102 protein-coding genes, 1 tRNA gene, 1 other RNA gene and 1 other annotated feature (1 of these 105 only partly in view) are annotated in these 108,907 nt (G+C 57.2%); of the genes, 58 read left to right on the top strand and 46 right to left on the bottom strand.

Annotation, left to right across the window (positions count from 1 at the left end; translation table 11 throughout):
* Positions 1 to 428: sugar ABC transporter substrate-binding protein (locus QOX26_RS08185; RefSeq protein WP_283674487.1), on the top strand; the 428-nt coding region annotated here is incomplete at its 5' end.
* A gap of 50 nt (positions 429 to 478) precedes the next feature.
* On the opposite strand, the gene QOX26_RS08180 is transcribed toward QOX26_RS08185, so the two are convergent.
* Complete coding sequence (locus tag QOX26_RS08180; RefSeq protein ID WP_283674486.1) at positions 479 to 1,390, bottom strand: sugar phosphate isomerase/epimerase family protein; 912 nt, start codon at positions 1,388 to 1,390, stop codon at positions 479 to 481.
* A gap of 179 nt (positions 1,391 to 1,569) precedes the next feature.
* Positions 1,570 to 1,646: transfer RNA gene (locus QOX26_RS08175), tRNA-Val, on the bottom strand.
* A 196-nt stretch (positions 1,647 to 1,842) separates the two neighbouring features.
* Here QOX26_RS08175 and QOX26_RS08170 point away from each other — a divergent pair.
* The 3 genes from QOX26_RS08170 (at position 1,843) to QOX26_RS08160 (ending at position 5,337) form a co-directional block, all read left to right on the top strand.
* Complete coding sequence (locus tag QOX26_RS08170) at positions 1,843 to 3,111, top strand: adenylosuccinate synthase (protein ID WP_283674485.1); 1,269 nt, start codon at positions 1,843 to 1,845, stop codon at positions 3,109 to 3,111.
* Between the two features lie 250 nt (positions 3,112 to 3,361).
* Positions 3,362 to 4,417: a uroporphyrinogen decarboxylase family protein gene (locus QOX26_RS08165; RefSeq protein ID WP_283674484.1), complete on the top strand. Its 1,056-nt coding sequence runs from the start codon at positions 3,362 to 3,364 to the stop codon at positions 4,415 to 4,417.
* Positions 4,414 to 5,337, top strand: coding sequence for a CobW family GTP-binding protein (locus QOX26_RS08160; protein ID WP_283674483.1), 924 nt, complete (start codon positions 4,414 to 4,416; stop codon positions 5,335 to 5,337). The genes QOX26_RS08165 and QOX26_RS08160 overlap by 4 nt, the downstream gene beginning before the upstream one ends.
* A gap of 39 nt (positions 5,338 to 5,376) precedes the next feature.
* Here QOX26_RS08160 and QOX26_RS08155 read toward each other — a convergent pair whose 3' ends face one another.
* Entirely contained in the window at positions 5,377 to 6,228 is an 852-nt protein-coding gene (locus tag QOX26_RS08155; protein ID WP_283674482.1) for an AraC family transcriptional regulator, read from the bottom strand.
* A gap of 480 nt (positions 6,229 to 6,708) precedes the next feature.
* Here QOX26_RS08155 and QOX26_RS08150 point away from each other — a divergent pair, with 480 nt between their 5' ends.
* Complete coding sequence (locus QOX26_RS08150; RefSeq protein ID WP_283674481.1) at positions 6,709 to 8,322, top strand: solute:sodium symporter family transporter; 1,614 nt, start codon at positions 6,709 to 6,711, stop codon at positions 8,320 to 8,322.
* Positions 8,323 to 8,389: 67 nt separating this feature from the next.
* Positions 8,390 to 9,709, top strand: coding sequence for a hypothetical protein (locus QOX26_RS08145; protein ID WP_283674480.1), 1,320 nt, complete (start codon positions 8,390 to 8,392; stop codon positions 9,707 to 9,709).
* 81 nt (positions 9,710 to 9,790) lie between these two features.
* Here the strand turns inward: QOX26_RS08145 and QOX26_RS08140 are convergent, their stop codons facing one another.
* Positions 9,791 to 11,281, bottom strand: coding sequence for an ASKHA domain-containing protein (locus tag QOX26_RS08140; RefSeq protein WP_283674479.1), 1,491 nt, complete (start codon positions 11,279 to 11,281; stop codon positions 9,791 to 9,793).
* On the bottom strand, positions 11,274 to 13,307 hold the full coding sequence (locus tag QOX26_RS08135; RefSeq protein WP_283674478.1) for a hydantoinase/oxoprolinase family protein: 2,034 nt from the start codon (positions 13,305 to 13,307) through the stop codon (positions 11,274 to 11,276). Before QOX26_RS08135 ends, QOX26_RS08140 begins: the two co-directional genes overlap by 8 nt.
* A 214-nt stretch (positions 13,308 to 13,521) precedes the next feature.
* Here QOX26_RS08135 and QOX26_RS08130 point away from each other — a divergent pair, with 214 nt between their 5' ends.
* Together QOX26_RS08130 and QOX26_RS08125 are read left to right on the top strand one after the other, a co-directional pair.
* Complete coding sequence (locus QOX26_RS08130; protein WP_283674477.1) at positions 13,522 to 14,289, top strand: DUF1638 domain-containing protein; 768 nt, start codon at positions 13,522 to 13,524, stop codon at positions 14,287 to 14,289.
* 186 nt (positions 14,290 to 14,475) lie between these two features.
* Positions 14,476 to 15,507 (top strand): uroporphyrinogen decarboxylase family protein, encoded by a 1,032-nt coding sequence (locus tag QOX26_RS08125; protein ID WP_283674476.1) that lies wholly within the window; start codon positions 14,476 to 14,478, stop codon positions 15,505 to 15,507.
* 82 nt (positions 15,508 to 15,589) lie between these two features.
* Here the strand turns inward: QOX26_RS08125 and QOX26_RS08120 are convergent, their stop codons facing one another.
* Positions 15,590 to 16,585 (bottom strand): sugar ABC transporter substrate-binding protein, encoded by a 996-nt coding sequence (locus tag QOX26_RS08120; protein WP_283674475.1) that lies wholly within the window; start codon positions 16,583 to 16,585, stop codon positions 15,590 to 15,592.
* Between the two features lie 541 nt (positions 16,586 to 17,126).
* Here QOX26_RS08120 and QOX26_RS08115 point away from each other — a divergent pair.
* From QOX26_RS08115 to QOX26_RS08015, 21 genes are all read left to right on the top strand, one after another.
* Positions 17,127 to 18,104, top strand: coding sequence for a tRNA dihydrouridine synthase (locus QOX26_RS08115; RefSeq protein ID WP_283674474.1), 978 nt, complete (start codon positions 17,127 to 17,129; stop codon positions 18,102 to 18,104).
* Positions 18,105 to 18,221: 117 nt separating this feature from the next.
* Positions 18,222 to 18,782 (top strand): GNAT family N-acetyltransferase, encoded by a 561-nt coding sequence (locus tag QOX26_RS08110; RefSeq protein ID WP_283674473.1) that lies wholly within the window; start codon positions 18,222 to 18,224, stop codon positions 18,780 to 18,782.
* A gap of 35 nt (positions 18,783 to 18,817) precedes the next feature.
* Positions 18,818 to 19,945: a cysteine desulfurase family protein gene (locus QOX26_RS08105; RefSeq protein WP_283674472.1), complete on the top strand. Its 1,128-nt coding sequence runs from the start codon at positions 18,818 to 18,820 to the stop codon at positions 19,943 to 19,945.
* A gap of 19 nt (positions 19,946 to 19,964) precedes the next feature.
* Positions 19,965 to 20,690: a hypothetical protein gene (locus tag QOX26_RS08100; protein ID WP_283674471.1), complete on the top strand. Its 726-nt coding sequence runs from the start codon at positions 19,965 to 19,967 to the stop codon at positions 20,688 to 20,690.
* 15 nt (positions 20,691 to 20,705) lie between these two features.
* Entirely contained in the window at positions 20,706 to 21,872 is a 1,167-nt protein-coding gene (thiI, locus tag QOX26_RS08095; RefSeq protein WP_283674470.1) for a tRNA uracil 4-sulfurtransferase ThiI, read from the top strand.
* Between the two features lie 117 nt (positions 21,873 to 21,989).
* Positions 21,990 to 23,219 carry a competence/damage-inducible protein A gene (locus tag QOX26_RS08090; RefSeq protein WP_283674469.1) on the top strand — a complete coding sequence of 410 codons (1,230 nt, stop codon included), beginning with the start codon at positions 21,990 to 21,992 and terminating at the stop codon, positions 23,217 to 23,219.
* A gap of 289 nt (positions 23,220 to 23,508) precedes the next feature.
* Positions 23,509 to 25,635, top strand: coding sequence for a 1,4-alpha-glucan branching protein GlgB (glgB, locus tag QOX26_RS08085; RefSeq protein ID WP_283674468.1), 2,127 nt, complete (start codon positions 23,509 to 23,511; stop codon positions 25,633 to 25,635).
* 86 nt (positions 25,636 to 25,721) lie between these two features.
* Positions 25,722 to 26,933, top strand: coding sequence for a glucose-1-phosphate adenylyltransferase (locus tag QOX26_RS08080; protein ID WP_283674467.1), 1,212 nt, complete (start codon positions 25,722 to 25,724; stop codon positions 26,931 to 26,933).
* A 13-nt stretch (positions 26,934 to 26,946) separates the two neighbouring features.
* Positions 26,947 to 28,074 carry a glucose-1-phosphate adenylyltransferase subunit GlgD gene (gene glgD, locus QOX26_RS08075; RefSeq protein ID WP_283674466.1) on the top strand — a complete coding sequence of 376 codons (1,128 nt, stop codon included), beginning with the start codon at positions 26,947 to 26,949 and terminating at the stop codon, positions 28,072 to 28,074.
* Between the two features lie 194 nt (positions 28,075 to 28,268).
* Positions 28,269 to 29,702, top strand: coding sequence for a glycogen synthase GlgA (gene glgA, locus QOX26_RS08070; protein ID WP_283674465.1), 1,434 nt, complete (start codon positions 28,269 to 28,271; stop codon positions 29,700 to 29,702).
* Positions 29,703 to 29,742: 40 nt separating this feature from the next.
* Complete coding sequence (locus QOX26_RS08065) at positions 29,743 to 32,190, top strand: glycogen/starch/alpha-glucan phosphorylase (protein ID WP_283674464.1); 2,448 nt, start codon at positions 29,743 to 29,745, stop codon at positions 32,188 to 32,190.
* Between the two features lie 186 nt (positions 32,191 to 32,376).
* A complete protein-coding gene (locus tag QOX26_RS08060) occupies positions 32,377 to 34,284 on the top strand; it encodes a glycoside hydrolase family 13 protein (protein ID WP_283674463.1) in 1,908 nt (635 codons plus the stop codon).
* 22 nt (positions 34,285 to 34,306) lie between these two features.
* Positions 34,307 to 34,846 carry an NUDIX domain-containing protein gene (locus QOX26_RS08055; protein WP_283674462.1) on the top strand — a complete coding sequence of 180 codons (540 nt, stop codon included), beginning with the start codon at positions 34,307 to 34,309 and terminating at the stop codon, positions 34,844 to 34,846.
* A gap of 33 nt (positions 34,847 to 34,879) precedes the next feature.
* Entirely contained in the window at positions 34,880 to 35,575 is a 696-nt protein-coding gene (locus QOX26_RS08050) for a response regulator (protein ID WP_283674461.1), read from the top strand.
* Positions 35,576 to 35,578: 3 nt separating this feature from the next.
* Positions 35,579 to 37,360, top strand: coding sequence for an ATP-binding protein (locus tag QOX26_RS08045; protein WP_283674460.1), 1,782 nt, complete (start codon positions 35,579 to 35,581; stop codon positions 37,358 to 37,360).
* The gene (locus tag QOX26_RS08040) at positions 37,357 to 38,664 is read left to right on the top strand and encodes a hypothetical protein (protein ID WP_283674459.1); all 1,308 of its coding nucleotides are present in this window, start codon (positions 37,357 to 37,359) and stop codon (positions 38,662 to 38,664) included. The genes QOX26_RS08045 and QOX26_RS08040 overlap by 4 nt, the downstream gene beginning before the upstream one ends.
* Before the next feature lie 27 nt (positions 38,665 to 38,691).
* Positions 38,692 to 39,507, top strand: a complete 816-nt coding sequence (locus QOX26_RS08035) for a hypothetical protein (RefSeq protein WP_283674458.1) — start codon at positions 38,692 to 38,694, stop codon at positions 39,505 to 39,507.
* 164 nt (positions 39,508 to 39,671) lie between these two features.
* Entirely contained in the window at positions 39,672 to 40,967 is a 1,296-nt protein-coding gene (locus tag QOX26_RS08030) for a UDP-N-acetylglucosamine 1-carboxyvinyltransferase (protein ID WP_283674457.1), read from the top strand.
* Positions 40,968 to 41,038: 71 nt separating this feature from the next.
* Positions 41,039 to 41,848, top strand: coding sequence for an MBL fold metallo-hydrolase (locus QOX26_RS08025; protein WP_283674456.1), 810 nt, complete (start codon positions 41,039 to 41,041; stop codon positions 41,846 to 41,848).
* Entirely contained in the window at positions 41,830 to 42,312 is a 483-nt protein-coding gene (rlmH, locus tag QOX26_RS08020; RefSeq protein ID WP_283674455.1) for a 23S rRNA (pseudouridine(1915)-N(3))-methyltransferase RlmH, read from the top strand. Before QOX26_RS08025 ends, rlmH begins: the two co-directional genes overlap by 19 nt.
* 1 nt (position 42,313) lies before the next feature.
* Positions 42,314 to 43,102, top strand: coding sequence for an esterase/lipase family protein (locus QOX26_RS08015; RefSeq protein WP_283674454.1), 789 nt, complete (start codon positions 42,314 to 42,316; stop codon positions 43,100 to 43,102).
* A 64-nt stretch (positions 43,103 to 43,166) separates the two neighbouring features.
* On the opposite strand, the gene QOX26_RS08010 is transcribed toward QOX26_RS08015, so the two are convergent.
* The 7 genes from QOX26_RS08010 to ylxM all read right to left on the bottom strand — a co-directional run bounded on the left by QOX26_RS08010 (position 43,167) and on the right by ylxM (position 47,807).
* A complete protein-coding gene (locus QOX26_RS08010) occupies positions 43,167 to 44,108 on the bottom strand; it encodes a 1-phosphofructokinase family hexose kinase (protein ID WP_283674453.1) in 942 nt (313 codons plus the stop codon).
* 115 nt (positions 44,109 to 44,223) lie between these two features.
* Complete coding sequence (trmD, locus tag QOX26_RS08005; RefSeq protein WP_283674452.1) at positions 44,224 to 44,958, bottom strand: tRNA (guanosine(37)-N1)-methyltransferase TrmD; 735 nt, start codon at positions 44,956 to 44,958, stop codon at positions 44,224 to 44,226.
* Entirely contained in the window at positions 44,955 to 45,461 is a 507-nt protein-coding gene (gene rimM, locus QOX26_RS08000; RefSeq protein WP_283674451.1) for a ribosome maturation factor RimM, read from the bottom strand. The genes trmD and rimM overlap by 4 nt, the downstream gene beginning before the upstream one ends.
* Positions 45,462 to 45,520: 59 nt before the next feature.
* Positions 45,521 to 45,751, bottom strand: a complete 231-nt coding sequence (locus tag QOX26_RS07995; RefSeq protein ID WP_054327418.1) for a KH domain-containing protein — start codon at positions 45,749 to 45,751, stop codon at positions 45,521 to 45,523.
* 20 nt (positions 45,752 to 45,771) lie between these two features.
* Positions 45,772 to 46,011 (bottom strand): 30S ribosomal protein S16, encoded by a 240-nt coding sequence (rpsP, locus tag QOX26_RS07990; RefSeq protein WP_283674450.1) that lies wholly within the window; start codon positions 46,009 to 46,011, stop codon positions 45,772 to 45,774.
* Positions 46,012 to 46,072: 61 nt separating this feature from the next.
* Positions 46,073 to 47,434, bottom strand: a complete 1,362-nt coding sequence (gene ffh / locus QOX26_RS07985; RefSeq protein ID WP_283674449.1) for a signal recognition particle protein — start codon at positions 47,432 to 47,434, stop codon at positions 46,073 to 46,075.
* Positions 47,435 to 47,444: 10 nt separating this feature from the next.
* Complete coding sequence (ylxM, locus tag QOX26_RS07980; protein WP_283674448.1) at positions 47,445 to 47,807, bottom strand: YlxM family DNA-binding protein; 363 nt, start codon at positions 47,805 to 47,807, stop codon at positions 47,445 to 47,447.
* Positions 47,808 to 48,086: 279 nt separating this feature from the next.
* Between ylxM and yfmF the strand changes: the two genes are divergently transcribed.
* The 10 genes from yfmF (at position 48,087) to QOX26_RS07930 (ending at position 56,377) form a co-directional block, all read left to right on the top strand.
* The gene (yfmF, locus tag QOX26_RS07975; RefSeq protein WP_283674447.1) at positions 48,087 to 49,358 is read left to right on the top strand and encodes an EF-P 5-aminopentanol modification-associated protein YfmF; all 1,272 of its coding nucleotides are present in this window, start codon (positions 48,087 to 48,089) and stop codon (positions 49,356 to 49,358) included.
* On the top strand, positions 49,355 to 50,617 hold the full coding sequence (yfmH, locus tag QOX26_RS07970) for an EF-P 5-aminopentanol modification-associated protein YfmH (RefSeq protein ID WP_283674446.1): 1,263 nt from the start codon (positions 49,355 to 49,357) through the stop codon (positions 50,615 to 50,617). The genes yfmF and yfmH overlap by 4 nt, the downstream gene beginning before the upstream one ends.
* Before the next feature lie 24 nt (positions 50,618 to 50,641).
* On the top strand, positions 50,642 to 51,637 hold the full coding sequence (lgt, locus tag QOX26_RS07965) for a prolipoprotein diacylglyceryl transferase (RefSeq protein WP_283674445.1): 996 nt from the start codon (positions 50,642 to 50,644) through the stop codon (positions 51,635 to 51,637).
* Positions 51,634 to 52,491 (top strand): bifunctional methylenetetrahydrofolate dehydrogenase/methenyltetrahydrofolate cyclohydrolase FolD, encoded by an 858-nt coding sequence (folD, locus tag QOX26_RS07960; RefSeq protein ID WP_283674444.1) that lies wholly within the window; start codon positions 51,634 to 51,636, stop codon positions 52,489 to 52,491. Before lgt ends, folD begins: the two co-directional genes overlap by 4 nt.
* 103 nt (positions 52,492 to 52,594) lie before the next feature.
* On the top strand, positions 52,595 to 53,272 hold the full coding sequence (gene rpiA, locus QOX26_RS07955) for a ribose-5-phosphate isomerase RpiA (protein ID WP_283674443.1): 678 nt from the start codon (positions 52,595 to 52,597) through the stop codon (positions 53,270 to 53,272).
* 152 nt (positions 53,273 to 53,424) lie between these two features.
* The gene (rplU, locus tag QOX26_RS07950) at positions 53,425 to 53,736 is read left to right on the top strand and encodes a 50S ribosomal protein L21 (RefSeq protein ID WP_283674442.1); all 312 of its coding nucleotides are present in this window, start codon (positions 53,425 to 53,427) and stop codon (positions 53,734 to 53,736) included.
* Between the two features lie 4 nt (positions 53,737 to 53,740).
* Positions 53,741 to 54,082: a ribosomal-processing cysteine protease Prp gene (locus tag QOX26_RS07945; protein ID WP_283674441.1), complete on the top strand. Its 342-nt coding sequence runs from the start codon at positions 53,741 to 53,743 to the stop codon at positions 54,080 to 54,082.
* Positions 54,069 to 54,347 carry a 50S ribosomal protein L27 gene (rpmA, locus tag QOX26_RS07940; protein WP_283674440.1) on the top strand — a complete coding sequence of 93 codons (279 nt, stop codon included), beginning with the start codon at positions 54,069 to 54,071 and terminating at the stop codon, positions 54,345 to 54,347. Before QOX26_RS07945 ends, rpmA begins: the two co-directional genes overlap by 14 nt.
* Before the next feature lie 117 nt (positions 54,348 to 54,464).
* Positions 54,465 to 55,736 carry a GTPase ObgE gene (obgE, locus tag QOX26_RS07935; RefSeq protein WP_283674439.1) on the top strand — a complete coding sequence of 424 codons (1,272 nt, stop codon included), beginning with the start codon at positions 54,465 to 54,467 and terminating at the stop codon, positions 55,734 to 55,736.
* Positions 55,737 to 55,915: 179 nt separating this feature from the next.
* The gene (locus QOX26_RS07930) at positions 55,916 to 56,377 is read left to right on the top strand and encodes a ferritin-like domain-containing protein (protein ID WP_283674438.1); all 462 of its coding nucleotides are present in this window, start codon (positions 55,916 to 55,918) and stop codon (positions 56,375 to 56,377) included.
* A gap of 121 nt (positions 56,378 to 56,498) precedes the next feature.
* On the opposite strand, the gene QOX26_RS07925 is transcribed toward QOX26_RS07930, so the two are convergent.
* The 14 genes from QOX26_RS07925 to QOX26_RS07860 all read right to left on the bottom strand — a co-directional run bounded on the left by QOX26_RS07925 (position 56,499) and on the right by QOX26_RS07860 (position 69,488).
* A complete protein-coding gene (locus tag QOX26_RS07925; protein WP_283674437.1) occupies positions 56,499 to 58,148 on the bottom strand; it encodes a sensor histidine kinase in 1,650 nt (549 codons plus the stop codon).
* On the bottom strand, positions 58,145 to 58,828 hold the full coding sequence (locus QOX26_RS07920) for a response regulator transcription factor (RefSeq protein ID WP_283674436.1): 684 nt from the start codon (positions 58,826 to 58,828) through the stop codon (positions 58,145 to 58,147). Before QOX26_RS07920 ends, QOX26_RS07925 begins: the two co-directional genes overlap by 4 nt.
* 37 nt (positions 58,829 to 58,865) lie before the next feature.
* On the bottom strand, positions 58,866 to 59,504 hold the full coding sequence (gene phoU / locus QOX26_RS07915; RefSeq protein ID WP_283674435.1) for a phosphate signaling complex protein PhoU: 639 nt from the start codon (positions 59,502 to 59,504) through the stop codon (positions 58,866 to 58,868).
* A complete protein-coding gene (gene pstB / locus QOX26_RS07910; protein WP_283674434.1) occupies positions 59,504 to 60,253 on the bottom strand; it encodes a phosphate ABC transporter ATP-binding protein PstB in 750 nt (249 codons plus the stop codon). The genes phoU and pstB overlap by 1 nt, the downstream gene beginning before the upstream one ends.
* Positions 60,254 to 60,266: 13 nt before the next feature.
* A complete protein-coding gene (gene pstA / locus QOX26_RS07905; RefSeq protein WP_442870219.1) occupies positions 60,267 to 61,127 on the bottom strand; it encodes a phosphate ABC transporter permease PstA in 861 nt (286 codons plus the stop codon).
* 15 nt (positions 61,128 to 61,142) lie between these two features.
* A complete protein-coding gene (gene pstC / locus QOX26_RS07900) occupies positions 61,143 to 62,006 on the bottom strand; it encodes a phosphate ABC transporter permease subunit PstC (protein WP_283674432.1) in 864 nt (287 codons plus the stop codon).
* Positions 62,007 to 62,073: 67 nt separating this feature from the next.
* Complete coding sequence (locus tag QOX26_RS07895) at positions 62,074 to 62,979, bottom strand: substrate-binding domain-containing protein (protein WP_283674431.1); 906 nt, start codon at positions 62,977 to 62,979, stop codon at positions 62,074 to 62,076.
* A 176-nt stretch (positions 62,980 to 63,155) separates the two neighbouring features.
* A complete protein-coding gene (locus tag QOX26_RS07890) occupies positions 63,156 to 64,745 on the bottom strand; it encodes an O-antigen ligase family protein (RefSeq protein WP_283674430.1) in 1,590 nt (529 codons plus the stop codon).
* Positions 64,746 to 64,748: 3 nt separating this feature from the next.
* Positions 64,749 to 65,255, bottom strand: coding sequence for a DUF4330 domain-containing protein (locus tag QOX26_RS07885; protein ID WP_283674429.1), 507 nt, complete (start codon positions 65,253 to 65,255; stop codon positions 64,749 to 64,751).
* An 82-nt stretch (positions 65,256 to 65,337) separates the two neighbouring features.
* Positions 65,338 to 65,550 (bottom strand): hypothetical protein, encoded by a 213-nt coding sequence (locus QOX26_RS07880; protein ID WP_283674428.1) that lies wholly within the window; start codon positions 65,548 to 65,550, stop codon positions 65,338 to 65,340.
* Between the two features lie 57 nt (positions 65,551 to 65,607).
* Complete coding sequence (ispE, locus tag QOX26_RS07875; protein WP_283674427.1) at positions 65,608 to 66,507, bottom strand: 4-(cytidine 5'-diphospho)-2-C-methyl-D-erythritol kinase; 900 nt, start codon at positions 66,505 to 66,507, stop codon at positions 65,608 to 65,610.
* The gene (locus QOX26_RS07870) at positions 66,508 to 67,299 is read right to left on the bottom strand and encodes a histidinol-phosphatase HisJ family protein (protein WP_283674426.1); all 792 of its coding nucleotides are present in this window, start codon (positions 67,297 to 67,299) and stop codon (positions 66,508 to 66,510) included.
* A gap of 11 nt (positions 67,300 to 67,310) precedes the next feature.
* Positions 67,311 to 68,213, bottom strand: coding sequence for a CPBP family intramembrane glutamic endopeptidase (locus tag QOX26_RS07865; RefSeq protein ID WP_283674425.1), 903 nt, complete (start codon positions 68,211 to 68,213; stop codon positions 67,311 to 67,313).
* 66 nt (positions 68,214 to 68,279) lie between these two features.
* On the bottom strand, positions 68,280 to 69,488 hold the full coding sequence (locus tag QOX26_RS07860; RefSeq protein WP_283674424.1) for an acetate/propionate family kinase: 1,209 nt from the start codon (positions 69,486 to 69,488) through the stop codon (positions 68,280 to 68,282).
* A gap of 194 nt (positions 69,489 to 69,682) precedes the next feature.
* Here QOX26_RS07860 and QOX26_RS07855 point away from each other — a divergent pair, with 194 nt between their 5' ends.
* From QOX26_RS07855 to QOX26_RS07835, 5 genes are all read left to right on the top strand, one after another.
* On the top strand, positions 69,683 to 70,846 hold the full coding sequence (locus tag QOX26_RS07855) for a tRNA(Met) cytidine acetate ligase (RefSeq protein ID WP_283674423.1): 1,164 nt from the start codon (positions 69,683 to 69,685) through the stop codon (positions 70,844 to 70,846).
* Between the two features lie 18 nt (positions 70,847 to 70,864).
* Complete coding sequence (locus QOX26_RS07850; RefSeq protein ID WP_283674422.1) at positions 70,865 to 71,086, top strand: PF20097 family protein; 222 nt, start codon at positions 70,865 to 70,867, stop codon at positions 71,084 to 71,086.
* Between the two features lie 111 nt (positions 71,087 to 71,197).
* Positions 71,198 to 71,524, top strand: coding sequence for a PadR family transcriptional regulator (locus QOX26_RS07845; protein WP_283674421.1), 327 nt, complete (start codon positions 71,198 to 71,200; stop codon positions 71,522 to 71,524).
* 2 nt (positions 71,525 to 71,526) lie between these two features.
* Positions 71,527 to 72,246 carry a permease prefix domain 1-containing protein gene (locus tag QOX26_RS07840; protein ID WP_283674420.1) on the top strand — a complete coding sequence of 240 codons (720 nt, stop codon included), beginning with the start codon at positions 71,527 to 71,529 and terminating at the stop codon, positions 72,244 to 72,246.
* A gap of 63 nt (positions 72,247 to 72,309) precedes the next feature.
* Entirely contained in the window at positions 72,310 to 73,053 is a 744-nt protein-coding gene (locus QOX26_RS07835; RefSeq protein WP_283674419.1) for a DUF554 domain-containing protein, read from the top strand.
* Between the two features lie 55 nt (positions 73,054 to 73,108).
* On the opposite strand, the gene nspC is transcribed toward QOX26_RS07835, so the two are convergent.
* The 5 genes from nspC to speD are packed head-to-tail and all read right to left on the bottom strand — an operon-like array spanning position 73,109 to position 78,643.
* Positions 73,109 to 74,239 (bottom strand): carboxynorspermidine decarboxylase, encoded by a 1,131-nt coding sequence (gene nspC, locus QOX26_RS07830; RefSeq protein WP_283674418.1) that lies wholly within the window; start codon positions 74,237 to 74,239, stop codon positions 73,109 to 73,111.
* A 1-nt stretch (position 74,240) separates the two neighbouring features.
* Positions 74,241 to 75,500 (bottom strand): saccharopine dehydrogenase family protein, encoded by a 1,260-nt coding sequence (locus tag QOX26_RS07825; RefSeq protein WP_283674417.1) that lies wholly within the window; start codon positions 75,498 to 75,500, stop codon positions 74,241 to 74,243.
* Between the two features lie 2 nt (positions 75,501 to 75,502).
* Positions 75,503 to 76,363, bottom strand: coding sequence for a polyamine aminopropyltransferase (gene speE / locus QOX26_RS07820; protein WP_283674416.1), 861 nt, complete (start codon positions 76,361 to 76,363; stop codon positions 75,503 to 75,505).
* Positions 76,354 to 77,814, bottom strand: coding sequence for an aminotransferase class I/II-fold pyridoxal phosphate-dependent enzyme (locus QOX26_RS07815; RefSeq protein WP_283674415.1), 1,461 nt, complete (start codon positions 77,812 to 77,814; stop codon positions 76,354 to 76,356). Before QOX26_RS07815 ends, speE begins: the two co-directional genes overlap by 10 nt.
* A 52-nt stretch (positions 77,815 to 77,866) precedes the next feature.
* Positions 77,867 to 78,643 (bottom strand): adenosylmethionine decarboxylase, encoded by a 777-nt coding sequence (gene speD, locus QOX26_RS07810; protein ID WP_283674414.1) that lies wholly within the window; start codon positions 78,641 to 78,643, stop codon positions 77,867 to 77,869.
* A gap of 551 nt (positions 78,644 to 79,194) precedes the next feature.
* Between speD and QOX26_RS07805 the strand changes: the two genes are divergently transcribed.
* Together QOX26_RS07805 and aroF are read left to right on the top strand one after the other, a co-directional pair.
* Complete coding sequence (locus QOX26_RS07805) at positions 79,195 to 79,890, top strand: peptidoglycan recognition protein family protein (RefSeq protein WP_283674413.1); 696 nt, start codon at positions 79,195 to 79,197, stop codon at positions 79,888 to 79,890.
* 122 nt (positions 79,891 to 80,012) lie between these two features.
* Entirely contained in the window at positions 80,013 to 81,029 is a 1,017-nt protein-coding gene (gene aroF / locus QOX26_RS07800; RefSeq protein ID WP_283674412.1) for a 3-deoxy-7-phosphoheptulonate synthase, read from the top strand.
* A 22-nt stretch (positions 81,030 to 81,051) separates the two neighbouring features.
* Here the strand turns inward: aroF and QOX26_RS07795 are convergent, their stop codons facing one another.
* Positions 81,052 to 81,309, bottom strand: a complete 258-nt coding sequence (locus QOX26_RS07795; protein WP_283674411.1) for a helix-turn-helix domain-containing protein — start codon at positions 81,307 to 81,309, stop codon at positions 81,052 to 81,054.
* Positions 81,310 to 81,410: 101 nt separating this feature from the next.
* Here QOX26_RS07795 and QOX26_RS07790 point away from each other — a divergent pair, with 101 nt between their 5' ends.
* Entirely contained in the window at positions 81,411 to 81,629 is a 219-nt protein-coding gene (locus QOX26_RS07790) for a hypothetical protein (protein WP_283674410.1), read from the top strand.
* A 34-nt stretch (positions 81,630 to 81,663) separates the two neighbouring features.
* Here the strand turns inward: QOX26_RS07790 and QOX26_RS07785 are convergent, their stop codons facing one another.
* The 3 genes from QOX26_RS07785 to QOX26_RS07775 are packed head-to-tail and all read right to left on the bottom strand — an operon-like array spanning position 81,664 to position 83,782.
* Positions 81,664 to 82,185, bottom strand: coding sequence for an ECF transporter S component (locus tag QOX26_RS07785; protein ID WP_283674409.1), 522 nt, complete (start codon positions 82,183 to 82,185; stop codon positions 81,664 to 81,666).
* On the bottom strand, positions 82,182 to 82,667 hold the full coding sequence (locus QOX26_RS07780; protein WP_283674408.1) for an AAA family ATPase: 486 nt from the start codon (positions 82,665 to 82,667) through the stop codon (positions 82,182 to 82,184). The genes QOX26_RS07785 and QOX26_RS07780 overlap by 4 nt, the downstream gene beginning before the upstream one ends.
* Positions 82,664 to 83,782, bottom strand: coding sequence for a DUF362 domain-containing protein (locus QOX26_RS07775; RefSeq protein ID WP_283674407.1), 1,119 nt, complete (start codon positions 83,780 to 83,782; stop codon positions 82,664 to 82,666). Before QOX26_RS07775 ends, QOX26_RS07780 begins: the two co-directional genes overlap by 4 nt.
* A 350-nt stretch (positions 83,783 to 84,132) precedes the next feature.
* Between QOX26_RS07775 and QOX26_RS07770 the strand changes: the two genes are divergently transcribed.
* Positions 84,133 to 87,294 (top strand): S-layer homology domain-containing protein, encoded by a 3,162-nt coding sequence (locus tag QOX26_RS07770; protein ID WP_283674406.1) that lies wholly within the window; start codon positions 84,133 to 84,135, stop codon positions 87,292 to 87,294.
* A gap of 45 nt (positions 87,295 to 87,339) precedes the next feature.
* On the opposite strand, the gene QOX26_RS07765 is transcribed toward QOX26_RS07770, so the two are convergent.
* On the bottom strand, positions 87,340 to 87,564 hold the full coding sequence (locus tag QOX26_RS07765) for a helix-turn-helix domain-containing protein (RefSeq protein ID WP_442870217.1): 225 nt from the start codon (positions 87,562 to 87,564) through the stop codon (positions 87,340 to 87,342).
* Between the two features lie 85 nt (positions 87,565 to 87,649).
* On the opposite strand from QOX26_RS07765, the gene QOX26_RS07760 reads away from it, so the two are divergent.
* Entirely contained in the window at positions 87,650 to 87,811 is a 162-nt protein-coding gene (locus QOX26_RS07760) for a hypothetical protein (protein WP_283674405.1), read from the top strand.
* Between the two features lies 1 nt (position 87,812).
* On the opposite strand, the gene QOX26_RS07755 is transcribed toward QOX26_RS07760, so the two are convergent.
* Together QOX26_RS07755 and QOX26_RS07750 are read right to left on the bottom strand one after the other, a co-directional pair.
* Positions 87,813 to 88,649 (bottom strand): polysaccharide deacetylase family protein, encoded by an 837-nt coding sequence (locus QOX26_RS07755; RefSeq protein WP_283674404.1) that lies wholly within the window; start codon positions 88,647 to 88,649, stop codon positions 87,813 to 87,815.
* Positions 88,650 to 88,694: 45 nt separating this feature from the next.
* Complete coding sequence (locus QOX26_RS07750) at positions 88,695 to 89,597, bottom strand: DMT family transporter (protein ID WP_283674403.1); 903 nt, start codon at positions 89,595 to 89,597, stop codon at positions 88,695 to 88,697.
* Positions 89,598 to 89,738: 141 nt separating this feature from the next.
* Here QOX26_RS07750 and QOX26_RS07745 point away from each other — a divergent pair, with 141 nt between their 5' ends.
* On the top strand, positions 89,739 to 91,484 hold the full coding sequence (locus QOX26_RS07745; RefSeq protein ID WP_283674402.1) for a copper amine oxidase N-terminal domain-containing protein: 1,746 nt from the start codon (positions 89,739 to 89,741) through the stop codon (positions 91,482 to 91,484).
* Between the two features lie 34 nt (positions 91,485 to 91,518).
* On the opposite strand, the gene QOX26_RS07740 is transcribed toward QOX26_RS07745, so the two are convergent.
* Positions 91,519 to 91,854, bottom strand: a complete 336-nt coding sequence (locus QOX26_RS07740; protein WP_283674401.1) for a BofC C-terminal domain-containing protein — start codon at positions 91,852 to 91,854, stop codon at positions 91,519 to 91,521.
* Between the two features lie 205 nt (positions 91,855 to 92,059).
* Between QOX26_RS07740 and QOX26_RS07735 the strand changes: the two genes are divergently transcribed.
* The 6 genes from QOX26_RS07735 (at position 92,060) to QOX26_RS07710 (ending at position 99,329) form a co-directional block, all read left to right on the top strand.
* Positions 92,060 to 94,447 carry a transglycosylase domain-containing protein gene (locus QOX26_RS07735; RefSeq protein WP_283674400.1) on the top strand — a complete coding sequence of 796 codons (2,388 nt, stop codon included), beginning with the start codon at positions 92,060 to 92,062 and terminating at the stop codon, positions 94,445 to 94,447.
* A gap of 55 nt (positions 94,448 to 94,502) precedes the next feature.
* Positions 94,503 to 94,769, top strand: an RNA gene (gene ffs, locus QOX26_RS07730) — signal recognition particle sRNA large type.
* Between the two features lie 96 nt (positions 94,770 to 94,865).
* On the top strand, positions 94,866 to 96,491 hold the full coding sequence (dnaX, locus tag QOX26_RS07725) for a DNA polymerase III subunit gamma/tau (RefSeq protein WP_283674399.1): 1,626 nt from the start codon (positions 94,866 to 94,868) through the stop codon (positions 96,489 to 96,491).
* A 14-nt stretch (positions 96,492 to 96,505) separates the two neighbouring features.
* Entirely contained in the window at positions 96,506 to 96,859 is a 354-nt protein-coding gene (locus QOX26_RS07720; protein WP_283674398.1) for a YbaB/EbfC family nucleoid-associated protein, read from the top strand.
* Positions 96,859 to 97,458, top strand: coding sequence for a recombination mediator RecR (gene recR, locus QOX26_RS07715; protein ID WP_283674397.1), 600 nt, complete (start codon positions 96,859 to 96,861; stop codon positions 97,456 to 97,458). The genes QOX26_RS07720 and recR overlap by 1 nt, the downstream gene beginning before the upstream one ends.
* A 275-nt stretch (positions 97,459 to 97,733) precedes the next feature.
* Complete coding sequence (locus QOX26_RS07710; protein WP_283674396.1) at positions 97,734 to 99,329, top strand: peptide chain release factor 3; 1,596 nt, start codon at positions 97,734 to 97,736, stop codon at positions 99,327 to 99,329.
* Between the two features lie 194 nt (positions 99,330 to 99,523).
* On the opposite strand, the gene QOX26_RS07705 is transcribed toward QOX26_RS07710, so the two are convergent.
* The 4 genes from QOX26_RS07705 to pheS form a co-directional block, all read right to left on the bottom strand.
* Entirely contained in the window at positions 99,524 to 100,111 is a 588-nt protein-coding gene (locus QOX26_RS07705) for a hypothetical protein (RefSeq protein WP_283674395.1), read from the bottom strand.
* Between the two features lie 154 nt (positions 100,112 to 100,265).
* On the bottom strand, positions 100,266 to 100,511 hold the full coding sequence (locus QOX26_RS07700) for an IreB family regulatory phosphoprotein (RefSeq protein WP_283674394.1): 246 nt from the start codon (positions 100,509 to 100,511) through the stop codon (positions 100,266 to 100,268).
* Positions 100,512 to 100,585: 74 nt separating this feature from the next.
* A complete protein-coding gene (pheT, locus tag QOX26_RS07695; protein ID WP_283674393.1) occupies positions 100,586 to 102,994 on the bottom strand; it encodes a phenylalanine--tRNA ligase subunit beta in 2,409 nt (802 codons plus the stop codon).
* Between the two features lie 208 nt (positions 102,995 to 103,202).
* Positions 103,203 to 104,222: a phenylalanine--tRNA ligase subunit alpha gene (gene pheS, locus QOX26_RS07690; protein WP_283674392.1), complete on the bottom strand. Its 1,020-nt coding sequence runs from the start codon at positions 104,220 to 104,222 to the stop codon at positions 103,203 to 103,205.
* 61 nt (positions 104,223 to 104,283) lie between these two features.
* Positions 104,284 to 104,522 (bottom strand) — a binding site (T-box leader).
* A gap of 168 nt (positions 104,523 to 104,690) precedes the next feature.
* On the opposite strand from pheS, the gene QOX26_RS07685 reads away from it, so the two are divergent.
* On the top strand, positions 104,691 to 106,031 hold the full coding sequence (locus QOX26_RS07685; RefSeq protein ID WP_283674391.1) for a butyryl-CoA:acetate CoA-transferase: 1,341 nt from the start codon (positions 104,691 to 104,693) through the stop codon (positions 106,029 to 106,031).
* A 138-nt stretch (positions 106,032 to 106,169) separates the two neighbouring features.
* Entirely contained in the window at positions 106,170 to 106,724 is a 555-nt protein-coding gene (locus tag QOX26_RS07680) for an ECF transporter S component (RefSeq protein WP_283674390.1), read from the top strand.
* 45 nt (positions 106,725 to 106,769) lie between these two features.
* Here QOX26_RS07680 and QOX26_RS07675 read toward each other — a convergent pair whose 3' ends face one another.
* A complete protein-coding gene (locus QOX26_RS07675) occupies positions 106,770 to 108,068 on the bottom strand; it encodes a peptidoglycan DD-metalloendopeptidase family protein (RefSeq protein ID WP_283674389.1) in 1,299 nt (432 codons plus the stop codon).
* Between the two features lie 133 nt (positions 108,069 to 108,201).
* A protein-coding gene (locus tag QOX26_RS07670) for a zinc dependent phospholipase C family protein (RefSeq protein ID WP_283674388.1) crosses the window boundary here: on the bottom strand, positions 108,202 to 108,907 show its 3' portion. 197 nt of this gene lie beyond the right edge of the window; the window shows 706 of its 903 coding nt (coding positions 198–903); the start codon falls outside the window, past its right edge — the gene reads right to left on this strand; it ends in the stop codon at positions 108,202 to 108,204.

Genomic DNA, 108,907 nt, shown 5'->3' with positions numbered 1-108,907 from the left:
ACCGCCTCAACGGCTTTAAGGATCAGTGCGACGCGTTCTCGGTTGTCGCGTCCCAGACCGCACGCTGCGATCGCAACGAAGCGTTCAATGTCATGCAGAACGTGCTGTCCTCCAACCCTGAGGTAAACGTCGTCTGGGCAATCAACGCCGAGATGGGTCAGGGCGCGATTCAGGCAATCGAGCAGGGCGGATTTGCGGGCAAGGTGCAGGTGTTCGACTTTGACGCATCCTCCGATGACATCGCCGCGATTGAAGCAGGCACACTGGCCGGCTCTGTTGCGCAGTACCCGAATCTGCAGGCGGAAGCCGCGATCCAGGCCTGCCTCGACGTACTCGACGGCAAGACCCTCGAAGCACACACCAAGACCAAGGCCGCACTCGTGACCATGGACAACGTTGCCGACTTCAAGGCCGGCAAGGATATCTGAGTTACAGCAAAAAAACACCCCGGAGCTTACGCTTCGGGGTGTTGCTTTATTTACTTGCCGAGCAGCTCGCGCTCGATGCGCTCACGCGCTTCGGGAGCCTGCTTTGCCATCTTCTCGGGGAAGCCGAACATCGACACGCACGCGATGTTGTCGCCGCCAAGCTTGGGTGCGTCAGCCTTCAGCTGCTTGTTCGCAAAATCCATGTCGCGCAGCGTCTCGAAGATGCCGGGGAAGTTCACATCGCCCTCGCCCATTGCAAGGTGCTGGTGAACGACTGCATCGGTCTGTCCCAGCCAGGGCGGATTGACGATATAGCGGCAGTCCATGGTCTGGTTGTAGGTATCGGCAAACAGAACATGAGTCAGCTCGTCGCCCGCATACTGGAGCATCGAGCGCACGTCGCCCTTGCCCTGATCGTAGAAGAAGCCGTGGGGCGAGGAGTAAACGTAGCCGAGGTTTTTGGAGCGGAAGGACTTGACCATGTCGCAGGTCTCATTGTTCAGCTCGCAGAAGTCGTAGGGGTGAGACTGAATCTCAACGCGGATGCCTTCCTTTTCAAACAGCGGCAGCAGCTCTTCCATCGAGCGGAACCACATACCGTTGCAGATTTCCTGCTGCTTGGGGTCGCCGGAAAGCTCGGTGTTGATGACCTGCACGCCCATGTTGACGGCAATCTCAACAATCTTCTTCCAGTTGGCAACGGCCAGCTGACGCTGCTCCTCGGTCGGGCCCGACCAGCGGTACACGACGATAAACGAGGAAATCTCTACGCCGGTTTCGGCCAGCGCCTTGCGGTATTCCTGCTCGCACTCCTGGGAGAACAGCGGGTGCTTATAAAACGGGTTGATACGCGGATGGGGGGACTGCTCGATGTACTTGTAACCCCACTCAGCCACCTGATGCACCATGTCGTTGATCGACATCTGCTTGGCCAGTACGTCTACGTCAAATGCAATTTTCATAGCTCAAAACTCCTTCTCTTTGCGAATTGTTTCCGGATTTGTTGGAATAATTGTATCAGAAAGCAGGAGGAATGCACAATCTGAAAACCGCTTTTCTTACTGATAAATCCGATTTTCTGCAAGAGAAAACAGCATTTTGGCAAAAGAAAAAAACCGCCACAATTGTGACGGTTTTTAAATGGTGGAGTTAGAGGGGCTCGAACCCACGACCTCTCGCGTGTGAGGCGAACGCTCTGACCAGCTGAGCTACAACTCCGTAACCAATACTATACCAGAAGATGGCGGGATTTGCAAGTCTTTTTTGCATACGGAATGAGAGAGTTTTGACGCGAAAATCGTCGGAAGGGGTGTAAACGTGCAAAATGGGATTGAAACAGGGCGGCAGCTGTGCTATACTTTAACCGTATGGCGTGCCGCAGTGCACGCAGCAACGAGGAAAGGAATGGGATACTATGCCCGGTAAAGTGATTTTGGGCGCCCAGTGGGGCGATGAAGGCAAAGGCAAGTTTATTGATATTTTCGCGGGGAAGGCTGATCTGGTCGTTCGCAGCCAGGGCGGCAACAACGCCGGCCACACCGTTGTTGTCGGTGAGGAAAAATATAAACTGCAGCTGATTCCCTCGGGTATCCTATATCCCGACTGCGTCAATGTAATCGGCCCCGGCGTTGTGGTCGACCCGCGCAATGTGCTGCGCGAGATTGACGGCCTTGCGGAAAAGGGTGTTTCGGCGGATAAGCTGTTTATCGACGCACGCTGCCACTGCATCCTGCCGTGGCATCTGGAGCTTGACGCGCTTTCCGAGAAGGCGCGCGGCGGAGATGACATCGGCACGACCAAAAAGGGCATCGGCCCGACCTACATGGACAAGGCGGAGCGCATCGGCGTGCGTATGCACGATTTCGTGGGCGAGCGCTTTGAAGAGGCCATGCGCGAAGCCTGCGCACGCAAAAACAAGGTTATCACCGGCGTGTACGGCGGCGAGCCGATTGATATTGAGGCTGTGCTCGCAGAGTACAAGGGCTATGCCGACCGTCTGCGCAGCCACGTCAAGGATACCAGCATCATGACCTATGAAGCGGTCAAGACAGGCAAGTTCGTGCTGTTTGAAGGTGCGCAGGGCACGCTGCTCGACCTCGACATGGGCACCTACCCCTATGTTACCTCGTCTCACCCGGTGGCGGGCGGCTGCTGCATCGGTTCGGGTGTCGGCCCGACCGCAATCACCGACATCATGGGCATTTTCAAGAGCTACACCACTCGCGTCGGCAAGGGTCCGTTCCCGACCGAGCTGTTCGATGAAACGGGTGACTTTATCCGCGCTGCCGGCGGTGAATTCGGTACGGTTACCGGCCGTCCGCGCCGTACAGGCTGGTTTGACGCGGTCATCGCGCGCTACACCGTGCGCGTCAACGGCCTGACCGAGATGGTCATCAACAAGATTGACCCACTGTGCGGTCTGCCCAAGCTCAAGGTCTGCGTGGCCTACAAGTTTAAGGGCGAAACCATCACCGAGTTCCCGGCGGACTTTGCCGATTTGGCACACTGCGAGCCGGTATACGAGGAGTTCGACGGCTTCACGGAGGATATCACCGGCTGCCGCAGCTTTGAGGAGCTGCCCGTTTCGGTACAGAACTATATTAAGGAGCTCGAGCGCATCGTAGGCTGCAAGGTCACCATGCTGGGCGTTGGCCCTGCCCGCGATCAGGTTATGAGCATCTAAAAGAACCCTATTTTACGCCGTCCAAGGCATTCGCTTTGGGCGGCGTTTTTATGCTGTTCGGACGAAATTTACGGCGGACGGCAGGGAAATAGGGCACACGCGGGTCGGCAAAATAATCCTAAAAATGGATAGCGGCGTACAATACGGCGGGCGCGCTTCTCTGATAAAGTAAAGACATCCAAAGGAATTCCGACAAAGAGAATAGAAAATATCAGATTAAAGGATCGAACTGCAACGGAGGAGTGTTATTATGAATTCTTACGAGAGAGTTGTCGCCGCGCTGAACCATCAGGAGGCCGACCGTGTGCCGGTTTACCCCATTCTGTCCGGTATCACCCGCAAGCTGGTGGGCGCAAGCTATGAGAAGTGGTCGACCGATGCGGAAACCTGTGCCAATGCCTTTATCGAGTCGACGCGCAAGTTTGACATCGACTGTGTGGTCACGCTGATCGATCTGTCGGTCGAGTGCGAGGCATGGGGGCAGAAGCTGGTCTTTGCCGAGAACGATGCCGCGCATCCCGATTATAACGACTGCGTGATCAAGGAAATTGAGGACTATGCAAACATCAAGAAGGTGGATTACCGAAATGCGGAACGTATGATGATGCACATTGACGTGTGCAAGCGTCTGGTGGCGGAACTAAAGGGCAAGAAGCCGGTCGTCGCTTTTGTGTTCGGGCCGCTCGGCGTGCTGAGCATGCTCAGAAACCAGCAGGATATGTATATGGATTTGTATGATGATCCGGACGCGGTCAAGACTGCCGCCCGCGAAATCAACGAGACGCTCAAGGAATATGTCGCCGCGCTGTGCGATACGGGTGTGGACGCAATCATGTTTGACACCCTGTTTGCATCGGGTACGATTATGGCAAAGGATATGTGGGTTGAGATGGAAGGCGGCCTGATGCGCGAGCTTTCCGAGGTGGTGCGTCAGAAAAACTGCCTGAATATGATTCACAACTGCGGTCAGCGCATCTATTTTGACGTGCAGATTGACGCGATTCAGCCGGCGGCGATTTCGTTCCTCTATCCGTCGGACGACTGCGAGACCTTCGCTGATGTCAAGGCGAAATACGGCGACCAGGTGACGCTCATCGGCTGCGTCACGCCGGCGAGCGCGGTCATCGGCACTGACGAGGAGTGGGATCAGCAGTGCACTGACCAGATTGACGCAATGGCGGCAGGCGGAGGTTTCATGCTCGCGACCGGGTGCGAGTACCCCTCGGGCGCGACGTTTGACCGCGCCGAGCGCATGATTGACATCGCCAAGACCTACGGCGTCTACAAAAAGGAAGCGGTGGGATGACCAAGGTCGACTTGGTCACCGGCTTTCTGGGCGCGGGCAAGACAACTTTTCTCGCGCGCTACGGTGACTGGCTCACGCGGCGGGACGTGCGCTTTGCCGTTATTGAGAACGAATTCGGTGCGGCAGGCGTCGATCGGGCGATTTTGAGCGAACGGTTCGGCAACGTCGGCGAATTGTCGGGCGGATGTATCTGCTGTACGCTGAAACTCGGCTTTCATGATATGCTGGCGCGGCTGTCGGGGCAGTGCGATCGGGTGATTGTGGAACCCTCCGGGCTGTTTAACATGGACGACTTTTTCGAGGTGGTCGACTCGCTCACGCGTGAGGGACTGTGCGAATCCGGCATGTGCCTGACGCTGATTGACCCGCACACGCTGTCCGCACTGGACGAAACCGAGCAAAGCGTGCTGCAGACCGAGCTGACCGGTGCGGGCGCGGTGCTCTGGACCAAGGTTGACGTACCGCCTGTGTGCGATTTAGAGCAGGCCGCGCGGTTTGCCACGGCATGCATGGGACTGGCAGGGGAGCGGCCACTCGCGTTTTATCCACAACCTGCCCACCTGCTTGTGGATAAGGATTTTGCCGCGCTGCAGCAGGCGGAAGCCGTGCGGCGAACGCATCGCCGCGTCGTGTTGAACCATACCGCACTATACCAGAGCACGGCGCTTCGCCCCCAGGGCGTATTTGCGCGGCAGACACTGCTCGAAACACTGGAATCTCTCATCAGCAGCGGCGCGTGCGGCGAGATTCTGCGTGTCAAAGGCTTTCTGAATGCAGAAACAGGCACGTTTGCGGTCAACTGCACGGTGTCCGACCGATTGGTCGAGTCCTGCGCGGAGCGAACGCCCATGCTCAACGTCATTGGCCGCAATTTGGATCGGACGGGCATCAAAACGGCGCTGGAGCGCATTTCTGAATAAAAGAAAAGGACGAACGCATGATGCGCTCGTCCTTTTTGCTTATCCAAGAGGCAGTTCGCGGAAGCGGCGGGGTGAAATGCCGATTTTTTCGGTAAACGCGCCGGTGAAGCTGGATTCTGTGCGGTAGCCGACCTCGGCGGAGATGGCCTTAATCGGCATTGAGGTGGTTTTGAGCAGATATTTGGCACGATCCATGCGCATGAGCACGATATACTCGTGCGGCGAATGGTGCAGCTCGGCGCGGAACAGGCGAATCAGGTGCGAGGGACTCAAATGCACCTCGGCGGCGACGCGGCGCAAATTCAAATCCTCTCCCAGATGGTTGTGGATAAATTTGACCGCCTGCTGAATCGGTCCATTTTCCTCGCCCGCCGTAGTGACCTGCGCGCCCGGCATCAGATAACACAGCACGCTGTGCAGCGTGCGCGAGTGCTCGGCGTCGCTCACGGGCTGGTTGTTGGCAAACTGCGACACCATAAAGCGGATGAGCGTCGCGGCCTTGTCATTATGGTCGGTGTGGTGCACGATGCTGCCGTGTGCGCGGGTCAGATGCTCGCAAAGCTCAAAGGAGTTGACGCCCGCGATGTGCATCCAGTAGAACTCAACATAGTCGGCCGTATCATAATACTGCGGAAAGGTGCAGTCCATCAGCACGATGTCGCCCGCCTGCGCAATGTATTTCTGGCCGCGGTACTCCACCCGCATCTCGCCCTTTTCAATCAGCATGAGCAAGAGGTTGTCCATGTGCTTACGGCGAATTTTGTAGCCGCGCTCACAGTAATAGTGGCCGCACGAATTGACATAGTAGAACAGGCGACGCGTGGCCGCGCCGACCGTGCTGAAAAACAGTTCGGAGCCTGAAAGCACGCCGGTTTCGTTTTGACAGAGCATGGATGCACCCTCCCCTGTATCATTTTTCTGCGCTAACTATAACAGGCGCAGCGCGGTTTGTCAACCAACAAATTTAATATTATAGCACCATGCGTGCAGACGCGCAATAAGAAAATCGGGGAAATACTTGCTGAAAATGATCATATTTTTCGGCGGAAAAAAAGATGTGTCAGCCCGAACGCGACGGCATGCGAAAAGGAATGCGCATTTTCCGAAAGTATTTCACGTGAAGTGATTAAAACTGGTGATAGTTAACAGAAATACCTTGCATAACGGGGGATTTGCCATAAAAAGTGGCGCAAGAATATATCATGCAATATGCACAAAAGCAGGAATGAAGCTTTGGAGGGCTGGTTGCAAGGCAAATTTTGATGTGATATGATACAGCCATAGAACCCCGCGGGATACTTGTGATTTGGCCAAATTGCGCAAAACAAATAAAGAAGAGATAATAAGGATTACATATAGGGGGTTCACCGCATGTTCACCATTTTGACCTTTATCGGCTTTACCGTTCTGGTCGCTGTTATTTCCTGGCTCCGCACGAGACACGACAAGCTCGATACCCAACAGGGATACTTTCTCGCAGGCCGCGGCTTGACCGGACTGGTCATTGCCGGCTCGCTTGAGCTGACCAACCTTTCGACCGAGCAGCTGGTCGGTCAGACCGGACAAAGCTACGCGACCAATATGGGCGCAATGAACTGGTCGGTCAGCGCAAGCTTCGCGCTTTTGTGTCTGGCGATGGTCTTTCTGCCGCGCTATCTGAAAGCCGGCATCACCACCATTCCGGAATTTCTGGAGCAGCGCTATGACTCGACCGTCAAGCGCATCATTTCGTTCCTATTCCTGCTCGGATACCTGCTGACCTATTTGCCGACCGTGCTGTACTCCGGTGCGCTGGCGTTCAACCGCATTTTCGGTCTGGACGAGCTGCTCGGCCTGACCTCGTTCCAGACAATCGCGCTGCTGTGCTTCGGCATCGGCCTGATTGGTGCAATCTACGCGATTTTCGGAGGACTAAAGGCGGTTGCGGTGTCGGATACCATCAACGGCATCGGCCTGCTGATCGGCGGCTTTCTCGTTCCCATTCTTGCCATCTGCATGATGGGGGGCGGAAGCTTTATTGATGGCATGAAGGACTTTATCGCCAATGTGCCGGCGGAAAAATTCAACTCCATCAACCCTGCCAACGCGCTGCCGCCTATGGTGCCGTGGCCGGTGCTGTTCCTCGGCATGACCTTCAACAACCTGTTCTACTGGTGCACCAACCAGTCGATTATCCAGCGTGCGCTGGCGGGTAAAAATCTGGCGCACTCGCAGAAGGGTGCCATCTTCACCGGCTTTCTCAAGCTGGTCGATCCGTTCTTCATCACCATTTGCGGCCTGCTGGCGTACCGCTTCTTCGGCGACAGCCTGATGGGCAACACCGATGCGGCCTATCCCATGCTGGTGGCCAAGGTCATTCCTGCACCGCTGTTGGGCTTTTTTGCCGCCGTACTGTTCGGCGCAATCCTGTCCTCGTTTAACTCGGCGCTCAATAGCTGCGTGACGCTGTATACACTCGATTTTCACCGTCCGCTCATCAACAAGACCTGCGACGACGCGCATCTGGTCAAGGTGGGCAAGAAGTTTGGCACTGTGCTTGCGGTTATCGCGATCTGCGTCGCACCGTTCGTCATCAACGCGCCCTCGGGGCTGTACGACTTCCTGCAGGACTGTTTCGGCTTCTACTCCATGCCGATTCTTGCGACCGTGCTTTGCGGCTTCTACTCCAAGCGCATTCCGGCGCTTGCGCCCAAGGTGACGCTCGTCGCGCACGTGGTGCTGTATGGACTGTCCCATCTGCTGCCGAACTTCGGCATCAATGTGCATTATCTGTGGATTCTGTCCGTGCTGTTTATCGTTGACATGCTGATTATGTTCGCAGTCGGCAAGCTCAGACCCCGCGCGACCGATTTCGTGCTGGAGGACGTGGGCGCGGTCGATTTGACCCCATGGAAATACGCAAAACCGGCCTGCGTGCTGTGCATTGTCTGTATGTTGGCGGTGTACTGGCTGTTCTCACCCCTCGGCCTCGGGTCGATACTGTAGCAAAAGAGAGTTTATTCACCTGTAGTCAACCGCTGCGGCGGACGTTCACCGAAAGGAGATTATTATTATGAGATTCGATCAGGCGACAAACGGAAACATTTTCATGCACGGCTGGACCCGCGAGCAGGCGGTGATGAGCGATCATGACAAGCAGATTCTCCGCGAGCTGGCGAAAAAAGTGCGCGAGCACGCCGAAAAACCCGAGCAGGAGGTCTGCAAAAAGCTCTGGCGCGACCATAACGACCTCAAGGACACCCGCCCGGTCATCTACCTTGATTTGGAGAACGGTTGGAACGAGCTGCTGCCGAGCGAGTTTGCCTGTCAGTGCGAGGGCGAAATGGCGCAGGAATGGGAGATGTGGCTGCACAAGGAGCTGATCTACGCCGAAAAGATTCAGTGCGACAAGCCGATCGAAGCCAAATTCTACATCCCCTACATGGCGCATGACAGCCAGTGGGGCATTGAGAAAAAGGTAATCGGTGACGCGCACAGCGGCGAAGCCTATACCTGGGAGCATCCCATCACCGAGGAGATGATGGAGGACGATCTCGATATGTCCACCCTCATCAAAACGCCGTCCATCACGGTTGATATGGATGCGACTGACGCGTACACCGCCATCGCTCACGAGGTGTTTGACGGCATCCTCGAGGTAGAGCGCCGCCACTGGTGGTGGTGGGGTCTGGAGTTGACCCATCCCTATGCTGACCTGCGCGGCATGGAGGGGATGCTGATTGACTTCTATGACTATCCGGAAAAAATCCACGAGATTTTGAACCTGTTTACCGAGGGCTATCTGTCCAAAATTGACTTTTTGGAGCAGAACGGCTTGTTTACACCGAATACCGGCAACTGCTATGTCGGTTCGGGCGGACTCGGTCTGACAAATGACTTAAACCCTGCGGCTGCAAAGCCTGCAAGCGCAATGGACATCTGGGGCTTTCATGAAAGTCAAGAGACTTCGGAGGTCTCGCCCGAGATGTTCGCTGAATTCGTGCTGCCGTATCAGCTCAAGCTTGCCGAGCGCTTCGGCCTGAACTACTACGGCTGCTGCGAAGGTCTTGACCGGCGGTGGGACTATGTCAAGCAGATTCCGCGTCTGCGCCGTGTCTCCGTGTCGCAGTGGGCCGATATTCCGAAAATGAGCGAGCTGCTCGGGGGCGACTATGTGTTCTGCCACAAGGTTAGTCCGACCGACATCGCCGTGCCCGAAATCGACGAGGATTACATCCGCCGCCGTCTCAATCAGGTGCTGACCAAATGCAGGGACTGCGGCAACCATGTCGAACTGATTATGAAAGACAACCACACGATTGCCCATCAGCCGAACAATGTGTACCGCTGGGTGCAGATCGCGCGCGAAGAAGTCGCCCGCGTGTACGGCTGAGAATCAATCTTTCCCCTCTCTCTATCCCCTCGAAACAGCAAAGCGGCGGCCAAAGGGCCGCCGCTTTGCTGTTTGTGCTGTTTAAAATTCCATAAAACTCATGCAATCGATGTAATAATCCATGAACGCGGGACTTGCGGAGAGGGACAGCTCGGTCGCGTCCATCGCCATCCGCTCCGATTTCTCGCGTAGCGCAGGATTCATCAGCAGCATGGACGCGCCGCCCAGTGCGCCGTTGCCGATGAACTCGGTTTTGTCCCGCAGCGCGGCGGGGAACAGGCCGATTGCAGCCGCCGAATCCAGATTCATGGAGCTGCCGAAGCCGCCCGCGACAGCGAAGCGCTCGACCTCGTTCGCGGGCACTCCCTCGGTTTCGAGCAGGGTGATGAGTCCCGCGCAGATTGCCGATTTTGCCAGCTGAATCTGGCGCACATCGCGCTGCACGATGACAACGCCGCTCGTGCCGATCGGGAAATCCTCCTCCAGATAGCCGGAATCGTCAATGGCCTCGGTTTCGAGCATGACGGACAGCGCGTCCAAAATGCCCGAACCGCAGATGCCGACAGCGGGCTGATTCTGAACGGTTTCGCACACGGTTTCGCCGTTTTCGAGCCGCACCGCGCGGATTGCACCGGGAGCGGCGGGCATGCCGCAGGAAAGCCCCGCACCTTCAAAGGCAGGGCCTGCCGCCGTCGCACAGCAGAGCAGACGGCCGTCGCGTACGAGCGCCATCTCGCCGTTGGTGCCGATGTCGGTCAGCAGCTGCACGCCGCCCGCCGTCAAATCGGCCGCGAGGATGGCGCAGGTGATGTCCGCGCCGACATAAGCGCCCACACAGCGCGGCAGATAAACGGGCGCACCCGCAAGTGTGCGGCGGCTCATGCAGCCGAAAAAGGACTGTACGTCAAACGGCACAACCGCGAGCGACGCGGGGTCAAGCCCCTCGTACAGGTGCAGCATGGTCGCGTTGCCGGTGACGACTGACTCCTCAATTTGCTCGATGTCGGCCTCGCGCAGGCACTCCGCCGCCATCTGCTCGAGCTGATCGGCAATGCGGGAGGAGAGTACGTCCAGTCCCTCGGTTTTGCACGCTTCGATGCGCGAAATGACATCCGCGCCGTAGCCGCGCTGCGCGTTTTCAGCAAGCCGCTCGGCCAGAACCGCGCCGCTGCGGCGGTCAAACAGCTGCATGGCAACCGTCGTTGTGCCGATGTCGACCGCGATGCCAAAGCCGGTCTCGGTGCGCGCAAAATCAGGCGTTTTGTTCCATGCGACGATTTTGGATGCGCCTTCCTCGCCGAGCGTCACAGTCAAATCGCCCGCGACGCGGCACGAGCAAGCCAACCGAATGCCTGCCTGCCGCTCGGTTTCATCTAACAGGCGCAGCTCAGCTTCATCCGGGGCAAGGGCGGCGCCGGACACCTTGACGCGGCACTTGCCGCAGGTGTGGTTGCCCGCGCAGGGCAGGGCGAAGCGCGGCACGGCCTGTCGCAGCAAATCACTGAGCAGCGTGCCGGATTCGGCCTGTAACACGACGGTTTTGCCGCCGGTCATGAGTGTGATGTTATGCATGTTCGACCTCCTTGGCAGTTGCGTGGATGAGACAGGTGCTTGCGGTCACTTCGACGCGGGTGCACAGCTTCACGCCCCCGCCCGCAACCTCCTCGACACAGGAGGAGAAGGACAGCTCGCCCGTTGCGCCCTGTTCGCGCACACGCGCGGCGGTCAGGTCGGTCAGCATGCTGCTGACCCAGACGACGGCCTCGTCCTCCTCGGCGAAAAAGCGTGCCTGCTGTCCGGCGCAGAGCACTTCGAAATCCCCCTGCGCGTCGTCCTCGGGTGACAGACCGTGCGGACGGATTTCGGCCGAGGCGGTCGCGGTCATCTGTCCGGTCACCGCGCCGACGGCGTTCGCGGTCGCGGCGCATGCGGGGATGATGCAGTCCGCGCCCAACGCCTTTGCGGCTTCGGGCAGGAACAGGTGCACCGGTCCGCCGATGCCGATGAGCTTTGCGGGGGAGCGGAAACGACAGTCGAACAGCTTGCTGCTGCCCGTGTCCCGGCGTTCCCATTGCAGACGCAGCAGCTCACGCATGCTGTTCTCCATGCCGTGCGTGCGGTAATAGGGAGATGCGTGCTCGAGCAGCATTTGCGTGACTGCTTCAAAGACCGTGCGGCTGATACGTTCGTAGATCAGGTCGCAGAATGCTTCAATCCCCATATCGAGCGACGAAGCGGCAAAGCGCACGGCGAGGATGGATGCATCGCGGCGGTAGCGGACATAGTCGCCGCGCACGTGCATGATGTCGGTCGGGGTCAGTCCGGCGCGCAGCACAACACCCGCCTTTTCAAGGGCGCGGGTGTCAAGCTGATATTTGTCCACCGAGAGCAGCTCTGCCGCTTGACGGAGACTGAGCGGGGCTTGTTCCAATGCGCGGCACAGTGTTTGTTCCTGCGCGGAGAGGGACAGCGCTGCCCAGTCGGTGCGTGCAAGGGTCAGAAATTCGTGCAGCGGCAGCGAGTGGCTGGGCACGTCGCGTATCTGGCGGCGCAGCGTGTCGAGCACGTCGGGATGCTGCGCGGCGAGCACACAAAGCGGGATTACGCGGTCGGGGCCGATGGTAAGCGTTCCTTTCCAGTCCCAGCGGATGGCGCTGTCGCCGCCTAGGGCAAACGAGGTGGAAAACAGTCCCTTGACGAGCGTCTTCCACTTGCCGACGCGGATGCCGTCATCCGAAAGCAGGGGTGTACCGTTTTCGATGAGCGCTACATCGGTTGTCGTGCCGCCAATGTCGACCACGATGGCGTTCGCGATTCCGGTCAGTGCACTGCCGCCGAGCGCCGAAGCTGCAGGGCCGCTGAGCAGCGTTTCCACCGCGTGCTCCGCCGAGTAGGCAAGGCTCATCAGGCTGCTGTCCGACCGCACAATCATGATGTCCGCACCGATGCCGCGTTTTCGGAACGCGGCCTGCACCGCGGCCAGAAAGTCACGCGTCACAGGCAGCAGGCCGGCGTTTAACACCGCGCTCGCCGCGCGTTCCAGGCTGGATAACCCGCCGAACAGCGCGCTGGCGCACACGGTGGGCAGCCCGGTCTCGGATTCAATGATATGCGCCGCCTTCTGCTCGAGTACGCCGCCGTTGCGCATGCCGTAAATCTCGCACACCGCGCAGGCTTCCACACCCGAAAACCAGTCCTTCGCGTTTTGCTCAAGCACGCGCCAGTCGGGCTCTTCCTCGATACGACCATTGATGGTTGTTTTGCAGGGCAGATAACGCACATCGTCGGGATCGGTAAAGCCGTAGTCCGCGCCGAAGCGCTCGATGCCGCGGCGGTCAATGCCGAGCAGCAGCAGGCGGGTGCGGCGAAATTTCCCCTCGACGCAGGCGTTGGTTGCAAGGGTGGTGGAAAGGCCGGCGACCTCGGCCTGTCGGCACAGTGCGGGGTCGAGTCCGTCGAGCGATTCGAGGATGCCGCGGGTCAGGTCGTCGTATGTAGTGAGCGCTTTATTCTGGCCGAGCACGCGGCCGGTATCGAAATCGTACAGGATTGCGTCCGTACAGGTGCCGCCCGTGTCGATGCCGATTGCTAGCTTCATGGAAATGCCTCTTTTCCGTAGGTTTGTTTTGATGATTTTATTATACGGTTCGGCGCAGGGGATTGTATAGGAAAATCGTGCGGCGGTTGTGACGAAATTGCCCTTCTTTTGCACGATTGTGACGGGATGGTTCTATCCGCTTGCGGGGTTTGAAAAAACGTTGTAAAATAGAAAAAAACCTGCGGGAATGAAACGGAATGGGAGCGTGAACAGCATGCGTATTGCACTAATCGGCTGCATGGTGATGAACCGGGAGATTTGCCGCCTGATGGCGGACAGCCGCCATGTTGTGCGCGCATGGTGGCTGCGGCAGGGTCTGCACGACACCCCTGACATCCTGCGCACCGAGCTGCAGCGCGTAGTCGACGAAATTGAGCGGGAGAACGAGCTATTGCCGGATAATCTGCGCTTTGAGGCGATTGTGCTGGCTTACGGTCTGTGCTCGAACGGCGTGATTGGACTGCGCAGCCGCTCGCTGCCCATTGTCATTCCGCGGTGCGATGACTGCATTTCGCTCTTCCTTGGCTCGGCCGATCGCTATCGTAAGCTGTTTCGCGAGCTGCCCGGCGTTTACTGGTACAACGCGGGGTGGATTGAGCAGGCGTTCACGCCGTCAAAGGAGAATTACGCCCGTCAGCGTGCGCAGTACGCTGAGGAATACGGCGAGGAAAATGCGGATTACCTGATGGAGTGCACCAATAACTGGATGACTAATTATCACCACTGCGGCTTCATCACCTGCCCGCTGGGCGACTGCGCCGCGCATGAGCAGTACGCCCGTCAGGCCGCCGCGGATTTCGGTTGGGAATTCAGCAGGGTCGAGGGCGAAATGGGGTATTTGGATGCGCTGGTCAACGGCCCATGGGAGGACAAGCGCTTTCTCACTTGTCCGCCGCAGAGCCGCGTCGAAGCCGATTTCAGCGACCGGAAATTCCGCAGTGTGCCGGTCGGAGTCGATGATTTGGCGCACGAAAAAGTATAAAAAACGAGAGCCTTCGCCGGTTTGGCGAAGGCTTTTTATTTAAATGGGACAATGCAGACACGAATACTAGACAAAGTCAATTATATCCGAAACAAGCGCAAATTTCTCCTAACGGTTGACAGATTCGGCGTGGTATCGTAAACACAGTGATAAGCGTGACACACAACTTGAACGGAGGAATTTTCGATGAAACAGAACATGAATCAGTGGACGCAGGCGCTCATCAGCGCACCGATGAAAAAGGCGATGCCGGTGCTGTCCTTTCCGTCTATTCAGCTGATGGGCATCACCGTGCGCGAGTTGATTGCGAACAGCGATGTGCAGGCACGCGGCATGAAGGCGGTGGCAGATCGCACGCCGAAGGCGGGCGGTGCGGTCAGTCTGATGGACTTGTCGGTCGAAGCCGAGTGCTTCGGCGCACCCATCCGCGTATCGGACGACGAGGTGCCGACCGTAATCGGGCCGGTGATTTCGACCGAGGTCGAGGAGGATGAGCGCATGGAGCTGGCCGAGGCGCTAGCGGTGCCGGAGATAGGCGCAGGCCGCACACAGATTTACATTGACGCAATCGAAAAGGCAACGGGTTTGATTGCGGATCGTCCGGTCTTCGCAGGCGTTATCGGCCCCTTCTCGCTCGCCGGCCGACTGCTGGACGTTACACAGTCGCTCATTTACTGCTATGAGGAGCCGGACATGGTGCATGTCATTCTCGATAAGGCGACCGCGTTCATCACCAAGTACATTCTGGCCTACAAGGCCGTCGGTGCAAACGGTGTGGTCATTGCCGAACCGCTGGCAGGTCTGTTGTCGCCGACGCTGGCGCAGGAGTTCTCGGGCGATTACTGCAAGCGGATTGTAGACGCGGTGCGGGACGAAAACTTCGCCGTCATATACCATAACTGCGGCAATACCGCCAACATCACGCTCGATTCGATTTTCTCCTGCGGTGCAAATGCCTACCACTTCGGCAACGCGGTTGATATGTCTGAAATCATGCAGAAGGCGCCTGGTGATATTCCGTGCATGGGCAACATTGATCCGGCAGGCGAGTTCCGCAACGGCACGCCCGCATCCATTCGCGAAAAGACGCTTGAGGTCATGCGAAGCTGCTGCGGACACAGCAACTTCGTCATTTCCTCAGGCTGCGACATTCCGCCCATGTCCGGTTGGGACAACATCGATGCATTCTTTGCTGCGGTGGACGAATTCTACGCGTAATATCATTCTTCTCGGTTGACAACAGCGGCGGCTCTGCATATTGCAGAGCCGCCGCTGTTAAATGAAAGAAAGTCTATTCTGGTTAGGCAATCATGGAGTTGAGCTTTGCAAGATAGTCCGCCGCATTGTCCGACGTGATGACCTTGCAGCCGGTGTCGATAAACGCGGGCAGCGTCTTACCCTCAAGCGCATCGACAAGGCTGACCACGCACTGGTAACCCATGTTGTAGGGATCCTGCGCGACCGTGCAGGCGATATCGCCATCGACCACGGCCTGCACGCCCGAGGAAATGCCGTCAAAGCCGCAGACCAGAATGCCGTCGCGTCCGGCGGATTTGATTGCGCGCGCCGCGCCCAGCGCAACGTCGTCCGCACAGCACACGACCGCGTCGATTTCGGGATAGGTTTGCAGCAGACCCTCCATCGCGGTGACGGCCTTGTCGCCCACGCCGTCGGTGTACTGGGTTGCGATGATTTCACAGCCGCCTGCGGTCAGTGCGTCGGTGTAGCCCTTGACGCGGGATTCCGAGGTCGGTTCGCCCTGGATGTTGGCGAGCACGGCGACCTTGCCGCCCTTACCGATTTGCTGCGCAACATATTCGCCGCCCTTATATGCTGCATCCTCGTGTGCGGTGCCGATAAAGGTGGAGGCCTGATCGAAATTGGTGTCGACCGCGAGAATCGGGATGGTCGCGTTCTTCAGCGCGTTGGCAATCTGCCCGGCCTGCAGCGGTGCGATGGCAAGCGCCTGTGTCGTGCCTGCTGAAACAACGGTTTCCACCATGTTCTGCTGTTCGTCGAACGCGGTGTCACTGGTCGCGCCCTTGACATCGACGGTCACGTTGCCGAGGTTGGCCTCGGCGGCCTTGATGCCGGCGATGACGTAGCTCCAGTATTCGGAGGATGTGGTTTTGAGAATGACGCCGACGTTGTACTTCTCGCTGCTCTGCGTCTGCGGAGCGGAAGCATCGGGTGCAGGTTGGTCGGAAGCGGCCTTGCCGCCGCAGCCGGTCATCGAAAGTGTCATAACGCCTGCAAGCAGCATGGCAAATGCGTTCTTTCTGTATTGCTTTTTCATTTGAATACCTCTCCTTTACTTGTACGCGCCGGCCGGTGCCGCCGCCGGGGGATTGCCGCCTATCTCTTCTTTACACAAATCCGGATTCAAATAAGCAATTTGGCCAAATTGCAATCCCTCCAAGGGATCTTATGGACGTATTCTAGCACAGCGAAACGGGCAATGCAACCGGCATGATAAGGCGAAAAGCACACGCTTGTGCATCTTGTACAGAAAGACGGAGTGATGAAAATGCACAAATAAATAAGGGGATATAGAGCTTTAAATATTGAAATATACCAATTATGCGCATTTTGCGCCGAATCCTTTGTGAAAACACGCATGGCGGACAAAACGGAAAAAACGATGGCACTCCGGAAAGATTTTTTCCACTGAAAAAGAGGGTTATTTTGCGAAAGTATTCATCGCAAACCCTTATTGATTTTTGTCCTGTTCTGCAATATAATTATTTATTTACCATCTGCCGTCAGCGGTTTTGAAGCTTGCGTGCACTGCTGCAAACTGCTACAATGGGAAAAGAGATTACAAAGGACGGACAATCATGCAGTATTATTTTGCGCCGATGGAGGGCGTGACCAGTGCGGTCTACCGCCGCGTGCACCATCGGTATTTTCCGGGTGTGGACAAGTATTTCACGCCTTTTGCTACGCCCACCGTGCATCCTGCCTTCACGCCCCGGCAAATGCGCGACCTGTCGCCCGAGCAGAACGCGGGCGTTCCCACTGTGCCGCAGCTTTTGACCCGCAGTGCGGCGGATTTCATCTGGGCGGCACGTGCGCTGGCCGAGATGGGCTATGGCGAGGTCAACCTCAATCTGGGCTGCCCCTCGGGTACGGTGGTGTCCAAGGGCAAGGGCTCGGGATTCCTCGCCTATCCCGATGAATTGGATTGCTTTCTGGACGCGGTGTTTGGCGCGGTCGGCGAGCAGATTCAAATCTCGGTCAAAACCCGCCTCGGCGTGTCAGATCCTGCCGAGTTTTCGCCGCTGCTCACCATCTACAACCGCTATCCGATTGCAGAGCTGACCATTCACCCGCGTGTTCGCGCGGATTTTTACAAGGGCGGCGTGCGGGAGTCTGCTTTTGCGGACGCGCTTTCGAAGACCGACCTGCCGCTGTGCTACAACGGCGACGTGACCTCGGCGGCGGACGCTGCGCGGGTCGAGCAGAGCTATCCTGCGGTCGGTGCGCTGATGATTGGGCGCGGACTGATTGCCGATCCCTCGCTCGTTACGCGATTGCGGGGCGGCGCGGCGGCGGATGCGGACACGCTGCACCGTTTTCATGATGAGCTGTTAGACTGCTATACCGAATTGTTCGGCAGCCGCAAAAACGCAATGCTGCGGATGAAGGAATTGTGGTTTTATCATATCCACCTGTTTGAAGGCGGCGAAAAGCTGATGAAACGCCTGCGCAAGGCAACCGAGCTGCGTGACTTCGAAGCGTGCTCGGCTGAGATTTTCCGGACCCTGCAACTGCGGGAAAATGTACACCCCGGCTGGTTCCGTCCGGCGGACTGAAACGGAAAATTGACTTGCCGCACAGTTTGGGATACAATAGAAAAAGAGAAAAGCAGGAAGGGGCGCAAAACGGCGAAAAGGCGGTTTTGCGTCCCTTTTTTGTAAAGGAGGATTTGTATGACGTTACTCACCAAGCGGCTGATTCTGCGTCCCTTTCGGGAGGACGACGCGCAGGCGATTTACGATTATTCTAAGGATTTGGAAGTCGGTCTGAACGCGGGCTGGAAGCCGCATGAGAGTGTGGCTGAATCGGACGATATTCTGCATATCATGTTTTTGAACCAGCCGACCGTGTGGGCGATTGAACGCGCATCGGATAAGCGGCTGATGGGCTCGGTGGGCATCATTCACGACCCCAAGCGAGAGGACGAAGCCGTGCGTATGCTGGGCTATGCGCTTGGCATGCAGTACTGGGGACAGGGCTATATGTCCGAGGCCGCGGAGGCGGTGCTGAACGCCGGATTTTATGAAATGGGACTGGAGCTGATTTCGGCCACTTGCTATCCGGATAACGACCGGTCGCGGCGGGTGCTTGAAAAGTGCGGCTTTCAGTGCGAGGGCACGATTCACCACGCCGAGCGGCTCTGGAACGGCGAACTGCGCGATCATTTGAGCTTTTACCTTGAAAAGGGTGGCTATGAAAAGACTTGTCATGCGTGGACGGCTGTTGTACAATAAAAGGTACGAGAAATTTAAATTTAGGAGCCAAAACCATGCATTATCTGGACAATGCCGCGACTACGCCTGTGCTGCCGGAGGCCGCAGCCGAGGCCGCGCGTGTGATGTGCGAGGAGTTCGGAAATCCCTCTTCGCTGCATAAACTGGGCATCGAGGCCTCGCGCGTGCTTGAAAACAGCCGCAAAACGGTTGCCGGTGCGCTCGGCTGCACGGCGGAGGAAATTACCTTCACCTCGTGCGGCACGGAGAGCACAAACCTCTCTCTGCGCGGCGCGGCGCACCTGAACCGCCACAAAAAGGGCCGCATCATTACGACCGCAATCGAGCACGCCGCAACGATCAACACCGCCAAGGCGCTTGAGCAGGACGGTTTTACCGTCGTGTTTTTAAAGCCTGACGCGACCGGACACATCACGCCCGACGCGCTTTCCGAAGCGCTCACTGAGGACACCGTGCTGCTTTCCTGTCAGCTGGTGAACAACGAAATCGGCACGGTGCAGCCGGTAGCGGAGCTGGGGCGGCGGCTCAAGGTGGCCTGCCCTAAGGCACTGTTCCACATCGATGCAGTACAGGGTCTGTTCCGCGTGCCGCTTGAGCCGAAAAAGTGGAGCTGTGACCTGATGAGCGTGTCCGGTCATAAAATCGGCGCACCTAAGGGCATTGGTGCACTCTATATGAAGAAGGGGCTGCGTCTGCCGCCGCTGATGACGGGCGGAGGACAGGAGCGCGGCCTGCGACCGGGCACCGAGCCGATGCCGAATATTGCGGCCTTCGCTAAGGCGTGCGAAATGCGGCAGGCGGGATTTGCGGACGATCTCACGCAGGTGCGCGGTCTTGCTGCCTATCTGCGGGAGCAGGTTGCGGAAAAACTGCCCTATGCCGCCTTTAACGGCGAGAGCGACATCCCGCATGTGCAGAATTTCTCCGTCGCGGGCTGCAAGAGCGAGGTCATGCTGCGCGTGTTGGAGTCTGACGAGGTATATGTTTCCTCCGGCTCGGCCTGCTCAAAGGGCAAGCAGAGCGAGGTGCTCCGTGCGCTCGGTCTGGGCAAGGATCGCACCGATACCGCGCTGCGCGTATCGTTTGCGCCGTTCAACACCGAAGAGGATGTCGATGCGCTGATTGCCGCAATCGAGAAAGGCGCGAAAATGCTGCGCCGATGAACCGAAAGGCGGGATAGAGATGGAGAAGGCCTATCCGAACTGGCAGTATGCGTTTGCGGGTGTAATGTGGGCAGTGATGAGCGCGGCGCTGTATCTGCTCCATTACAAGGTGTACGGCGGTCTGCTGCTGCGGGATGACAAACAGCTCCTGTGGATGCTGATTCTGCTGCCGCCGGTTCTGGCAGTAACCATAGGAATGCGTGAGCAAAACGAGCTGCATACCCCGCGCAGCCGGGGCAGCCTTGCTGCTCGGCTGTACACCCTGCTCTGCATTGTGATTGCTGTTTGCGGCATTTGGGTGCTGGTGACAGAGCCGTACCGTGTGCTCGTGTGGGCATGGGCGGTGATGGCGCTGTACGCTTCCTTGCTTTCCTTGCCGCGTTGGCGGGGGTGGCGGAATGGCCCGATTGCACTTGGCCTTCTGTTCGGACTGGTGCTGGCCACTGTCGGCGTGTTTCTGCTGGTGATAAGACCGGTCACGGTCGGGCAGGCCGAAGCCATGCTCTCGCAGCGGGGATACACCGCGCGCAGGCGATTTCCGGTGGATAAACACGTGATAAGCTCGGAGGGGTATTTATCGACCGGCGAGCATATTTCGTATGACCTGTCCGGAAAAACCGACCCGCTCGGCTTTTACGGCTTTCTCGCGCACAGGGACGGCGCACGATGGTGCGTTGCCGTGTCTGTTGCGCAGGGCAGCGTGGAAATTGAACAAAGGCAGGACGAAACCGTGCCTGCTGTGTAAAATAAAGGAGTTTTTATGAAAGAAGTATTATTGCTCAAATGCGGCGAGATTGTGCTCAAGGGCCTCAACCGCAAAACCTTTGAGGATCGCCTGCTCGGCAACCTCAAGCGCCGGATGAAGCATGTGGCAGACTGCAATATCTCGATGCGTCAGTCGGTAATCTACGTCGAAGTGCCCGAAGAGGCCGACAAGGAAGCCGTTATGGACTGCGCGCGCCACGTGTTCGGCATTGCGACTATCAGCCGCGCAGCGGTGTGTGAAAAGACGCTTGAAAGCATCATCGACACCGCGGCTGCCTATCTGGGCAACCGCTTTGCCGCGGCGCGCTCGTTCAAGGTCGAGTCCAAGCGCGGCGACAAGAAATTCCCCATGACCTCGACTGAAATTTCGCAGCACGTAGGCGGCGAGCTGGCTGACCGGTTCCCGAACGTGCGTCCCGACATGCACACCCCCGACCTGATTGTGCACGTTGAGGTACGCGAAACCTACGCCTTCGTCCATCCGGGTCCCGAGGCAGGCGCGGGCGGCATGCCCATCGGCTCGAACGGACGCGCCGGTCTGCTGCTTTCGGGCGGCATCGACTCTCCCGTTGCGGGCTGGATGATGGCAAAGCGCGGTCTGGAGCTGGTCGGCATCCACTTTTTCAGCTATCCCTACACCTCCGAGCGCGCCAAGGAAAAGGTGTTTGAGCTGGCACGCAAGCTGACCGCGTGGTGCGGCCGCATGAGCGTTATGGTTGTACCCTTTACCCAGATTCAGGAGGCCATCCGTGACAACTGCCATGAGGAGCTGTTCACGCTTGTCATGCGCCGCTTTATGATGCGCATTGCCGAGCGGGTCGCGGCGGACTATGGCTGCGGTGGTCTGATTACGGGCGAGTCACTCGGTCAGGTCGCGTCGCAGACCATGCCGGCGATGGCGGTTACGGGCGCGGTGTGCGAACTGCCGGTATTCCGTCCGTGCATCGGCATGGATAAGGAGGAAATCGTCACCATCGCACGCAAAATCGATACCTTTGAGACCTCTATCCTGCCCTATGAGGACTGCTGTACGGTATTCACCCCCAAGCATCCGAACACCAAGCCCAAGATGCCAAAGATTCTTGAGGCAGAGAGCCATCTGGACGTGGACGCACTGGTCGAGCAGGCCGTTGCCGGCGTCGAGATTGTACACCTGCCATAAAACACACCAACAGGAAATCAAAAATTAGATAATATTCTGGATACTTTTGGTTGAAAATCTGGAAGAACTTTGCTATGCTAAAAAGAGAAACATCATTGCAGATAGAAGGAGTGCGCCATGAACGCAGAACTGATCGCCGTCGGCACGGAAATCCTGCTGGGCGAAATCGTCAATACCGATGCGCAGCTGATCTCGCAGGGCCTGAGCGAACTGGGCATTAATGTATTTTACCAAACCGTAGTGGGCGACAATCCGGATCGCCTGCGCCGCGTCATCGAGGAAGCCAAGGAACGTGCCGATATCATCGTCACGACAGGCGGTCTCGGCCCAACGCTTGACGACCTGACTAAGGAAACGCTGGCGGCTGTTTTCGGCAAGAAAATGGAGCTGCATCAGCCATCCTACGACCGTTTGGTTGACTTTTTCAACCAGATTGGCCGTGAAATGACGCCGAACAACGTCAAGCAGGCGTGGCTGCCCGAGGGCTGCACCGTGTTCACCAACGACTGGGGCACCGCACCCGGCTGCGCCTTCGAGGCGGACGGCAAGCATGTGCTCATGCTGCCCGGCCCTCCGCGTGAGTGCAACCCGATGTGGAAGGAGCGTGCGATGCCGTATCTGTATCCGCTCGCAGGCGGCTGCATCGTGTCGCACAATATCCGCGTGTTCGGTCTGGGCGAGAGCAATATGGAAAACATCCTGCACGACAAGATGGCCGAAATGCAAAACCCCACGATTGCGCCCTATGCGCGCACCTCGGAGTGCTTCGCACGCATCACAGCCAAGGCGGATACAACGGCCGAGGCCGAAGCGATGCTCGCGCCGGTTGTTGCGGAAGTGGCCGAGATTCTGGGCGAGTATGTCTACGGCATCGACGTGGACTCGCTCGAGCAGGTGGTAGGTGACGGTCTGCGCGCGCACGGCCTTACCCTTGCGGTTGCGGAAAGCTGCACGGGCGGCCTGCTGTCCAAGCGCATTACCGATCTGGCCGGCGCTTCGGATTATTACAAGGGCGGCGTGTGCTCCTATTCCAACGATGTCAAGATGGGCGTGCTCGGTGTGCAGAAGGAAACGCTGGATACCGTCGGCGCGGTCAGCGCCGAGGTCGCGGAGCAGATGGCGCTGGGCGTGGCACGCGTACTGGGCGCGGACGTAGGCGTGGGCATCACGGGCATTGCAGGCCCGGGCGGCGGCACGGAGGAAAAGCCGGTCGGTCTGGTTTATGTCAGCGTCTGCAAGGACGGCGTCTGCCACACGCGCAAAATGAACTCCTCTTTGGGACGCGACCGCGTTCGTATGCAGGCGGCGTCGACAGCGCTTGATCTGATTCGTCGAAATTTCCTGTGAAGGACGCAAGCGTTTTCGTTGTGTAATGGCGGATAGCGATATACGATATGCAGTGGTCAAATTCGTTATTTTCCGACATTTCTCAATAAAACCTGTGGAAACACAACAAATTTTCTGTAAAAAAAGTCCGGTAATTGTGTAAAATTACTGGACTTTTTCCTTTTTATGATGTATACTATATCCAACTAAAGTGACACACATCTGACCAAAAATGTGCGAAAGATACAAAATATTTGGTAATATTTTGGAAAAAGATATTTTTGGGAACCAAAAAGGGAGAGATTGCATCATGAAGAAGAAATCGGTACCGCAGAACCTTGATAAACGGAGCGACTTGTTTTACTCCGGCAAGGACTGCCGCGCCTATGAATACATGGGCGCACATCCGTTTGAACAGGAAGGCGAGCAGGGATGTCTGTTCCGCGTCTACGCGCCGGAGGCCGAAGAGGTATCGGTCATGGGCGAGTTCAACGGCTGGAGCCGCGAGGCCGATCCCATGGTGCGGGACGAGCAGGGAATCTGGGAGGCATTTATTCCACATGTTCAGCAGTTTGCCGCATATAAGTATAGTGTGCGGGCAAAATCAGGCGACCTGTTTGATAAATGCGACCCGTATGGTTTCCACGCTGAGACGCGGCCGGGCAATGCTTCCAAGGTGTTCGATGTGGAAGGCTACGAATGGAACGACGCTTCGTGGCTGAACTGGCGTAAAACGCATCTGCCGTATGACCATCCGGTCAATATCTACGAGTGCCACCTCGGCTCGTGGAAGCTGCATGAGGATGGCAATTTCTACTCCTACCGTCAGCTGGCGGACGAGCTTGTGCCCTATGTCAAAGAAATGGGGTATACCCACATCGAATGCATGCCGCTGACCGAGTATCCGTTTGACGGTTCGTGGGGATATCAGGTAATCGGCTACTTCGCCGCAACCAGCCGCTACGGCACACCGCACGATTTGATGTACTTTGTGGACAAATGCCATCAGGCGGGCTTGGGCGTCATCATGGATTGGGTGCCAGCCCACTTCCCGAAGGACGGCTGCGGTCTGGTTGAGTTTGACGGCTCGTACTTATACGAATACGCAGATCCGCTCAAGATGGAGCATCTGGAGTGGGGCACGCGCGTGTTCGACTACGGCAAGGTTTCCACACGCAACCTGCTGTTCTCCTCGGCGATGTTTTGGATCGAGAAATTCCATATGGACGGTCTGCGCGTTGACGCGGTCGCGTCGATGCTGTATCTGGACTATAACCGGCAGGGGGAATGGCGGCCGAACATTCACGGCGGCCGCGAGAATCTGGAAGCGATTGACTTCCTGCGCCTGCTCAATGAGAATATCCTGACCGACTATCCGGATGTGATGATGATTGCGGAGGAGTCAACCGCGTGGCCCATGGTTACCAAACCCGGGTACGACGGCGGCTTGGGCTTCAACTTCAAGTGGAACATGGGTTGGATGAACGATATGCTGTGCTACTGCTCGGCCGACCCGTTTTTCCGTAAGGATATGCATGACAAGATTACTTTCTCGTTCATGTACGCTTTTTCGGAAAACTACATTCTGCCGCTCTCACATGATGAGGTAGTGCACGGCAAAAAGTCGCTGCTCGACAAAATGCCGGAGCCGTATGAGAACAAATTCGGTGGCCTGCGCGCACTTTACGGCTATATGGCGGCGCATCCGGGCAAGAAAATGCTCTTCATGGGCGGTGAGTTCGGACAGTTTTCCGAGTGGGCCTACCAGCGCGGACTGGACTGGATGCTGCTGGACTATCCGGCGCACAAGCAGATGCAGAGCTACGTCAAGGCGCTCAACCATTTTTATCTGGAGACCCCGCAGCTGTGGGAGCAGGATACCGACTGGCGCGGCTTTGAATGGATTTCGCCGGAAGACAACCACAATAACATCATCGCCTTTCGCCGCGTGGCAAAGGACGGATCGGACATCGTGGTCGCGGTCAACTTTTCCCCGGTGGAGCAGGAGCAATACCGCATCGGTGTGCCGTTTGCGGGTACATATGAGGAGATTTTCACCTCGGACAAAACAGAGTTCGGCGGCGGCGGCCTGATAAATGGCAAGGTCAAAACCGAAGCCAAACCGCTGCATGGGCAGGATCAGTCAATTGCCATTCGCATTCCGCGTTTCGGCGTGCTGTTTTTCAAGGAAAAGGCCAAACCGCGCCGCCGCACCAAGGATGAGCTCGAAGCGGCCAAGCAGGCCACTGCAAAAAAGCCCAGACAATCGGCCAAAAGCATTGTAAAGGCAGGCGTAAAGGCGGTTGTCAAAACGGGGACCAAGGCAGTAATGAAAACAGGCACCAAGGCGGTTGCGAAAACCGGAACGAAGGCGCTCGCCAAGACCGGCACCAAGGCGGTTGCGAAAACGCCCAACAAGACAGACAAGGCGGACTAAATACGCAAAAAGGGAATGGGGATACACCGTCAATCGGTGTAAATACAGCAGATACGCAGATCATGCGATAAAAAGGAGAGACATCAATGTATCGGAAAAAAGAATGTGTGGCCATGCTTCTCGCAGGCGGACAAGGCAGCCGCCTGTATGTGCTGACGACCAACGTCGCCAAGCCGGCCGTCCCCTTTGGCGGAAAATACCGTATCATCGACTTCCCGCTGTCCAACTGCACCAACTCGGGCATTGACACTGTGGGCGTGCTGACCCAGTATGAGCCCCATGCACTCAACGCCTATGTCGGCGCGGGCCAGACGTGGGACTTGGACCGCCTGCGCGGCGGCGTGTACATCCTGCCGCCTTATCAGAAGGGCAAGGCGTCCGAGTGGTATAAGGGCACGGCAAACGCCATTTACCAGAACATTCAGTTCCTGGACGAGTACGATCCCGAATACGTGCTCATCCTGTCGGGCGACCATATTTACAAGATGAACTACAACACCATGCTCAAACAGCACAAGAAAACGGGTGCGGACGCGACCATCGCCGTGCTTGACGTGCCGCTGGCAGAGGCTTCGCGCTTCGGCATCATGAACTGCAATCCGGATGGAACGATTTATGAGTTCGAGGAAAAACCCAAGAATCCCAAATCCACCCTCGCATCGATGGGCATTTACATATTCAGCTGGAAAAAGCTGCGCCAGTACCTGATTGACGATGAAGGCAACAAGAAGTCCTCTAACGACTTCGGCAAGGACATCATCCCCGCCATGCTGGGCGCGGGCGAGAAACTGGTTTCCTACCGTTTTGACGGCTACTGGAAGGATGTCGGCACCATCGAGAGCCTGTGGGAGGCTAACATGGATTTGCTGTCGCCCAACTCCGGCCTGAACCTGTCGGATGATAACTGGAAGATTTACGGACGAAACAACGGTGCGCCTCCGCACTTTACCACCAAGGACGCGGTCATCAAGCACGCGCTGATTTCGGAGGGCTGTGAAATCGCAGGCGAAGTCGCGGAATCGGTGCTGTTCTCCGACGTGCGCGTTGCCAAGGGCGCCAAGGTGGAGTACTCCATCCTGATGCCGGGCGCGGTGATTGAGCAAGGCGCGGTCGTGCGCTACTCCATCGTGGCGGAGAATGCCATTATTGCAAGAGACGCCGTTGTCGGCGGCTGCCCAACCGACGGGGACGTTGACAAATGGGGCGTATCCGTCGTCGCATCGGGCGTGCGGATCGGCCGCGGCGCAAAACTCGCCGCAAAGGAAATGGCAGACCAGGATCTGCCGGACAAGATTTAAGGGGGCGGAGAGAATGAACAACGTTTTGGGTATTATCATCGCGTTTGACAGCGATAACGATTTGCGTGAGCTGACCGATCACCGCACGGTGGCTGCCGTGCCGTGGGGCGGACGCTACCGCATCATCGACTTTATGCTGAGCAATATGGTCAACTCCGGCATTTACAAGGTCGGCGTGCTGATGAAGGATAAGTATCAGTCGCTGATTGACCATATCGGCAACGCGAAGGATTGGGATTTGTCCCGCAAGAACTCAGGCGTAACGGTGCTGCCGCCGTACTCCTATTCCAAGAAGGCTTCGCCCCTTGTCACAGGCGAGTACCGCGGCAAGATTGACGCACTCGCGGGCGCGGTGGACTTTCTGCAGAAGAACCGTGCGGATTATGTGGTCATCGCGGACGGCGACATCGTCGCCAACATCCCGCTTGACGACGTGATTGAGCGCCATATCTCAAGCGGCAGTGACTTGACCATGGTCTGCACCAAAAAGACCAAGGACTCGCCGTTTACCACCTATGTGGAGCTCAATCGCAAGAAGGAAGCCACTGATATCCGCGTCGGAGACAGCAACGAGGGCAAGTGCAAACATGTCGCGCTCGGCGTGTACGTGATGAGCCGTCAGTACCTCATCCACCTGCTGTCCGACTGTGTTACCCATAACTGCATCCACTTTGAGCGCGAGCTGCTGACCCGCGCAATGGTGGACGGCACGGTGGGGGGCTACCTGTTCGGCGAGTATGCGGTCAAGATTGAGGATACCTTCGATTACTTCGAATCGAACATGGATATGCTCGACAAGGATGTGCGGGACGAGGTTTTCCTGCGCACCCGTCCGATTCTGACCCGTATCAAGGACGAAGCGCCCGCTTACTACGGCGACAAGGCCGACGTAGAGGACTGCCTGATTGCAGACGGCTGCCATATCGAGGGCACGGTCAAGAATAGCATTCTCTTCCGCGATGTGTGCATCGAGGAGGGCGCGGACGTGCAGGACTGCATCATCATGCAGGGCGGCCGCATTCTGTCCGGCGCATCGCTGCGGCACGTGATTACCGACCGCGGCGTGACCGTGCGCGACGGCCGCACCATGATGGGACACGAAAATTACCCCATCACGATTGCGAAAAGTTCGGTGGTGTGACGCACGGCTTGCAAAAATCGACACGTTCGGTGTCAATTTATCGGCGGAACAAAGCAAAATGTTCGTTGAAAATTACCCTGTTGCCGGAAGGAAGAATTTAGTACAATTAAGATGACCACGCAGAAATGCGTTCGTGAGAAGCATAAAAGCGGGAGGATTCCCGCTTTTGTGCCGATTAAGGAGGTTGGGGCTTTATGAAGATTATGTACGTCACAAGTGAGTGCGCGCCGTTTGTCAAAACGGGGGGCTTGGGGGACGTTGCGGGCTCGCTGCCCAAAGCGCTTGCCGCAAAGGGGCACGATGTGCGTGTGTTTTGCCCACTGTATTCAGCGATTGATTCGGCGTTTACCGAAAAGTTTACGCACCTGAAAAACGCCTATGTGCGTCTGGGCTGGCGCAATCAATACTGCGGCGTGCAGGAGTATCAGGCGGACGGCGTTACGTTCTATTTCATTGACAACGAGTATTATTTCTCCCGCACCCAGATTTACGGCGAGTACGACGATGCCGAGCGCTTCGCGTACTTCTCCAAGTCGGTGCTGGAGGTGCTGCCCGACCTCGACTGGAAGCCGGATGTCATCAACTGCAACGACTGGCAGACCGCGCTGGTTCCCGTGTATTACAACCTGATGTTCGCCTCGCGTCCGTTTTACGATGGCATCAAAACAGTGTTTACCATCCATAACATCCAGTATCAGGGACAGTACGGCCGCGAAATTCTCGAATATGTGCTTGGCATTGACGATGCGCATTTCCGTTCGGGCTTTATGGCGATGGATGGGGACGTCAACCTGATGAAGGCTGCAATCGTCGCTGCAAGCGCAGTGACCACGGTATCTCCGTCCTATGCCGAGGAAATTAAGACCGAGTATTATGGCTACCGGCTCGACAGCGTGCTGCGCATGAACAGTCATAAGCTGCACGGTATTCTCAACGGTATCGACGTGGATCTCTTTAATCCCATGAATGATTCTAAAATCTTCAAGAATTACGGTCCGCGCAACCCGCAGGGCAAGCTGGTCAACAAGCTCAAGCTGCTTGAGCTGTGCGGTTTGGAGGGAGACGAAAACACCCCGGTCATCGGCATGGTTACCCGCTTTGTCGATCAAAAGGGTCTGGATCTCGTTGAAGCAGTGCTGCATCAGATGCTTGAGGACGATGTGCGGCTGATTGTACTGGGCAAGGGCGACTGGCGCTATGAGCAGATGTTCCTTGAGGCCAAGCGGCTGTATCCGGCGAAGATTTCGGCTTCGATTATGTTCTCGGGCGATTTGGCCAACCGCATCTATGCCGGTTCGGATATGTTCCTCATGCCGTCCAAGTTTGAGCCCTGCGGCCTTGCGCAGATGATTGCGCTGCGCTACGGCAGCATCCCGATTGTGCGCGAAACCGGCGGCCTGAAGGACACGGTGCAGGCCTTTGTCGACTACACGGGCGCGGGCAACGGCTTTTCGTTTGCCAGCTATAACGCGCACGACATGCTGCACGTGATTCGTGAGGCCTGCGGTGTATTCCGTTACAACAAGGACGGCTGGAAGAAGCTTGTGCTGCAGGGGATGAAGTCAGATTTCAGCTGGGGCACCTCGGCTGACCGGTACATAGAGGTTTACCAGTCCGTCATTGGATAAAAGGAGACCGCAAGCAATATTTTAGTGAGGAGAAAGAACCATGCCAAGAAAGAATTTCACCAAAAATGCTCTCAAGGAGGCAATCTCCGGCAAGCTGAAGCGGCATTTCGGCCGCGAGGTTGAGGATGCCTCCAAGGAGCAGGTATACGAAGCCTGTGCGCTTGTTGTCCGTGATGCGCTGACCGAGCACATGATCCAAACACAAAATGAGGTAGAGCGGGGCGGCGAACGACAGGTACACTATTTGTGCATGGAATTTCTCGTCGGCCGCAGTCTGCGAAACAACGCATACAACCTGGGCATGCTGCCTGCACTGACCGCGGCGCTTTCCGAAATGGGCTATGAAATGGCCGATATCTTTGAGGAAGAAGCCGATCCGGGTCTGGGCAACGGCGGTCTGGGCCGTCTTGCCGCCTGCTATATGGACGGCATGGCCACCACAGGTGTGCGCGGCACCGGCTATTCCATCCGCTATGAGCACGGCATTTTCAAGCAGAAGATTGAGGACGGCAAGCAGGTAGAGCTGCCCGACTCATGGCTGGCCTCGGGTGATGTGTGGCACATCCCCGCACTTGACGATACCCGCGAGGTCAAAATCGGCGGCACAATCAACAGCTATTTCAACGATCAGGGCAAAATGGTGGTTGAGTATCACGATTATACGCCCGTGCTCGCTGTGCCGTACGATATGCCGATTTCGGGCTATGACACCGACAATATCGCCCGTCTGCGCCTGTGGGAGGCAAAGAGCCCGATTGCGCTCGATATGAAGCTGTTCTCCTCGGGCGAGTACCTCAAGGCGGTGGAGAAGCATGCGCTGGCGGAGACCATCTCGATGGTGCTCTATCCGGAGGATAACCACCGTGAGGGACAGTCGCTTCGTCTCAAGCAGCAGTATTTCCTTGTTTCCGCAACGCTGCAGGACATTTGCGCCAAGCATATGCAGCAGTTCGGCACGATGGCAAACTTTGCCCACAAGCACGTGCTGCACATCAACGATACCCACCCGACGCTCGTCATTCCCGAGCTGATGCGCATTTTGATGGACGACCACGATATGTCGTGGGAGCAGGCGTGGAATGTGGTCAGCCAAGCGGTTGCCTATACCAACCACACCGTCATGCCCGAGGCGCTCGAGTGCTGGCCGGTTTCGCTGATGCAGGAGCTGATGCCCCGCATCATGCAGATTATTTATGAAATCAACGAACGCTTCTGCAAGCAGCTGTGGGATTACTTCCCGAATGATTTCCAGAAAATCTCCAAGCTGGCCATTGTTTCGGACAATGTTGTGCGCATGGCGAACCTTGCCATTGCAGGCTCGTTCTCGGTTAACGGCGTGTCCGCGCTGCATTCCGAGATTCTCAAGGAGCGTGTGTTCAACGATTTCTATACCATTTTCCCGGCAAAGTTCCGCAATGTCACCAACGGCATTGCGCACCGCCGGTGGCTGTGTGAGGCCAACCCCGCGCTGACTGAGTTGATTTCTGAAAAAATCGGCACAGGCTTCATCAAGCATCCGTCTGAGCTCAAGGTGCTCGAGAGTATGGGTGAGGATAAGGCGCTGCTCATACGGTTGGGCGAGATCAAGCGTGCAAACAAGCAGCGTCTGGCGGATTATATCAAGGAGCACAACGGCATCGAGGTCAATATGGACTCGATTTTCGACGTGCAGGTCAAGCGTCTGCATGAATATAAGCGCCAGATGCTGAATATCCTTCATATTATCTCGCTCTACCATAAGCTCAAGGACGATCCGAATATGGATTTTGTGCCGCGCACCTACATTTTCGGCTCAAAGGCCGCACCCGGCTATGCGGTAGCCAAAAAGACCATTCAGCTCATTAATTCCATTGCGAATATGATTAATAACGATCCCGCCATCGGCGACAAGCTCAAGGTCGTGTTCATTGAGGATTACAAGGTTTCGCTCGCCGAAATCATCATGCCGGCCGCCGAGGTGTCCGAGCAGATTTCGATTGCAGGCAAAGAAGCCTCGGGCACGGGCAACATGAAGTTCATGATGAACGGTGCGCTCACCATCGGCACGATGGACGGTGCGAACGTTGAAATCTGTGAAGCCGTCGGCGTGGAGAATATCTTTATCTTCGGCATGGAAACGCCTGAGGCAGAGGCACTGGCAGCGTCCGGCTCGTACAACCCGATGCCGATTTATAACGATAACCACACCATTAAGCGCGTCATTGACCATATCATTGCAGGCTTTGGCGACGGCGTTGACTATACCGACATTGCAAACCTGCTGCTGCACGGCGGCAATGGCGGCCCGGCTGACCGCTACATGATTCTCAAGGATTTCGATTCCTACGCAGCCGCGCAGGAGCGCGTCGGCCAGATGTACCGCCGTCCCGAGAATTGGAACTACATGTCGCTGATGAACATCGCCAATTCCGGCCGCTTTGCGTCCGACCGCTCGATTGCCGAGTATGCGCAGAATATCTGGCGCGTCAAAACCAACTTCGCATTCTAATTGGATTTTGCCAAGGGCGTCCGGATCAACATCCGGACGCCCTTGCGTTGGTTTTGCGCAAAGGATATGGCGAGAAAAGTCGGTTAATACCGGCGAATATGGGTGCTTTTGGCGGTTATGGTTTACCGCAGGGGCGGTGTGTGCTATACTGTAAACAGAGTATTGTTGTGATTTGGGGGAACTATTTTGAAAGCAATTCCCAACTGCATGTATCATTCCCGTAACCAGCTTTGCAAAACGCCTTACGGCGCGGTGGCGGCCGGTCAGATGATTGTGTTCTCCGCCTACCCCGAGCGTGAGCGCGGCACCGAACGGATCCTGCTCTGGATCGGGCGGGACGGAGAGGAGCCGGATGCCATCCCCATGCGCTGGCATGGGCTTGCCGGTTCGCGCGATCGATACAGCGTTAACTATACCCCGGAAACACCGGGCCTGTACTGGTATTATTTCACGCTCGATACGGCGGACGGCCCGCGCTATGTGGTGCGCGGCTACGGCGGATGCTGTGAGATTGATGATACACTGCGTGACCGTTACCAGCTGACCGTGTACGACGGCAGCTACAAAAGCCCGGCATGGTTTGGCGAGGGCGTGACCTACAACATCTTTCCCGACCGCTTCTGCCGTGACCGTGCACCCGTTCAGCCGGAAGGCGAAGGCGTGGCTGAGCGCGTGCTGCACCAAAACTGGGACGATACGCCGGTGTATCAGCCGGATTCAAACGGCGAAATTCTAAATAACGACTTTTTCGGCGGCACGCTGCGCGGCATTCTCCAAAAGCTGGACTATCTGGAGAGCCTGTACGTGCGCACGATTTATCTGAACCCTATTTTTCAGGCCTATTCCAACCACCGTTACGACACGGGTGACTATAAGCGCATCGACCCGCTGCTCGGCTGCGAAAAGGATTTTCGGGAGCTGTGCGCACAGGCCGCAAAGCGCGGCATGCGCATCGTGCTCGACGGCGTGTTCAACCATACCGGTTACGATAGCCGCTATTTTAACGCCCGCGGCCGCTATCAGGGCGAGGGGGCATATCAGTCGCAGCAGTCGCCCTATTACGATTGGTACGATTTTCAGCAGTGGCCGGACAAATACTCCTCCTGGTGGGGCATTTACACGCTGCCCCAGACCAATGAGACGAACGAGAGCTATCTGAGCTATATCATCGACGACGCGGACAGCGTCGTGCGGCGCTGGCTGCGGCTCGGCGCGTCGGGCTGGCGGCTGGACGTGGCAGACGAACTGCCTGACTCCTTCATTGCCCGCCTGAATGCCGCCGCGCGGCGCGAAAAGCCGGATGCGGTCATCATCGGCGAGGTCTGGGAGGACGCATCCAACAAAATTGCCTATTCCGAGCGCCGCCGCTATTTCCAGGGCGGCGAGCTCGACAGTGTGATGAATTATCCGCTGCGGGACGCTATTTTGGCGTATCTGGGCGGCGGCACGGCCGAGCATTTCGCTGAAACAATGGAATGCATCCGGGAAAACTATCCGCACGATGTGTTTTACAGTCTGATGAACGTCATCGGCACGCATGATACCCCGCGCGCCCTGACCGTGCTCGGCATCACGCAGGAGGAATGGAAGCTGTCCCGCGAGGAACGCGCCGCCTTCACACTGCCGCCGGAGCGGATTGAGAGCGCACGCAGGCGCCTGAAGCTTGCAGCTGTGCTGCAGTTTACCATGCCGGGGTCACCGACCATTTACTATGGGGATGAGGTCGGACTGCAAGGGTTTGAAGACCCGTTTAACCGCCGTACCTTCCCGTGGGAGCGGGAGGATCGCGACCTGCTTGCATTTTACCGCCGCCTGTGCATGCTGCGCGCCGAAAGCGAAACCCTTGCTAAGGGTGAACTGCGCTTTCTGCGGTCAAACGGCAGCCTGCTGCGCTATGAACGCAGGACGGCACATGCGCGTCTGGTCATCATGGTCAACCGCGGGCATCAGGAGGTCAAGGCACATGTTGACGCGCTCTATGCGGTCGACATGATTGACGGCTTCAAGGAATTCACGGAAACCGACAGCCGCGGTCTGCGCGTGACTGTGCCGCCCGAAACGGCATTGATTCTGCGCTGCGGCGGCACACTGTAACAGCAAAAGGGAGACGAAAATGATGGATATGACCGAAAAACAGCTTTCGGCTGCATATTTCTTTGAGGGAAAAATCATGAAGGCACGGCTCGATGAGGTGCTGCTGCCCAATGGCAAAACCGCCCCGCGCGAGGTGTGCGAGCATGTCGGCGGCGTCGGCGTGCTGCCGCTTGACCGGGATGGCAACGTGATTCTCGTGCGCCAGTTCCGCTATCCGTACGGAACCGAACTGCTTGAAATTCCGGCGGGCAAGCTGGACCACGGCACGGAGGACTATGCCGCCTGCGGCGCGCGTGAGCTGAAGGAGGAGACTGGCTGCACGGCCGAGCAGCTGATTCCGCTCGGCGCACAGTATCCTTCGCCGGGCTTTTTGACCGAGGTCGTGCATCTTTATGCCGCGATCGGCTTGACCGAGGGCGAGACCTGCCCGGATGAGGATGAGTTCGTCGAAACCGTGCGCCTGCCGATTGCCGAGGTGGAGCGCATGATTGCGGACGATGAAATCAGGGACGCAAAAACCGTGGTCGCAATGTACCGCGCGCGTCTCAAAGGACTGTTTTGACACCGCTGACCGGACAAGGAGGCGTTTTTACCGATGGATAAAAAGATACTGGTGGTCGAGGATGAAAAGGCCATCGCCGATATTCTGGTGTTCAACCTGCAGCGCGAGGGCTACGGCACGATTGTCGCCTACGACGGCGCAGAGGGACTGTCGCAGGCACTCAGCGCATCGCCCGACCTGATCCTGCTGGACGTTATGCTGCCCGCCATGAATGGCTTTGAGGTCTGCCGCCGCGTGCGCGAACAGTTTGACACCCCGATTATCATGCTGACCGCCCGCGAGGAGGAGACCGATAAGGTCATGGGACTCGAGCTCGGCGCGGACGATTATATCACCAAGCCCTTCTCTATGCGCGAGCTGATGGCACGCGTGAAGGCGAATATGCGCCGCACCCTGCCCAGTGAGGAACGTGCCGAAAAGCCTGCCGTGCAGCAGGGCGGTGGTTTGCGCGTGTCGCCCGAAAATGGTATGGTCTATAAAAACGGACGCGCGCTCGAGCTTTCCGCGCGTGAATTTGACATTCTGTGCTTTCTGTCCGCCACCCCGGGCAAGGTTTTTTCCCGCGAGGAGCTGATGGAAAAGGTCTGGGGGTATGAGTATTACGGCGACCTGCGCGCGGTGGACGTTGCGATTCGCCGGCTGCGGGAAAAGGTGGAGGATCAACCCGCCAGTCCGCGTCACATCATGACCAAGCGCGGCATGGGTTATTATTATTCGGACGGAGAGTAAGCGATGTTTCGATCGTTACACATGAAGCTGGTGCTCATTCTGGTGCTGCTGATCGTTTCGATTATGGCGGTTGTCGGCACTTTTTTGATTAACGGCGTCAACACCTTTTACCTCGATAACTTTTACGATCAGATTGCCGGCACCTTTGGCACGAGTGAGGAAAGCAGCATCGTGCCTACGCTTGAGGAGGCTGCGGAGAAAAACGGTGAGCAGGGCCTGATGGACGTGCTCAGTGCGCTTGCGCCCAAACTGGGCATCAACGACTACCGCAACTATTATATTCTGAGCGGCGAAGGCTACTTTATGGCCGGTTCGAACGTGCCGCTCGGTGCGGAGCTGGAGCGGACAAGCAATGTCATTGCCGCGATGGCGGGCAACGTGGGCGACCGCTCTTCCGCCGTCGGCAGAGTAATGGACTTCGCGGTGCCGATTGACGGCGGGGATCAGCAGTATATCATTTATATCGTGGACGACAAGCGCGAAATCTCTGACCTGTCGGGGCGGTTCCTTCAAATCGTCATGCAGGCCATGATGTTCGGTCTGCTTGCCGCAATTCTGTTGTCGTTTCTGCTGTCTAAAACCATCACCACGCCGATTGAACGCATCACAGAGGGTGCGCAGTCGATTGCGGAGGGAAATTTCGATCAAAAGCTGGGCGTACAGTCGACCGACGAAATCGGTGAGCTGACCGAATCGTTTAACGACATGGCGCGGCAGCTGAAAAATACAGTCGGTGAGGTGCAGGGCGAGCGCGACAAGCTGAGTACCCTGTTTCTGCACATGACCGACGGCGTGGCCGCCTTTTCGACCGACGGCACGCTCATCCACATGAACCCCGCGACCGAGAACCTGCTTGGCGTGCGGTTTGAGCACAGCCTGACCTTTGACGAGATGTTTGCCGACCTCGACATGCCCGAAAACGACGAAAGCGCGGTGCGCAGCTTTATGACGAGCGAGATTACGCGCTTTGGCCGCGTGCTTTCAATCACACTCGCGCCCTACGGCGCACTTGACGGCGAGGGCGGCGTCATTGCCGTCATCCACGATGTGACCGAGCAGCGCAAGCTGGACGAGGCACGGCGCGAATTTGTCGCGAATGTTTCGCATGAGCTGCGCACCCCGCTGACCAACATCCGCTCCTATACCGAAACCCTGTATGACGCGGTGGGTGAGCTGCCGATTGAAACGGAAAAGCAGTTCCTCGGTGTCATCGGCAGCGAGTCCGAGCGCATGGCGCGCATCGTGACGGATTTGCTGACGCTGTCCCGTCTGGATTACGGCCGCATGGATTTGCGCATGACGCGCTTTAAACTGGCCGATATGCTCCGAAACGTCGCCAACGCGATGAAGCTGACCGCTGAGGACAGCGGCCACGAGCTGCTTGTCGACACGCCGGACAAGCTGCCCGAACTGATGGGCGACCGCGAGCGACTGGAGCAGGTTGTTGTCAACATCCTGTCTAACGCGGTCAAGTACACGCCTGCAGGCGGTCATATCCGGCTGTCTGCCCGTGAGATTTCGGGCGAGCGGGTGCGCATTATGGTCGAGGACGATGGCGTCGGTATTCCGCAGGAGGATGTGCCGCGCCTGTTTGAGCGCTTTTACCGCGTGGACAAGGCCAGAAGCCGTGAGGCGGGCGGCACAGGTCTCGGTCTTGCGATTGCCAAGGAGATTGTGCAGCAGCATGAGGGCAGGATTACACTCGCCAGCGAGTACGGAAAGGGCACGACGGTCAGCATCATCCTGCCGCTCGGCCTGACGCCGGACGCGGAGGAGAAACAATGAGCGCGGGGCGCGGCGCGGTGACCAACACCGCCAAGAATGTCGCGCTGGTCGCGCTGGTGGTGCTGCTTGCCATACAGTGCGTAGCCATCTGGCTGAACGGACTGAATATTGCGCAGCTGTCGGCGGACAGCATGCTCCGGCGCGTGCACGACCAGCTCTTCGGCGGTGCGGTGGGCTATGAGCTGCGTGCATCGGGTGTTGCGGCGGCCGAACCGGCGCAAATCGCGCTGCGTGCAGAGGGCGAAATGCGCGCGGTGCAGTATAATCCTTCGGAGGTGGATGCCGGCATACAGGCGGCAACCGACCTGTTTGGCAGTGCGTTTTCTGCCGCAGGCACCTTTCACGAGAGTGATGAGGATGCACTGAATGCCGCGCTTGCCGAGGGCGACTGTGCAGTGCTGCGCTATCACGGCGCGATACCGGTCGGCATTCTGGCAGGCTGGATGGGCGGCTCGTGCAGTAGCGATCTATCTGCGCAGAGCGTGCTGCTGTTTCGAGATACCAATCAAATTTTTGTGCGTACGGACACGGGTGCGCTGCAAGTAGCGTCAACCCGCGTGGAGGATGGAGTGTTCAGCCGCGCTGTGCGCCAGTTTCACGGCGTTGCATGCACGTTTTCGGGAACGGAGTATACGGTTTATCCGGAAACTCTGCTGTTTGAGCGTGAGGCACTGTCGTTCGACCTGATTCAGAGCGTGCCGTTGCACCTGTTCGACCCGCAGGGCGACAGCAGCCTGCAAACGCTGCTTTCCGCCTTTGGCTACACGCCGTATGCCCGGTCCTATCCCGAGCAGAACGGCGCGGTGACAGTCTATGTCAACGATGCGAGCACGCTGCGCGTGGCGGAGGATGGCACGGTGGAGTACAGCGCTTCGGTGGGCGGCACGCTCACGGCCTATGACAAGGGCGAGGCGGATGGTGTCGAAGCACGCGGCGCACAGATTGACTGTGCCCGCGTGGTACTGGATGCGGCGCTGCGTGCGATCGGTGTGGAAACGCAGGCCACGCTGTACAGCGTCGGTGAGCAGGACGGCATGACGCGGCTTGTGTTTTATCAAAGCTACGGCGGCGTGCCGGTGCTGGATGAAACGGATTTTGCAAGCTTCGTGTTTGACGGCGGGACGCTGCTTTCGGCGCGCGTGGCACTTCGGCGTTTTGAGACCGTGACGCCGGCGCAGCGGCGCACCGTGCTGCCCGCGCGGCAGGCCGCCGCCGGAGCGGACGGAACGCGCCGCGCTCTGCTTGTTGCCTACCGGCAGGGAGACGACGGCCTTTACCGTCCCGAACGCTTTTTTATGAAATGATTTTTGAAATAGGAGGTATGCCCGGACATGCAATGGGACAAGGTTAAAAATATCCTGATTGTGATATTGCTTGCGGTCAATTTGTTCATGCTGGGCAATCTCGCCCTGAAATCCTATAATGACCACCACCGCGCGGTCGAATTGCGGCGCGATGTGCAGACGCTGCTCGAAGCGCGCGGCATCGCGCTTGACGACGGGTTTGTGCTGCCGGATGATTTGGTGCTGCCGCAGCTTTCCGTCGACCGCAGCCGTACGGAGGAGGAGCAGGTCGCGTTTGCCATGCTGGGTACCGACGCTGCGCGCAGTGAGGATGATGAGGGCAATGTTCGTTATGAAAGCACGCGCGGCATGGTCACCTGGAGCGGTGACGGCACTGTGCAGGGCAGCATTCGGCAGGACGAGGGCGTGCCGGCCGATGATCGCGAAGCACTGCGCCGTGCGCGGCAGCTGTTTGAACGCTGGGGGCTGAAGCCGGGAGACGGAACAATTGAGGTCGTGGAGCACAGCATTGCCACGCTGTCCGGCCCGGTAGCCGGCATGGCCGTGCACAACCGCCATTTGACGCTGTTCTTCGGTGAGGACGGCACGGTGCAGCTGACCGGCTACTGGAGTTTCGGCGTGCCGTACACGCTTGCGAGCGAAACCGGGGTGAGCTGTTCGGCGGCCGATGCGCTGCTTGCTTTTGTCGCGGAGCACCCTGAAGTAAAGAACGTTTACGGCATGGATTTGGGCTATCGCCTGCTGACAGACTCGAGCCGCCGCCTGCAATTGGTGCCGACTTGGAAAATCAAAACAGATTCGATAGATTTCTTGGTGGATTGTGCCAAAAAAACGACAATTTAGTCTGGGAAACGAAAATATCTTTGCAATTCGATAATCTTGTGGTAAAATATATCCGTGAGATTTTGCGCTGGCTGCACCAACCGCGCCGCGCTACATAAGATGAAGATAAGGGAAGAATCGCGGCGCATGCGCCGCGCGACGTAATAGTGAGGAGTAGGTAGGCTTTGACCAAATATGTAATCAACGGCGGCAAGACCCTGAATGGTGAGGTCACCATTTCGGGCGCAAAGAACGCGGCGGTGGCAATCGTACCCGCGGCGCTGCTGGCCGACGGTCCGGTACGCATCGAAAACGTGCCCAAGATCATTGATGTGACGCTGCAGCTTGAGATTATGCGCGAGCTGGGCGCACAGATCCGTCTGGTGAATGCAACCACGGTTGAGATCGAAAATGCCAACAAGCCCAGCCTGAAGCCGCACGAGCTGGAACGCAAGCTGCGTGCATCCTATTACCTGCTCGGCGTACTGCTGAGCAAATACGGCTTTGCAGAGGTCGCCATGCCGGGCGGCTGCAATTTCGGCGGCGTGCGCCCGATCGATCAGCACATCAAGGGCTTTGAAGCCCTCGGCGCTACCGTTACGCTGCCCAAGGGCGGTTACATCCGCGCGGAAGCACCGGCGGAAGGTCTGCACGGCGCGCATATCTACTTTGACGTGGTAACCGTCGGCGCGACGATGAACGTCATGCTTGCAGCTGTGCTCGCCAAGGGACAGACCATTCTGGAAAACTGCGCAAAAGAGCCGCATATCGTCGATCTCGCGAACTTTTTGAATGCCATGGGCGCAGACGTCAAGGGCGCGGGCACTGATGTCATCAAGATTCGCGGTGTGGAAAAACTGCGCGGCGGCAGCTACTCCATCATTCCCGACCAGATCGAAGCCGGCACATTTATGGCGGCTGTTGCTGCGTGCGGCGGCTCTGTACTGGTCAAGAATGTCATTCCCAAGCATTTGGAGTGCATCACGGCAAAGCTCAAGGAAATGAGCGTTGAAATCACCGAATTTGACGATTCGGTGCTGGTTCGCCGTGTTGGACCGATTACCAAAACCAACATAAAAACTCTGCCCTATCCCGGATTCCCGACCGACATGCAGCCGCAGATGACGACCGCGCTGTGTCTTGCCGAAGGCACCAGCATCGTGACTGAGGGCGTGTGGGACAGCCGCTATCGCTATGCGGAGGAACTGGTGCGCATGGGCGCGAACATCCGGGTCGACGGCAAGATTGCCGTAGTCGAAGGCGTTAAGGAGTTTAAGGGCGCGCCGGTGCGCGCACATGACCTGCGCGCGGGCGCGGCCATGGTCATTGCCGGTCTTGCGGCCAAGGGCGTGACCGAGGTCGAGCAGGTGCAGAACATCGAGCGCGGCTATGAGACATTGGTCGAGAAGTTTGTAGCACTGGGTGCGGATATGTATCGTTCCGAAATTCCGGACGGCAACGCAATCCCGGCGGCCAACTAAAACAGAGAGCAGCAGGGCGGGGGAAGGCTTCCCTCGCCCTTTTACCGTACATAAAAGGAGTTTTCAAAATCATGGAGCAGCGTTTTTATTACAGCATCGCAAGCGGCTCATCGGGCAACTGTGGTCTGTACGTGGCGGGGGATACCGCCGTGCTGATTGATCTGGGGGTGTCTCTGCGCAGAATTACGACCGCGCTCGCCGGACTGGGTCTCACGCTCGACCGCATCGCGGGTGTGCTGATTACCCATGAGCACATCGACCATGTGAAGGGACTGGATATGTTCCTGAAAAAATCGTCTGCACCCATCTATGCTTCGCGTGAGACGGCGCTTGCGCTGTCGATCAAAAACCCGGCCTCGCAGGGTCGCGTGACCGTATTTCAGGCGGGTGAGGACTTTGCGGTTGGTGCAATCGGCGTGCACGCGTTTGAAACCCCGCACGACGCGGCGCAGAGCGTGGGCTACGTGCTCTCGCATGAGGGTCGCCGCTTTGGGTTTGCGACCGACTTGGGCTTTGTCCCGGTTGACATTGCGGACAGGCTGCGCGGCTGCGACACGGTTGTGCTCGAGAGCAACCACGATCCGCATATGCTGCAGGCAGGGCCGTATCCGTATCCGCTCAAGCAGCGCGTGGCCGGGCCGAATGGGCATCTTTCCAATCCGGATTGCGCGATTTGCGCGGCAGATTTGGTGAAAAACGGCACGAAAACGCTGATTTTGGCGCACCTGAGTGAGAAAAACAACATGCCGGAGCTGGCGCTGCAGCAAACCAAGTCGGCTGTGCGCGGTCTTGCGCCCTGCCGCATCATCGTTGCGCCCAAGGGGCATATGGAAGCGCCGATTCTGCTGGAGGAGGGTGAGCAATGCTGTCTGTTCGACTGATTTGCGTGGGCAAGCTCGGCGAAAAATTCTGGGCGCAGGCCGCTGCTGAGTACGAAAAGCGACTGGGCGGATACTGCAAACTGGAAATTTTGGAGCTGCCCGAGCAGCGGCTGCCGCAAACGCCCTCACAGGGGGAGATTGACGCGGCGCTCAAAAAGGAAAGTGAACTGATTGCGGCTAAAATCCCGTCGGGCGCGGCGGTAATCGCTATGTGCGTCGAGGGCAAGCCGATGTCGTCTGAGCAGCTGGCCGATTATGTGTCCGACCTGACGGTGCGCGGCACAAGCCGGCTGTGCGTGCTCATCGGCGGCTCATGCGGCATGGAGGAGAGCATCAAGCAGCGGGCAAACCTGCGGCTTTCCATGTCGCCCATGACCTTCCCGCACCATCTCGCGCGTGTTATGGTGCTCGAGCAGCTGTACCGTGCGCTCAATATTGTGGGCGGCGGCAAGTACCACAAGTGATATGGCAGGGGCATACTGTAAAACCAAATATCCGATTCTGCTGGTGCACGGCCTGAACGTCTGCGATGGGGAACGCGGGCGATATTGGGGGCGGGTGCCTGATTTCCTGCGCGCGAACGGTGCAGTGCTCTACTTTGGCGGGCAGGACGCTTGGGGCGGCATTGAGAAAAACGCACTGGTTCTGCGTGACCGGGTTCAGCAAATGCTGCGCGAGCAGGGGTGTGACCGCGTCAATATCATCGCGCACTCCAAGGGCGGTCTGGAGGCGCGGTATCTGATTTCATCGCTTGGTATGGGACGGCACGTGGCCTCTCTTTCGATGATTGCAACGCCCAATCGCGGCTCGCATATCGCGCGCGTGCTTCTGCGCCGCGCCTATCCGGCAGTCTGGGTGTGGGGCACGTGCAACAACGAGTACTGGCGCAGAAAGGGCGATGAGAATCCGGACTTTTTCCGCGTCGCCGAGCAGCTCACGCCGGCATATCTGGAGCGCTTTAACCGCGACAATCCGGATGCAAACTGTGTATATTACCAGAGCTGGGGCGCAGTGCTTGGAAAAAGCCGCTCCGATCCTGCCATGGCGGCGTGCCGTGCGGCAGCCTACGCGGTGCAGGGGGAGAGTGATGGGCTCGTGTCGCCTGCATCGGCTCGATGGGGCGTGTATCGCGGCACGCTTGCGGGTGTGAGCCATCAGGAGCTGACCGACGTATTGGAGCACGACCTGCCGTACTTCCATGTCCGCAGGTTTTATGCACAGCTTGTGCATGAATTGGGGATCAAGGGATTTTGACAGACAACCTGAAAAAGGCTGGTATCGGCGAACCGATACCAGCCTTTTTGCAGCTATGTAGCTGTTACAGCACGTAAACCTCAGTGGTTTCGTACACTTCATAGACCTTTTTGAGCGTTGCCATCTCCGTGCCTGCAATCCGCGCGGATGCGCGGCTCGCGGCGACAGCATAGCGCGCCATTTCGTCAAATTTCAGACCCTTATGCATAGAGTTTGCAATCGCGCCGACCATTGCGTCGCCCGTACCGACCGCGCCTTCATCATAAATCTTGGGGTTGCAGTTGCAGTACAGGGACTCAGGCTCGTTTTTGGCAACCAGAACGGCGCCTTCTTGCGAGATCGAGACACAGACCGCCTTTGCGCCCATATCGAGCATTTTGCGTGCGGAAACCACGACGACCTCGGGATCGACCGAAGGCTTTTCGCCGACAGCCTCAGCAAGCTCGAAAATATTGGGCTTGATGAAGTCCGGCTCAAACTCGAGCGCAGCAAGCAGCATTTCGCCCTGCGCGTCGATAATCAGCTTGCAGCCGGCTTTTTTGATCGTCTTGCAAAGCTTGCGATAGTTCTTCATCGGGAATTCGGGCGGGCACGAACCGGCCAGCACGAAAATGTTTCCCTCGTCCAGATATTGATCCATCCGGTCAAGCAGACGGAGAAAATCGGCATCGTCCAGCTTCGAACCAGGTTCGTTGACCTCGGTATGGCCGCCCTGCGCGTCGATAATCTGGGTGTTGACACGGGTCTGGCCCATCAGGTCGACGAAGTCATGGTGAATGTCGGCCGAGGTCAGCGCATCCTTCATGATGCGGCCGTTGGTGCCGGCGCAGAAGCCCAGCGCAACGCTGTCCCCGCCCAGAGCCTTGATCGCGCGGGATACATTGATGCCTTTGCCGCCGGGTTCAAGGTGAGACGAGGTCGCGCGGTTGAGTTTGCCGACGACGAGCGGCTGCTCAATACGCAGCGTGCGGTCGAGCGCGGTGTTAAGCGTTATCGTAATAATCATGGGAGCATCCCTCCTGATTGCTTGAAACAGTATACTTATATTTTACAAAATTAAAGAGAGCTTGTAAATGCTTTTCTGCAAACAATCGGACAAACAAAAGAAAACCCGGCGGCTGTTAACCGTCGGGTTGTTCAATTTTGTCCAGAAGTTTCCGGTCGCGCTTGTCCGCGGGGGTGAACTGCGCGAACAGGTCGGGGCGGTCGGCCTTAGTGCGGCGCAGGCTCATTTCACGCCGCCAGCTTTCGATATTGAGATGGTGGCCGGAGAGCAGCACCTCAGGCACGGCGCGGCCGCGCCAGTTTTCCGGACGGGTATAGTGCGGATGCTCCAGCAGTCCGTCCCAATGGCTTTCGGCGGTGAAGGCATCCTCGTCAGGCAGTACGCCCGGCACCATGCGGCAGACCGCGTCGGCCACTGCCATCGCCGGAATCTCACCGCCGGTCAGCACAAAGTCACCGATGGAGATTTCTTCGTCGACGCACTCGTCGATAAACCGTTGGTCGATGCCTTCATAGTGGCCGCAAACCAGAATAAAGCGTTCCTTCGCAAGTAAATCGCGCGCCTTCTGTTGGTCAAACGGCTTGCCCTGCGCAGACAAAAACACCGTGTGCACCTTTTCGCCGCCGCAGAGTGCCTGATGGCACAGATACAGCGGCTCTGCCAGCATGACCTGCCCGCGTCCGCCGCCGTAGGGGGCGTCGTCCGCCTTGCGGTGCTTGTCTAGCGCGTAGTCGCGGATGTTGGTCGCGCGCACCTCGACCAGACCCTTGTCCTGTGCGCGGCCGATGATGCTCTCCCGCATGACGGCTTCAATCATCTCGGGGAACAGGGTCATGATGTCGATTCTCATAGCAGACCCTCGATGGTCTCCACGTAAATCACGCCGGCTTCCATGTCAATTCTCTTGAGGAAGGGCTTGATGGCCGGAATATAAATCAGTCGGTTGTCCGCGCTCTTGATCTCGTACATATCATGCGCCGGGTTCGAGGTCAGCACATCCTGCACCAGTCCGATCATGCTGTCCGAGCGCAGGTCGTATACCTTGAAGCCCAGAATATCCTGAATGAACACCAAATCCTCAGGCAGCTCGGCGTCTGCGCGGTCCAGGAGCAGTACACGGTTCTTGAGCGCCTCGGCGGCCTCCATTGTATCCACACCTTGAAGGTGCATCACGACAATGTCGCCCTTGTGCACAAAGGCTTTTTCCACGGTTATGGGCGTGTTTTCGTCCAGATAGAGTGTGTCAAAATCGCACAGCACCTCGGGACTGTCGCACCAGCTCTGCACGCGCAGGTCGCCGCGTACGCCGTGGGTGCTCACAATTTTGCCGGCTTCTAAAAATTTCTTCTGCATAGGGTTATCCTCCGAAATGATATGAAAAACGACCTGTATGATACAGGTCGTTTGGCGTTTTAGTCGAGAATATCGACAGTGACGCGCTTGTTTTCGCGATTGCCTGCCGCTTTCATGAGTGTGCGGATTTCCTTCGCGATGCGGCCGTGACGACCGATGACGCGGCCCATGTCCCCCGGCGCTACGCGCAGGGAGTAGGTGACATTATCGCCGTCGATCTCCTCGGTGATGGCAATCGCATCCGGCTCGGAAACCAGATTTTTGACAATGTAGGTCAATAACTCTTTCATTTCGACAACCTCACTCATACTCACAGCACGCCGGCCTTCTTCAGGATGCCGCGGACAGTGTCAGTCGGCTGCGCACCGTTCTTGATCCACGCCTGAGCACGCTCAGCGTCGACCGCGATAGTAGCGGGGTCGTTCAGCGGGTTGTACGTGCCGATTTCTTCGATGAAACGGCCGTCACGCGGGTAACGGGAATCAGCAACGACGATGCGGTAGAAGGGAGCCTTCTTCGCGCCCAGACGACGCAGTCTGATCTTTACCATTCTATATTCACCTCCTGTATCTAAACTCTCTATTGTAAACTTGAAATTTACAAACAATGCATTAAAACGGCAGCTTCAGACCGCCTAGACCGCCAAAGCCGCGGCGCTTTTTCTTGCCCTTGGATTTTGCCATGCCGGTCAGCTGTTTGGTCATCTTCTGCATGGATTCAAACTGCTTGAGCAGCTTGTTGACCTCCTCAACCGTCAGACCGCAGCCGGCGGCGATGCGCTTTTTGCGGGAGAAATTGATGACGCTCGGGTTGTCCCTTTCCTTGGGGGTCATGGACTGGATGATGGCCTCGGTATGCGCCATCTGCTTTTCGTCAATCTTTGCTCCGGCCAAGGCCTTGGCATCCACACCCGGCAGCATGCCGAGCATTTCCTCCATCGAGCCCATATTTTTCATCTGCTGGAGCTGATCGTAAAAATCGGTTAAGGTCAGCTTGCCGGTTGCCATCTTTTTGGCGGTTTCGGCAGCCTGCTTTTGATCGAAGTTCTGCTGCGCCTTTTCAATCAGCGTCAGCACGTCGCCCATGCCGAGGATGCGGCTAGCCATGCGGTCGGGGTGGAACGGCTCGATATCGCCGAGCTTTTCGCCCGTGCCGATGAATTTAATCGGCTTACCGGTTACGGCCTTGACCGAAAGCGCCGCGCCGCCGCGTGCATCGCCGTCCATCTTGGACATCAGCACGCCGTCGATGCCGAGGGCTTCGTCAAAGGTTTGGGAAACGTTCACCGCGTCCTGACCGGTCATCGCGTCAACGACGAGGATGATTTCGGTGGGGTTTACGGTCTTTTTGATGTTTTTCAGCTCGTCCATCAGCTTTTCGTCGATGTGCAGACGGCCTGCGGTGTCAAGGAACACCAAATCAAAGCCGTTCTTCTTGGCGAAGTCGATGCCGTGCTTTGCGATTTCGACCGGGTCGCCCTGGCCTTCATCAAATACGCGGATGTCCAGCTGGCGGCCGACAACCTTCAGCTGTTCAATCGCGGCGGGACGGTATACGTCACACGCGACGAGCAGGGGGCGGCGCTGCTGCTGCTTGCGCAGCAGACCGGCAAGCTTGGCGCAGTTGGTGGTTTTACCCGCACCCTGCAGACCAGCCATCATGACAATCGTCGGCGGGTTGGGGGCAATGGTCAGCCGGGCGTTTTGCCCGCCGAGCAGCGCGGTCAACTCTTCGTTTACGATTTTGATGACCTGCTGAGCGGGAGAGAGGCTTTCAAGAATTTCAGCGTCGGTCGCCTTTTCGGTGACGGACTTTACAAAATCCTTCGCAACCTTGAAGTTGACGTCTGCTTCGAGCAGCGCCATGCGGATTTCGCGCATGGCCTCCTTAACGTCAGCCTCGGACAGGCGGCCCTTGCTTCTGAGGTTTTTGAAAGCGGATGAAATTTTAGTAGTCAGGCCTTCAAATGCCATAGCAAACTCCTTATCGAAGCTGTGTGAGCAGCTGCGTCAGCCGGTCGGCGATGTCACCGAGGGCGGCGGAGTGCAGCGTATCTTCATTGAGGGTGCGCAGGGCTTCGACCTCGCGGGCGATGCCGTCGGCGCATTTTTCCGTGTCGCCGTAGCGGGCGACCAGACCGAGCTTTGTTTCCATCTCGCGCAGCGTGTGTTCGGCGCGCTTGACGCCGTCCCGCACGCCTTGGCGGGTGATGCCGACATGCTCGGCAATCTCGGTCAGGGAAAGATCTTCGTTATAGTATAGATCAAACAGCTCGCGCTGGTTTTGGGTCAGCGTTTCACCGTAGAAGTCGAACAGCAGGCTCATTTCGAGCGGTTTGCTTGTCATGTTCGGCCTCCTTCTTTGCCTGTAAAGCTAGAAGCCTTTACATCGAATGTGATTATCATACCGTATCGGGCGGCGCTTGTCAAGGGTAAAAAACGGTTTTTTGGATAAAATAAAAAGCAGAACAGGGGGAAAGCGTTTGGTGTTGGTGTATTTGGGGCATTCTTCCGAGATACAGACCCCATGCGTGTTCATCAAATGTTCAATTGCGCGCCTATTCATTTAATGATATAATAACTTCTAAGAAAAATTATCCACGAAACGAGGCATTCTATGCAACAAGTGACGAGAAAAAAACTCGGCGCGGGAATCGGTTTAACCTGTGTCACCACGCCGAAGTTTAAGCGTGCCGTGCTGCGCGCGGCGCTCGTGCTGCCCCTTGGCGGGCCGGATGCGGCGCTGCGGGCGGCGCTTCCGCATGTGCTGCGGCGGGGAACGGTGCGTCTGCCTGACCTGCGCGCATTCGGTGCAGCACTCGATGAGATGTATGGCGCACGGATTGAAGCCATGGTGAGCAAGGAAGGCGACAACCTTGTTATCGGCTTTTTGTCCGATGTGATTGACGAAAAATACGCGTCGGGCGCAGAGGGATTGACGGAGCGCGTCGTTCGCCTGCTGGCTGACCTGCTGTATGACCCCTATGTGCAGGACGGCGTGTTCAGTCCGGATTATACGGCGGGCGAGCGCGTTAACCTGATGGATCGCATCGCGGCGCAGAAAAACGATCCGCGTGCCTACGCGCCCAAGCGCCTGACCGAGCTGATGTGCGAGGGCGAAGCCTTCGGACAAAGCGTGCTCGGCACTGCCGCACAGGCCGAGCGTATCACGGAGCAAAAGCTGTTTGCTGCCTATCAGCGCGCGCTCAGCGAGGGGCGAATGGAGCTGTTTTACTGCGGCACCATGCCGCCGGATACCATTGAAGAGCTGTTTTTGAAAGCGCTGCCCGAGCGCAGAACGGACAACCTCTATGCCCCGCACACCGAAGTGGTCGCACAGCCCAAGAATGAGGTGCGTGAGGTGACCGAGGAACTGCCGGTCACACAAGGCAAGCTGTCGATGGGCTTCCGCACGGGCGGCAACAGCCTGACGGGCGGCGATCCGCTGGCCTATTGGATGTTTCAGGTGCTGTACGGCGGCTCGACGAGCGCCAAGCTCTTCCTGAACGTGCGCGAGAAGCTGTCGCTCTGCTACTATGCAAGCGCGCAGTTTATTTCGGCCAAGGGACTGATGATTGTAAATTCCGGCATTGAAAATGATAAATATGAGGTAACAAAGCGTGAAATTCTGCATCAGTTGCAGCTTTGCAGGGATGGCGATATTTCGGCAGACGAGATTGAGAACGCCCGCCGCACGCTCATCAGCGCATGGCGCGCCATGCTTGACGAGCCGGTTCAATTGGAGCGCTATTGGCTTGCACAGGCGATTGCGGGCACGATGACGCAGCCGGAGGAGCGCATCGAAGCCGTACAAACGGTCACGCAGGAGCGCGTGATTGCTGCGGCAAACGCAACCGCGCTGGACACCGTGTACTTCCTGAAAGGGGTGGGCAAATGAGCAAGACGTATTCCGCCCTGCATGAACGCATGGAGAGCCGCGTGCTCGAAAACGGCCTGCGTGTCAGCTATATCCCGAAGGAGGGCTTTTCCAAGACCTTTGCCGTGCTTGCAACCGACTTTGGCTCGGTTGACGCTTCGTTTACGCTTGACGGCAAGCGATATGACACCCCCGCGGGTGTAGCACATTTTCTGGAGCACAAGATGTTTGAGGACGAGGACGGCAATGCGCTGCAAAAGTTTTCCGAAACGGGCGCAAGCCCAAATGCCTTCACCAGTCAGACGATGACGGCCTACTATTTCTCCTGCACCGAACAGTTTGAGCGCAATCTTGAAATTCTGCTCAAATTTGTGTTCACGCCCTATTTCACCGAGGAAAACGTGGAAAAGGAACGCGGCATCATCGGGCAGGAAATCGGCATGATGGAGGATACGCCCGGCTGGCAGGCCTATGTGGGCCTGTTCGAGGGTCTGTTTGCCGAGCATCCGGTGCGCGTGTCCATCGCGGGCAGTGTGGACAGCATCGCGCAGATCACACCCGAAACGTTATACACCTGTCACAAGGCGTTTTACTCGCCGAGTAACATGGCGCTTGTCGTGTGCGGTCAAGCGGATTTTGATGCGGTCTGCCAAATGGCGGAGCGGCTGTCACCCCGCGTGCCGACCGTTATCGGTGAGCGGCATTACGGCAAGCGCCGTCAAACCGTGCACCAGAGTCTGGTCAAGCGCAGCATGCAGGTATCGCAGCCGCAGTTCTTGCTCGGCTTTAAGGATGACCCGCTGCGTGAGGGCGAAAGCCGCCTGCGCCGCAATCTGCTGGGCGAGCTCGCCGTGCGCGTGCTCTGTGGTGATACCGCGCCGCTATACAGCGAGCTGTATGAAAAGCACCTGATTAACCGCTATTTTGAAACCGACTACGCCATCATTCCCGAGGGCGCGAATGTGGTCATGGGCGGCGAGAGCCGCGATCCCGAAGCTGCGCGGGAAGCAATTGAGCGCGAGGTTGCGCGTTTGGCGCGTGAGGGTGTGGATAAAAAGCTGTTCAGCCGCATGAAAAAAGCGGTCTACGGCCTGCGCCTGCGTGTCCTCGACCAGCCGGAGGAGCTGACGCGCGCGCAGATTGAAGCCGTGTTCGGCGGCGAGGATTATCTTGACTTTGCCGCGCTTTACGACACGATTGAGGCCTCCGACGTGCAGCACATGTTTGCACGCTGGATGCAGCCGAATCGTTCGACCATGTCGGTCATCGAACCGAAATAATTTGACAAAAAAGAGGAATTGACAGTGGAACATGCGATTTCATTCCCCGGTTTGGGGCTGGATTTTACCATCAACCGCGTCGCCTTCGAGGTGTTCGGCAAGAATATTTACTGGTACGGCATCATCATCTGCATCGGCTTTGTGCTCGGTGCGCTGTACCTGAACTCCCGCGTTAAGGAGTTCGGCTTTACCTCGGACAACCTGGTTGACTGCATGCTGCTCGGTGTACCCGCCGGAATCATCTGCGCGCGCATTTACTATGTCGCGTTTGAGTGGGACTACTACCGCCAGCATTTAAATGAGATTATCGCCATTTGGAACGGCGGGATCGCGATTTACGGCTCGATTATCGGCGTGCTGCTCATGCTGTGGGGCTACAGCCGCGTGAAAAAGGTGTCGTTCATCAGCATGTGCGATTTGGCCGCCATGGGGCTGCTCATCGGTCAGCTTGTCGGCCGGTGGGGCAACTTTGTCAACGCCGAAGCGCACGGCGGCCCGACTTCGCTGCCGTGGGGTATGTCAATCGACGGCGGAGACCCGGTGCATCCGACCTTTTTATACGAGTCACTCTGGAACCTCATCGGTTTCATCGCGATACACTTTTACTCCAAGCACCGTAAATTCAAGGGTGAAATCGCGCTGCTGTATGTTGCGTGGTACGGCCTTGGCCGCGCGTGGATCGAGGGTCTGCGCACGGACAGCCTATATGTTTTCAGCGCTCTGCGCGTGTCGCAGGTGCTGGCCATCGTCAGCTGTATCGCCGCGGTGTGCGTGCTCGTGCGTCAATATCGTAAAATCAAGGTCGCCAAGGCCTTTTATGTCACACCGACCGAGCCGCCTGCGCCAGAACCTGCCAATCAGCCGACCGAGGTAACGGCCGAGCCGACGCCGGAGACCGAAGCGATGCCGCTGCCCGAGCAGTCGCCGTCGCCCGCGTCCCAACCCGACCCCAAACCCACGCCCGAGCGGGAGGGCGCAACCCCCGCACCGACAGTTAAGAAGGAGGACAACAAGGAATGAGTGCAGTAAAGATGGATGGCAAGGCGCTGAGCGCAAAGGTGCGCGGCAGCATTCTGGCCGAGACCGAAAAGCTGAAAGCACAGGGCATCACGCCCGGTCTAGCGGTCATTATCGTCGGCAACGACCCGGCGAGCGAGATTTATGTCCGCAACAAGGAAAAGGCGTGCGTAGAATGCGGATTTTACAGCGAAAAGTACGCCCTGCCTGAGGAAACGACCGAAGAGCAGCTGCTTGGCCTGATTGCTCAGCTCAACGAAAGCCCGCAGATTTCGGGCATCCTGTGTCAGATGCCGGTGCCGAAGCACATTTCCGAGCAGGCGGTCATCGACGCAATCGACCCGCGCAAGGATGTGGATGCGTTCCATCCGGTCAACGTCGGCAAAATTATGGTCGGCAATTTTGACTTTGTGCCCTGTACACCCGCAGGCGTGATGGAGCTGCTTGAGGAGTATAAAATTGACCCCAAGGGCAAGGAGTGTGTCGTCATCGGCCGCTCGAACATCGTCGGCAAGCCGATGAGCATGCTGCTGCTGCACAAGCACGGCACGGTCACCATCTGCCACAGCCGCACCAAGGATTTGGCGGAGGTTTGCCGCCGCGCGGACATTCTGGTTGCCGCGGTGGGCAAGGCCGGTTTCGTCACGCCGGATATGGTCAAGGAGGGTGCTGTCGTCATCGACGTGGGCATCAACCGCAACGCCGAGGGCAAGGTCTGCGGCGACGTGGATGCTGCGGTTCTGGACAAGGCAAGCTTCATGACCCCCGTTCCGGGAGGCGCAGGCCCGATGACCATCACGATGCTGATGAAAAACACGCTCAAGGCAGCTAAGGTACAGCGCGGTATTTCGGAATAAACACAAAAGCGCCCGTTTTACGGGCGCTTTTGCACGAAGATAGTTGACCTTTTTGCACCAACATCTTATAATAAAGTTACCAACAACAGGGAGGAAAGCTGCAATGGATATGAAGAAGATGGCGGGCGACAAGGCCGCCGAGTACGTAAAGGATGGAATGGTACTGGGTCTGGGCACAGGTTCGACCGCGTACCACCTGGTAAACGCCGTGGGCGCACTGGTCAAGAACGGCATGAACCTCAGGGCAATCCCGACCTCGAAGGCGACCGAAAAGCAGGCACGTGAGCTGGGCATTCCGCTGCTGACCATCGACGAGGTCGATCACATTGATCTGGCGATTGACGGCGTGGACGAAATCGACCCCGCATTCAACGCAATCAAGGGCGGCGGCGGTGCGCTGTATCGCGAAAAGGTTGTGGCAACGCTGGCGGACGAGGTCATCTGGATTATGGACGAGTCCAAGCTGGTTGACAAAATCGGCGCGTTCCATCTGCCGGTTGAGATTGCGCAGTACGGCTCAAAGCAGGCGATGAAGAAGATGGAGGACTTTGGCTTCCATCCGGTGCTCCGCGTCAAGGACGGCGCAACCTTCGTTACCGACAACGGCAACTACATCGCTGACCTGCACCTCGGCGCAGGCTTTGACATTGCGGATGTCAAGGAGAAGCTCGCGGGCATCGTCGGCGTACTCGAGCACGGCCTGTTCCTCAACATGTGCAAGCGCATGATTGTCGGCACGACCGCAGAAGGCGTTAAAATCATCGAAAACGCTTCGAAATAATCAAAAAAACGCGCGGCGAGGCTTGACAGGCTTCGCCGTTCGTGCTATGCTGTTAAAAGCCGCATTGTGCGAAGGCTCTCTTGAAGTGCGCCCGGAAACGGATCGCCGCCCCGCCAAGCGTGACTCTACTATGAAAGAGAGGGAAAATCCAAATGTACGCAATCCTGAAAACTGGTGGCAAGCAGTATAAGGTATCTGAGGGCGACGTGATCTACGTCGAGAAGCTCGGCATGGAAGACGGCGCAACCGTCGTATTTGACGAGGTTCTGGCAGTAGGCGAGGGCGAAAGCCTGACCGTCGGCGCTCCTTACGTTTCTGGCGCTACCGTAACCGGTACGGTCGAGAAGACCGGCAAGGGCAAGAAGATTAACATCTTCAAGATGAAGCCTAAGAAGGGTTACCGCAAACGTCAGGGTCACCGTCAGCCGTTTACCAAGGTGACCATCGGCGCAATCAAGGCCTAAGGCCATGACACGCGTCACATTTTCGCTCGCGTCGGATCAGTCGATTCGATCGGTGGACATCCTCGGTCATGCGGGATACGCAGAAGAGGGGGAGGACATCGTCTGCGCGGCGATCTCCAGTGCGGTCATGCTGACGCATGCGTTACTGTTCGATGTACAGCATATCCCGGTTGATACGCTCATCGAAGACGAAGGCGCACATATCCGCATCACCCTGCCGCAAGGCGGGAATTTCGAAAAAGGGCAGGACGCACTCCGTGCGCTCCGTATGCACTTTTCCGAGCTGGAAAATGATTATTCTGAATTTATCAACGTAATGGAGGTGCACACAGATGCTGAAGATTAGCTTACAGTTTTTCGCTCATAAGAAGGGCGTAGGCTCGACCAAGAACGGCCGTGATTCCGAGTCCAAGCGCCTGGGCGTTAAGCGCGCAGACGGTCAGACCGTACCGGCTGGCAACATTCTGGTTCGTCAGCGCGGCACGAAGATCCACCCCGGTACCAATGTGGGCCGTGGCAAGGACGACACCCTGTTCGCCAAGGTTGAGGGCGTTGTTCGCTTCGAGCGCGTGGGCAAGGACCGCAAGAAGGTTTCCGTTTACCCGCAGTAATAAAAAGAGCGATAAAATCCCAGACTATGGTCTGGGATTTTGTTTTAAAACAACACCGCGCAAGGACGTCTTTGATGCCCTGCGGTGTTACCTAACCCCTGTGAAAGGAGGAGAAATATGTTTATTGATATTACAAGAATCAAAATCGCATCCGGTAAGGGTGGCGACGGCAAGGTGAATTTCCACCGCGAAAAGTACGTTGCAGCCGGCGGCCCGGACGGCGGTGACGGCGGCCGCGGCGGCTCTGTCATTTTCAAGGTGGACGATAACCTGTCCACCCTGCTCGACTTCCGCTACAAGAAGAAATACGTGGCGGCTCCGGGTGAAAACGGCGGCAGCAAGCGCTGCAAGGGCAAGGATGGCGCAGATCTCGTCATCCGCGTGCCGCGCGGCACGATTATCCGCGATCAGAAAAGCGGACAGGTCATCAAGGATTTGTCGGACGATGAGCCGTTTGTTGCGGCAAAGGGCGGCAACGGCGGCTGGGGCAACTCGCATTTTGCAACGCCGACCCGTCAGGCGCCCCGCTTTGCAAAGCCGGGTCAGCCGGGTGTGGAGCTTGAAATCGTGCTGGAACTCAAGCTGCTGGCCGATGTCGGTCTGGTTGGCTTCCCGAACGTCGGCAAGTCTACGCTGCTGAGCATGGTATCCGCCGCGCGTCCGAAGATTGCAAACTACCACTTTACGACGCTTGTGCCCAATCTGGGCGTGGTGTCGGTGGGTGAGGAGCAGTCCTTCGTCATGGCCGACATCCCCGGTATTATAGAGGGCGCGGCTGAGGGCGCGGGTCTGGGACACGATTTCCTGCGCCACATCGACCGCTGCCGTCTGCTGCTGCATCTGGTAGATGCCGCGGGCAGCGAGGGTCGTGATCCGCTGGAGGATATCGAGAAGATCAACCAGGAGCTTGTGGGCTACAGCGAATTTTTGGCGGCGCGTCCGCAGATTATCGTTGCCAACAAGACCGATTTGCTGGGCGACGACCGCGAGCCGGTCAAAAAGCTCAAAAAGTATGCTGACGAGCACGGTTTCCGTTTTGCGGAGCTGTCGGCGGCGACCGGTCAGGGCGTGCGCGAGCTGATGCGCATGGCGTGGGACGAGCTGCGCGAGCTGCCGCCCGTGTTTGTGTACGAGCCCGACTTCGTGCCGGTTGAGGAAGAGATTACAGAGCGCGACTGGCAAGTCGACAAGGTTGAGGATTACTATGTCGTTTCCGGCGCGTGGGTGGATAAAATCATGTCTTCGGTCAATACCGATGATTACGAATCCCGCCAGTATATGGACCGCATGCTGAAAAATGCAGGCGTGTACGACAAACTGGAGCAGATGGGCGTACAGGAAGGCGATTTCGTTGTAATCGGCGATTTGGAGTTCGAATACGTCTATTAATGCACCGCAAAATCCCGAATTTTATTGATGCATGGAAAATAGCAGGCGCACAGGAGGAATGTCCTGTGCGCCTGTTTGCATACAAAAACGCAGCCGATGACATACTACCGTTGGACTAAAATGAAGGAGGTAGTGTGTAAACGGCGGGGCACCAGCCTGCGTTTATATGCGAAGAATGCATGTATAATCTTTCCGAAAAAGAACGTTTTCTGATTCAGGATTTGCAGGATCAGGAGAAGCTATGCATCGAAAAATATGAAAAAAATGAGCGAGCGGCAAAGGATACCGTGCTGCAGAACCTGTTCTGCTCCATCAAGCAGGATGAGCAAAAGCACTATGATTCACTTGGTCAGCTGCTCAATGGCACTATTCCTGCGGTGAACAGTGCCGACAAGGCGGGGCAGGACTATAATCCGGCGCCGACCTATGCGGGCAACTGCAATCTGGCAGATAAGGACAGCGATAAGTTCCTGTGCACCGATGCCATTTCGACTGAAAAGTATGTGGCTTCGGCCTATAACTTTGACCTGTTCCAGTTTGGCAACTCGGACGTTAGAAAGCTGCTCAACGATATTGAGACCGAGGAGCAAAATCACGCCGAGAAGATGTATAAATATAAGACAATTAATCAGATGGTGTGATGCATCCTGCATCGTCTGATGCCATGCAGACGGTGTGCGTAAACGGCTGAGCACACGAAAAGAAACACCCGGTTTCGCCTCGAAAACGAGGGAAATCGGGTGTTTTGCTGTTTATCTTCGCTTATCCCTTGGGAAAGCGAATTTCGATGGTCGTCCCGCGGTCTAATACGCTTTGCATGCTGACCTCGGCTCCGTGGAGCTGCGCACCGTGCTTGACGATTGACAAACCCAGACCGGTGCCGCCGGTGGACTTGGCGTGGCTCTTGTCCACGCGGTAAAAACGCTCAAACACGCGTGCCTGATCGGCCGGGGCAATGCCGATGCCGGTGTCGCTTACGCGCAGCACGGGTTGACCGCACGCGATGCCCGCGAACAGGGTTACGCTGCCGTCCGGCCGGTTATAGGTGATTGCGTTGTCGCAGAGGTTGAAGGCCATCTGCTCAAGCGTCTGCCGCACGCCGGATACCACCGCCATCTCGCCTTCGAGTGTGAGGGCAATCCGGTTTTGTAACGCCTTCTGCTGCAGTCTGTCGCGCACGCTGACGCACACCGCGTACAAATCGACCGGCTCAAAACTTTCCTGCATACCGCCCTCGTCCAGACGGGACAGCCGAATGATGTCCTCAATCAGTGCGAGCAGGCGCGTCGCTTCTGAGCGGATGCTGCCCGCGAAACGGCCGATATCCTCGGGACGCACGATGCCGTTTTCCATGATTTCGGCAATGCCCATAATCGAGGTCAGCGGCGTTTTCAGTTCGTGCGAGACATTGGCCGAAAATTCCTGCCGCTGCCGTTCGGCCTGTTCGCGCTCGGTCACATCGACGATGAACAGTACGGCTGCATGTCCTTGTCCCTCACCCGCGACCGAGCTTGCGGTCAGCGCATAGGCGCGGCCGTCGCGTTCCAGCTTGCCGCGCGTGCTTTCGCCGCTGAGCGCCTGCTCGACCACGCGTATATATTCCGGATCGCGGCACAGGGTCAGATATGTGCCGTGTGCCTCCTCCTTGGGGAACAGTCGGCGGGACGCGTGGTTGGCAAACAGGATTTCGCCCTGTGCGCTCAGCAGCACCAGTCCCTCATCCATGCGCGTGGTGATGTCGTCAAACTCAGCCTGGCGGCGCTTGAGTTCGTCCATCTGCGCATCGATTTTCTTGTTTTGCGCCGCCATGCGGTGCAGCAGGGGAGAAAGCTCATCATAGGCCGCATTTTTGAGCGGCTGCCTGAGGTCGAGAGCGATAATAGGCGCGAGCAGGATATGCGTCAGCCAACTGGCGAGCAGCGCCGCGACCAACAGTGTGAGCAGCAGCACAAGCACAATCCACGGCGACACGGTGCGCAGTGCGCCGAAGGCACTGTCCGCTGTGCTGCCCAGACGAAGCACAGCGCCGTCCGGCAGGCGAACGGCGTAGTAATAGGTCTTGCGGTCAAGCGTGTGAGACAGACGCTGCCCCTGTCCAACCCCCGTTTTAATGGCCTGCGCCACTTCGGGGCGTGACAGATGGTTTTCCATCTGGCTGGCATCGCCTTGATTGTCGTATAATACGTCGCCGTTCTCGGCAATTAGGGTGATGCGTTCGGCATAGCTTCGGCCGATGCGCTCAAGCAGCGTACGATCTTCCGACACATCGACCAGATGAATGCTTTCGTTTTTCAGCCTGTCGCGCACATCGCTTTCCATGCCCGAATAGACGGCGATCATCAGCAGCGCTGCGGTCAGCAGCAGTGTGACGAAGCTGGTCAGGCAGATGCTGCCGAAGACGCGTTTTCTCATGCACGATCCCCCATGCGATAACCTACGCCGCGAACGGTTTCGATCAGCTCGCCGCAGTCACCGAGCTTTTGGCGCAGCGTGCGGATGTGTACATCGACCGTGCGGGTCTCGTTTTCGGTGCCGTAGCCCCAGATGGTCTCGAGCAGCACGTCACGCGTCAGCACCGCGCCGCGGTTTTTCATCAGCAGGCAGAGCAGTTGGAATTCCTTGAGCGTAAGCTGCACGGTTTCTTCGCCGACAAACACGGTGTGTGCGCGCTCGTCGACACAGATGCCGCCCAACGCAAGAGGACGGCTCTGCTCGGTCTGTGCCTTGGTCTGTGCGCGGCGCAGCACGGCGCGAATGCGGGCAATCAGCTCCATCATGCCGAAGGGCTTGGCGATATAGTCGTCCGCGCCGCTGTCAAGCCCGACCACCTTGTCATACTCCGAGGTTTTAGCGGTCAGCAGGATGACGGGGATATCCGCCGTGTCGGGCAGCGAGCGCAGCCGGCGCAGGATGGACACGCCGTCCTCGCCGGGCAGCATGATGTCCAACAGAATCAGTTCGGGCTTCTGCTCGCGCAGGGCGGCAAAAAGCGCGCCGCCGTCGGGGCAGCCTTGCGCGTCAAAACCGGTGTTTTGCAGCGTGTAGACGACCAGTTCGCGGATGCTGTTGTCGTCCTCGACGCAGTAGATCATGGGGTGCCTCCTCTCCCGCCGCGAGGACGGATTTCGTTTAAGATTTGTGTGTGCCGGTGATGGAAAATTCAACCCACTCGGCAATGTTGGTGGCATGGTCGCCGATGCGCTCGAGGTATTTGGCAATCATCAGCAGGTCGAGCACGCGCTCGCCGCTGGCGGGATCGGCTGCAATTTCGGCGATCAAATCCTGCTTGCAGCGGGAGAATAAATCGTCCACCACGTCGTCATACTCGATGACGCTCCATGCGAGGGTCAGGTCGCGGCGCACGAATGCATCCAAGCTGTCGGTGACCATTTTAATCGTCGCCTTCGCCATGTCGCTGATGTGGGGGTTCTGTACGCCCTCGCCCGGCATGTAGCTGACGATTTCGGCAATGTCGCTGCCCTGATCGCCAATGCGCTCAATATCGGTAATCATTTTGAGCACCGAGGAAATCAGGCGCAAATCACTGGCAACCGGTTGCTGCTGCAGCAGCAGCTTTAGGCACATCGACTCAATCTCGCGTTCCTTGCGGTCAATCTCGCCCTCTACCGCAATGGCGTTCTGGGCGAGCTTGAGGTCGCCGGAAAGCAGCGCCTTGACCGCGCTTGCAATGGAGTTTTCACATAGTGCGCCCATCGCAATCAGCTCTTTATTCAGCTCTGCAAGCTGGGTGTCAAATCGGTTTCTCATCAGCCGAACCTCCCTGTAATGTAATCCTCAGTTCGTTTGTCGCGGGGCATGGAGAACAGCTGCTCGGTGGCGCTCGCCTCCACAATCTCGCCAAGCAGGAAAAACGCGGTTTTATCCGATACGCGGGTGGCCTGCTGCATATTGTGCGTGACCATAACAATAGTATAGTCTTTTTTCAGCTCCAGCACAAGGTCTTCGATTTTCGCGGTGGAGATCGGGTCAAGCGCGGAGGTCGGTTCGTCCATCAGCAGCACCTCGGGATCGGCTGCAAGCGCACGGGCGATGCACAGACGCTGCTGCTGACCGCCGGACATGGACAGCGCGGACTTTTTGAGGTTGTCCTTGGTTTCCTCCCAGATTGCGGCGCGGCGGAGCGAGGTTTCGACGATTTCATCGAGCCGCACGCGCGACTTGATGCCGTGTGTGCGCGGGCCGTAAGCGATGTTGTCGTAAATCGACATCGGGAAGGGATTGGGCTTCTGAAACACCATGCCGACACGCTTGCGCAGGATGTTCACGTCGCAGTCGCGGTAGATGTCCTCGCCGTCGAGCATGATGTCGCCGGTGATTTTGCAGCCTTCAACCAGATCGTTCATGCGGTTAAGTGAACGCAAGAGCGTTGATTTGCCGCAGCCGGAGGGGCCGATGAAGGCCGTAATCTCGTTCGGCGCAATGTCAAGATTGATGGATTTGAGCGCATGGAAATCGCCGTAATGCAAATCCATGCCGCGGATGCAGATTTTATCCATGAGGGAATACTCCTTACTTTTTGGTCAGGCGCTTGGCCACGAGTGCCGAAAGCGCGTTCATCAGCAGCACAACAATCAGCAGCACCACCGCGGTCGCATATGCTTCGTTCATGTGCAGTCCTTCGCCGGACAGCACATACATATGGATGGCAAGCGTGCGGCCGGATTGAAGCAGACTCGGAATCTGTGCCATGGTGCCTGCGGTGAAGATGAGCGCCGCGGTTTCGCCGACGATGCGGCCGATGCTCAGGATGATACCGGACAGAATGCCGGGCATTGCGCTGGGCAGTACGATGCGAAACACCGTGCGCAGCCGCCCCGCGCCGAGGCCGAAGGAGGCCTCGCGGAAGGAGTCAGGCACGCTCATCAGCGCTTCCTCTGCCGTGCGCATGATGAGCGGCAGAATCATGATGGCAAGGGTCATCGCGCCGGACGCCATCGAATAACCCCAGTGCAGGTAAGTAACGAAGAACAGCATGCCAAACAGGCCATACACAATCGAGGGAATGCCGGAGAGCGTTTCGGTTGTGATGCGGATGATGTTTACCAGCTTGTTACCGCGCGCGGCGTATTCGTTGAGGTAGATGGCCGTGAACAGGCCAAAGGGCACGGCGAGCAGCAGGGCGAGCAGTGTCATTTCAACGGTGGTGATGATGGCGGGCACCATCGACACATTCTCCGAGGAGTAGGTCCAGGAAAACAGCGATGGCTTCAGATTGGGGACGCCGCGCACCAGGATATAAGAAATCAGGAAGAGCAGCACGGCAAAGGTGAGTGCAGCCGCGCCGTAGACCAACCCCCGCTGCACGCGTGATTTGACGCGGCCATGCAGGCGCACCGGCTGACGTTTGCCCGCGATGGAAATCGGGCGCATTCTGATATCTTCCACTTAATCCTTCCTCCTTTTGAGCACAGAGAACGACAGGTTGATGATGAGGATAAAGACGAACAGCACCACACCGGTCGCAATGAGCGCCTCGCGGTGCAGATCGGCGGCGTAGCCCATTTCGGTGACAATGTTGGCGGTCATGGTGCGGATGCCCTTGAGCATATCGCCGGTCACACGCGGCTGATTGCCCGCAACCATGATCACAGCCATTGTCTCACCGATTGCGCGGCCGATGCCGAGCACAATCGATGCCAGCACGCCGGACTTTGCCGCCGGCAGCACGACTGAGAACACCGCGCGTTCATGCGTTGCGCCCATGGCAACCGAGCCTTCATAGTAGCTGCCCGGCACGGCGCGCAGCGCAGCTTCGGACACGCCGATGATGGTGGGCAGAATCATAATGCCAAGCAGAATAGAGGCGGCAAGAATAGAGGAGCCTGAAATATCCCGGCCGAAGAAGGCGGCGATATCGCGGATGAGCGGTACGATAATCACCATGCCGAAGAAACCGTATACAATGGAAGGAATGCCGGCGAGCAGCTCGGTGCAGGGCTTCAAAAAGCCGTAGATGCGCTTCGGGCAATAGAAGGCCATAAAAATCGCGGTCAGCAGGCCAATCGGCACGCCGACGACAATCGCGCCCGCCGTGATGTACACGCTGCCCAAAATCATGGGAAGGATGCCGTACAGGTCGTTGCCCGGCTTCCACGTGGTGCCGAGCAGGAAGTTGTCGAGCCCGATTTTCTGCATGGCGGGCACGCCGTTTGCAAATAGGAACACGCAAATCAGCACAACCGCGAGGATGGATACCAGTGCACAGACAAAGAACACGCCGTGCATCAGTTTTTCTCGGAAGTTTTTCATGTTTTCACCCCATAGATATAGGGAAAAGGGCGAAACGGTGTTCGCCCTTCAGCCCTTTAACCGCAGTTTAAGCGGCGAGTTCGGCCCAGTCGGTCACATTGCCGACGTAGATTTCCTTGATTTGCTCGGTGGTCAGCGAGTCCACCGTGTTTGCCGGATTGATGATAACCGCGATGCCGTCCAGTGCGATGGCAGTGCCGGTCAGCTCGGCTGATTCGGAATCCTTCAGCTCGCGCGAGGCCATGCCGATGTCAAACGTGCCGTCCATGGCGCCCGTCATGCCTGCGGTCGAGTCAGAGGTCTGGAGGTCAATCTGTGCGTTGGGATTGAGCGCCTTATAGGCCTCGATGAGCTTCTCCATCACCGGAGACACCGAGGACGAGCCGCCGATGGAGATTTTGCCGGTAGAACCGTCGGAAACGAAGGCTGCTGCCGCATCGTTTACCTCGATGTACTTGTTATCCACAACGACGGCCTGACCGTCCTTGGAGAGAACGAAGTTCAGAAAGTCGGCCGCAAGGCCGGTCGGCGTGCCCTTGGTTGCAATGTTGAAGGGACGGGCGAGCGTGTAAGCGCCGGACTTTACGTTGTCGGTCGTGGCTTCCGTACCGTCCACCTTGACAGCCTTGACGGTGTTGTTGAGCGCGCCGAGCGAAACATAGCCGATTGCCTTTTCGTTGCCCGAAACGCTGGTCAGCACGACGTCGGTCTTGTTGACAACCTCGGCGTCCGCGGTGGTGTTGTCCACCTTTTTGCCTTCTGCGTTCTTCTCTTCGACGCCGGTCAGTTCGACGAATGCGCCGCGTGTGCCCGAGCCGTCCTCGCGGGAGATGACCGTGATTGCACCCGACATCGCGGTCGCTTCATTGCCTGCGCCGTTTGCGGCTGGGGTCTGCGTGGTGCTGCTGCCGCAGCCGGCCAGTGCGCCGCACAGCAGAGCGCCTGCGAGCAGGGCGGATACGAGTTTCTTCATAGTATTGCTCTCCTTTTTGTTTCCATCTGTTGTTTACATATTCCATGATAAAAACTGCGTGTAAAATCTAAAAGCAAGACCGTGTAAAATCCGCGTAAAGCGCATAACCTTGTGTAAAGTGCGCAAAAAAGCACGGTGAAGTCTGTGCTTCACCGTGCTTTTGACGTGGAATTTGTTCAGTTTTGCCGTCGCTTGCGGAAGTAGCCGAGATAGAGAACAGCCGCCCCCATGCTCCAGAAATAAGCCGTCATGTAAGGGACTTCGAAAATGTTTTCAAAGTAGCAGTGCGTCAGCACGCCCATCATGCCCGCGAACATCGACACCGCCAGCACGCGGCTGCGGTCGGTTTCGCACAGCTTGGTGCGGCCAATCGAGCGCAGACACCAGATGACCAGTCCAATCAGCAGGATGATAAAGAAAATCAGGCCGATGTATCCCATCTCTACCAGTGTTTTGAGGTAATAGTTGTCCATATAGAAGTAGGAAAAGGCGTCCGATTCCTCAATAATCTTGTTCTGCATGGCAACCGCACCGCCGAACCGGCCAAGGCCGAATCCAAGCCAGGGGTTGGACTCGTGCAGCAGGTTTAGGCCGGTTTCCCATCGCACCATGCGTCCCGCACGCTGACTGGCCTCGACATAATCCGTCGTGAACAGATAGGTGATGCGGTTTGCGATGGAGGGAATGGCAATCAGCGCCGTGGCACCGCCCGCGCCCATCAATGCAATCAGACGGCGGTCAAGGAAGGCTGCGAAGATGACAACCGCCACAAACAATCCGCCCCAGGCGCCCTTGGAAAAGGTGAAGATAATGGACAGACACATCATGCCGGTCGCGCCGATGGCGCAAATCTTGACCCAGGTTTTCTTGGAGTAGTATGCAATGCCCGCGACCATCGGGGCAAACAGTACAAGCAGACTGCCCATGACATTAGGACTGCCCGTGATGGAGTAGACGCGTGTGCGCACACTTTCCTCGGTCTGCGAGACCCAGCTTGCCGGAATCGGCGCGGCAACGATGAACTGATAGATGCCGTGCAGGCCGATGGCAATTGCCATGACGACCAGAGCACCGTAGAAAATGGAAAAATCGCGGTCATCCTCAATCAAACGGGTGACGAGGAAGAACCAGAACAGATACTGGACCACCGCGCGCAGTCCGTCCAGTGCGATGGACGGATAAGGCGAAACCGCGCACATCAGGAAGAAAGCCACGCCGACAAACAGCATCAAATATGCATCCACCGGGGTGACGCGGCTTTGCAGCGGCGCGCGGCGCATGGCCGTGTGCCACAGAATGTACCCAAAGGCGACAAGCATCAGGCATTCGTCCCAGACGGACGCCAGAAAGCCGATTTGCACCACGCTTCGCAGCAGATAGTCGATCGGCAGATAGAAGGCGAGCGCTGTCAGCAGCAGGCCGCGCATGCCGAAAAACCGCACCGCACGGCCAATCACACCGCCGCCGAGGAAGGTTGAAACCGGCTTCCAAACCGCGATGCAGCCGCGGTAGATCAGGCTCTGCCTGGTGATATCGCCCAGATTCTCCACGCCGCGGCGAAACGCCGCCATGATGCGCGCGTAAAGACTGGTGGCCGGACTGGGCAGTGAGGAGGCACAGAAGCGATCCCAAACGCGGCGAAACTGCGAATCGGGATAGGCATCGTGAATTTTTCGGAAAAACCCCGCGATTGCTCCTTGGTGATACCATTCACCCACGCGGCTGAGCGCCCGCGCGATCAGGCTGCTTTGAAAGATAGCTTTCATCGCTTAATCCTTTGCAATGTTGACCGAATCGATGTTGCCGGTGGTTTCAAAATCGTTGGTCTTGAGGATGAAGGTACGACCTGCACGCACTTCCTGCGTGCCGATCTTGGGGGCAGCCGTGTCCTTGGCGACCTTGGTCTTGATGGTAAACACCAAATCCTTCTTGGTGCCGTCGAGCGCATCGACGATGCGGCCGTCCGCCGTTGTCACTTGCTGGATGTAGTCCTCAATGTTCATCGACTCGATGGTCGCGTCGACAAATTCATTGCCGCTGACCAGCTGCTTGCCGACCTGATCGTTGCGCTGTAACTCGGAAACGAGGAAGGGGGTTGCGCCGCGCACGCGGATGACGGCGGTCATCTCAACCTGCGGCGAGGTTGCCTGCTGAATCTGCGCACCAAACAGCTTATAGCCGACGCCCGCGACAACCGCGATGGCGGCAATCAGCACAAGCAGGTCGACGATGTTGATGACGCCGAACAGCTTGCCTTTTTCGTTAATAACTTTCATGTTGTTCCTCCATTGTACAGGATTTCATACTTCTTTGCCATTATAGCACAGCAAAGCAGGCGGAACAAGGCTTTTCGCGCTTTTACGCGAACCACGCGTCCCAAAGCTCGACAACCTTCCACTTAAAAACGATTTGTCCCTGATCGGCGGGCTCGGGCTGTGCAGCCTCGTCGCACACAACGGCGAATGCCGTGCACCACCACCCGGCGCGCGGCGCGGGATACCATGCGCCGGTAATCATCAGGGTCAGTGCGGTTATTACGGCGCAAATCGCTTGTCTGTCGGTCTTTTTCATGTCAAACGCCCTCCGGTTCATACTCGATGACACAAGTATGACCCGAAGGGCGCTTATTTATACGGTTTCAGTGAAAAAGGTATCCGAGAAGCGGTGACTGAGCATTTTCGCCGCGCTTTTGGCGCGATGCTCATCGGAAAACAGGCCGAAGACGGTCGGTCCCGAGCCGCTCATCAGCGTGCCGTCCGCGCCGTTTTCAGTCAGAAAGGTGCGGATTTCAGCAATCTGGCGGCGCTTTTTGCCGGTCACATCCTCCATCACGTTGTACAGGTGGCTGCACACGCCCGGAAAATCGCCCTGCTCAAGCGCCTGAATCATGCCGTCCGCATCAGGCCGCGTTTCGATTTCGACGGAGTCAATCTGTTCATAAACCTCCTTGGTCGATACCGAAAACGGAGGTTTGCACAGCACAACATAGCAGTGCGGCATGGCGGGCAGGGGGGACAGCATTTCGCCGATGCCCTCGGCCAGCATCGTGCCGCCGCGCAGGCAGTAGGGCACGTCAGCCCCGAGCTTGAGGCCCATTTCGCACAGCTCGTCATCCGTCAGGCCGACCGCGTGGAGCGCCGACAGCGCACGCAGCACGGCAGCCGCGTCGGTCGAGCCGCCAGCAAGTCCCGCCGCGACCGGAATCCGCTTTTCAATGTGAATCTCGACCGTGCCCAGCGGCACGCCTGTCGTTTCATAAAATAGCTCAGCAGCGCGGTAAGCCAGATTGCGCGAGTCGGTCGGCAGATAGGGAAGGTTGCACGACAGCCGGATGCCCTGCGGCTTTTTTTCGCCGTGCACCAGCGCAACGTGTACATCGTCGTGCAGCTCAACCGTCTGCATCACCATTTTGACGGTGTGGTAGCCGTCGTCGCGGCGGCCGGTCACGTCAAGCGTCAGATTGATTTTGGCGCGCGCATGCAGTTCGGTCTCATCGCGCGTGATGGGTTGTTTTTTTGCAAATATCACTTAAATCATCACCTGTTCCGCCCGGCGCTGCCGGAATACGGTCACCGAGTTGAAGCCCGCACGTTTTGCGTGTGCGATGCATTCCTCGATCCCGCGGCCGACGTTGTTTGGCGCATGCGAATCGCTGCCGATTGAAATGCGCTCGCCGCCAAGGCGTTTGAATTCATATAGTACGTTTTCGGGCGGGCCGACCCGTTTTTGCCAGCCGAACAGTCCGGCCGCGTTTAGTTCAAGCGCATAGCCGCGTGCAACGGTTTCCCGCAGCACGGCCTCGACGCTTGTCATAAATCTGTCGAACGAAGGAATGTAGTCCCCGTGCCGCATGACGCGCAGGGGATAGTCGATATGTGCGAGTACGTCAAAGCCACCGTGGCGCACCATGTGCAGCAACTCATCGAAGTAGTCCTGCAGGAACGCATCGCAGTCGATGTGCTTGAAATCGTGAAAATAGATGTCCACATCGTTCGGCATGCCGTGCAGCGAGCCGATGACCGTATCAAATGCGCGGGTGCGCAGAAATTCCGCGGCGCGCGGGTCGGCGTGGATTTGGCCGATTTCAACGCCGGTCAGCAGCTCGATTTGGTCGGAAAAGGCCGTTTTGGCGGCATTCATGTCGCGCAGGCAGCCGTCGACATCGGTCTCCTGCGGCGGCAGATGATGCCAGAAATCGAGATGGTCGGTGATGGCGATGATGGACAGGCCGCGGTCGATGCAGGCGCGCACCTTATCCTCGACCGAGTGGGCGGCCGCGTCGTCCGAATAGCCGGTGTGCATATGAAGGTCGATCAGCATGGAGTTCCTCCTCAAGCGAGCAGCAGAATGATGAAAAATTGCATGAGACAGCCAATCAGCGCGAGTGCCATGCCCGCATTGCCCCAGACCGTGCGGTAGGACAGGTCGCAGCTGCCGGGCTGCAGCACGATGCGCCCTCGCGCGCCCGCCAGCACAACGGCGCCGCAGACAACGAGCGCAAGCATCAGCACGCCGTAGCTGTAGATGGCGACGGGGGTGTCGGGCAGCAGGACAATCAGTCCCGAGCCAATGAGATTAAAGAGCATATGCAGCGCGATTGGCCAACGCAGGCGACCGGTCATCAAATACACATAACCTAGCAGCAGACCGAGTCCGAATGCGTAGAAAAACTGCGACAGATTGCCGTGGAACAGGCCAAACAGCAGAGAAGAGGCGAAAATCGCCGTTTTCTGTCCGTATCGCGCGAGCCTGTCGGCAATCAGGCCGCGAAACAGTGCTTCTTCAGCTGCGGGGCCAAGGACACAGGCGCTCAGCAGTGTGGCCGTGGGTGAAAGCTGATCCATTGTTTCGTTCAGAATGTCCACCGCGGGACGGTCGAGCAGTGCGAACACCAGATTGTTGGCCGCGGTGCCAATCCATGCGCCAATCCATAGGATGGCACAACCCGCTGCAAGCCAGCGGGCGAAGCGCATGGGGGACACCGGTTCGTCACTGAGCGGTTCGCGCGGTACGCTTCGCACGATGCGGAAGGCAATCGGGAGCGCAAACACATATTGGCCGACCAGTGCAAGCGCAAAATACGCACTGCCGCCGATTTGGCGAAAGGACGTCACTGTATAGAGTGCGCTCAGAAAAAACTGCCAGAGATAAGTGAGCGCCATCACGCAGACCAGTGCAAGGCCGACCCGCGCACAGTATCCGCGCTCCCGCGCAACGCTGAACTCTTCTTCCATAGACCCTCCCAGCCGGCGCAAAAACAGGGCAAGGCAATCGCCCCGCCCTGTCTCTTTTGCTGCTTCTTACTTGTTCAGTTCGCCGACCAGGCGCTCGGTATCCTTGGCAATCATCAGCTCTTCGTTGGTGGGGATGACCAGCACGCGGACACGGGCGTAATCGAGCGAGATATCCATCTGCTTGCCGCGGTACTTGTTCTTCTCCGGATCGACCTTGATGCCGAGGTATTCCATGTGCTCGCACACGTCCCAACGGACCGAACGGTCATTCTCGCCCACACCGGCGGTGAAGATGATAGCGTCTACGCCGCCCATTTCGGCGATGTAAGAGCCGATAATCTTCTTAACCGACAGGTTGAACATATCCTTAGCCAGCGCGGCGCGTGCGTTGCCGTCGGCAATCGCGGCGTCAAGGTCGCGGAAGTCGGAGGAAACGCCCGAAATGCCGAGCATACCGGACTTCTTGTTCAGAATATCGATGACCTGAGCGGCAGAGAGGTTTTCGTTCTCAGCCAAGAACTCGATGATAGCGGGGTCAATGTTACCGGCACGGGTGCCCATCGGCAGACCGTCGAGCGGGGTGAAGCCCATCGAGGTGTCGAAGGACTTGCCGCCGTTGATGGCACAGATCGAGGAGCCGTTGCCCAGGTGGCAGGTGATGAGCTTGAGCTCTTCTGCCGGACGGCCGAGCATTTCGGCAGCCTGCTGGGAAACATACTTATGCGAGGTGCCGTGGAAGCCGTAGCGGCGAATCTTGTACTTGTTGTAGTACTCGTAGGGAATCGCATACATGTAGTGAGACTGCGGCATGGTCTGGTGGAACGCGGTGTCGAACACGCCGACCATCGGCACGTCCGGACCCATGACCTCGCGGCAGGCCTGAATGCCGATCAGGTTGGGCGGGTTGTGAAGGGGTGCCAGCGGGACACAGTCCTCAATCGCCTTGAGCACCTTGTCGGTGATGACAACGCTGTCCGAGAAGAACTCGCCGCCGTGTACCACGCGGTGACCGACTGCGTCGATCTCTCTCATCGAAGCAATGACGCCCTTGTCGGGGTCAAGCAGAATATCAATAACCGCCTTGATGGCTTCGGAATGGGTTGCCATCGGGGTGTGGATGGTAAACTTCTCGTCCGACTTGTTGCCGGTATGAACCAGTACGCCATCGATGCCGATGCGCTCGCAAAGACCCTTGGCCATTACGTCATTGTTCGTCGTCTCGAGAAGCTGGTACTTCAGCGAAGAACTGCCGGCGTTGATTACCAGTACTTTCATTTTCAAAAACTCCCTCATGCCCGTATTTTTGGAATCGCAAACAAGCGATGCGACTCCTCTTTTGCCGCTTGCGTTAAGAGACAAAAGCAGATATAATAATCGTATATCACTATATTACACGATTTTCCTCAATTGCACAAGGGATAATTTGTTCGATTGTGAGCGTTATTTGCACCGGTTTTTAGGAGGTTTCCATGGGCGTTTGCGGTATTGTCGCCGAATATAATCCGTTTCACGCGGGACACGCGCATCACCTGGCCGAGACACGGCGGATTTTGGGTGAGGATACGCCTCTTGTCTGCGCGATGAGCGGCAATTTTGTGCAGCGCGGCGAGTTTGCGCTGCTGGACAAATACACCCGCGCCGAAATGGCGGTGCGCAGCGGTGCGGATTTAGTAGTTGAGCTGCCGCTGGCCGCTGCGCTCTCCTCGGCGGAGGGGTTTGCGCAGGGGGCAATCGGCGTGCTCGCCGCGCTCGGCTGCGATGCAGTGTCCTTCGGCTGCGAATCAGGGGATGCTTCGGCCATTGCACATGCGGCGGAGCTGTTGGACGAAATTGCGTTTATACCGGAAAAAGGGCTGTCCTATGCCGCCGCGCGGCAGCAGGCGCTGCGCCGTCGCGATCACGCCGCCGCCGACCTGCTGGATGAGCCGAACAACACCCTCGCTATCGAATACTGCCGTGCCATGCGCGGACGGAGCATGCGCCCGGTCGCGGTGCAGCGGCGCGGCGTGGGGCATGATGCGTCCGGTCCGGGAGGCGGCTTTGCCTCGGCAAGCCTGTTGCGGGAGCGCCTGCGCGCGGGACAGCTTGCCGCCTGCGTGCCCTACCTGCCTGAAAGCAGCCATGTGCTGCTGCGCCGCGCGGTGGAGGATGGCCGTGCGCCGGTTTCCGTGCCGGGACATGCGCTGCTGACGCTGCTGCGCCGCCTGCTGTATGAGGGAAGATTGACCACAGGGTCGGCGGACGGATTCGATGAGCGGCTGCAAAACGCCGTTTACCGTGCGGTCACCTATGCTGACGCGGTCGAACTGGCGCAGACCCGCTGCTTTCCCGCCGCCCGCGTGCGACGGGCGCTGCTTCGGCTCGCGCTTTCCGTTCCGCGCGACGCGGCGGTGCAGCCGCAGTATCTGCGCGTGCTTGCCATCGGCGCACGCGGCGCCGCGCTGCTGCGCACGGCGAGCGACAACCTGCCCGTCATCGTCAAGCCGGTTTCGGAAAAGCAGCTGCCGGAGGCATTGCAGACCGACCTGCTGCGCGATGCGTTTGCTGACGATTTGTTTGCCCTTGCGCTGCCTGACTCCGCCCACCGCGGCGGCGGAACGCATTTTCAAAAGACTCCGTTTTGTCTGAAATAGCCTGAGGAGGTACCTGTTATGCAAAAATGTCCCTATTGTGACAAGGAAATGCTCGATGGGAAACTGCTTGGCGACCACAAGACGCTCAAATGGCTGCCAAAGGACAAGGAAATGCTGTTCGGCCTGTGGGCCTGCGGCGGCCTGAAAATCGGGGACTGCGGGATCGGGCAGCGCGCGGAAGCGCGTGCCTGGTACTGCTCCTACTGTAAAAAAATCATCATTGATGTAGATGCTTGCTGAATCTTTACCGCGGCTCTTTTCGGGGCCGCGGTTTTTTTATCCAAACTACTTGACCTGTCGTAGTAATTCTGTTATGATTACTACGACAGATGAAGTAAAGGAGGGCGAGCCATGTTGGGAAGCGACGTGATGCGCGGCTATAACGATATGCTGATTCTGAGCCTGCTCGCCGAGCGGGACTCCTACGGCTACGAAATCTCCAAGGAGATTGAAAAGCGTGCCGCAGGAGCGTACTGCATTAAGGAAACCACGCTATACTCGGCGTTTGGCCGGCTCGAAAAGCAGGGATTGGTCGCCGCATACCAAGGCAGTGAGACGCAGGGGCGTCCGCGCACGTATTACACCATTACCGATGCGGGACGACAGTTTTTCGGCGAAAAGTGCGCTGAATGGCAGGTTTTAAAGCGAGTAGTTGACGCATTTGCAAAGGAGGAATAGAGATGGAAACGGTTCGAAATTATGTAGAGGCGCTGTTTTCCGCGCTGCCGCAGACGGAGGACATCGTGCAGATGAAGCGAGATATGCTGTTTAATCTGGAGGAAAAGTTCAATGCCCTGCTGCAAGAGGGCAAAAACGAGCACGAAGCCGCGGGCATTGTTGTTGCGTCCATCGGCTCGGCGGAGGAGCTGCGCAGTGAACTGGGTTTGGACGATGTGGTAGCCGAAGCGCCGGTGCATATGTCCCGCGAGCAGATTGACCCCGCGATTTTAGAGGAATACCGTCAGTACAACGACAAAAAGCATCTGACCGTCGCGCTTGCGGTGGCGCTGTTCATTGCATCGCCCATCCTGTATCAGCTCTGCGCCGAGTCCTTTTTGCGCAGCGAGCTGCTCGGGCAGGTGCTGATGTTCGGCGCGGTTGCGGCCGGCGTTGTGCTGTGCATTCTGTCGGGACGGCGGGACAGCTATTATAAGGAAGTATTCGGTCTGGGTGGGGAGAACGAGAGCGCGCCTTCGTCTGTGGCAGGCGAATCGAACGGCGGCATTCGGTATCGCTGGACAGGACTGTTCGCGGGTGTGTCGTTCCCGATTGCCGCGATGATTTATCTCTGCCTTGGATTTTTTGCCGACCTGTGGCATCCGGGCTGGATTATTTTCCCCATCTGCGGCGTGCTGACCGGTGTCATCGGTACAATCGAATATTTCCGCCAAACCCAGTGATTGGTTTTTCCCCTCTTTTGTGCTATACTAATGTGGCACTGCACAAAAGAGGGGAATTTTTATATGATCGGACTTGGAACCATCGTAAACGTCGGCACGGTATTCGCAGGGACGACCGTCGGCCTGCTGCTCAAAAACGGCCTGCCGCCGCGATTTGAACGCACTATTTTGCAGGCTTTGGGCCTGTGCACCTTTTTCATCGGCATCGGCGGCGCGGTCAGCGGGCTGGTGACGGTAGAAAACGGCGCACTGTCCACGCAGCACACTATGCTGCTCGTGCTCAGTCTGATGATAGGTGCGCTGATTGGTGAGGCGATTGACATTGAAGCCCGTCTCGACCGCATGGGTGAGGCCTGCAAGCGCAAATTCGGCGCGGGCGGGGACAGCCGCTTTGTTGAGGGCTTTGTCACTGCGTCGCTGCTGTTCTGCGTTGGCGCGATGGCGATTGTCGGCTCATTGGAGGACGGTCTGAACGGAAATCCGTCTATTCTGGTTGCGAAGGCTATTTTGGACGGAATTGCGGCGATTGTGTTCGCAGCGTCGCTCGGCAAGGGCGTGTATCTGTCCATCGCGCCGCTGCTTGTGTATCAGGGCGGCATCACGCTGCTCGCGCGGTTCATCCGTCCGTGGTTGTCGGATGCGCTGATCGGACAGGTTTCCTGCATCGGCTCGGTGCTCATCTTCGCCATCGGCTTTAACCTGATGTTCGATAAGAAGGTTAAGGTCGGCAATCTGCTGCCGGCCATGTTCGTGCCGATTCTGTTTTTCCTGCTGGGCAGGATTTTTCCCGCCGTCGCGGCGCTGTAAAAGGATAAAAGAAAGGGAGCGCAATGGTTCATCCATTGCGCTCCCTTTGGCTTATTTAAGACAGGCGGTTTTTGAAATCTTCATACCCGAAGGCACGCACAACCTCGTCCGTGCCGCTCACGCGGCGGATGGCGATATTGGGCAGCGGCATGCCGTTGAAGGTATTGGTTTTGACCATGGTGTACAGCGCCATGTCACCAAAAACGACCTGATCGCCGACCAGCAGGCGGTTGTCAAACGAGTATTCGCCGATGATGTCACCCGCAAGGCAGGTGCGTCCGGTCAGCAGATAGGTAAAGGCTTTTTCATTCGGCTGACCCGAGCGGAACACGGGCGGACGGTAGGGCACCTCAAGCACATCTGGCATATGGCACGCGGCCGAGGTGTCAAGAATGGCGATGTGGGCATGGTTGTGCACAATCTCCAGCACGGTTCCCACCAAATAACCCGCGCCAAGCACGACGGCCTCGCCCGGTTCCAGATAAACCTCAACATTGTACTTGCGGCGCAGATAGATAATCAGGCTGACCAGCTTTTCCACATCGTAATCGTCGCGCGTGATATGGTGGCCGCCGCCGAGGTTGAGCCACTTCATGCCTTCCATGTATGCACCGAATTTGCTTTCAAACGCGGCAACCGTGCGCACGAGCGCATCCGAGTTCTGCTCGCACAGGGTGTGGAAGTGGAAGCCGTCGATGCCGTTTAGCATTTCAGGCTGAAAGTTTTCAAGCGTCACGCCAAGGCGCGAGGTTGGGCCGCAGGGATCATACATCGCGTGGTCGGGGTCCTGCGTCGAGCACTCGGGGTTGATGCGCAGGCCGCAGCTTTTGCCGGCGATGCGGGCGTAGTTACCGTAAGCCTTCCACTGGGAGAAGGAGTTAAATACAATATGGTCAGCGTACTGCAGCAGCTCGCCGAACTCCTGCTCGGTATAGGCGGGGGAGAACACGTGCGTCTCCTTGCCGAAATGCTCCTTGCCGAGCCGTGCCTCAAACAGGCCGCTGGCCGTGGTGCCGTCGAGATATTCGGCAATCAGCGGATAGACCGAAAACATCGAGAAGGCCTTCTGCGCGAGCAGAATCTTCGCACCCGAGCGCTGTGCCACGTCGCGCAGCACGGCAAGGTTTTGAATCAGCTTGTTTTCATCCAGTAAAAAACAGGGGGTGGGCAGTTCGGTAAACTTCATGTCAGTCCACCAGCGTGGGATTTTCGTCGATCTGCCACGGCAGACCCCACTTGTTCAGTGCGTCCATATACGGATCGGGATCGAACTCTTCCACCGTGTACACGCCGGGTTTATTCCACTTGCCGGTCAGCAGCATGGCACCGCCGATCATCGCGGGCACGCCCGTGGTGTAGGAGATGGCCTGCGAGCCGACCTCGCGGAAGCACTCCTCATGGTCGCAGACGTTATAAATATAGGCGGTCTTTTCCTTGCCGTCCTTTTTTCCGGTGAAGATGCAGCCGATGTTGGTTTTGCCGCGGGTGCGCGGGCCGAGGCTCGCGGGATCGGGCAGCAGCGCCTTGAGGAACTGGATGGGCACAATCTGCTTACCCTCGTAATCAATCGGCGTGGTAGACAGCAGACCGATGTTCTCAAAGCACTTCATGTGGGTCAGATAGCTCTGGCCGAAGGTCATGAAGAAGCGGATGCGGCGAACGCCCGGAATGGTTTTGGCGAGAGACTCGATTTCCTCATGGTGCAGCAGGTACATATCCTTTTGGCCGACCTGATCAAAATTGTACTCACGCTTGATGGACATCGCGGGAATTTCGACCCATTTGCCGTTCTCCCAGTAAGAGCCGGGGGCGGAAACCTCGCGCAGGTTGATTTCGGGGTTAAAGTTAGTGGCAAACGGATAGCCGTGGTCGCCGCCGTTGCAGTCGAGAATGTCGATGGTATCAATTTCGTCGAACAGGTGCTTCTGGGCATAGGCACAGTAAGCCTGCGTGACGCCCGGGTCAAAGCCTGAGCCCAAAAGCGCGGTCAGACCCGCTTTTTCAAACTTTTCCTTATACGCCCACTGCCACGAATAGTCAAAGTAAGCGGTGAAGCCCTCTTCCTTGCAGCGCTTCTCATAGATGGCGCGCCACTCGGGATCCTCGGTGTCCTCCGGCTCGTAGTTTGCGGTGTCCATATAGTTGACGCCGCACTTCAGGCACGCGTCCATAATGGTCAAATCCTGATAGGGCAGGGCGATGTTCATAACAACATCCGGCTTGTATTCCTCAATCAGTGCGCACAGTTCGTCCACATTGTCCGCATCCACCTTGGCGGTGCGGATTTTGGTGGTCGTCGTGCCGGAAAGCTGATCGGCAATTGCGTCGCACTTGGATTTGGTGCGCGAGGCAATCATAATTTCCTCAAATACGCTGCTGTTTTGGCAGCATTTATGGATGACAACGCCCGCGACGCCGCCGCAGCCGATGATGAGTGCTCTTCCCATAATTAATTCTCCTCCACTTTCTCCAAAAGTTTCTGAACATAGTTGGGCAGATAGAACGCGCCCTTGTGCAGATTGGTATTATAGTATTTTGTCTCGATGCCGAGTGAATTCCACCAGTCGGCCTTTAGATCATGCACGGGATGAATGCCGCGCGAAGAGAAGCCGAACAGCCAGTGACCCGACGGATAGGTCGGAATATGCGCCTGAAACAGGCGCGAAAGCTCAAACGAGTGCACAATGTTCTTGTGTGCCCGCTGGCAGGCGCGCGCGTCGTCCTTGTAAAACGGACTTTCGTGCTGGTTGACGAGAACGCCGTCCTCAGTCAGCGCCTTGTAGCAGTTGCCGTAAAACTCCATCGTGAACAGTCCTTCGCCCGGGCCGAAGGGGTCGGTCGAGTCGATGATGATGAGGTCGTACTCTCCGCTCACGCGGCGGATGTATTTCAGTCCGTCCTGGAACAAAAGATGCACGCGCGGGTCGGACAGCGAGCAGGCGACTGTGGGCAGATACTCCCGGCAGACGCTGACCACGCGCTCGTCAATTTCAACGAGGTCGATGTGCTCGATGTGGTCATAGCGGCACAGCTCACGCACGCAGCCGCCGTCGCCGCCGCCGATGACGAGCACTTTTTTGATGTTCTCGCCCCGCACAGCCAGCGGCACGTGCACCATCATTTCGTGGTAGATGAATTCGTCGCGCTCGGTCAGCATCATGTAGCCGTCGAGCGTCAGAAAGCGGCCGAATTCTTCGCATTCAAATACATCAATGCGCTGAAACTCGCTCTGCTCGGTATAAAGCTGACGGTCGACCGCGATTTGCAGACCGACGGTCGGCGTGTGCATTTCGGTAAAACTCAGATGCATGGACTGATCACTCCTTTGATAACCTGCAGGGTGTCCACCGACGGATCTTCGGTGCCGGTCAGCAGACAGTTCTTTTCCTTGGCGTAGCGGATGTAATCGAGAATATCCTGTGTGATGCGCTCGCCGGGCGCGAGAATCGGGATGCCGGGCGGATAGCACATGACAAACTCGGCACAGATGCGGCCAATGGTGTTTTCAAGCGGGAGCGACTGCTTTTCCGCGTAAAACGCCTCCTGCGGGCCGGCGACGACCTGCGGATTGATGTATTCCTGCCGCATCAGCTCGGCCTTGTCGCGTTTATAGCGGCGGCGGATGTCAGACAGTGCCGCGACCAAACGCTCCAAATCGCGCTCACGGTCGCCGACGGAAACATAGGCGAGCAGGTTGCCCAAATCGCCGAATTCGGTCTGAATGTCGTAAAAATCACGCAGAATATCGTACACCTCGATGCCGGCAAGGCCGAGGTCGAGCGTGTTGACGGCAAGCTTGGTCGCATCGAAGTCAAAAACGGTGTCGCCGTTAATCAGCTCTCGCCCGTAGGCGTAGTAGTCGCCAAGCTGATTGATTTCCTCGCGGGCGTATTCGGTCAGGTCGGTCACCTTGCGGAAAATCTCTTTGCCGTGCAGGGCGAGGTTTTTGCGCGAAATATCAAGGCTGACCATCAGAAGGTACGAGCCGCTCGTCGTCTGCGTCAGATTGATGAACTGCCGCACATGGTCGGGGTTCATCGACTGACCGCACAGCAGAAAGCTTGACTGCGTCAGCGAGCCGCCCGATTTGTGCATCGAAACCGAAGCCAAATCGGCGCCTGCGGCCATGGCGGAGCAGGGCATATTATCACCAAAATAGAAATGCGTGCCGTGCGCTTCGTCGGCGAGCACTTTCATGCCCGCGTCATGCGCGAGCTTTACGATGCTGCGGATGTCCGAGCAGATGCCGTAATAGGTTGGGTTGTTGACGAGCACCGCCTTGGCGTTCGGGTGCTTCTCAATCGCGGCCTTGACATCCGAAACCGACATGCCGAGTGAAATGCCCAGCCGGTCGTTCATCTGGGGGTTTACGTAAACCGGAATTGCACCGGTCAGCACCAGTGCATTGATGACCGAGCGGTGCACGTTTCGCGGCAGGATGATTTCATCGCCGCGGCTGACGACCGACAGCACCATCGACTGCACCGACGAGGTCGTGCCGCCGACCATCAGGAAGGCGTGGCGTGCGCCGAAGGCATCGGCGGCCAGCTCCTCGGCCTCGCGGATGACGGTGGTCGGGTGACAGAGGTTGTCCAGCGGCTTCATCGAGTTTACGTCAACCGTAAGGCAGGCTTCGCCGAGAAAACGGGTCAGCTCGGGGTTGCCGCGGCCGCGTTTGTGTCCGGGGACATCAAACGGCACGATGCGCATAGACTTAAATTGTTCGAGCGCCGTCAAAATCGGCACGCGGGATTGATCCATGAGGCAGGTTTCCTTTCGAAAGGAATGAGCCGGACAACAGTCCTTTTCTTCCTTAGTATATGTTTTTTCCGCTGAAAATCTCAATCATTTCGCTGCGCAGGTCGGAGTTGATTTTCAGGCGGGTCTTGGGCGGCAGCTCGTAAATGTCCGTGTTGAACAGGTAGTTCTGCAGGTCCACTTCCTTTAAAAGCATTTTGGTGTGGAACAGGTTGGCCTGATAGACATTGACGTCGATCGCATCGTACCGCTCAAGCGTGGAGGGGTCGATGAAGTCCTGAATCGAAGTCATATGGTGATCCATAAACAGCTTTTTGCCCTCGATGTCGCGGGTAAAGCCGCGCACGCGGTAGTCCATCGTGATGATATCCGAATCGAACGAGCCAATCAGATAGTCAAGCGTGGACAGCGGCGTGATTTCGCCGCAGGTTGCCACGTCGATGTCGACGCGGAAGGTCGCAAGACAGGTGTCCGGATGGTACTCCGGATAGGTGTGCACGGTCACGTGGCTCTTGTCGAGGTGCGCGACGATGGTGTCCGCTTCGAGCACCTGAACATCCGCGGGCAGCATGTGCTCCTCGGCAATCAGGAAGGTGACGGATGCGCCCTGCGGCTCATAATCCTGCTTGGACACATGCAGCACGTGCGCACCGATCATTTCGGTGACGCGGAACATGATGTTGGTCAGTCGTTCGGAGTTGTACTGCTCGTCGATATAGGCGATATAATCGCGCTGTTCGCGTTCGGTTTTTGCATAGCACACGTCATAAATATTGAAGGAAAGTGCTTTAGTCAGGTTGTTGAACCCGTAGAGCTTGAGCTTGTTCGGCATTGCCAGGCCCCTTTCAAAATAAAAAAATCCCCAAGTACAGATGGCGCGCGCGGCGAACATCTAACTTGAGGTCCAAGCAATCCTACTCAGCCGTTTTCCGAGGGTATCCGCGGGTAAAACGGCCATTTCAATGGTAGAGGAAGAGTCTATATAGCAAGAATTTACTTTTACTACTCTTATTGATTGTTTCACAAGTGTGATGTGCGCTGCGGCACACGGCTTTTAGGCAGCCAACTTATAAAATTTGCGCACTGGCGCAATCAATAAGGCAACAAAGTTGCCAATTTCGGCATTTGACCCGGCTGTCCGGATGGCCTTAGCTCCCCGCTCAAAACAGGGGCGGTCAAAGAATTCTGCTGGCAAAGGCTTTGCCTCTCCATGTACGGTTTATTATACCCTAGGAAACGGCGCAATGCAAGGGGATTTTACAGCTTTTTCACACAGAAAACGCGCTTTTTTACAAGGTCATAAAAAGTTTACACGCGGGGCTTTGAAAAAAACGTCGAATGGGTGTAAAATAGAACAGAAACTGACGGTGGGGAGAGTATATTTTGAGAATCTTTGGATTTTACAGCAAAGGCGGCCGGCGAAGGAAAAAGAAGAACTACCGACCGCTTCTGCTGCTTTTCATTATTGCGCTGGCTTTTGGCGGGGGTGTACTGGTGCACAAGCTGGTGGCGCCCAATCTGCAGGGCGATGCGAATATCAGCTATATCGGTGATTTGCCCGTGCACGAGGATTTCATCGCTGAAGGGACGAAGGCGCGTCCGGGGGAAAAACGCGAAATCAAATACTTAGTCATCCACGAAACGGATAACTTTGCCGCCGGTGCGGATGCGGCGGCGCACAATTCCTTCATTCATCAAAACGCGGATACCGAACCGCTTTCCTGGCATTATACGGTGGATGACCATCAGGTTTATCACCACCTGCCCGATAATGAAACCGCCTATCATGCGGGCGACCAGATGGTCAAAAACGGCGGCAACCGCAACGGCATCGGTATTGAGATGTGCGTCAACGCGGACGGCGACTATGAGCAGACACTCAAAAACACTCAGAAGCTGTGCGCACGGCTGCTGATTGAATACGATCTCAAGCCGCGCGCCCTGCGCAAGCATGAGGATTTTTCGGGCAAGATTTGTCCCGCGCGATTGATTAACGACGATCGGTGGGACGAGTTCTGCGCGGGCGTTGAAGCGCAGTATGAGCAGATGAAAGCCGAGGATGCGGCCAAAAACGCATAACAACGTGTGCAGCGGCAGGTTTTTACGGGGTGATTTTGTGAGAAATCACCCCTTTTCTTTTGGGATAATTGGTGTTATACTCAAACATGAATGAATTTCAGCTGATAAAGGAGTAAAACGGAATGATCGTAGTTCTCAAGCAGAATCCGGAAAAACAGCGCGTTGATCGCTTGATCCGCCACTTTGAAGATATGGGCCTTGCCATCAACTATTCGGAAGGCGCAAACACCACCATCATCGGCCTGATGGGCGATACTTCGCGCATTGATGAGCACGACGTGCTGGCTTACGAGATTGTCGAGCGGGTGCAGCGTGTTTCCGAGCCGTTTAAGGCCGTTAACCGCAAGTTCCATCCGGATGATACCGTGATTGAAGTTGCTGGCCGCAAAATCGGTGCGGGTCACTTCAACGTCATGGCAGGCCCCTGCTCGGTCGAGAGTGAGGAGCAGATTATCGAGGTTGCCGAGTCGGTCAAGCGTGCGGGCGCATCCTTCCTGCGCGGCGGTGCATTTAAGCCCCGTACCTCGCCGTACTCGTTCCAGGGTCTGGAGGCCGAGGGTCTTAAGCTGCTGCTCGAGGCAAAGCGCCAGACCGGTCTGCCCATCATCACTGAGATTATGAGCGAGAAGCACCTCGACCTGTTCGCCGATGTGGACATCATCCAGCTCGGCGCACGCAATATGCAGAACTTTATGCTGCTCAAGGAGCTAGGACGCTCCAACAAGCCGATTCTGCTCAAGCGCGGCCTGTCTGCTACCATGGAAGAGTTCCTGATGGCGGCAGAGTACATTTTTGCGGGCGGCAACCAGAATGTCATTTTCTGCGAGCGCGGCATCCGCACGTTTGAGTCTATGATTCGCAACAATCTGGACATTTCGGCGATTCCGCTGATTAAAATGTTCAGCCATCTGCCGATTATCGTCGACCCCAGCCATGCTGCCGGCCGCCGCGATATGGTGCAGCCGCTGTCTCGCGCTGCGATTGCCGCGGGTGCGGATGGCCTGATTATCGAGGCACACAACAATCCGCGCTGCGCCCTGTGCGACGGCGCGCAGTCGCTCGACCTGCCGCAGTTTGACGCGGTGATGGCCGACATCAAGCGCCGCGCCGAGTTCGAAGGCCGCGTGATGGAAGGCTGAAAATGCATAAAAGAGACTCTGCTCAGTTGAGCGGAGTCTCTTTTTCTATACAGAGTCCATCAAAGAACTCCTCATATTGACAGTTGAAAATGTGCTTTAAGGCGATTAAATCACTGACACGGATGTTGAGTTCACCGGTTTCGTAGCGGGAATAAACAGCGCGCGAAACATCACAGCCCAATAATTGCAGCTTTGCGCTGACTTGATCTTGTGTCAGCCCGCATTGCTTACGAAGGGTGCGCAGATTATTTCCCAGATTTAAGTCCTGCCGTATTTTCATAAATCCCACCTGCTTTGCTCAAAATAGGTTGCAACTTCGATAAGTATATGGTATGGTGAGAAAAAGAATGCTCAATATACTGAGCAATTGGAGGGATTGTTATGAAACAGGTGGATTTTGAAACGGCTTTTGAGGAATTCTTAGACCGCAGAGAGTATGATAAGGCAGAAAATGCACTGTTTTCCATGATTCGTATTGCCTTTAAAGCTGGGTGGATGGCGGCAAGCGGCAGCCCGCCGATGCCTCAGCCGGTGATACAGTTGGTGCACCGAGAAGTTAGTGATTTAGATGCCGAGCAGGCAATGAAGGCGTTTGAATAAGAAAACACCCGCCAAACGGCGGGTGTTTTACAATTCATACCGATTCCGGAAGCGCTTTGTGCAGCAGCAGTACAACCGCGGGGGCAAGCGCAAGCTGCAGCACAATACCGGGCAGGCCGGTGACAATACTCGTCAGCACCGACGCGGGTGCGGCGCACTGCATGCCGAACACTGTGCCGCCAACGAACAGCGCTGCCGCGTACACCACGCGCCCCGCCACCTGTGCGCCAATCAGCGACGGATAAAGCGGAAACTTGCGCGCAAGCACGCCCGAAACCGCGCCGTAGGCGGTCAGCTCGCACAGCATGAAGGGCAAAATCGCCATCGGCGGCATGCCGGTTGCAAGCGCGGAGAGCAACGGGGTCAGAAAACCGACCGCCGCACCAAGCGCGGGGCCGAGCAGCAGGCCGCTTACCAGCACCGGCAGGTGCATCGGCGAAAAGACCGAGCCGACTGCCTTGCCGCCGACCATGTGAAAGATCTGCGGCAGAATCAGTCCGACCGCCACCAGAAAAGCTGCGGTGCACAGACGGCGGGTAGAAAACTTATTTGTCATATAAAATCCTCTGTGTTGTCAAAATGTTCAATGTGCTCATCGGGGGCAGGTGCTTCAAATTTGGCATCCATGCGACCGAGCAGTGCGCCCTCAATCAGGTAGACGCGTCCCTCGGCACTTCGCAGCGCATCGTTGCGGCGGGCAAGGCGGGACAGGCGCTTGTCCTCTGCTGTTTCAACCAGAAGTACGCGGCAGGGCAAACTGCGCTCGGCAAAATACGCCCGCGCCGCGTCGCGCTCCGCACGCAGCCAAAAGCCGTAATCAATCACGGCATCCAAGCCCTTTTCGGCAAGCTGTGCCGCGACCGAGAACAGATAGTGCAGGCATTTCATCGCCGTTCGGTCGTGCGCCGCACCCAGACAGCCGTCAAACAGGGTCAGCATCATCTCGTCGCACGAAAGGACGACCGCTCCCTCGGCCTGCATGCGAGAGGCAAGCGCGGTCTTGCCCGCGGCGACTTTACCGCATAAAACCGTAATCAAATCGTGACCAGTTCGTACTGGCGTGTGCCAAGGCCGAGCTTTTCGCCGTGGTCAAGCGCAACCTGCCAGTCGGTGTCGGGGTGGGACAGGTGGAAGTGATCGTGAGCATGCTCATGAGCATGCTCGGCGTGGTCGCTGATGCACGAGCCGGGGTTAATCGGCATGCGGTTGACCGCATCGGCGCAGGCCTGATCGAGGGCAATCGGGTCGAACGACGCAAACATGCCGACGTTGGGTACAATCGGCACATCGTTTTCGGCGTGGCAGTCGCAGTTGGGCGACACGTCGAGCACAAGCGAAATATGGAAGCACGGACGGCCGTCGACGACCGCCTTGGTGTATTCGGCGATTTTGCAGTTGAGGATGTCGTTGGATTCGTCGCTCGCAGGGATCACCGTGTCCTGCGGGCACACGCCGATGCAGCGGCCGCAGCCAACGCACTTATCATGGTCGATGCTGGCCTTGCGGTCGGTGATGGTGATTGCGCTGTGCGCGCAGATGCGCTGACACATGCCGCAGCCGACGCAGTGCGCCTGCTCGATGTGCGGCTTGCCCGAGGAATGCTGCTCCATCTTGCCCGCGCGCGAGCCGCAGCCCATGCCGATGTTTTTCAGACAGCCGCCGAAGCCTGTGTTCTCGTGTCCCTTGAAATGCGTCAGCGAGATGAAAACATCTGCATCCATAATAGCCTGTCCGATTTTGGCTTCCTTAACGTACTCGCCGCTGGCAACAGGGACATAGGCCTCGTCCGTGCCCTTCAGGCCGTCCGCGATGATGACGTGGCAACCGGTTGAGAAGGGGGAAAAACCGTTCAAATAGGCGGAATCGATGTGGTCCAGCGCGTTTTTGCGCCCGCCGACGTAAAGCGTGTTACAGTCGGTCAGGAACGGCTTGCCGCCGCGCTCGCGGACAAAATCCGCCACGGTTTTGGCCCAGTTCGGGCGCAGAAACGCCAGATTGCCCGGCTCGCCGAAGTGAATTTTGATAGCGGTGAATTTTTTATCGAAGTCGATCTCGCCCATGCCGGCCGATTTCAGCAGGCGGGTCAGTTTTTGCTGCAGATTCTCGTGATAAGTCGCGCGAAAATCACAAAAGTATACTTTAGAGTGCTCCATCCTTATACATCCTTTCTTATCCATGCACCCAGTATAGCACGCGGATGAACATCGGGCAAGCACCGGTGTCGGGCGAATGAATTTACAAAGATTGGGTCTGTGAATTGTGCACAAAAACCATTGACGAGTTGGTAGCGGAGGTGTATCATTTATCTTACAATCGTAAACGTTTACGATTGAATAATAAGTGCAAATATTCGAGAAATAAAACAAAAATATAAGTAAAATTGTTGATTTTAAGAAAGGGGATGATTACAATAATGCTGTAAATACAAGCGTTTACAGAACAGAATTCTTCCGGGGGAACCTGACCGCGCGCAGCGGTCGAACATAAAAGAGGAGGCAAGTCAATGAAAAAGGCAAACACCAGAAAACGGGCACTCAGTCTGCTGCTGACGGCGGCGATGCTGCTGTCCATGTGCACCACGCTGTCCTTTGCGAAGGATGAGACCCGCGGCGTGCCGCCGACCTACAACGCAGCGACCGGCAAGTACGAGATTGCGACGGCTGACCAACTCCTGTATCTGTCGGGGACGTGGAAGGACGGCGCACCGCGCGATGGCGACTATGTGCTGACCGCGGACATCGACATGAAGGGCATCGAGGGGTTTAAACCCATCGCGTCCAAGAAGGAAGAGGGTTACCTCGGCACGTTTGACGGACAGTTTCACGCCATTCGCAACCTGAAAATTGACTATCCCAAGAAGTATGTCGGTCTGTTCGGCTATGTCGGCAACGAGGATGAGCAGGCTTATGTCAAGGACGTCGCGATGCTGGGCTGTGAAATCATCGGTCAGCAGAACGTCGGCGGCATTGCGGGCGTCAACTACGGCACCGTGACCGGCTGTGTTGTGACCGGTCTGGTTCGTGTGGACGATCTGTCCAACTCGCACACCGCGGGCGGCATCGCGGGCAAGGTCAAGGAGGGCGAAGGCCCAATCATCGGCCATGTGGAAAACTGCTATGTCAACGCAGCACTGGAAGCGCCCTATGATGTCGGCGGCATCGCAGGCATTCAGGACGGCGGCGGCTATGTCGGCAACTCGTTCGCGGCCGGTACGGTGGAAGCCTACGGCTCAAACGGTGCGGCAGGCGGCATTGCAGGCTCGTTCAACGCGGGGGACCGCATTGTAAACTGTGTTTCGGCGCAGACGAGCATTTCGGGCACCAAGGACACCGATAAAATCGTCGGCCAGCTGGCAGACGAGGCCGCAACCAACATTTCCGGCAATATCGCATGGGAAGGCACCAAGCTTGCGGGCAATGAGCCGGTGTTCCAGCCTATCAAGTGGGACGATGTTTCGGCCGCAAAGCTTCAGACCAAGGCCACCTATGAAGCGCTCGGCTGGGATTTTTCCAAGGTCTGGACGTGGAGTGACAGCCTCAAGCAGCCTATTCTGCGCGGCTTTGACCAGAGCATCTTTGCAAAGATTGACTACACCGTCAGCGGCTCGCGCGTCATTTCCCGTGCGGTCAACACGGCAAAGCTGAACGCCAAGACCGAAATCAGCGCCCGCGTCGTCGGCACAGACAAGGTCGAAAGCGCGACGCTGTACTACGGCTACGATCAGGCAAAGGTTGATACCGCAGTCAAAATGACGGCTTCGGGCGATACCTACAAGGCCGCTATCCCGACCGATAAGGCCGAATATGTGTATTATTACATCGAAATCAAGACGGCGGCGGAAACACTCTGCAAGCCGTATGACAAATCCGCGCCGATTGCGCTTTACGTGGACGACGGACGCATCCTTGGGGCGCCGAGCCAAATCACCATGACACCCGACACCAAGCAGGGCGGTCTGCGTTTCAGCTGGGTCACCGTGCCCGAGGTTAAGGAATCTGTCGTGCAGTATCGGGTGAAGGGCGCGTCCGCTTGGCAGATCGCCAAGGGCACGAGCTATGTCGACGCGGTCACCGCAGGCTGGAAGGAGCTTGCGACCCATCAGGTCGTGCTGGAAAACCTGACTCCGGACGCAACCTACGTATATAAGGTGGGCGATGGCAAGACCTTTATGAGTGAGGAGTATAGCTTCAAGGCACCCAAGTCGGCCGATGCGGACGAATTCTCGTTCATTTTTGTTGCCGATCCGCAGTCGGTCTCGACGGACGACTATATGTCCTTCAAAAAGTCGATGGATTATGCCACGACGCTTGTAAAGCCGGAGTTCATTATGTCGGGCGGCGATACCACGCAGGACGGCTACAAGGCGACCGAGTGGGATGCCTGCTTTGACGTCATGGGCGATTACTTTGCGAGCATTCCGACCATCACCGTACCCGGCAACCATGAAATGAAGGGCGACTGGGGCTTTGTGTCCTTTGCGCAGCGCTTCAATATGCCGGGCGGCGCAACCGGAACCGAGTTTGACAACACCATCGGCTGCATTGAATACGGCGACGCATGTATCGTTGTCATCAATACTGAGGTGACGCCTCCCGATGAAAAGGCAGAAATCCTCAAGAAGCAGCTGGAGTGGGCCAAGAAATGCTACGAAAGCTCGGGCAAGAAGTGGCGCATCATGCTGACCCATGCCGGCCCGTACACCTCCAACCATCCGGCGAGCGATGTGCTCGATTATTTCGTTAACGACAGCGAGTATTCGATTGATGCGCTCAAGGTCGATCTGTTCCTCAACGGCCATGACCATATCTACGTCCGTTCGACCGCGCGCAACGATATCAAGGCGAACACCGGCGACGGCACAACCTATGTCACCGGCGGCACGGTCGGCAACAAATACTATGAATACATGCCCGACCGCAGCGATTATGCCAACGATTTCTATGCGGATGACGAGGATCAGCAGATTTTCTCGGTCATCACAGTATCGGGCGACAAGATTTCCGCCAAGGCGTATCAATGCCAGGATAACGACACAGACGCGAAGGCAGAGGCGGAAAAGTGGAACGACTGGAAGGTCGTGGACAGCTATGAAATCCGCAACAACCAGCAGACCGGCAAGCAGGTCTCGGATTACACCGATGTAAAGGCTACCGACTGGTATTATGACGCGGCCAAGTACGTGACGGACAGCCGCCTGATTTCGGGTGAGCAGCCCTACGTGTTCGGCGGCGATGAGACGCTGACACGCGCCGAGGTTGCGTCTGCGCTGTATAACCTTGCAGGGCAGCCCAAGGTTGAGCTGGCGTCGTTTACCGATGTGCCCGTCACCCATACCGCACGCAAGGCAGTTGCATGGGTTGCCAAGGCGGGCATCATGCAGGGTGTTGGCAACAACAAGTTCAATCCCGATTCTCCTGTCTCCCGCGAAGAGCTTGCGACCCTGCTGACCCGCAAGGCGAAGCTGGACGGCAAGGATGTTTCAGCGGACGGCACGGCAATCGGTGCGTTCACCGACAGCGCTTCTGTTGCAAGCTGGGCGGCGGACGGCGTGTCCTACTGCGTCAAGGCCGGTCTGGTCAAGGGCAATCCCGACAAGACCTTCGCCCCGCAGGGCACAGCGACCCGTGCCGAGATTTCGACTATTTTCCAGCGTCTCGCAGCATAACATCAAACAGCGCCCCGCGTCCGGATGGACGCGGGGCGCTTTGCTTTATTGCTGCGGTGGGGCGGGGTTATCTGTTCTGCCGAGCAGATAGTCGACGCTGGTGTTGTAAAAGTCGGCGATTTTCCACAAAGCTTCGAAAGGGATGTTAATCTTGCCGCTTTCATATTCAGAATATGTGGCCTGTGAAATATGAAGATATTGAGCAAGCTTCTGCTGTTTTAAATCTCTATCTTCGCGCATAGCACGCAGTCGTTCTAATTTCATTTTCATCACCTGAAAATAGTATGCCTTATAGGCAATGCCTATATTGACTTTTATAGGTATTACCTATAAAATAAAACGGAGGTGATTTAATATGGAAGAACTGCATTACAAAGAAGCCTATTTGACTCTGTTCGCTCACGTGAGCGCCGCAATCGAAAAAATAGAGCAGGGCGGGGATGAAACTGCGCCGAGTTTCATCCTCGCCCTGCTCAAGGGTGCACAGTCGGCCGCCGAGGAGCGGGCGGTCGAGTGACTTATTTGGGCAGATCGGTCAATCTGCCGAAGGTATAACCCGCGTCCTCCCATTTGGTGAGAAGCTGGTCGAGAATGCGGGCGTTGGTCTCGCTCGTCGAGTGTAGCAACACAATCGCACCGTTGTGGATGCGCGGCAGCAGTTTGGAATAGGCCTGCTCGTCGGTCGGCTGGTTATCCGTGTACCAGTCGACATATGCAAGCGACCAGAACACAGTCGTATAGCCGAGCGCTTGCGCCTGCTTGAGGTTTTCCTCCGAGAATTTGCCCTGCGGCGGACGGTAGAATTTCTGCATTTCCTGTCCGGTCAGCACCGTGAACTTGTCGGCAAGGCCGTTGATTTCCTGCTCAAACGCAGCTTGATCGGCAATTTTGGACATATCGGGATGGTGCATGGTGTGATTGCCCACAATGTGTCCCTCATCGACCATGCGCTTGACCAAATCGGGCGCAGTGTCGATATAGTTGCCAACCAGGAAGAAGCACGCGGGCGCGTTGTGTTTTTTCAGCGCGTCCAGAATCGCCGGGGTATTGCCGTTTTCAAAACCCGCGTCAAAGGTAATATAGATGGTGGGTTTTGATGTGTCGCCGACGTAATACGCGTTCCACTGCTTCAGCGTATCGGCCGATACATTGCCCACAGGGGGCTGGCCTTCCGTCTGGAACGATAGGCCCCAGTCGCTGATCGAGGTCTGCACCGCTTCGTCTTCCGTTGCGGCGGCGGTCTGCGCGGCGCTGTCGTCATTCGGCAAGCGGACGAACAGCACAGCCAGCACAAGGCAGACCGCGACCACGGCTGCGGCGCGGTAGATGGTATCGCGGGTAATGGTAATAAACATTAAAATACGCCCCCTCGGTCAAACAGTATGCCGAGGGGGCGATGCTTATTCCTGCTTTTGTAGTGGCTTGCGGCGCAGCCATTCCAGCTTGGTTTCGCTGATGATGATGGCGGCGAAAATGAACACAAAGCCAAGGAGCAGACGAATCGTAACGCTTTCTCCATAAAACAAAACGGAGAACACCACGCCGAACACGGATTCGAGCGAGAGCAGGATGGAGGCCTGCGAGGCTTCGACGTGCTGCTGTCCGTAAGACTGCATGACCATGCAGAGCGCGGAGGCAACCAGACCGAGTCCGATGAGGCACCACCACGACAGCGGCGAGGGTGAATTTGTGGGAAACGCGCCGGTCAGCAGCGTGATGCCCCAGGAGATAACGCTTGCTACGCCGAGCTGGCCGATGGTCAGCAGGATGGGGTCGCACCCCTGCTCGCCCGCGCGGCCGATGGCCAGAATGTTGAGCGCGAAGATAATGCTGCCGAGCAGCGTCAGGAAATCGCCGGGGGAAATGGTCAGCTCCTCAGTCAGCGAGAGCAGGCCGATACCGGTGACACAGATAATCGCCGCGAAAAACTGCCAGCCGGACGGGCGGCGGCGCAGCAGAATCCAGCTTAAAAAGGGAACCAGTACGCAGTAAGCGGCGGTCAGAAAGGCGGATTTGCCGGGTGAGGTGTCAAGCGCCAGACCGTATGTTTGCAGCAGGTAGCCGAGCGCCTGCGTCGCGCCGGTCGCGAGCGAAGCAATCAGGTAGCGTTTCTCCCGCATGCGGGGCAGGCGCGGAAAAAACAGCAGCGCCAACGCGACCGTGCCAGAGGTAAAGCGAATTGCCATCAAAAACGGTGTAGGGAACACCCCTGCTACCAGCTTCATAACGAAGAACGTGCTGCCCCAAATTAGGGCGGTGAAGAATAAGGCTATTTTTGCGCGGACAGCGGTTTGTTTTTCCATTTCAATTTCTCTTTCTCAGCAATCCCCCAATGGGACATGTTTCACTATCATATCATGCGTTAAAGCACATTGCAAGGAAAATAATGGACAAGAATCCGCCTGTATTGTATAATAAGAATAATAATAAAAGGAGGGATTCTGATGAAAAAGTTTTTAAAACGCACCATGTCCCTATGTCTCACAGCGGTGCTGCTGTGCAGCCAACTGCCCGCCGCCCTCGCCGCGGATACCACGCCGCCGCTCTACGAGCAGTTCGGCTGCGATTCGGCGCAGGATTTTATGGACAGCTGGTTTTATCGTGATGTTTCCTATGACTGGATTTGCGAGCGGTACGACATTCGCTTCGGACAGCTGCGACAAAACCCGGATTTGGCCTTTGAATCGGCCTATCAGGGTTGGGACTGGGGCATGGTAGACGAATATTTTTCCACCCGGGAGGATTTTCTCCGGGATGCCGCGCTGCAATTGGTGGTCGTGGATTCTTTTGCATTCGTGCCGCCGCTTTCTGTGCAGCTCAATGGCAAAACCGTGACGTTCCCGGATGCACAGCCCGAGCAGCACGCCGACCGCACGATGGTGCCGCTGCGCGCGCTGCTGGAAGAGCTGGGAGGAACGGTCGGTTATGCGGATGGAACGGTAAATGCGGCGGCAAACGGCCGCACCATCTCGTTTCGACTTGGCAGCAGCGAACTCTCGGTCACAGACGAAAAGGGCAGTCAGCAGACGCAGAAGATGGACGTTGCGCCCTATGAGAAAAACGGACGCACCTATGTGCCGGCGCGCTTCTTTGCCGAAGCGTTCAACCTGACGGTGCAGTGGGATGAAGAGCGGCAGACCGCCGTGCTGTACGACCGCGCCGCCCTGCTTGCCTCGGTAGATGCCCGGTTCACTGCGTTTAACCAGTGGCTTGCCGCGCAGCCCAAGGCCGATCCGGCGCAGGCGATGCGCACAGCGCTCGGCGCAAAGGTCACCTACACCGCGTTTAACTCGATTGACGGCAACACGGTTTATCCAATGAGCGGTTCGGTCGAGATGGTCAGCAATGAGGGCGGCTGTGAAATGAAGGTGGAGGCCGATATCTATGCGCTGATTCAGCTGCTATTCGGCGAACAGTCGTGGCTGTATGACGAGAAAATCGTTCCAAAGCTCGAAAAGGTCAAAAACGAACTGCAAAACGTAAGCTTTGAAGCAATTATTGATTTGGATAGCAATGTGCTGTACTTCCGCTGTCCGGAAATCTTCCGCATCATGAATGAGCTGGAGCCGGGTTCGGTGCCGACGATTGCGGCGAACGCATGGCTCAAAACGGCCGATGTGATCGATGCGGATACGATGGATTACATGGAGCTGTTCGAGCAGTACGGCACGCTGACAAGCGAGCCGACCGTTGGCGCGATGCTGCTTGCAAGCGAAGAGATGCAGAGTGGGCAAATGAGCGGTGCCGCTCTGTGGAGCAACGTGCAGAACACAGCATCCGCGCTTGAAGCGGTGATCGGCGATGGTGCACTCGTTCGCAGCGGAGATCGCTATACCTTCACGCTCGATGAAACGAACGAACCGCAGTCGGACGAGTGGTTTACAGGCACGGGCTACGCGAAGGGAACGATGACGTTTAACGTCAAAACCGGTGCGGCGGAGGGCGCGTTTGAATGGCGCGCAACCGCATATGACACGGATACGCTGATTACCTTGTCCTTCAAGGGCAACGCGGCCGATGCATCCGCCCGCCTGAGCATCCACAGCAAAAACGAGAGCCTGACCGAGGTCGAGCTTTACACCAGCGTCAAATCCGCTGCACAGCCGCCGCGCAAAGCCCCGGCTGAGGGCAGTGTGATTGTCGATGTGGATGCATGGATGAACGCACTCACAGGGCAAATTGCCTCATAAGACAACGAGGGGGACCGTTTGGTCTCCCTCCTCGTCATGAACCGTAGTCTTCGAGCAGCTTGGCGAGCGCTTCCGCATCGCTGAGCGGCACGCCCAGACGCAGCGCGTCCTGTTCCGACTGGGGCAGGGTGCGCGTGTCGATTGCAGTGCGCAGGAGCGGTTCGTCCGCTCCCCCGGCGGGATAGATGACCAGCCGGTTGTCTTCTGTGGTGGCAACATAGCCAGCGGTCGCCGCCATAGCGGGTGCGGCGGTGAAAAATGTTTTTCCGGCAAACGCCGCGCTGGCCAGAGCGAATACGAGCGCTGCGCAGGCAATGCGTTTTTGGCGGCGCATGCGCCGCATGGTCAGTAGGTAAAAGCCTTGCATCATGGTTAAATCATCCTTAAATTTGCGTTTTATCGAAGTGTTCCCAGTTAAAATGGATATATTCACGACCCGGATGAAAAAATATTTGGAATTTGGCGCACCCTGTGTTATAATATCGCTGTATGCTGGGAACAAATCGGATGTACGTTGCGTCTGATAAGGCAAAGGCCTGCCGTCCGCTGGGGCTGTAGGCAAGGAGGAATCCACATTGGCAAGGAAACGAAATACACGCATTGGACGCGGATTTTCGCGTGTACTGCTTACGCTGCTGCTCATTGGCGTGCTGTGCGCCAGCTTCTGCGGCATTGCGTTTGCGTACTATGTCCACGCCTATGTCAATCCGTCGGTTGAACTCGATTTGGACTCGATGTTCCTCGATCTCAACACGACCGTCTGGTCGATTGATCCAGCTACCGGCGAAGAAAAGCTGTATGAAACCCTGCAGGGCGATAAAAACCGTGAATGGGTCGATGGCGACCAGATTCCCGATAACCTGAAAAACGCGGTCGTCGCAATCGAGGATCAGCGATTTTATCAGCACAAGGGTGTTGACTGGAAGCGCACACTGGGCGCGAGCGTCAGCTGGATGACCGGCGGCAAAACCTACGGCGGCTCGACCATCACACAGCAGCTCATTAAAAACATGACCGATGAAGATGATTTTTCGGTCAAACGTAAAATCACTGAGATTTTCCGTGCGCTCGAGTTGGAGCGTGCAATCGGTGATAAGGACGAAATTATCGTCCGCTATCTGAATACGATTTACCTAGGCCGCCGCGCTTACGGCGTGAAAACGGCCGCAGCAACCTACTTCGGCAAGCAGGTTTCCGACCTGTCGCTCGCCGAATGCGCGATTCTCGCGGGCATCACGAACAATCCTTCCGAGTATGATCCATACACCTATCCTGATAACATCAAGGAGCGTCAGGAGACCATTCTGGATCAGATGCTCAAGCAAGGGATGATCTCGCAGGAGGAGCACGATCAGGCGGTTGCGGAAGAACTCAATTACCGTTCTGAGGATTTGTACGAGGATGAGATCAACGATCCCTACTCCTACTTTACCGATTTGGTGTACAACGATGTGCTGAGCGATCTGCAGACCAAGAAGGGCTATTCTTCGGAAGCTGCTAAGCGTTTGCTGCTGTCGGGCGGCCTGAAGATTTACGCCACTGTCGATACCGATGTGCAAAAAATCATGGACGAGGAGTACGCAAACGACGCGAATTTCCCAAACATGGAGCGCGGCGGTATGCGCCCGCAAAGCGCGATGGTCGTCACCGATGCGCAGGGTAACATCCGCGGCATCGTCGGCGGACGCGGCGCAAAGAGCGGCAAGCTCGATTACAGCCGTGCAACCGATGCACGCCGTCAGCCGGGTTCTTCGATTAAGCCGCTGTCGGCTTACGGACCCGCGATGGATACGGGCATTATCGTGCCCACCTCGTCGGTTTACGACAAGGCGCTGATGGAGATTGACGGCAATCCTTGGCCCCGAAACGACTCCGGCAAAACGACCAACAAGCCGATTGTGATCAAAAACGCGATTGCGCGCTCGATTAACACAATTGCTGCGCAGCTGGTCAATATGCTCACCCCGCAGGTGTCCTACGAATATCTCACCCAGCGCCTCGGCTTCCGGGCCGGCAATGATGCGCTTGTTTCCAGCCGCACCAACGGTGACGGCACGGTGCAGACCGATATCGATTATGGTCCGCTTGCATTGGGCGGCATGACCAACGGTGTGACCGTGCGTGAAATGGCCGGTGCTTACTCCACTTTCATCAACGACGGTGTGTTTGCCGGTACACGCAGCTACTCTAAGGTGCTTGATTCCAACGGAGAGGTGCTTCTCGATAATCAGCCGGGTACCGAGTTGGGCTTCAAAAATGTGCGCACAGCATATTATATGCTTGAGTGCATGCAGGGCGTTACCTCGTTCGGTACCGCCACCAATGCGACTATTCCGGGCGTGCAGACAGCCGGTAAAACCGGTACGACTAGCGCCAACTACGACCTCTGGTTCTGTGGCGTGACGCCGAAGTACGCTGCCGCGGTTTGGCTGGGCTTTGACCAGAACTATACGCTCAGCGGCCTGTACGGCCGTGATGCGGCAACCGTTTGGACGAAGATTATGCGCCGCATTCACGAAGGCGATTCGGGTCTGGTGTTCGACTCGCATCCGGAGGACTTTGAAACCGCAAGCTACTGCATGGACAGCGGACTTGCCCCCTCGGGCGCATGCCGCGCTGCGGGACGCGTTGCCACCGGCCGCTTCTGGAAGGGACAGGCGCCGACTGAGCTGTGTAAGCATCAGGGCTATCCGACCTATCTGCTGGGCAAGGACGGTCTGGACGTAGAGAATGAGGACGAGGAAGAGAAGCCGAAGGAAGAAAAACCGGACGATTCCTCGACTGTCGACCCCGAAACGGGTGAAGCCGTAACACCGCCTGCAGGCGGAGGCACCACAACGCCGGGCGGCAATGCCGGAACAACCACGCCGGGCGACGATAAGCCGACCAAACCGGATACCGGCGGTCAGCCGACGCCGCCGGGAACGGATGAACCGACACTTCCGGATGATCCGGAAGCATAACTGCGGAGTAATCCGCACAAACTGAATATCAACTCTTGTTCAGCGCTGCACAAGGCCGCACACATCGGGGAGGCAGCGGTGCCCTGAACCCGCAATCCGCTATAGCGGGGATGATGCGGGCGGGGAGGGACGACGTTATGATGCGGCGTCCGCCCACGGAGCGATGAGAAACCGGTACTGCGCAACGGAGGACTGCGAACCATGTCAGGCGGGGAACCGAGCAGCATTAAGCAGAAACCATCGTGTGCCGCAGATTTGCCGATTTTGAGCTCGACGTGCGGAAAGGCAATTGGAGCGTCGATTTCGAATCGTCCGCGTGCGGTCTTGTGGAGCGCTGAACAGAGTGAATCAGACAACGCTTTGAGGCGGGCTTGCGCCCGCCTCTTTGTGATATCATTCAGGATAAGGAGGGTGTGCCTTGTACCAGGCGTTATACCGCAAATGGCGGCCGCAGACCTTTGCCGATGTAATCGGCCAGCAGCATATTACGGATACGCTGCGCGCGCAACTGCGCACGGGCAGGCTCAGCCATGCCTACTTATTCACCGGCACACGCGGTACGGGTAAAACCACCTGTGCCAAAATCCTTGCACGCGCGGTCAACTGCGAAAACCTGCAGGACGGCGACCCCTGCGGTGTGTGTCCGTCCTGCCGCGGCATTTTGGATGGCTCGGTGCTCGACGTGGTCGAGATTGACGCCGCGTCCAACAACGGCGTGGACAATATCCGCGATTTGCGCGATGAAACGCGCTACACACCCGGTCAGGTCAAAAAGCGTGTTTATATCATCGACGAGGTGCACATGCTTTCCATCGGCGCGTTCAACGCGCTGCTCAAAACGCTGGAGGAGCCGCCCGAACATGTGCTATTCATTCTGGCGACGACCGAGATTCACAAGGTCCCGGCGACCATCCTGTCCCGCTGTCAGCGGTTTGATTTTCGCCGCATCGGCGCGGAGGATATTGCCCGCCGTCTGATGGATGTGGCAGCCAAGGAGGGCATTGCCCTTTCAGAGGGCGGCGCACGGTTGATTGCCCGTCTGTCCGATGGCGCAATGCGCGACGCGCTGTCCATGCTCGACCGTGCGGCGGCCGCAGGCACGGTGGATGAAGAAGCCGTTACAGCCGCGCTGGGCATTCTGGGGCAGGACGATGCCATGCAGCTTGCAGGGTATCTGAAAAACCATGCACTGGCCGAGTCGGTCGCTCTGCTCGGCGATTATTACCGCGCAGGGCGTGACCTCGCCGCGGTGTATGACCAGCTGCTTGGACTGATTCGAGACGCGCTGCTCGTTAAAACGGCAAAAACCGATGTGTCGGCGCTCATTTCGCCGGCGTATACGGTCAAAGCCCTGCAGGGCTTCTGTGAAGGCATGGCGGCCTCTACGCTGATTGCGTGGTCACAGGCCATCGGAGATGCGCTGAACCGCATGAAAAACGCGGCAAACCGCCGCATTGAGGCCGAGCTTTGCGCCGTGCGCCTGTGCACACTGGGCGCGGATGATTACGACAGCCTAGGCGGTCGCGTGGAAGCGCTGGAGGAGAAAATCAAAAACGGCATTCCGGCAGCCGTTTCACAGCCTGCACAGGCCGCCTCGCCTGCGGCAGATGACCGTCCGCCGCTTCCGGGGGACGAGGAAGCGCCGCCGTGGACGGGAGAAGAACCGGATGCGGCACAGTCTGCGCCCCCTGCCGCGGCAGCTCCCAAGTCGAGAGGGGACAGTTGGCTGCTCTGGCCGCGTCTGCTTGAAGCGCTGACGGGCAAGATTAACATGGGCGCACATACCAACATGAAGCTGTCATCCAAGGGCATTTTGGAGGATGGCGCACTCGTCATCCTGTGCGAGGATTCCATCACCGCGATGCTCGCCAAGGCCGAGCCGACGATGAAGGTCATTCGGGAACAGGCGGCGGTGCTCGCGGGGGCACCAATCAAGGTCAAGGTGCGCGAGGCGGACGAGGAACCTCTACCGGAAAACAATCATGCGGTCGACGAATTGCTTGGCCGTGCAAAAGCATTCGATATTCAAATCAGAGAACTTTGAGGAGGAAAAAACATATGGCAAAGGGTAAATTCGGCGGCGGCTTCGGCGGCGGCATGAACATGCAGGCAATGATGAAGCAGGCGCAGAAAATGCAGGCCGACATGGCAAAGGCGCAGGAAGAAATTGCGCAGATGGAGACCGAAGCGACAGCCGGCGGCGGCGCTGTAACGGTGACGATGACCGGCACGAACGCGGTCAAGTCGATTGTGATTAAGCCTGAGGTCGTCGATCCGGACGATGTGGATATGCTGCAGGATCTCGTGCTGGCGGCGGTCAACGAAGCGCTCCGCGCCGCACAGGAGAAGTCGTCGAGCCAGATGTCGGCCATCACCGGCGGCATGGGCGGCCTTGGCGGCGGATTGTTCTGATGGATTATTTCGCGCCCCCGGTCGAGCGACTGATCGAGGAATTTGCAAAGCTGCCCGGCATCGGACAGAAAACCGCCCAGCGGCTCGCGTTTCACGTGCTGACCCTGCCGCGTGAGGAAGCGGAGCGCTTTGCCGACGCCATCCGCGACGCAAAGAGCAAGACCTTCACCTGTAAGCGCTGCCAGAACCTGACGGACAGTGAAATCTGCCCCATCTGCGCCAACGCGGCGCGGGAGCAGAAGACCATCTGCGTGGTGGCCGATCCGCGCGATGTCATTGCGTTTGAGCGCACCAAGGAGTACAAGGGTCTGTACCACGTGCTGCACGGCACGCTGTCTCCCATGAACCATATCGGGCCGGACGACATCCGCATTCGCGAGCTGGTACAGCGCGTGGCCGAGGAAAACACTGAAGAGGTCATCCTCGCCACCAATCCGGATACCGAGGGTGAAGCGACGGCAATGTACATTTCCCGCCTGCTTTCACCGTTTGAGATTCGCACCACCCGTCTGGCCTATGGCATTCCGGTCGGCGGCCATCTGGAATTTGTGGACGAGGTAACGCTTTCGCGTGCACTGGAAGGTCGCCGCGAGCTCTGATTCCTGCTGTTTTACTGTGTTTTGGCATAAAAAAGACCCCGAACGCCATGCGTTCGAGGCTCTCCTAAGAGGCCGGTACACAGGAACAGCCGGACTTTCGTCCGGCTGTTCCCGCAATAAAAGGTAGGATAGAGAGTAGAAAGCAAGAACATGTGGGGGGATCTTATACGCTTTCCACGAGATTACTATAACGGAGTATTGTGTCCGTTTTGTGTAGTTTTCATTAAAATTACTGTTTTAGCGAAAAAATTGACGAACGCGGAAGGAAGAAACTTGTGTCTGACCTGAAAAGAGAAATTGAAAACCGCCGAACTTTTGCAATTATTTCACACCCTGACGCCGGCAAAACGACCATAACCGAGAAATTCCTGCTCTACGGCGGAGCGATTCAGGAAGCGGGCATGGTCAAGGGTAAGAAAAACTCACGCCATGCCGTGTCCGACTGGATGGAGATCGAGAAGCAGCGCGGTATTTCGGTCACCTCATCGGTGCTGCAATTCCAGTACGAGGGCAAGTGCATCAACATCCTCGATACCCCGGGTCACCAGGACTTTTCCGAGGATACCTACCGCACGCTGATGGCGGCCGATTCGGCGGTCATGGTGATTGATGCGTCCAAGGGCGTTGAGGCACAGACCCGCAAGCTGTTCAAGGTTTGCGCGATGCGCGGCGTGCCGATTTTCACCTTTGTCAACAAGATGGACCGTGAAGCACGCGATCCCTATGAGCTGCTTGAGGAGATTGAAAACGAGCTGGGCATCGGCACCTATCCGGTCAACTGGCCGATCGGCTCGGGCAAGCGGTTTAAGGGTGTGTACGACCGCGTGGACGATCAGGTCATCGCGTTTGAAGGCGCGGACTTTCGCCATGAGGTCAAGGCGCAGCACCTGTCAATCGACGATCCGGTGCTCGAGGGACTGCTGCCCGAGGAGCAGTACCAGACGCTGATTGACGACGTTGAGCTGCTTTCGGGCGCGGGTGATGATTTCGACCTGAAGGCTGTGCATGAGGGACGGCTGTCGCCGGTGTTTTTCGGCTCGGCGCTGACCAATTTTGGCGTAGAACCCTTCCTCAAGAAATTCCTGCAGATGACCCCGCCGCCGACCGCGCGCACGGCGGATATCGGTGTCATTGACCCGTTTAGCGAGCATTTTTCCGCCTTTGTCTTCAAGATTCAGGCGAATATGAACAAGGCGCACCGCGACCGAGTGGCATTTATGCGTATCTGCTCGGGCAAGTTTGAGCGCGGTCAGGACGTGCTGCACGTGCAGACGGGTAAGAAAATGGTGCTCGCCGCGCCGCAGCAGATGATGGCGCAGGATCGTTCCATCGTGGATGAGGCCTATGCAGGCGACATCATCGGTATTTTCGATCCGGGCGTGTTTTCCATTGGTGACACGGTGTGCGACCCCAAACATAAATGCCTGTTTTCGGGCATTCCGACCTTTGCGCCTGAGCTGTTTGCACGCGTGCGCCAGAAGGACACGTTAAAGCGCAAGCAGTTTGTCAAGGGCGTGGAGCAGATTGCACAGGAAGGCGCGATTCAAATTTTCCGTGAGCCGGGTTCAGGCATGGAAGAGGTCATCGTCGGCGTAGTCGGCGTGCTGCAGTTTGAAGTGCTGGAATACCGTCTGAAGAACGAGTACAACGTCGAAATCATCCGCGACAGCCTGCCTTATGAGCATCTGCGCTGGATTGAAAACGATGAAGAGGAGTTCGACTATAAGGCGCTGCAGCTGACAAGCGACACCAAGGTCGTCACCGATTTCAAGGGTAATCTGCTGCTGCTGTTCACCTCGCCGTGGAACGTCAATTGGGCGCTCGACCACAATGAGAATCTGCGGTTGTCGGAGTTTTCGGAGAACGCGTAAGGACGTATAGGGGGTATGCAATACTCCCTATATACGAAATGGGTTCCTGAGGAAATCCATTTCGATACCCCGATTTCGCGCACGGCTGCGCGGGTCCGGGGCAAAAAGTCAGGCACTTGTCCTGACTTTTTGTTATTTTATGCGTGCTGCGGAGCGAGAAACGAAAAAAGCCAGCCCTTTTGGGCTGGCTTTTTTTATAGTTCATTTAGTGGGTTGTCTTCGCGTGTTTTGACAGCGCGCATGTACTGGAATAGCAGCACAAGCCTTGCCACTGCGAAGGCCAGCGCGACCAACATGGTAGCAATCATGCCTTCTCCATCGAACAGAGCGACGGTCGAAGCGGCCAAACTGCCGAGCAGCACCAGATAAAAGCACCAACGGATGCGGCGCGCGGGGAAGGGGTAACCGCGGGAGAGAATCAGTTCATCGAGTCCCCAAAAGAGGTTATAGTCTGCAAGAAGACTGAAAATTGAGCCAATCATCATGCACAGCGAGAGCATGTTAAGTGCAAACGCAGACAGATTACCGCGATAGGAAGAGTAAGCCAGCACGGCAAGCGCAACCAGTGTGAGCACGACGCTGACAATCTGGTGTAAAAATGCTTTTTCAAAGCGCGGCGCAACCGAACGCAGCGCAGCCATCGCGTACAGGATGCCAACAAACGAAATGATGGACCCAATCAGCATGGGAAGTGCATAATCGCTCAGCAGCACGCCACCTGCGTTAATGACAAGGCCAATCCACAGGATGAGAAGCTTGGAATAAATTTTCTGTTGTTCCAACGAGGCACACCGCCTTTTCAAGTATGGTGGCTATTATATCACAGTTTGAATGAAAATTCAATGCGAATCTGCAAATGTGCGCTGATTGTCAGTGTGTGAAGCTAATTTTCGATAAAAAACAAAAAGAACCGCCGATAGCGGTTCTTTTTTGCAGTTAGTTATCGAGATAATATTGAACCAGTTCCTGCATCAGTTCGTCGCGGTCGATTTTGCAAATCAGGCTGCGGGCGTTGTTGTGGTTGGTGATGTAGGTCGGATCTTCGGAGAGGAGATATCCAACGATTTGGTTGATCGGGTTATAGCCTTTCTCCTTCAGCGCATCATACACTGCGGTGAGTGTGCGCTTCATCTCTTTGTTCGCTTCGTCTACAAGACTAAATTTTCTCGTGCCGTCCAGCATGGCTGTTCTCCTTTCCGGTAGGCGTTGATTCTAGCTACTAACAGCATACCGCAAATCACGGAAAAAGTAAAGTCTTATCCGCGAAGAACCGCTTGAAAATCTTGCTCAAGCGCAGCAATGGCAGCCTTCATCGCCTTGTCGCATTCTTCGTCAGTCAGCGTGCGGTCGGGTGCGCGCATGATGAGTGAATACGCAATCGACTTCTTGCCCTCGGGGATGCCCTGTCCCTTGTAAACGTCAAACAGCTTTGCGGATTCGAGGATGCCGCCGGCGGCCTTTTCAATCGAGGACTGGATGGCTGCGGCAGGTACCGCGTCGTCGACCAGCACGGCGATGTCGCGGGTCGAAGCCGGGAACTTGGGCAGCGCACGGTACAGCTTGATGGGATCGGCTGCGGCAAAGAGCGCGTCAATTGACAGCTCGGCTGCGAGCACCTCACCGGACAGGCCGTAGGTCTTGCACACGGTCGGGTGCACGGTGCCGAACACGCCTGCCGTCTCGCCACCGATGAGCAGGGTCGCGCAGCGGCCGGGGTGATAGGACGGGTTCTCCTTTTCAGGCACGAACGAAGCGTCCTTGATGTTCAGCTCGCGGCACAGTGCCTCAATCACGCCCTTGAACGCGAAGAAGGACAGGCGGCCGTAAGAGGCGAGCGTGAGAATCTTTTCCTCATGCGGCAGCACGGTGGGATCGGCCTTACCGTCCTTCAAAACAGGCGTGTAAATCATACCCATTTCGTAAAGCGACGCGGTCGGGTTGCGGTGCGCGTGGTTGTGAGCAAGATTGTCAAGCATCGAGGGCAGCACGGTCGTGCGCATGATGCTGAAATCCTCGCCTAGCGGGTTCAAAATGGTGGTCGACACACGGCGCGGATCGTTTTCCGGCCAGCCGATCATGTCGTAGAATTTCGGGGAGATGAAAGAATGGCTCATTGATTCATCAAAGCCGGCCTCACGGCAGACCAGTGTAGCGGTGCGCTCCATCTGCTGCTTGGCGGTGTACTCGCCCTGTACCATCTCGCCGGCGTACAGCGTGGTCGGGATGCGGTCGTAGCCGTACATGCGGGCGACTTCTTCCGCCAAATCACACATGCGCGCGATATCGGTACGGAAGGAGGGGATGATGACCTCGTCGCCCTCAACGTGGAAGGACAGGCGCGCGAGATAGTCAATCTGCTCCTCGCGGGTCAGGTCGATGCCGAGCAGGGCGTTCATCTTTTCCGGCTCGAAAGGCAGACGCTTGGGGTTGGGGTCGGAGGAGTCGACGTCAATCACGCCGTCGACCACTTCGCCCGCGCCGAGCTCCTCAACCAGCTCGCAGGCGCGCTGCACGGCGGCCATGGTCTGGCGGGGGTCAAGTCCCTTTTCAAAGCGACCCGACGCCTCGGTACGCATACCGAGCGCCTTGGCCGTCACGCGCACGGTCGCACCGTGGAAGCAGGCGGACTCGAACACAACGGTCTTGGTATCGGCCTCAATTTCGGAGTTTGCGCCGCCCATCACGCCTGCAACCGCAACCGGCTTTTCTCCGTCGCAGATGGCGAGCATGGCGGTGGTCAGCTCGTGATCCACCCCGTCGAGCGTCTGGATGCTTTCGCCGGCCTTTGCGCGGCGGACGACAATCTTGCCGTCCGACAGGCAGGCGTAATCGAACGCGTGCATGGGCTGGCCGTACTCGAGCATAACGTAGTTGGTGATGTCGACAATGTTGTTGATCGGGCGCACGCCGCAGGCATGCAGACGCTCGCGCATCCATGCGGGGCTTGGCTCGATCTTGATGTTTTTGACGATGCGGGCGGTGTAGCGCGGGCACAGGTCGGTGTCCATCACCTCGACGGAAACATCGTCCCGAATATCGCCGCCGCAGCCCTTGACCTGCGGCTCGCGCACGGAGAAGGGGCGGCCGAAGGTCGCGGCGGTTTCGCGCGCAAGACCGATGACCGACAGGCAGTCCGGACGGTTGGAGGTGATTTCAAAGTCGGCAACATAGTCATCCAGACCGAGCACCTTCTTGATGTCCTCGCCGACAGCGGTGCCCTTGGGCAGGAACAGGATGCCGTTCTCGCACGCGTAGGGCACGCAGCCGTGCGTCAGCCCAAGCTCCTGGAACGAGCACATCATGCCGTTGGACGGCACGCCGCGCAGCTTGCCCTTGGTGATTTTCACGCCGCCGGGCAGCGTGGATTTGTGCAGGCAGACCGGGCAGATTTCGCCCACGGAGCCGGCCGTTACGTTGGGCGCGCCGGTGACAATCTGGACAGGCTCGTCCTGTCCGACGTTCAGCTGGCAGATTTTGAGGTGGTCGGAGTCCGGATGATCGACGACGGACAGAATTTCGCCTGTGACGACCTTTTCAATCTCTTCGCCGAGGTAAAAGACCTCCTCGACCTTGGAGCCGGACATAGTGAGTTTTGCGTCATACTCGCGGGGCGTGACGCCGGAAATATCGGTATAATCCGAAAGCCAGGAAAGCGGCAGTTTCATAATTCAAGAACTCCTTCATTGTAAGGATATTGCGCCGAATGGCGCACAAAATTGGAAATCGCTTTGCAATTCCATCAAAACCGGGGCTTTGCCTCGGTTTTGATACCCCGACTCAGCCGCCTTGGGCGGCGTCATTCGGGTATCAAAATGCGGTTTCTCCGGAACCGTATTTTGTATATAGGGGGCTTTTGAAGCCTCCTATACCGTTTTAGAACTGGTGCAGGAACCGCACGTCGTTTTCATAGAACAGACGGATGTCGTCAATCTTGAAACGACCCATGACCATGCGCTCCAGACCGATGCCGAACGCATAGCCCGAATACTCTTCGGGGTCAATGCCGCCGGCCTCAAGCACCGTCGGGTGCACCATGCCGCAGCCCAGAATCTCAATCCAGCCCTCGCCCTTGCAGAGCGGGCAGCCCTCGCCGTGGCAGCGGTAGCACTGAATGTCCATCTCCGCCGAAGGCTCGGTGAAGGGGAAGTGGTGCGGACGGAAACGGACAACGGTGTCCTCGCCGTACAGCTTCTTGGCGAACAGCTCCAGAATGCCCTTGAGGTCGCTCATGCGGATGTTTTTATCAACCACAAGTCCTTCAATCTGGTGGAACACCGGCGAGTGGGTCGCATCAACCGCGTCAGAGCGGTACACGCGGCCGGGCGCAATGATGCGAATCGGCGGCTTTTTGGTTTCCATCGTGCGCACCTGTACGGGTGAGGTCTGGCTGCGCAGCACGACGCTGTCCGAAATATAGAAGGAGTCCTGCGTGTCGCGTGCAGGGTGATCCTTGGGGATGTTGAGCGCTTCAAAGTTGTAGTAATCAAGTTCAACCTCGGGGCCTTCGGCAATCGAGAAGCCCAGTCCGAGGAAAATTTCCTTAAACTCGTCCAGTACGATGTTCAGCGGGTGCTTTTTGCCGAGCGTCAGGTCTTCGCCGGGCAGGGTCACGTCGATGGCTTCGCTCTCCAGCTTGTGCGCAAGCGCGGCCTGCTCAATCAGCTCCTTCTGGCGGTCAATGATGGTTTCGATTTCGGCGCGCACATCGTTGACCAACTGGCCGACGATCGGACGCTCCTCCGCTGCCACATCCTTCATGCCCTTGAGCAGTGCGGTCAGCTCGCCTTTTTTGCCCAGAAACTGAACGCGGGCAGCGTCAAGTGCGCGGGAATCGGCCGCTTTGGCGAGCTCGTCCTTGGCGGCCTGCAAAATGCCTTGCAGTTTTTCCTTCATGGTGATTCTCCTTTTGAAAATGATCGTCGGGACAAAATAAAAAACCTTTCGCCCCGTGAAAAATAGGGACGAAAGGCAAAAACGTTCTTCCGTGGTACCACCCTGATTCCCGCGCAGAGCGGGCTCTCATTGAACGCCGATAACGGGGCGTTATCCCGCCTGCGCCTACTGAAAAAGGTTCAGCGCCGGTGCTCACAGGGGAACTTCATTTCGCGTTTTCCACAGCGGTTCACAGCCAACGACCGCCGTTCTCTGAATGGAAAGGGATGCAAAACTACTTTCCCTGCTCATCGCAGTTTATCCTATTGAATACGTAATTAAGCATAACACGCCCGAAAGGGAATTGCAAGGGGGATTTCGGTATTTTACTTGCCTGTTATGGGATCAAATATCCGTATTGACCTTATGAGGGGAAGATAGTATAATATAGGTTAGTTTGTTAAATGAAAGACAATGGAGGTGTTTCATATGGATTACAAGGCGCTTTATCAAACGAAGCTCACGACCGCAGAGCAGGCGGTCAAGACGGTCAAGTCGGGAGACTGGGTGGACTATGGTTGGTGTGTTGGCACACCGGTTGCACTGGATCAGGCACTGGCGGCGCGCATGCCCGAGCTGTACGATGTCAATTTCCGCGGCGGCGTGCTGATGCGCATGCCTGAGATTTTCAAAATTGATAATCCGGCGGCGCATATGACATGGAACTCCTGGCACATGTCGGGCATCGAGCGCAAGTTTATTGCCACCGGTGCCGGCTTCTATGGCTCGATGCGTTATTCCGAGCTGCCTCGGTTCTACCGCGAGCATATTGGTCATGTGGATGTGGCGATGCTGCAGGTTGCCTCGATGGATCAGCACGGTTACTTCAGCTTTGGCCCGCAGGCCTCCCATCTGCGCGCGGTTTGCGACGTTGCGGACAAGATTATCGTCGAGGTCAACGAAAATATGCCGCGCTGCCTGGGCGGCATGGAAGATTGCATCCACATCTCCGAGGTGGATATGATTGTTGAGGGAAACAATATTGCAATGCCCGAAATGGGCTCCGTTCCGGCGACCGATGTCGACCGTAAGGTTGCCGAGCTGATTGTATCCGAAATCCCGAACGGCGCCTGCCTGCAGCTGGGCATCGGCGGCATGCCCAACACGGTCGGCTCGATGATTGCCGACTCCGACCTCAAGGATTTGGGTGTGCATACCGAGATGTATGTCGACGCGTTTGTTGACATCGCAGCAGCCGGCAAGATTAACGGCTCGCAGAAGATGATTGACCGCGGCCGTCAGGCATATGCGTTCGCGGCGGGCACCAAAAAGCTGTATGACTATCTGGACAACAACCCGCAGTGCGCTTCGATGCCGGTCGATTACACCAATGATGTGCACATCATTTCGCAGATTGACAATTTCATTTCGATTAACAATGCGGTCGATATTGACCTGTTTGGTCAGGTCAATGCCGAGTCCGCGGGCGTCAAGCAGATTTCGGGCACCGGCGGTCAGCTGGACTTCGTGATGGGCGCTTATCTGTCCAAGGGCGGCAAGAGCTTTATCTGTCTGGCCTCCACCTTCACCCAGAAGGATGGGACGGTCGCTTCGCGCATTCGCCCCACCCTGTCAAACGGCTCCATTGTGACCGATACGCGCTCGGCTACGCATTATGTGGTCACCGAGTACGGCATGGTCTGCCTCAAGGGCAAATCCTCTTGGGAGCGTGCCGAGGCGCTGATTTCGGTCGCGCACCCCGATTTTCGCGATCAGCTAATTGCGGATGCGGAGAAGATGCACATCTGGAAGCGCTCGAACAAGCGATAACAACCGCAAGCAGCCCGCCAAACGGCGGGCTGCTTTTTTAACGTTCATCTGGCATTGCGAAAAAAGCACAAACTGACGCTTTGAAAAGGGTCACGCCTGCCGTACAATGGGGGCAGTGAAAAAAAGAAGGTGTCACCTATGATGAACAAAAAAACGAGACCGATTATTCTCGCGGCGCTGATGGCCGCACTCACCACGGTTGCGACAATGATTATCCGGATTCCCACGCCGACCTTGGGCTACATCCATCTGGGCGACGGCATGGTGCTGCTGTGTGGCATTCTGCTCGGGCCGGGTGTGGGCGCGCTCGCGGCGGGCATCGGTTCGATGCTGGCCGACCTGTTCGGCGGATATATGGCGTGGGTGCCGGGCACATTCCTGATTAAGGCGCTGACCGCGCTGATTGGCGGCTGGCTGTACCACCGTCTTTCGCGCATCGGCAGGCTGAATGCGCCGGTGCGTACGGTGCTTGCGGGCATTCCGGCGGAAATTGTCATGGTGTTCGGCTATTTTGCCTATGAAATCGGCATGGAGGTCGCCGCAGGCAGTGCGGCCGGTGCGGCAGCGGTCGCAGTGGCGGCGGGCGTGCCCTTTAATATTGTGCAGGGTTTGGCCGGGGTGATTGTGTCGGCGGTACTGCTTCCGGTACTCAGCCGCGCCAATGCCGAGATGGGTGAGCGCATCCGCGCATAGAGCGAGATAAAAAAAGTGCTGTGGGAAAATCCCACAGCACTTTTTTCACGTAAGGCTCACATACATCTGCGGATCGACCTTCTCGTCGTTGACCTGCACCTCAAAATGCAGGTGCGGGCCGGTCGAGTTGCCGGAGTTGCCCGAACAGGCAATCTGCTCCCCCTTGGCCACTACGTCGCCCACGCTGACCAGCAATTGGGAATTGTGGGCATAAAGCGTTTTAAAGCCGTTTTGATGGTCAAGAATGATATAGTTGCCATACCCGTCGCCCGCATCCTCGGCAAGGATGACCTTACCATTGTCGGCCGCATAGACAGGCGTACCTTCATCGACTGCTAAATCGACGCCGCTGTGCAGCTTGCCCCAACGCCATTTGAATGCCGAGGTGAAGGTGTAGTTGTCCATCGGGCGGCAAAATTCGCCGGTGCCGATGCCGATGTTCTTGGTGCCGATTTCGACGATCTCGTTGGTTGCCTGACTGAGCACGGTGCGCTCGACCACGGTGCGGCCGCGCTCTTGCCCGTCGATGGTCAGAATCTGCGCAGTGACCACGGCTTCGCCTGCTTGGCCGGGCTGCACGGTCGCTTCCCGATTTTGATCCATCTCCTCGTTTTCACGGGTGATGGTCTCATAGGGGATTTCCTCCGTGTAGGTCACCGAGCGGGTGGAGGATACGTCAAGCTGCGGGGACAGCTCCTGATACAGTGTACCGAAATCGGCGGCAAGCGCGGTCGGTGCAATGACACGGTCGACCCGCACGCTTTGCAGGAATTCAGCCTGCTCGTTTGCAACCGTTGTGTAGCTTGACTTGATGCGGTCAAGCAGTGTCTGCGCTTCCTCGGACGATTGGCACACACCGGCCTGCTCGCCGTCCACCGAGATAACGGCAAGCGTGCCCAAATCGTCTGTGCTGTCGATCAGCGCGGCGGTCAGCTCGTCCGGATTTAGGAACTGGCTGCTGGTGCCGCGTGAAGGGGAGCAGGAAATTTCACAGGGCAGCACGTAATCCGAGCCCTGCAGGGCGGAGGCCTGCTCTTCAATCGTTGCAATTGCAGTGCCGAGCACCGCGCGGCTTTCTACCATGCCGATGGCGCGCCCTCCAGCCATGACCACCACGCCGCCATGCGTCAGCAGAACGGCAGGCAGGATAAAACAGGTTGCGAACACCGCACACGCGCAGACGGCGCGACGGCGTGCAAGCGAGCGAAAGGCGTGAGCAAGCTTGCCCCATAGTGGTAAATCATAAATCGCGCAGATCACGCGGTCGAGAAAGAGCACGACGCTGATCAGTCCGTAAATCAGACAGGACAGCAGGCCGCACAGAATAGAAAACAGGTTTCTCATGACAGTTCGCACAGAGGCAGAAGCCTCCGCGATCCCTCCTTTCAAAATCCGAGGTTACAGATTGGTAACAATGGATAGCATAAGAGGTTTGGCGGGCGAAGTCATGGGAAACCTGTCGACTAGCAATCATTTTTTAACTTTTCGGTTTGATACCATTAAAATCAGTGGGAAAAAAGCGCGAATCCAGCGGTTTTTCCTGATAATACCGGTCAAGCACTGCGCGCTGCAGCGAGAGTGCAAGCGGCACGGCGGAGTCGAACAAATCGAAGAATGAGTCGGTTCGATCCTGTCCCTCCCACTGCCAGACGCGGTGCTCAACATTGGCGCAGTCCGAGCGGAGCGGCTCGTCCGGCCGGATGAGCGAGGAGGCCATACCGGCGCGGCCGACCAGGCGCTCCAAGCGTTCCACATGGGCGCGTGCCTTCAGGCCGCCGTGCGCGAGGTGAAAAACGCGGCGTGTGTCGTGCAGCGAGCGGTACACTGCGGCGGGCGATAAATGCACCCCATACGCGGTTTTGGCCGCGAGGGACAGCGTGCGTGCGAAAACCGTGCACTCGGCCGCGTTCGGGTCGAGCAGGCGGAAGGCTTCAAAGCTTGACTGGTCGTTGGTGATATATTCGGCAATCATCACGCCATCCAAATCGGATTCCACGGTGTTGTGGCGTGCGGCCGCCGAAAGGCCGGGACGAAACAGCGCAAGCCGATCGGCTTCGGCCTGAATGAGCGGATGGGTGACACGATCGAGCGCGTAGTGGGTGCAGAAGCCGAAAACATAGGCCAGTGCCGCGGTATCATGCTGCTGCTGTGCGGCGGCGCAGAGCGCTTCAAACAGACGGTCG

Source organism: Butyricicoccus sp. Marseille-Q5471 (genome assembly GCF_951230135.1).
In the GTDB taxonomy this organism is placed as follows: Bacteria; Bacillota; Clostridia; order Oscillospirales; family Butyricicoccaceae; genus Agathobaculum.
This window is presented reverse-complemented; position numbering and strand designations above follow the sequence as displayed.

Coding starts and splice junctions, on each gene's coding strand:
- QOX26_RS08180 (WP_283674486.1), bottom strand. CDS start 1,390: ATGAAAATTGCATTTGACGTAGACGTACTGGCCAAGCAGATGTCGATC.
- QOX26_RS08170 (WP_283674485.1), top strand. CDS start 1,843: ATGCCCGGTAAAGTGATTTTGGGCGCCCAGTGGGGCGATGAAGGCAAA.
- QOX26_RS08165 (WP_283674484.1), top strand. CDS start 3,362: ATGAATTCTTACGAGAGAGTTGTCGCCGCGCTGAACCATCAGGAGGCC.
- QOX26_RS08160 (WP_283674483.1), top strand. CDS start 4,414: ATGACCAAGGTCGACTTGGTCACCGGCTTTCTGGGCGCGGGCAAGACA.
- QOX26_RS08155 (WP_283674482.1), bottom strand. CDS start 6,228: ATGCTCTGTCAAAACGAAACCGGCGTGCTTTCAGGCTCCGAACTGTTT.
- QOX26_RS08150 (WP_283674481.1), top strand. CDS start 6,709: ATGTTCACCATTTTGACCTTTATCGGCTTTACCGTTCTGGTCGCTGTT.
- QOX26_RS08145 (WP_283674480.1), top strand. CDS start 8,390: ATGAGATTCGATCAGGCGACAAACGGAAACATTTTCATGCACGGCTGG.
- QOX26_RS08140 (WP_283674479.1), bottom strand. CDS start 11,281: ATGCATAACATCACACTCATGACCGGCGGCAAAACCGTCGTGTTACAG.
- QOX26_RS08135 (WP_283674478.1), bottom strand. CDS start 13,307: ATGAAGCTAGCAATCGGCATCGACACGGGCGGCACCTGTACGGACGCA.
- QOX26_RS08130 (WP_283674477.1), top strand. CDS start 13,522: ATGCGTATTGCACTAATCGGCTGCATGGTGATGAACCGGGAGATTTGC.
- QOX26_RS08125 (WP_283674476.1), top strand. CDS start 14,476: ATGAAACAGAACATGAATCAGTGGACGCAGGCGCTCATCAGCGCACCG.
- QOX26_RS08120 (WP_283674475.1), bottom strand. CDS start 16,585: ATGAAAAAGCAATACAGAAAGAACGCATTTGCCATGCTGCTTGCAGGC.
- QOX26_RS08115 (WP_283674474.1), top strand. CDS start 17,127: ATGCAGTATTATTTTGCGCCGATGGAGGGCGTGACCAGTGCGGTCTAC.
- QOX26_RS08110 (WP_283674473.1), top strand. CDS start 18,222: ATGACGTTACTCACCAAGCGGCTGATTCTGCGTCCCTTTCGGGAGGAC.
- QOX26_RS08105 (WP_283674472.1), top strand. CDS start 18,818: ATGCATTATCTGGACAATGCCGCGACTACGCCTGTGCTGCCGGAGGCC.
- QOX26_RS08100 (WP_283674471.1), top strand. CDS start 19,965: ATGGAGAAGGCCTATCCGAACTGGCAGTATGCGTTTGCGGGTGTAATG.
- thiI (WP_283674470.1), top strand. CDS start 20,706: ATGAAAGAAGTATTATTGCTCAAATGCGGCGAGATTGTGCTCAAGGGC.
- QOX26_RS08090 (WP_283674469.1), top strand. CDS start 21,990: ATGAACGCAGAACTGATCGCCGTCGGCACGGAAATCCTGCTGGGCGAA.
- glgB (WP_283674468.1), top strand. CDS start 23,509: ATGAAGAAGAAATCGGTACCGCAGAACCTTGATAAACGGAGCGACTTG.
- QOX26_RS08080 (WP_283674467.1), top strand. CDS start 25,722: ATGTATCGGAAAAAAGAATGTGTGGCCATGCTTCTCGCAGGCGGACAA.
- glgD (WP_283674466.1), top strand. CDS start 26,947: ATGAACAACGTTTTGGGTATTATCATCGCGTTTGACAGCGATAACGAT.
- glgA (WP_283674465.1), top strand. CDS start 28,269: ATGAAGATTATGTACGTCACAAGTGAGTGCGCGCCGTTTGTCAAAACG.
- QOX26_RS08065 (WP_283674464.1), top strand. CDS start 29,743: ATGCCAAGAAAGAATTTCACCAAAAATGCTCTCAAGGAGGCAATCTCC.
- QOX26_RS08055 (WP_283674462.1), top strand. CDS start 34,307: ATGGATATGACCGAAAAACAGCTTTCGGCTGCATATTTCTTTGAGGGA.
- QOX26_RS08050 (WP_283674461.1), top strand. CDS start 34,880: ATGGATAAAAAGATACTGGTGGTCGAGGATGAAAAGGCCATCGCCGAT.
- QOX26_RS08045 (WP_283674460.1), top strand. CDS start 35,579: ATGTTTCGATCGTTACACATGAAGCTGGTGCTCATTCTGGTGCTGCTG.
- QOX26_RS08040 (WP_283674459.1), top strand. CDS start 37,357: ATGAGCGCGGGGCGCGGCGCGGTGACCAACACCGCCAAGAATGTCGCG.
- QOX26_RS08035 (WP_283674458.1), top strand. CDS start 38,692: ATGCAATGGGACAAGGTTAAAAATATCCTGATTGTGATATTGCTTGCG.
- QOX26_RS08025 (WP_283674456.1), top strand. CDS start 41,039: ATGGAGCAGCGTTTTTATTACAGCATCGCAAGCGGCTCATCGGGCAAC.
- rlmH (WP_283674455.1), top strand. CDS start 41,830: ATGCTGTCTGTTCGACTGATTTGCGTGGGCAAGCTCGGCGAAAAATTC.
- QOX26_RS08015 (WP_283674454.1), top strand. CDS start 42,314: ATGGCAGGGGCATACTGTAAAACCAAATATCCGATTCTGCTGGTGCAC.
- QOX26_RS08010 (WP_283674453.1), bottom strand. CDS start 44,108: ATGATTATTACGATAACGCTTAACACCGCGCTCGACCGCACGCTGCGT.
- trmD (WP_283674452.1), bottom strand. CDS start 44,958: ATGAGAATCGACATCATGACCCTGTTCCCCGAGATGATTGAAGCCGTC.
- rimM (WP_283674451.1), bottom strand. CDS start 45,461: ATGCAGAAGAAATTTTTAGAAGCCGGCAAAATTGTGAGCACCCACGGC.
- QOX26_RS07995 (WP_054327418.1), bottom strand. CDS start 45,751: ATGAAAGAGTTATTGACCTACATTGTCAAAAATCTGGTTTCCGAGCCG.
- rpsP (WP_283674450.1), bottom strand. CDS start 46,011: ATGGTAAAGATCAGACTGCGTCGTCTGGGCGCGAAGAAGGCTCCCTTC.
- ffh (WP_283674449.1), bottom strand. CDS start 47,434: ATGGCATTTGAAGGCCTGACTACTAAAATTTCATCCGCTTTCAAAAAC.
- ylxM (WP_283674448.1), bottom strand. CDS start 47,807: ATGACAAGCAAACCGCTCGAAATGAGCCTGCTGTTCGACTTCTACGGT.
- yfmH (WP_283674446.1), top strand. CDS start 49,355: ATGAGCAAGACGTATTCCGCCCTGCATGAACGCATGGAGAGCCGCGTG.
- folD (WP_283674444.1), top strand. CDS start 51,634: ATGAGTGCAGTAAAGATGGATGGCAAGGCGCTGAGCGCAAAGGTGCGC.
- rpiA (WP_283674443.1), top strand. CDS start 52,595: ATGGATATGAAGAAGATGGCGGGCGACAAGGCCGCCGAGTACGTAAAG.
- rplU (WP_283674442.1), top strand. CDS start 53,425: ATGTACGCAATCCTGAAAACTGGTGGCAAGCAGTATAAGGTATCTGAG.
- QOX26_RS07945 (WP_283674441.1), top strand. CDS start 53,741: ATGACACGCGTCACATTTTCGCTCGCGTCGGATCAGTCGATTCGATCG.
- rpmA (WP_283674440.1), top strand. CDS start 54,069: ATGCTGAAGATTAGCTTACAGTTTTTCGCTCATAAGAAGGGCGTAGGC.
- obgE (WP_283674439.1), top strand. CDS start 54,465: ATGTTTATTGATATTACAAGAATCAAAATCGCATCCGGTAAGGGTGGC.
- QOX26_RS07930 (WP_283674438.1), top strand. CDS start 55,916: ATGTATAATCTTTCCGAAAAAGAACGTTTTCTGATTCAGGATTTGCAG.
- QOX26_RS07925 (WP_283674437.1), bottom strand. CDS start 58,148: ATGAGAAAACGCGTCTTCGGCAGCATCTGCCTGACCAGCTTCGTCACA.
- QOX26_RS07920 (WP_283674436.1), bottom strand. CDS start 58,828: ATGATCTACTGCGTCGAGGACGACAACAGCATCCGCGAACTGGTCGTC.
- phoU (WP_283674435.1), bottom strand. CDS start 59,504: ATGAGAAACCGATTTGACACCCAGCTTGCAGAGCTGAATAAAGAGCTG.
- pstB (WP_283674434.1), bottom strand. CDS start 60,253: ATGGATAAAATCTGCATCCGCGGCATGGATTTGCATTACGGCGATTTC.
- pstA (WP_442870219.1), bottom strand. CDS start 61,127: ATGCGCCCGATTTCCATCGCGGGCAAACGTCAGCCGGTGCGCCTGCAT.
- pstC (WP_283674432.1), bottom strand. CDS start 62,006: ATGAAAAACTTCCGAGAAAAACTGATGCACGGCGTGTTCTTTGTCTGT.
- QOX26_RS07895 (WP_283674431.1), bottom strand. CDS start 62,979: ATGAAGAAACTCGTATCCGCCCTGCTCGCAGGCGCTCTGCTGTGCGGC.
- QOX26_RS07890 (WP_283674430.1), bottom strand. CDS start 64,745: ATGAAAGCTATCTTTCAAAGCAGCCTGATCGCGCGGGCGCTCAGCCGC.
- QOX26_RS07885 (WP_283674429.1), bottom strand. CDS start 65,255: ATGAAAGTTATTAACGAAAAAGGCAAGCTGTTCGGCGTCATCAACATC.
- QOX26_RS07880 (WP_283674428.1), bottom strand. CDS start 65,550: ATGAAAAAGACCGACAGACAAGCGATTTGCGCCGTAATAACCGCACTG.
- QOX26_RS07870 (WP_283674426.1), bottom strand. CDS start 67,299: ATGCTGATCGACCTTCATATGCACACCGGCTATTCGGACGACGCGGCC.
- QOX26_RS07865 (WP_283674425.1), bottom strand. CDS start 68,213: ATGGAAGAAGAGTTCAGCGTTGCGCGGGAGCGCGGATACTGTGCGCGG.
- QOX26_RS07860 (WP_283674424.1), bottom strand. CDS start 69,488: ATGAAAGTACTGGTAATCAACGCCGGCAGTTCTTCGCTGAAGTACCAG.
- QOX26_RS07855 (WP_283674423.1), top strand. CDS start 69,683: ATGGGCGTTTGCGGTATTGTCGCCGAATATAATCCGTTTCACGCGGGA.
- QOX26_RS07850 (WP_283674422.1), top strand. CDS start 70,865: ATGCAAAAATGTCCCTATTGTGACAAGGAAATGCTCGATGGGAAACTG.
- QOX26_RS07845 (WP_283674421.1), top strand. CDS start 71,198: ATGTTGGGAAGCGACGTGATGCGCGGCTATAACGATATGCTGATTCTG.
- QOX26_RS07840 (WP_283674420.1), top strand. CDS start 71,527: ATGGAAACGGTTCGAAATTATGTAGAGGCGCTGTTTTCCGCGCTGCCG.
- QOX26_RS07835 (WP_283674419.1), top strand. CDS start 72,310: ATGATCGGACTTGGAACCATCGTAAACGTCGGCACGGTATTCGCAGGG.
- nspC (WP_283674418.1), bottom strand. CDS start 74,239: ATGAAGTTTACCGAACTGCCCACCCCCTGTTTTTTACTGGATGAAAAC.
- QOX26_RS07825 (WP_283674417.1), bottom strand. CDS start 75,500: ATGGGAAGAGCACTCATCATCGGCTGCGGCGGCGTCGCGGGCGTTGTC.
- speE (WP_283674416.1), bottom strand. CDS start 76,363: ATGCATCTGAGTTTTACCGAAATGCACACGCCGACCGTCGGTCTGCAA.
- QOX26_RS07815 (WP_283674415.1), bottom strand. CDS start 77,814: ATGGATCAATCCCGCGTGCCGATTTTGACGGCGCTCGAACAATTTAAG.
- speD (WP_283674414.1), bottom strand. CDS start 78,643: ATGCCGAACAAGCTCAAGCTCTACGGGTTCAACAACCTGACTAAAGCA.
- aroF (WP_283674412.1), top strand. CDS start 80,013: ATGATCGTAGTTCTCAAGCAGAATCCGGAAAAACAGCGCGTTGATCGC.
- QOX26_RS07795 (WP_283674411.1), bottom strand. CDS start 81,309: ATGAAAATACGGCAGGACTTAAATCTGGGAAATAATCTGCGCACCCTT.
- QOX26_RS07790 (WP_283674410.1), top strand. CDS start 81,411: ATGAAACAGGTGGATTTTGAAACGGCTTTTGAGGAATTCTTAGACCGC.
- QOX26_RS07785 (WP_283674409.1), bottom strand. CDS start 82,185: ATGACAAATAAGTTTTCTACCCGCCGTCTGTGCACCGCAGCTTTTCTG.
- QOX26_RS07775 (WP_283674407.1), bottom strand. CDS start 83,782: ATGGAGCACTCTAAAGTATACTTTTGTGATTTTCGCGCGACTTATCAC.
- QOX26_RS07770 (WP_283674406.1), top strand. CDS start 84,133: ATGAAAAAGGCAAACACCAGAAAACGGGCACTCAGTCTGCTGCTGACG.
- QOX26_RS07765 (WP_442870217.1), bottom strand. CDS start 87,564: ATGAAAATGAAATTAGAACGACTGCGTGCTATGCGCGAAGATAGAGAT.
- QOX26_RS07760 (WP_283674405.1), top strand. CDS start 87,650: ATGGAAGAACTGCATTACAAAGAAGCCTATTTGACTCTGTTCGCTCAC.
- QOX26_RS07755 (WP_283674404.1), bottom strand. CDS start 88,649: ATGTTTATTACCATTACCCGCGATACCATCTACCGCGCCGCAGCCGTG.
- QOX26_RS07750 (WP_283674403.1), bottom strand. CDS start 89,597: ATGGAAAAACAAACCGCTGTCCGCGCAAAAATAGCCTTATTCTTCACC.
- QOX26_RS07745 (WP_283674402.1), top strand. CDS start 89,739: ATGAAAAAGTTTTTAAAACGCACCATGTCCCTATGTCTCACAGCGGTG.
- QOX26_RS07740 (WP_283674401.1), bottom strand. CDS start 91,854: ATGATGCAAGGCTTTTACCTACTGACCATGCGGCGCATGCGCCGCCAA.
- QOX26_RS07720 (WP_283674398.1), top strand. CDS start 96,506: ATGGCAAAGGGTAAATTCGGCGGCGGCTTCGGCGGCGGCATGAACATG.
- recR (WP_283674397.1), top strand. CDS start 96,859: ATGGATTATTTCGCGCCCCCGGTCGAGCGACTGATCGAGGAATTTGCA.
- QOX26_RS07700 (WP_283674394.1), bottom strand. CDS start 100,511: ATGCTGGACGGCACGAGAAAATTTAGTCTTGTAGACGAAGCGAACAAA.
- pheT (WP_283674393.1), bottom strand. CDS start 102,994: ATGAAACTGCCGCTTTCCTGGCTTTCGGATTATACCGATATTTCCGGC.
- pheS (WP_283674392.1), bottom strand. CDS start 104,222: ATGAAGGAAAAACTGCAAGGCATTTTGCAGGCCGCCAAGGACGAGCTC.
- QOX26_RS07685 (WP_283674391.1), top strand. CDS start 104,691: ATGGATTACAAGGCGCTTTATCAAACGAAGCTCACGACCGCAGAGCAG.
- QOX26_RS07680 (WP_283674390.1), top strand. CDS start 106,170: ATGATGAACAAAAAAACGAGACCGATTATTCTCGCGGCGCTGATGGCC.
- QOX26_RS07675 (WP_283674389.1), bottom strand. CDS start 108,068: ATGAGAAACCTGTTTTCTATTCTGTGCGGCCTGCTGTCCTGTCTGATT.